Genomic DNA, 113,841 nt, shown 5'->3' with positions numbered 1-113,841 from the left:
ACGTGAGAAGGCCGTCTTCATCACAGTCGATCGTCACGGTGTCCCCGGCCCGCAGTTCGTCGAGCAGGATCCGCTCCGACAGCGGGTCCTCGACCTCCCGCTGCACGGTCCGCCGCAGCGGCCTGGCGCCGAGCACCGGGTCGTGGCCGCGCTCGGCGAGGCGCTGCCGGGCCTGCGGCGTCACGACCAGACCGATGTCGCGCAGCGCCAGCCGCGCCGCCACGTCCAGCAGCATCCGGTCCACGATGCCGGCGATCTCGGCGGGGCCGAGCTGGTGGAAGACGACGGTGTCGTCGATCCGGTTCAGGAACTCCGGCCGGAAGTGCCGTTTGAGCTCGTCGTCGACCTTCTGCCGCATCCGCTCGTACTGCGGCACCGCCGAGGACTGGAACCCCGCCTGCAGCTGCAGGTCGCGGGTGCCGAGGTTGGTCGTGAGGATGAGCACCGTGTGCTTGAAGTCCACGACCCGGCCCTGCCCGTCGGTGAGCCGGCCGTCCTCCAGGATCTGCAGCAGCGCGTTGAAGACGTCGGGGTGCGCCTTCTCCACCTCGTCGAAGAGCACCACCGAGAACGGCCGGCGGCGCACCTGCTCGGTCAGCTGGCCGCCGTCGTCGTAGCCGACGTAGCCGGGCGGCGCACCGACCAGCCGCGACACGGTCGCCCGGTCGTGGAACTCCGACATGTCCAGCTGGATCAGCGCGTCGGAGGTGCCGAACAGGAATCCGGCGAGGGCCTTGGCCAGGGATGACTTCCCGACGCCGGACGGGCCGGCGAAGATGAACGACCCGGCCGGGCGGCGCGGGTCCTTCAGCCCGGCCCGGGTCCGGCGGATCGCCCGGGACACCGCCGCGACCGCGAGGTCCTGCCCGACGAGGTCCTCGTGCAGCGTCTGCTCCATCCGCAGCAGCCGGGCGCTCTCCTGCTCGGTCAGCCGGTGCACGGGGATGCCGGTCCACGTGGACAGCACCGCCGCGATCTCGTCCGGGCCGACGACCGCGGCACCGGACGTGCCCGCCTCGTCGAGCAGGTCGATCGCCTTGTCCGGCAGGTGCCGGTCCGCGATGTACCGGTCGGCCAGCAGCGCCGCCGCCCGCAACGCCGCGTCGGTGTACGTGACACCGTGATGCGAGGCGTACCGCTCCCGCAGCCCGTGCAGGATCAGCACCGTGTCCTCCGCGGTCGGCTCGGCGACCGGCACCGGCTGGAAGCGCCGGTCGAGCGCCCCGTCCTTGGTGATGTACCGCCGGTACTCCTCGTCCGTCGTCGCCCCGATGGTGCGCAGCTCACCCCGCGCCAGCAGCGGTTTGAGCAGCGACGCCGCGTCGATCGCGCCCTCGGCCGCGCCCGCCCCGACCAGGTTGTGGATCTCGTCGATGAACAGGATGATGTCGCCGCGCGTGCGGACCTCCTTGGTGACCTTCTTCAGCCGTTCCTCGAAGTCGCCCCGGTACCGCGAGCCGGCAACGAGAGCGCCCAGGTCCAGGGTGTACAGCTGCCGCCCTTTGAGCGATTCGGGCACGTCACCGGCGACGATGCGCTGCGCGAGGCCCTCCACCACGGCGGTCTTGCCGACGCCCGGCGCGCCGGTCAGCACCGGGCTGTTCTTGCGCCGCCGGGACAGCACCCGGATGACCCGCTCCACCTCGGCGGTCCGCCCGATCACCGGGTCGAGCAGCCCGTCGCGGGCGGCCGCGGTCAGGTTCACCCCGAACTGGTCGAGCACGGCGGAGGGTGCGGTCGTAGCATCCGGCACCGGGGCCGACGGGTGGCCGGACAGCAGCTGGATCACCTGGGCGCGCAGCCGGTTGAGGTCGGCACCGAGGCGGATCAGGACCTGCGCCGCGACGCCCTCACCCTCCCGGACGAGGCCGAGCAGGATGTGCTCGGTGCCGATGTAGTTGTGCCCGAGCTGCAACGCCTCGCGCAGCGCGAGCTCGAGGACCTTCTTGGCCCGCGGCGTGAACGGGATGTGCGCGCCCGACGCCTGCGAGCCCAGGCCGATGACCTCCTCGACCTGCCGCCGCACGTCCTCGACGGACACGCCGATGGCGTCGATGCTCCTGGCCGCCGCGCCGTCGCCCTCCTGGATGAGGCCCAGCAGCAGGTGTTCGGTGCCGATGTAGTTGTGGTTGAGGATCCGGGCTTCCTCCTGCGCCAGCACGACGGCGCGTTTGGCCCGGTCGGTGAACCGCTCGAACATGACGATCACGCCTTTTCGGCGGGGCCCCACGCACCCGGCATCCGCACGGAACGGATGCGCTGAGTCGGAGCCTCTTGGCCGCCGGCGGAGGCGTGGGCTCCGTCGATCCGCGGCACGGGCAGGCGCGCTGCCACCCCAACCATAGCCGACCGTTGACAGTCGGTCACGGGAGGCGGCAAGCTGGCCGGAGAGCGCTCTCTGACGGGGGAGAGATCGATGGTCCTTGCTCAATTGCGTCATCAGCGGGGGCGGTTCGTCGCCACGCTGCTGGCCGTCGCGGTCGCGGTCGCCGGGTTCTCGCTGCTGCTGTCCGCCGCCCGCGGCGCGCAGGTGCGGGCGACCGGCACCGTGCAGGCGAACTTCCGCCCGCTGTACGACATCCTCGTGCGACCCGCGGACGCCGGCGCCGGGCAGATCGGGTTCGACCAGGTCGGCACCGGTCGCGGCGGCATCACGATGCAGCAGTGGCACGACATCCTGGCCCTGCCGGGCGTCGCCGTCGCCGCCCCGCTCGCCGCCGTCGGCACGTTCATGCAGCCCGTGCGCCTGCCCGTCGACCTCACCGGGCAGCTGCGGCCGGGCGCTGCGCAGCAGGCCCTGCGGGTCCGGCCGACCTGGGTCACCGACCGCGGGCTGACCAGCGTCACCGACGGCGCGATCTACCTCTGGGTCACCGGCGACGTCCTGGAGTTCCAGCCCGGCGAGCCGTGGGAGCAGGGCCGCATGTATGAGGGCGACGAGATCCCCGAACGCGAGCACATCTGGCGGATCGGCGCCGACGGCTCCCGCACCGAGGTCTGCGAGCCGCTCGCCCACCAGATCGGCGTGACCGATCCGCTCGACCCGAAGCACCGGCGCGCGCTGTCCTGCTGGTCCAGCGACCCCCGCTCCACCGTCGCGCAGCCCCGGCGGGCCGAGGTGTACGTGGCGTTCACCGTGCCGATGGCCATGGCCGCCGTCGACCCCGCGCAGGAGGCCCGCCTCAACGGGCTCGACGCGACCGCCCTCACCCGCCCCGCCGCCCCCGGCGAGGTGCCCGTCCTCGCCTCCACCAGCCCAGCCGTGGACCGGCAGGTCAGGTTGCGCATCGACCGGCTCTCCGACGGTTCCGCCGCCTCCGGTGCGGCAGGTGCACGCCTGGACAACCTCATCGGCGACTTCGAGGCCGATCCCGGCAGCACCGTCGACGAACGCACCGTGGACGTCTCCGACGTCTACCAGCAGCTGCTCGCCGACCTCAGCGCGCCCGAGCAACACGCCCCGGAGTGGGGGCGTTCACCGGCCTGGGTCGGGCAGTACTGGATGCCCGGCCCGGCCGGCGCGGCCCGCCCGGCCACCGGCGACTGGGGCGGCGCCGCCGACGACGAGGTCTGGTACAACCCACTGCCCCTGGAGCTGACCGACCCCCAGGTCCGCGCGCTGCCCCGGGTCGGCGCCGAATACACCGGCCCCAACTCCATCCGTCCCGTCACGCTGCGGGGTGTCGGCGCGTTCGACCCGGGCACCCTCGACGCCGGCCCGCCCCTGGCCACGCTGCCGGCCTCGCTCACCGGCGACCCCGCCCTCACCGGCGCCGACGCCGCCTCGCGCACCGCCCTCGGCAACCAGGCCCTGCTGCCCGGCGGCAACATCGGCGGCCCGGCGGGCGCTCGGCCGACACTGATCACCAGCCTGTCGGCGATGTCGGCGCTGCGCAGCCCGCCGTACACACCGTCGTCCACCGCTGCGTCGGCGGCGTTCGCCGAGGCGCCGATCGGGACGGTGCGGGTGCGCGTCACCGGCGACGTCGGGATGGACGACCTGTCCCAGGAGCGGGTCCGGGCCGTCGCCGAGCGCATCCAGCAGGCGACCGGCCTGCGGGTCGACCTGACCGTCGGCTCGTCCGTCGCGCCCGCCGACCTGGCCGTGCCGGCCGGCGTCCACGGCCGCCCCGCGCTGACGGTCGACCAGTCGTGGCTGCGCACCGGCGTCGCGACCGTGGTCGTCTCCGCGATCGACCGCAAGAGCCTCCTGCTCGCCGGCCTGGTCCTCGTCGCCTGCGTCCTCGCCGTCGCCAACGCCACCGGCGCCGCGCTGCGCGCCCGGCACACCGAGCTCGCCGTCCTGGCCTGCCTCGGCTGGCCCGGCCGCCGACTGTTCGGCCTGGTCCTGGCCGAGGCCCTCGCCCTCGGGCTGTCCGCCGGCCTGGCGGGGACCGTGATCGCGCTGGCCGCCGCCCCGGCGCTCGGGATCACCCTGCAATGGACCACCGCGGCCGTCGCCGTGCCGGCCGCGCTGCTGCTCAGCGTCCTCGCCGCGCTCCAACCCGCCTGGCGGGCCAACCGCACCGACCCGGTCGCCGCGGTCCGGCCGGCGGTCAGCCCGGTCCGGCGGGCCCGCACCCCGCGCCGGATCGCCGGCCTCGCCTGGACGAACCTGCTGCGCACCCCCGGCCGCACCCTGGTCGGCGTGCTCAGCCTCGCCATCGGCGTCGCCGCGCTCACGTTCCTCGCCGTGCTCACCATCGGCTTCCGCGGCACGGTCAGCGGCACCGTCCTCGGCGACGCGGTCACCGTGCAGGTCCGCGGCACCGACTACCTCGCCGCCGTCCTCACGGTCCTGCTCGGCGCGGCCGCGGTCGCCGACGTGCTGTATCGCGGCATCCGCGAACGGGCCGGCGAGTTCGCCCTCCTCGGCGCCAGCGGCTGGGGCGACCACCTGCTCGTGCGCCTCGCCGGCTACGAGGCCCTCGCGCTCGGCACGATCGGCGCGCTCCTCGGCACCGGGATCAGCCTCGGCCTGGCCTACGCCCTCGGCGGGGCGCTGCCCGGCCCGGTCTGGCTCGCGGCCGCCGGTGCCGCGGTGGCCGGCCTGCTCGTCACCGTCGCGGCGGCCACCGTCCCGCTGCGTGCCCTGCGCCGCCTGCCGACCGCCCGCCTCCTCGCCGAGGCGTGACCGGTCGTTTCGGGTTGCCTTCGGCCGGTCTTCGCTGACCGGTCAGACCTGCAGGGCGGCGGCGTCGGACTCCTGGCCGGGCAGGACGACGAGGTCCTCGGGGCGCATCGTGCGGGTCGCGGGCTCGGTGTCGAGGCGGACGTCGTATCGCAGCGGCGGCCCCACGGCACCCCAGGCCGCGCCGACGATCGTGCCGGTCGACAGCGACCCCGCGAGCCGGATCCTGGTCCCCGGGGCGTGCCCGTCGTCGGCGACGACGAGGAGCGCGTCGAGCACCTGTCCGGCGCCGTCCCAGGGGGCGCGCAGCACGTACGGCTCACCGTCGGCGCCCTCGACCGGCATCGTGAACGTGCGGCAGACCAGCGTCAGCCGGTCCGCGTCGTGGCGCACCGCGGGGCTGGCGTTGTCCTGCCCGGCCCGCAACGCGTCCTCGACCCGCCCCCACAGCCCGGCGACCCCGTCGTCGAGGACCAGCCGGGCGGCCCGGTCGACCTCCGCGCACTCCATGTCGACGGCCGTCTCCTCCCCGAGCTCCGCGGTCCAGGCGAGGTCCATCGCGGCCGGGACCAGCCCGGGCGCCTCCCGCACCACCACCAGGTAGAGCATGGCGAGGAGGTCTTCGAGCCCATCGCCGGCGTAGCAGGGACCCGCGTGGCTCTCACCCGCGGGGAACCGCTCCACCAGGTGCACGGCCCGGCCGCCGGCCAGGCGCGCGGCGCGGCGGGTGTCGTGGAGCTTCGCGGCGGCGGGCCGCAGCTCCCGGCCGATGACGGTCCACCTGCCGGGCACGCCGGACGGATACACGGTCCGGCCGAGGCTGGCGAAGGTCTCGCCCGGCCCGACGCCGGCTCCGGCGAGCTGCCGGGCGGCGACGGAGTAGGCGATGCCGGCCTGCGCGGCGTGTGCCCTGATCGCGCGCCGGCGCTTCCGGTCGCGTCGCGGCCGCCCACCCGGTGGGGTGTCGGCGCCGCCGGTGGTGGGGTGGTCCTTGTCCGCTTCGTCTGCCATCACGAGACCTCCGGCGTCGACCCACGCCCGCACCGATCGGACGGCGGAACTCCGCCGGGCAGCCTGCACCGCCGCGCTGAGTCTGAGCCTCTTGGCCTCGGGTCACGGTCGGCGTGGGCGACCGTGTCGCGGCTCAGGCAGGCGCACTGCCCACCCTGACGATACCGCCGCCCCACCGTCCCCGTCCCACCCGGCGGTGTTCGCCGACAGCGGACTCCCCGGTGGATCGCTGGAACCCGGCGGATCCTGTGGGTCAGGGCACCGAGGATCCACCGGGTTCCAAGGATCCACCGGGTAGTCGGCAGAGGGGGCCGCAGCGGGTGGGGCGTGCGGACCAGCCGGCGCGGCGGAGGAGGACGGCGATGGCGGCGGCGCTCTCGCACGGGCGGCGGCGGACGTCGGCCCAGCCGAACCGCAGCGTCATCCATCCCCGCACGGCGCTGACCTGGTCCCGGCGTCGGTCGCGGCCGGGGTCCTCGTGCGCCGCTCGGCCATCGAGCTCAACGACCAGGCCGAACGGGTCGTACTCGACATCGCTGTATGTCGTCTGTGGCTCCTGCCGCCGACGTTGCCGGATTCCGGGCGGCAGCCCGTGGGGGCGCTCGACATCGCGCAGGTAGCGCAACTCGAGCACCGAGTGGCAGCCGGCCGCGACATCGGCGACGGCGGCCGTCAACGCGTCGCGCCAGCGCAGCCGGCCACGGGTGGCGAGGGCTGCGCGGAGCCGGTCCGGGGTTGTCAGCCGGCGGGCACAGGCCCTTGCGACCCAGCCGACGGCCGTGTCGACGTCGTTCGCTGCCTGGGTCAGGTCGATGACCGTGTCCTCCGCGGTGGTGCGGGCCGGTTCCCTTGCCGGCGCGGCGACCGGGGTGTGGTGGCGACGGTGCAGCTGGACGCCGGCGACCGGGGTGATGTGCCGCTGCGACGGGACGCTGACGTGGATCGGTGGCTCCGGCCGGTCGATCAGGCCGATGAGCTCCGCAGCAGTCTGATGGCTCAGCACGGCGCCCGGCCCGGCGGTCAGCAGCGCGGCCCAGAGGACGGCCGGGCGGGTCGGCTCGCCCGAGAAGGTGTAGTACACGCCGGCGGATGCTCGCTGCCATCGGCCCGAGCTCAGCCGGGCGCGGATGTGTTCATCGGTCAGGCCGCCGGCGATTGACTGGCGGCGGGTGATGACGCCCGCTTGTTCCTCTGTTCGCACCCTGTCGAGGGTGAAACCGCCCCGGCCGGTGCGCCAGCACGAACTTGTGCCTGTGGACAACCGGCCGAGGCGGTCAGAGGGTGACGAGGGAGCGGACCGCGAGGGCGGAGCCGACGAGCAGGACCAGTGCGGCGGTGCCGGTGGGTGCGAGCCTGGTCAGCCGGTCGCTGAACCGCAGGCGGGCCGGCCACTTGTCGCGGACCTTGATGAGCAGCAGGCCCGCGGCGGTGAGGGTGCCGGCCATGCCCAGACCGTAGGCGAGCACCAGGAGCACCCCGAACCAGGTCCGGCCGAGGGCGACGGCGCCGAGCAGCACGATCAGGGCCGACGGGCTCGGCACCAGCCCACCGGCGATCCCCATACCGACCACCGCGAGCCGACTCGGCCGCCCCACCCCGTGCCCATGGTCGTGCCCGTGCTCGTGCCCATGGTCGTGCCCATGCCCGTGGTCATGAGAGTGCCCGTGGTCGTGAGAGTGGTCGTGCTCATGGGTGTGGTCGTGGTCATGGGAGTGGTCATCAGCGTGGTCGTGGTCATGCGAGTGGTCGTCGTGGGTGTGGGGAGCGTGCGAATGCGTGGACGGGCCGTGGGTGTGGCCGTGGGGGCCGTGGGAGTGTGAGTGGGCCGTGCCGCGGCGGCGGGACAGCAGCATGCTCAGGCCGATCGCCGCCACCAGCACCCCGCTCGTCACCCCCAGCCAGCCGAGCACGGTCTCCCCGGCCAGCCCCGCCGCGGTCGTCAGCAGCAGCCCGAGGAGCAGCACCCCGCCGGTGTGGGTGAGGGTGACGGTGGCGCCCACGGTGAGGGCGTCGCGGGGACGGCCCTGCCGGCCGGCGAGGTACGCGGCCATGACCGTCTTCCCGTGCCCCGGCAGCGCGGCGTGCGCGGCGCCGAGGGTGAGTGCGAGCAGCACCGCCAGGAACCCGACCCACGGCGTCAGCGCGCGCTGGGCGACCCAGCCGCGCAGCGTCAGCTCCGCCTGGCCCGCCCAGCCGGGCAGCACCGAGGCCGGAAGCGCGACCGGCGGGCGTGGGGAAGCGGCGCCGAGCGTGCTGCCGCCGGGGGCGAGGCGCAGGGTCGCGGTGCGCACGGAAGGCGGCGAGCTGAGCAGGTCGTCGGGGTAGGAGCGCAGCCCGTCGCTGCGGGACACGGTCGGCAGCGGCGAGTCGACGATGTGCACCCCGGAGGCGGTCGCGGTGAGCTCCCGCCAGCCGACCCGGTCGGCGTCGAAGTCGTTGACGACCTCCACAGTGGACTCCGTGGACAGCGGGGCCGGAGCGGACAGGTCGCATTCGAGCCGGCTGGTCCGCAGCCCGGCCGCGCCCGGCGAGTAGGTGAACGCGGCCCGGTCGATCGTCCAGGCGAGGACAGCACCGTCGACGGAGACCCGGAAAGCGGAGGCGACGGACGTACACGACGGCGAAGCCTGCAACGTCGGGAGCTCGGCGAGGTCCGCGACGTAGGCGACGCTGACCCGGTCGGGCTGGAACGTCAGCGCGCCCAACTGGTTGACGGAGAAGTTGCCGAGCGGGTGCGCCTGTGCGCTGCCGGGCCACAGCAGGACCCCGGCCGCGACCGCACAGAGCAGGACGAGCAAGCGACGCATCACGACTCCAGGGTGGCGAGGGTCCGCACCGCGATCGGCGCGTCGACGGGGGAGAACTTCGGGTTGAGGGCGAGCGCCAGGCGCAGCTGCACCAGCGCGGTGTCCTTGTCGCCGGCGGCAAGCGCCACCATGCCGTAGTGGTAGGCGAGCGTCGCGTCGACCTGGCCGAGCGCGTTGGCGTGCCGGGCGAACGGCAGCGCCGCGGCCGGGTCACCGGCGGACATCAGCGTCCAGGCGACCATGTCGGCGACCTCGCCGAACTGGCGGCGGTCCCACTCGGCGATCGCGAGCCGGGCCGCGGCGGTGGCGTCGCCCGCGGCGAGCGCGAGGGCCGCGGCGCCGAGGTCGTCGGTGCCGCCGTTGGCGGTGAAGAGGGTGTGCGCGGCGCGGGCGAGGCTCAGCGCGGGACCCGGGTCCTTGCCGGCGACCTGCAGCAGGCGGGCCTGGTCGAGCAGCGCGTCGACGGTCGGGGTGCGGGCGACGACCTTCTCCAGGTCGGCGAGCGCGGCGGTCAGGTCGCCGGCCGCGGTGTCCAGCCGCGCCTTCAGCTGCCACAGCCCGACGGTGCCGGCGTCGGCGGCGAGGCCGAGGGTCACGTGCCGGGTGGCGGTGGCGAGGTCGCCCGCGGCCCACGCGAGGCTGCCGAGGTGCTGGTGGCAGAACGCGACGTCGGCGGGTTCGGTGGCGCTGGCCAGGGCCTGCTGCATGAGCGCGACCGCCTCGGCGCGCTTGCCGTGCTGTTCGAGGTCATACGAGCCGCGGGTGTACGAGGCGAGCCCCGGCCGCAGGTCGAGCATCCGCTGCACGGCGGCGGTGGCGGCGTCGGGGTGGCCGAGCTGGGTCTCCGCGTCGGCGAGGACGCCGTATGCGGTGTCGGACCAGGCGTTCACCGCGAGGGCCTGCCCAGCGAGGTCGCGGGCGGTGGCGAAGTCGTGCCGGGCGTTGGCGAGGGCGCCGAGGCCGGCGAGGGCGGCCGCGTTGCCCTCGGGGCGCACCTCCAGGGACTTGCGCAGCGCGCCCTCGGCCTTCGGGTAGTACGCGGGGTCGGCGCTGACCCGGGACTGCTCCAGGTACGCCTCGCCGAGCGCGGCCCACGCCGTCCAGTCGCCGGGCACCTTGCGGAGCCGTTCCTGCTGCGCGGCGATCGTCGCGACCAGCCGGCTGGTCCCCTGCGGACGGTCGGGCTGGACGGACGCGGGGGTGGACGCACCGCCCGAAGGACGGCCGGCCAGTGCGCCGAGGCCGAACAGCAACGCTGCTGCCAGTACCACTCCCAGAACGATGCGAACCCGCATGACTCCTCCTCCCAAGGGGTGGGGCGCGTCCACTGTGGACGCGCCCCGGGGTTGGCAATGTCAGGGCTGGTTGATCCGGCGGCGCCGCCACCAGCCGACGAAGAGCAGCGTGCCGAGGCCGGCGGCGATCGCCGAGGTGCTGACCGCGACGGCCGTCATGCCGGTGCCGGACTCGAACGCCGACGGCGTCGTCGCGGGCTGAGCGGCCGCGGCGGTCGCGGACGGTGCAGTCCCGGTGGCGCCGGCGCCCGTGCCGCCGCCCTTGTTGACCGCCTCGCTGTTCGGCAGCGCCAGGTAGGGGAAGGCGCCTTCGAATGCGTTGTCGTTCGCGTCGACCTTGTCGCCGGCGGCGAGGGCGTCGACGAGCTTGCCGGTCTGCGCCGCACCCTCGACGGCCTGCACCGCGATGTCGACGACGTCGTCGGTGAGCCGCCGGCCGTTCGGGAAGCCCTGCAGGTCGCCGGCGAGGACGCCGAGCCGGTTCGGTGCCGCCGTGACCGGCACGCCCAGGTTGAGCCGCAGCATCTCCGACGGCCGGAAGTTGGCCGCGACGACGTCGGCGTTGTTGAGCTGGGAGTTGAGGTCGGCCTTGATCGGCCCGCCGGCCTTGGTCGTGATGCCGGTCAGGAAGATCTCGACCAGGTCGTTGCGGGGTGCCGGGGGCGCCGGCACCTTGTAGATGCCCTCGATGAGCTTCGGCAGTTCCGGGTCGGTGACCCGGGCGACGACGGCGGGGATGCCGGCGTCCTTGTCGGGGCTGATCGAGTTGAACGCGTCCTTCAGCGACGCCGGCACGACGACCTCGTTGACGAGCGGGTTGCCCAGCCGGGACACCTGCACCTTCTCGCCCGTGACGGGACCGGACTGGCCGGTCACGCGGGTCTTCGCGCGCTCGGTGGTCGTCCAGACGCCGATGACCGGGTTGCGCTTCGCGTCGCCCTTGAGGGCCACGTCGGAGAACGGCACCTGCAGGGCGATCGAGTTGACGTTGTAGCCGGCGAGGGTGTCCTGGCCGACCTCGCTCAGGTCGCCGCCGTACAGCAGGTCGAACACCCGCAGGTCCAGGTAGAACGGGTCGTCGGCCTGGCCGGCGTAGACGTTCCAGCCGCCCGGGAGGCGCTTGTTGGCGTCGTTGCGCAGCTTCGCGTAGTCGGGCATCGTGGCCTTGCCGACCCGTGACGGTGCGACCGGTGCGCCGGTGATCCTGGTCTTGAAGGGCTCACCGTGGAACGACGACTCCAGGGTGTAGGTCTGGCGCAACAGCAGGTTCTCGTCGTCCAGCGAGGTGACCGGGCCGTTGGCGTAGAGGAACGTGTCGCCGCCGCGGCGGTCGATGTTCTGGAACGTCCAGCGGAACACCGCGTCGGCCTTCGCGTCGCCGTCGCTGTCGACGTTGATGTTGTAGACGGCGTCGGTGGCGAAGGGGTAGAAGTTCGGGCCGCCGTGGGGCTCGGAGAACGGCTGCCAGTTGGCGATGAACGTGACGTAGCCGGCACGTTCGGGGCTGACGAACGCGTAGAGGTCGGTGTTGTCGACCGCCGGGTCGGCGGCGATGAGCGGCGCCTCCCGGTGGCTCGAGGCCGACGAGGTGCCGGGCCCGAGGCCGGCGAACGCCACACCGGCCGCCACGAGTGTGGCGGCGGTGGCACGCCACCGGCGACCTGCCCGGGTTGGAGTGGTCATGAGGGTGGTCCTCCCGCGTCTGGGGCGGTCCTGTGGTGGACCGCCGCACGGGAGGACTTCGCTGTCGCCCGGGTCGGTGGATGGGTCGGTGTCGGCTTGCTGTCAGCGACCCATCCACCCCGGGTTCAGCTCCGAATCGCGCGGACCCCGACCCCGCCGTAGCCGTGGGAGACCTGCTCGTCGCCGTTGTCGGGGCGCCAGTCGCCGAGCCACACCAGGCCGGGGTCGAGCAGGTCGTAGCCGGCGAACAGGTCGGCGATGGCGGCCTTGGAGCGGGGCACGATCGGCGCGCTGGACTGCCGGTAGACCTGCTGGCCGGCGGCGGCCGGCGCGGCGGGCACGCCGTCGAGGGTCAGGTGCGACACCACCAGGTGACTGCCGGGCGCGGTGGCGTCGCGCAGCCGGGCGATGAGGTCGCCGGGGTGCGCCTCGTCCGGCACGAAGTGCAGGATCGACACCATCAGGATCGCCACCGGCTGGCTGAAGTCGAGGTGCCCGGCGACGGCGGGGTCGGCGAGCAGCGCCTCCGGCTCCCGCAGGTCCGCGCACGCCACCGACACCCGGTCCAGACCGTCCACAAGGGACCGGGCCTGGGCGACCGCGACCGGGTCGTTGTCGACGTAGACGACCTTGCCGTCGGTCATCTCGTGGACGTTGCCCTGCGTCGGCAGGCCGGTGCCGATGTCGAGGAACTGCCGGACGCCGGCCTCGGCCAGGTGCCGCACCGCCCGCTGCAGGAACCGCCGGTTGGTCCGCGCCGCCGCCGGCGTGTCGGGGAAGATCGCCAGGATCTTCTCCGCCGCCTCCCGGTCGACCGCGAAGTTGTGATACCCGCCCAGGTAGTAGTCGTACATGCGGGCCACGTTGGGAATGCTGGAGTCGACGTCGCCGAGACCGGTCATCCACCTACCTTAATCAGGTAGGTTGCGGCGCATGCTGGACGGACTCGACGACGTCGACTGGGCCTCCCTCGAACACGCCTACGGACCGGCCGCCGACGTGCCCGGGCACCTGCGCGGCCTGCTCGCCGCCGAGGCGGAGGACCGCCGCCGGGCGTTGAGCGGTCTGCACGGCGGGATCTGCCACCAGGGGACCCGCTACGAGGCGAGCGCGCCGGCGGTGCCGTTCCTGCTGGAGCTGCTCGCCGACCCGGCGACCCCGGACCGCGCCGCGATCGCCGGGCTCGTCGCGGGCATCGCGGTCGGCCAGCACGAGGCGTGGCTGCCCGGCGGGTTCCCGGTCGCGGAGCTGCGCGCGGCCGCCGTGGGCGGTGCCGAGTTGCTGCGTGCCGCGCCGGCCCCGACCGAGGACGACGAGGACGACGACAACGACGGCGAGACCCGCCTCGACTACTGGGAGGGCCTCGACGACGCGCAGCGCGACGCGATGGCCGCGCACATCGACGTCGCCGCCTACGACGCGGTCCGCGCCGGCCTGCCGGTGCTGCGCGACCTGCTGGCCGACGGCGACGCGGCGGTGCGGGCCGCCGCCGCGTTCACCCTCGCCTGGTTTCCGGAGGATCCGTCGGACGCGGCGCTGACCGGCGCCGTCGGCGACCCGTCCCGGTCCGTCGCCGCCACCGCGCTCGTCGCGCTCGGCCTGCTCGGCACCGCCATGCCGGCCGCGCTGCAGGACCCGAAGCCGGAGATCCGGTGGGCGGCGGCGATCGGGCTCACGACCGTGCACGGCGCCGGGGCGGGCGCCGCAGCGGCCGCGGAGCTGCTGGCGTGGGCCGGCGGCGCGAGCACCGCCCGGGCCGGCATCCCGTTCCTCGACGGCGACCTGGCCGGATACGCGGCGCTGGCCCTGCCCGGCCTCGGCGCCGGGTACGCGGCCGCGAGCCTCGACGCGCTGCTGGCCCGGCTCGGCTCCGTCACCGGCGTGGAGACCCTGCCGGTCCTCGGCACCGCGCTGCGATCGGTCTTCCCGGACGGGCCGCTGCCTGGCGGCGGCCCGCTCGACCCCGCGCAGCGCCGGCTCGCCCGGACCCTCGCCGCGGCGCCCGCCGCATGGCAGTTCGGCGGGCGCCGGTTCGGCAACGTGGCGGCGCTGCTCCGGGCGTACGGACTGCCCGGCGACCCCGATGAACTGCGGGTTCTCGCGGGCTGACCACGTCCGGGCGGTCGACTGTTGCCGTCCGGCAATTTGTTGTACGGTGGGGAGGTCGTCATCACAGGCGACCTGTCCTACGTTGCGCACACAGCGTGACCAGGCAGGTCAGCCGCCGGGCCCGTCCAGACAGCGGCGGTCCACCCGGCGATGACGGTTCCGCGGTCTACCGCCGGCGCTCAAGACACGGGCGCTGTGAGCGATCTTCTGACCGGTCTTGAGCCCCGTGCGTCCTACCTCCAGGATTGCCCGCTCGTCGTCGCATCAAACGACGTCCCACCAGGACTGGCCGGTCATTGCACCGAAAGGCTGACCCTGCCGTGAGCACTGACATGTACACCGACGCCACCCTTATCGGCACCACCGACAGCGTCACCGTCACCACCACGCCGGCCCCCGGCGCCCAGACCGCCGCACCGGCCGCTGGGTCGCACCGCACCCGGGAGACCGACGCGCAGGCCAAGGCCCTGCTGTCGCTGCTCGCCGACCTGCCGACCGGCATCGACCGGGACCGCGTCCGGTCCCGGCTCATCGAGCTGTACATCCCCCTCGCCGAGTACCTCGCCCGGCGCTTCCGCAACCGCGGCGAGCAGTTCGACGACCTCGTGCAGGTCGCGAACCTGGGTCTGATCAAGTCGGTCGACGGGTTCGACCCGACCCGCGGCGCCGCGTTCACCAGCTACGCCATCCCGATGATCGTCGGTGAGCTCAAGCGGCACTTCCGGGACAAGGGCTGGGACGTGCGCGTGCCCCGCCGCCTGCAGGAGCTCCGCCTGGAGATCTCCAAGATCTCCGGCGACCTCGCCCAGGACCTCGGCCGCTCCCCGACCGTCGCCGACCTGGCGGCGAAGCTCGGCGTGAGCGAGGAGGACGTGATCGAGGGCCTCGACTGCGGCCAGGCCTACCGCGCGCTGTCGCTGGACGCGCCCGTCGGCGAGGCCGGCGGCGATGGCGCCGGCGCCACCGGCCTCGGTGACCTCCTCGGCGGCGACGACCCCGACATGGTCAACGTCGAGAACCGTGAGGCGCTGCGCCCGCTGCTGGCGAAGCTCCCGGAGCGGGAGCAGAAGATCATCGCGATGCGGTTCCACGGCAACCTGACGCAGTCGCAGATCGCCGCGGAGCTCGGCATCTCCCAGATGCACGTGTCCCGGCTCCTCGCGGGTGCCCTGAAGACGCTGCGCGCGTCGCTCACCAAGGACTGAGACCTCTGGCCGGCCCGGAAGAGCCCGGGCCGGCCCTGCTCATCCCCGGAACCGCGGCGCGGGCAGCCCCCGCGCGTGCGGGTCGAGCAGCAGCAGGTGCCCGGAGCGCGGCGCCTCCGCACCGCGACCCCGCCGGGCGCTGGTCACCGCCAGCAACTCCAGGTCCGCCCCCACGAACGCGCACCGCGTCGGCCGCGGCACCGGCACCTCGACGACCCGGTCGATCGCGCCGTCGGGGGAGTAGCGCACGATCCGGCCGCCGTCCCACTTGCAGTTCCAGACGTAGCCGTCCGCGTCGACGGTGACGCCGTCCGGGAACCACGCCTCGTCCTCGTCGGAGGCGAACAGCCGCCCGCCGCCGACGGTGCCCGACGCGGGGTCGAAGTCGTAGGCGGTGATCCGGCTGCGGGCCGAGTCGACGTGGTACATCGTGCGCCCGTCGGGGCTCCACGCCGGCCCGTTGGACACGATGACGTCGCCGAACGCCCTCGTGACCGCCAGGTCCTCGCCGAACCGGTAGAACGCGCCGGTCGCGCCGGTCTCCGCGACGTCCATCGTGCCGAACCAGAACCGGCCGCCGGGGTCGACGGCGCCGTCGTTGCACCGGTTGCCGGGCCGGTCGGTCTCCAGTTCGGCGGCGACCTCGACGAGGCCGGAGTCGACGTCGACGAACGCGACGGCGTGCCGCAGCGCCGCGACGAGGCCGCCGCCCGCCCGCAGCCCGACGCTGCCGGCCGTGGCCGGCAGGTGCAGCGTCGCCACGTCGCGGGTGGCCCAGTCGAGGGTGAACAGCAGGTCCCGGTCGATGTCGACCCAGTGCAGCCGGCCCTTGACGTCGTCCCAGAGCGTGCTTTCGCCCAGCTCGCACGGGATGTCACTCAGCGTCTCAATCATCAGCGCGCTCCCTGCCGTAGGTGAAGAGGATGGCGAGGATGACCAATCCGTAGATGACGTTGCGACCGTACTCCGGGACGCGTTCGGCCTGCAGCAGGGTCACGATCGCGACCAGGGTGACGGAGCCGGCGACGACGCCGACGTAGTGCCCGCGGCCGCCGAGGATGGACACGCCGCCGACGACGACCGCGGCGATCGACTCGAACAGGTACGGGTCGCCGAGCCCCAGCGACGGCTGCCCGCCGTAGGCGACCAGCATGATCCCCGCGAGGGCGGCGAACACGCCGCTGAGCACGTAGAGCACCACGGTGACCCCGCGCACGCCGACGCCGGCCAGGAACGCCGCGCGGGGGTTGTTGCCGACCGCGTAGACCCGCCGGCCGAACGTGGTGAGGGTCAGCAGCACCGTCACGAACAGCGCCACCCCCGCCCACAGCAGCAGCTCCGACGGCACCCCGAAGAGCCGGCCGACGACCAGCCGGCGCAGTGGTTCGGGGGCGTACGACGCGCACGAGCCGCAGGTGAGCCCCTTGGACAGGCCGAGCGACAACCCTTGCAGGACACCGTTCATCCCGAGGGTCATGACGACGGCGGGCACGCCGAGCCAGGCCACGCCGAGCCCGTTGGCCAGCCCGACGGCGGCGCCGACGCCCAGCGCGAGGGCGACGGCGAGGGGCAGCCGGCCGGACTGCCCGAGGCTGCTGGTGGTGAGCACGATCGCGGCGCCGTTGAGCACCCACGGCATCGACAGGTCGATGCCGCCGACGAGGACGACGAGCATCTGCCCGGCGCCCACGAACCCGATGAAGCTCGCCAGGACCAGCATCGTGCGCAGGCTCGTCCACGACCCGAACCCGGGGTGGATGACCGCGCCGGCGACGAGGATGGTGGCCGCGGCGGCGAACGCGTACAGGACCCGCCGGTGCGGCCCGGCGAGGACCCGCTTCGCGGTTTCCAGTGTCGTCATGCCCGCCTCCAGCGCACGAGACTGCCCAGCAGGACCGCGACGACCAGGAACAGCCCCTGGAACAGCGACTGGTACAGCGGGTCGATGCCGGCGAAGAACAGCACGTCGATGACGAGCGTCAGGGCGAACGCCCCGGCGACCGCGCCGAGCGCGGAACCCCGCCCGCCGGCGAACGCGATGCCGCCGACGACGACCGCGGCGATCGACGTGAGGATGAACGAGTCGCCGGCGTTGGGGTCGCCGGACGTCGTCGTCGACACGTAGAACACCGCGGCGAGGCCGCTGCACACGCCGGACAGCGCGTACACCCCGACCTTCACCCACACGGTCGGCACGCCGACGGCGCGGGCGGCGGTCTCGTCGCTGCCGACGGCATAGACCCGCATGCCGAAGCGGGTGCGCCGCAGCACCAGCCAGCCGCCGACCGCGACGCCGAGCCAGATCAGGCCGGTCGGCAGGTCCGGGTCGGTGAGGACGGAACGCACCGCGGGGGAGATCTCGCCGCCGGGCACCGGCAGCACCTTCAACGCCAGTCCACTGTAGACGGACAGGGTGGCGAGGGTGGTGAGGATCGGCGCGATGCGGCCCTTGGCGACGATGAGCCCGTTGACGGCGCCGCACGCAGCGCAGGCACCGACCGCGGCGAGCATCCAGGCGGCGGTGACGGCCGCGCCGGCGGTCGACCCGGCGGCGACGATCGCGACGCCGAGGCCGACCATCCCGCCGACGGACAGGTCGATGCCGCCGGTCAGCACGACCAGGCTCTGCCCGATCGCCACGAACACCAGCGGCAGCGAGGTGTTGAGCAGCGACAGGTAGTCGAACGGCGTCGGCAGGTGCCCGAGGCTGGTGGTGTACACGACGAGGTAGGCGATCGCGGTCGCGGCGAGGACCGCGTAGCCGAGGGTGGCGGCGCGCAGCTCAGACATGTTCACGCTCCCGCATGGCCGCCGCGACGATCAGCTCCGCGTCGCCGACGGGCCCCTCCAGTTCCGCCGCCACCCGGCCCTCCCGCATCACCAGGACCCGGTGGCACAGGTGCGCGATCTCCTCGGTCTCGCTGGAGTACAGCAGGACCGCCCGGCCCTGCGCGGCGAGGTCGGCGACGAGTGCGTAGAAGTCGTGTTTCGTGGCGGCGTCCACGCCCCTGGTCACGTCGAACAGCAGCAGCACCTCGGCGCCGCTGAGCAGCCAGCGGCCCATCAGGACCTTCTGCTGGTTGCCGCCGGAGAGGGTGCCGACGGGGTGCCCGGTCGACGCGGTGCGCACCGCGAGCCGGTCCACGATGTCGCGCACCGCCCGGTGCTCGGCGGCCCGGCGCACGAACCCGGCGACCGAGCGCCGCTCGAGGGTGGCGAGGGCCAGGTTGTCCCGCACCGACATGGGCAGCAGCAGGCCTTCGGCCTTGCGGTCCTCCGGCACGTAGGCGATGCCGATCCCGGCCCGGATCGCGTCCTTCGGCCTGCGGATCACGCGTTGCGTCCCACCGACGGTGACGCTCTGCCGGCCGCAGAAGAGCTTCAGGAACAGCTCGCGCTGGCCCTGCCCGGCCAGCCCGCCGATGCCGAGGATCTCGCCGCGGCGCAGCCTGATGTCGACGTCGCCGACCCGTGCCTCCAGGGCGACCGGGTCCGCCGGCGGGGTGAGCGGCGGGTAGGCGCCGGTGAGGGTGCGGCCGCTCATCAGGGTCACCGCCTCGGACTCGGTGAGCCGCTCCCGGGTCGTGACGTGGCTGCCGTTGCGGAAGACGGTCACCCGGTCGGCGAGGTCCTCGATCTCCCGCCACCGGTGCGAGGTGAACACCACGCAGCAGCCCTCGGACCGCAGCCGCCGCATGTGCGCGGCCAGCCACGCCACCTGCTGCTCCTGCAGCGCCGCCGTCGGCTCGTCCAGGATCAGCACCTCCGGCCGGGTGGCCAGGACCCGCACCAGCTCCACCACCTGCCGGTGCGCCACCGACAGGTCCCGGGTCAGGGTGCGCGGGTCCAGGTCATTGATGCCGTGCTCGTGCAGGATCTCGTTTGCGAGGGGTACCAGCCGGCGCCGCACGACCAGCCCGAGCCGCCCGCGTGGCGGGTCGTGCAGCAGCAGGTTCTCCGCGATCGTGAGGTCCGGCAGCAGCGACAGCTCCTGGAACGCGGTGGCGAGGCGGCCGGTGACGCGGACCGTGCCCCGGTCGGGCCGGACGAGACCGCAGAGCACCTTGATCATCGTGCTCTTGCCGGCGCCGTTCTCGCCGGCAAGCGCGTGGATCTCGCCGGGACGCGCCGCGAACGACGCGTCCCGCAGAGCCCGTACCCCGCCGAAGGAGCGGTCGACTCCTTCGGCGTGCACGGCGTGCGTGTCCATCATCCGAGCTTCACCGCGAGGGTCTTGCCCGGGCACGGCGTGCCGTCGGTCGCCGCCTCCTGGCACAGCACCACTGTCGCGTTGGGTCCGGAGTCGGTGAAGTCGGCGAAGAAGCTGTCCGGCAGGTCCGGGAACACGGTCTCGCCGACCTTCACGGTCTCCGACGTGACCATCGGGAACGGGATCGTCACGCTGGTCTTCGGGTGCTCACCCTTGATCACGGCCCGGGCCAGCTCCAGGGAGATCACCGACAGGAACGGCGGCTGCCCGATCGACATGCCGTTGACCTTCGGCGGCGTCACCCCGGCCAGGTACTTGCGGAAGCCGTTCTCCGCCTCGCCGCCGACGACCGGGACCGGCCGGTTCGCCTCCAGGAACGCCTTGATCACACCGTCGGTGCCGCCGGAGACCCACACCCCGTCGACCTTCGGCAGGCTCGGCAGCTGCGCCGCGGTCTGCCGTTGCGCGGTCGCGGAGTCCCACGAGCCGCTGTAGGTGGCGACGACCTTGATGCCCGGGTTGGCGTCGAACACCTTCTTCGCGCCGGCGTTGCGGTCGTTGTCGGCGCCGGTGCCGGCCACCCCGGTGACCATGACGACGTTGCCCTGGCCCTTGAGCTGGTCGACGATGAACTGGGCGAGCTGCTCACCGAACTTGATCTGGTCGGTGTTGACGGTCAGGCCGCACTTGTTGTCGACGGTGTTGTCGAACGACACGACCACGATCTTGCGGTCGCAGGCCTGCTGGACGACGCCGTTGAGGCCGCTGGTCGACGCGGCGTTGATGACGATCCCGTCGACCCCCTGGGCGATCAGGTTGGAGATCTGGCGGCTCTGCGTGGCCACGTCGTTGCCGGCGTTGAACACGCTGCAGTCGACCTGGTCCTTGTACGGCGGCATCGCGCACGCCGCCTTGAACACGTTCTCCATCTCGACCCGCCAGCCGTTGCCGATGAACGAGTTGGACAGGGCGATCTTCAGCTTTCCCTTGCTCTCCTGCGGGGTGGCCTTCTCCGAACTGCAGGCGACGGTGCCCGGCAGCAGGAGCGCGAGCGCCAGGAGGGCCTTCGCGTAGCGCGGTAGCATCATGGTTGCTCCACCTTCGACGATCGGGCGCGGACGGCAATCCGCGGCCGGTTGTTTGTGCTGCATTGGCGTGCGGCAGGGCGGCCAGAGCCGTTTCGCTCTGGCCGTTTCCTCTTTTGGGCGCGCTGTGCTCAGCGCTGTGCGTTTCCCGTGGTTTCGGGATGCGGTTCCGGTGCGGTTTCCCGGGGCGTTTTCCGGTGCGTTCTTCGGGGTGTTTCGGGTGTGCGCCGGCCGGCCGTCGGGTTGGGAAGGCCGGCCGGCGGGTCGGCGGCCGCCTGACGGCGGCGGGTGTCAGCGGACGGGGAGCGGAAACCTGGTGGCGTCGCGGAGCACGGCGGCGGCCGCACCCACGACGACGACCACGTCGATACCGATCTCACCGGCGACGACGTCCGGGACGGCCTCCCCGGCGTGGATCGCGCGGCGCATCATCGACTGGCGCAGCGGCTCGATGAGGATGTCACCGGCCGGCGCGAGACTGCCCCCGAGCACGATCAGCTCGGGGTCGAGCAGGTTGTACATGTTGGCCATGGCGACTCCGATGTGCCGGCCCGCGTCGGCGAGGACGCGGCGGCACCCGGCGTCGCCCTCGTGCGCGAGGGCGATCACCTCGCCGATCGAGGGCCGGCGGCCGTGGCTCTGCCACAGCTGGTCGCAGATGGCGTCCGGGTTGGCCAGGGTGTTCAGGCATCCCCGGCCGCCGCACGCGCACACCAGGCCGTCCTCGTTGATCGTGGTGTGGCCGATCTCGCCGGCCGTGCCGTTGGCGCCGACGTAGAGGCGTCCGTCCATGACGAAGCCCGCGCCGATGCCGTTGGCGGTGTAGATGTAGGCATAGTCCCGCAGCCCCCGCGCGGCGCCCCAGGTCATCTCGGCCAGGGCGGCGAGGTTCGCGTCGTTGCCGGCGTGCACCGGCAGCCCGAGGACGTGCTCGCCGAGCAGCCGCGGATCCAGGCCCACCCACGGTTTGAGGGTGCACGCGCGGCCGGTGAGCCCGGTCCTGCGCTGGATCGGCCCCGGCATGGCGATGCCGACCCCGATCACCTCGTCGCGGCGGAACCCGGTCTGCTCCAGCAGCCCGTCGATCAGCCGGTCGACCAGCAGCAGGGTGTCCTCGGGTGAGGTCTGCTCGTCGACCGCGACCGCCTCGTGCCGCAGCAGCTCCTGGGCCACGTCGCACACCGCGATCCGCACGATGCCGTTGCCGATCTCGACGCCGACGGCGGCGCCGAGGCTGCCCTTGAGCCCGATCAGCGTCGGTGGCCGGCCCGCCTTCGCCGTGCCGCCGCGGGTGGCGGCGAACCCGTTGCCGTTGCCGGCCCGCGGTCCGTCCCCGCCGAGCTCGACCACCGCGCCGGCGTCGATCAGCTCGCCGACGACGCTGGCGACCGTCGAGCGGGACAACCCGATCTCGGCGAGCGCGGCCCGGCTCATCGCACCGTGCTGCCGCAGCGCGTGGATCACACGGCTGCGGTTCGCGCTGCGTTGGGCGGAGCTCGAGTCGAGCGGCGACATGACTTGAGTATTCGCATTCCTCATGGTCCAGTCAATAGACACTGCGGTAGAGCGCTTCCCCGAGTTTAGTTCTGCTTGTTTCAGGCAAAATCAGCATCCTGGAGTGGCGATGGAAATGCATCCGGCAATGACCGCCATGAATCACTGGATCATGGGCGCGGCGACGGGCGACTGGACCCGGCTCATCGGCATGCTCGCCGAGTCCGTGACGTTCCACGTGCCTGTCGAGGGGTTCGCCGGGGTACGCCACGGCGCCGCCGACGCGATCCGCTTCTTCGAGTGGCTGGCCGCCTCCGTGCGCGCCGACCTCGTGGTGCACTCGGTGCTGATGGGGGAGGCCGGGGTCGCGTTCGAGGTCCAGGTGGCCGGCACCATGCGCGGGGAGTCCTTCACCCAGCGACTGTGCCTGGTCTTCGAGGTGCGCGACGGGCTGGTGCACCACTTCCGCGAGTACCTCGCCTGGCCCGGCGGCCTGCGCTGAATCCGGCCGCACTCACTCACACGGGTGCCCCGGGCCCCGGGTCCGCACCGGGGCGGCTCCCCGGCCGTTAGCCTCGGACGAGGGGGTGGGCGAAATGGGTAAATCGCCGGAATTGAAGTGGGTTCTGCGGCCGGACCGGAACGGTGTGCACCACGCCGAGCTGGCCCCGCACGACGGCAAGGAGATCTACGCGTTCGGGGACACCGACGCCAACGGCCGCGTCGAGATCACGCTGGTGGACGGCACCCGCGTCCGGGCCCGGCGGGGTGAACTGATCCCCTGCTGAATCAGCGGATCGCTACCCGCGAAACAGCGGATCGCTACCCGCGAACCGGCGGGTCGCCGGTCCGGCGCAGGGCTTCCACGGCCCCTCCCGCCGCCCGGCAGATCCGCACCGCGCTCCGGCGCCCGACCATTACGGCCGGGCGCCGGAGCCACGCAGGCGGGACTCGAGGAAGGCGCGCTCGACCGCGTTGTCGCACAGGGCGATCGCGGTCCGGTACGCCGCCTCGGCCTCCGGGATCCGGTCCAGGCGGCGCAGCAGGTCGGCCCGGGCCGCCGGCAGGTAGTGGTACCCCGCCAGCCTGGAGTCCTCGGCGAGGGCGTCGAGCAGCGGCAGCGCCGCGGCGGGGCCGTCGGCCATCGCGACGACGACCGCCCGGTTCAGCGCGACGACCGGTGAGGGCCAGGCGTGCAGGAGGAGGTCGTACAGGCCGCGCAGCTGCCGCCAGTCGGTCCCGGCGTAGGTGGCGGCCTCGGTGTAGACGGCGGCGATCGCGGCCTGCAGGGCGAAGCGGCCCGGGCGACCGCCGCGCAGCGCCCCGCGGACCAGGCGCAGGCCGTCGGCGATCTGGGCGGTGTCCCACCGGGTGCGGTCCTGCTCCTCGAGCAGCAGCAGCCGGCCGTCGGCGCCGACACGGGTGGCGCGGCGGGCGTCGTGCAGCAGCATCAGGGCGAGCAGCCCCTGCGCCTCGCGCTCGTCGGGCATGAGGGCGCACAGCGTCCGGGCCAGGTCGATCGCGCGCTCGACCAGGTCGGGGCGCAGCAGGTCGGAGCCGGTCGGGGCGGCGTGGCCGGTGGTGAAGACCAGGTGCACGACGGTCAGCACGGCGTCGAGCCGGTCGGGCAGGTCCTCCAGGGGCGGCACCCGGTACGGGATGGCCGCCGCCGCGATCTTCTTCTTCGCGCGGGTGACCCGGGCCGCCATCGTCGGCTCGCTGACCAGGAAGGCGCGGGCGATCTCCGCCGTGGTCAGCCCGCAGACCAGTCGCAGCGTGATCGCGAGCTGAGCCTCCCGGGCGAGTGCCGGGTGGCAGCAGGTGAACACCAGCCTGAGCCGGTCGTCGGGGATCTCGTCGGGTGGCTCCGGCTCGTCGGCGTCGGGCACGACCAGCAGCGGCAGCTTGGAGCGCAGCGTCGCGGCGCGCTTGTGGGCGTTGAGGGCGCGGCGCTGGGCGGCGACCGTCAGCCACGCGCCCGGGTTGGCCGGCACGCCCTGCCGCAGCCAGGCGTCCATGGCGGCGACGTAGGCGTCCTGGACGCACTCCTCGGCGAGGTCCAGGTCACGGGCGATGCGCACCGTCGCGGCGAGCACTCTGGCCCACTCGCGACGGTGCGCGTCGGCGACCGCCTCACGGACGGCGGCTGTCTCCAAAACGACTACTCGAACACCATTACCGGGCGGACCTCGACGCCGCCGAACCGGGCGGGGCAGAGCTTGCCGATCGCGAGGGCCTCGTCGAGGTCCTTCGCCTCGATGAGGTAGTAGCCGCCGAGGACCTCCTTCGTCTCCACGAACGGGCCGTCGGTGACGACGTCGCCGCGGATCGTGGTGGCGGTCTGGGTCGGCTGCAGGGCGTTGCCGCCGACCAGCTTCTCGCCGACCTGCTCCGAGAAGCGGTCGTGCGCGGCCATGACCTCCTGGAACACGGACGGGTCCGCGTTGTCGTAGTCGGCCTCGTTCTCGTAGATCAGGATCAGGTACTGGGCCATCGCGGGCACTCCTTCAAGGGAAGACGTCCTCTTACACTCCTACGTCAATCGGGACGTCTGCCGGATCGACAGGCCGGGCGAACTTTTTTGCCGAGAATTTCTGGTAGGCCAGGGCGCAGCCGGCCACGGCCGCGGTGCCGAGGACGTACCAGCCGCTGAGGGCGAGCAGGCCCAGCGAGGCGGCGAAGGCGACGGCGGCGCACCACCAGACCGGCGTCCGTCGCGGCAGGAGGCGCAGCGCGGCAGCCGTGCCCAGGACGTACACCAGGACAAACGCGCCGCTGGTCAACAGCACCAACGGTCTGGTGCCGGTGCCGGTCAGGGTGGCGAGCAGCAGCGACACCCCACCCAGCGCCGCGACGACGGCGAGGCTGCGCCGGGGCACCTCACCAGCGCCGCTGCCCCGCCCGAACCACGCGGGCAGCGCCGCGTCCCGGCCGAGCGCCGCGCCGAGCTTGGCCGCGCCCGCGTAGTAGGCGTTCATCGTGCCGAGCGTCAGCAGCACCGCGGCGACCGCGGTGAGGACCTTGACCTGCCCGCCGACGCCCCGGGCGAGCAGTTCGGCGAGGGGCGCGTCGCCCGGGGCCGGTCCGAGCACCAGGATGCTGGCGGCGGCGATGCCGAAGTACAGCACCCCGACGACGACGAGCGCGATCGCCGTGGCGCGGGGCAGGTCCCGTTCGGGGCGCCGGAAGTCGGCCGCCAGGGACGTGACCGCCTCCCACCCGGCGAACCCCCACACCAGCAGCGCCGCCGCCGACCCGACAGCCCACCAGCCGTGCGGCGCGAACGGCTGCAGATGCTCGGCCTTCGCGTGCGGCAGCGCGGTCGCGGTGGCGGTCAGCAGCAGCGTGACGAGCAGCAGCGCCAGCCCGAGCTGCAGCCGGCCGGACACCCGCACGCCCCCGAGGTTGCCGGCCGTCACCGCGAGCATCAGCCCGGCGGCGGTCAGCAGCTCCGTGCGGGTGCCGCCGCCGAGCGCGGCCGCCACGTACGCCCCGGCGAACAGGGCCGCCGCGGGCGCGCCGACCGGCACCGCCAGGTAGAAGCACCAGCCGACGACCGCCGCGGCGCGCTCGCCGAACGCCTTCCGGGCGTAGGTGGCGACGCCGCCCGAGTCGGGGAACCTGGCGCCGAGCGCGGCGAACGTCGCCGCCAGGGGCACCGACAGCGCGATCAGGGCGGCCCAGGCGACGAGCGAGGCGGGCCCGGCGGTCTGGGCGGCGAGGGCCGGCAGTGCGATGACCCCGGTGCCGAGCACCGCACCGATCGAGAGAGCCGCCCCTTGCGGCACGTTCAGCATGCGTCCATTCGACACGGTTTCCCGGTCCCGGACGAGTGGCAGGAATGCCATGGTGGGTTAGATTCGAGCCATGAGCCAGCGTCACATCGTCGGTGTCGCCGCCACCGAGGACATGCCGGTCTTCGAGCTCGCCGTGCCGTGCGAGGTGTTCGGCATCGACCGCAGCGACCTCGCCGATCCCTGGTACGAGCTGCGCTTCGCCGCCGTCACGCCCGGCGTCCTGCCCTCCCGCTCCGGCATGACGATCACCGCGCCGTTCCCGCTGCATTCCCTGCTGGACGCCGACACGGTGATCGTGCCCGCGTTCGCGCGCGCCACCCAGGTCGCCCCGCCGGTCGCGCTGGTCGAGGTGGTCCGCGAGGCGTACGAGCGGGGCCGCCGCATCGTGGCGATCTGCACCGGCGCGTACGTGCTCGCCGCCGCCGGCCTGCTCGACGGTCGCCGCGCCACCACCCACTGGATGAACGCCTTCGACTTCGCCCAGCGCTTCCCCGCGGTGACCTTCGACCCGGACGTCCTCTACACCTGCGACGGCACCATCTTCACCTCGGCCGGCACCGGCGCCGCGATCGACCTGTGCCTGCACCTGGTCCGCCTCGACCACGGCGCGGCCGTCGCCAACGAGGTCGCCCGCCGCATGGTCGTCCCGCCGCACCGCGACGGCGGCCAGTCCCAGTTCGCCCACCCGCCGCAGCGCCCCCGCACCCCGGACTCGCTCGGCGTCGCCCTCGACTGGGCCAGGACCCGCCTCGACCAGCCGCTCACCGTCGCCGACCTGGCCCGGCAGGCCCGCCTGAGCCCCCGCACGTTCGCCCGCCGCTTCCGCGAGTCGGTCGGCACCAGCCCGTTGCAGTGGCTCCTGGGCCAGCGGGTACGCCTGGCGCAGGAGCTCCTGGAGACCACCGACGACTCGATCGAGCGCATCGCCCACCGGACCGGCCTGGGCACCCCCGCCAACCTGCGCGCCCACTTCGCCCGGCAGACCAGTGTCACCCCGACGACCTACCGCCAGGTCTTCCACCGCTGACGTCCCGTGATCCGGAAGACCTTGCGCACCTCCGGGTACACAAGGTCTTCCGGATCACGAGACGCCGCTGGCCCCGGCGAGCAGCCGTTCCTCCTCGGCGGTGAGCGCAGTGACGGCGGGGTGGGGCGGCAGCTGGGCGCAGTAGGCGTACAGGGGGCTGGGTTGCGCAGGATACGTGGCGAGGACCGCCCCGATGAGCGTGAAGGTGAGCACCGGTGCGGCGACGGCCATCAGCGTCACGAGCCCGAAGATCCGCTCGAACGCGGTGGGGCCGTAGAACGAGTCCGGTATGGAGAGCACGAGCAGGACGGCGTCGAGGAGGCCCACCACCAACGAGGCCCCGAAGACGGCGCAGCCGTGGCCGGTGAGGTCGGGCTTGTTCCAGTCGGCCAGCAGGGCGTCCTGCTCCTTCAGGAACGCCTCGTGCCGCTGCCGCAGCTCGGGGTCGTCGCGCAGCTCGGACATGGTGGTGGGCCGCTCGGCGCGGTGCAGGCACTCCAGCCACGCGGCCGGGACAGAGTGGGCCGGCTCGGGCTCGGACTCGCCGGACGGTGCCATCAGCCCGTCGGCGTCGATCGTGATCAGCCCGTCGTGCAGGAGCGCGGCAAGGGCGGCCTGATCCATGCTGCTGGGCCGTCACTACCCCGCCAGCTCCAGCTTCGACACGCCTCGATGATTGCAGGCGCTGTCTCGTGATCCGGAAGACCTTGGGTAGCCAGGGGTGCACGAGGTCTTCCAGATCACGGGAGCACGGCACACAGACGGGCCGGCGCCTCTCCCACAAGAGGTGCCGGCCCGTCCGTCGGTGCCGCTGAGCCCGTGGCGTCACCCAGCGGCGGGTTCCTCCGCGGCGTCGGGGCGGCGGCCGCCCCTGACGAGGGAGGCGAGGGCGCCGACGACCGACATGCCGATCGCCAGCCAGAACACGATGACAAGGCCGTCGTGGAAGGGGCCGGACACCAGGTGCGGGAAGAACTCGCGGCCGGTGAGGGTGGCGGCGTTCGCGGCCGGGAGCTGGCCCAGCAGGTGGGGGCCCAGCAGCGAGGCGATCGGGTTGTAGCCGAGGAACGCGGCGAAGAGGGTCCCGACGGGTGGCAGGCCCGCGATCGTGTGCGCGGCGGTGGCCGGCACGCCCTGGGCGGTGAGGCCGCCGTCCAGGGTCGAGGGCAGCGAGGTGGACAGGCCGGCGACCATGAGGGAGAAGAAGACGCCGATGGACAGGACCATGCCGGCGTTCTGGAACGTGGCCCGCATGCCGGAGGCGGCGCCGCGCAGGTGGGCCGGGACGCTGGACATGACCAGGGACGTGTTCGGGGCGGCGAAGAGGCCGCCGCCGAGTCCGTTGAGGAAGACCAGGGCGGCGAAGGCCCAGTAGCTGAAGTCGGTCGGCAGGATCAGCAGGCCGCCGAAGGACAGCGCCATGACGAGCAGGCCACCGGCGGCGAAGAGGCGCGGGCCGTACTTGTCGGAGAGGTGCCCGGCGACGGGGCCGGCGGCGAGGAAGCCCACGGTGAGCGGCAGCAGGTAGATGCCGGCCCAGAGCGGGGTCTCCTCGTAGCGGTAGCCGTGCAGCGGCAGCCAGATGCCCTGCAGCCAGATGATGAGCATGAACTGCAGGCCACCGCGGGCGATGGAGGCGAGCAGGCCGGCGATGTTGCCCGACGCGAACGCGCGGATGCGGAACAGGCCGAGCGGGAACATCGGGTCCTTGACGCGGGTCTCGATCCAGGCGAACAGGCCGAGGACCGCCGCGCCGCCGAAGAGGCCGGCGAGGACCCACGGGTTGGTCCAGCCCTGGGTGTGCCCTCCGTAGGGCTGGATGCCGTAGGTGATGCCGGCGAGCAGGGCGGTCAGACCGGCCGCGAAGGTCAGGTTGCCCCACCAGTCGATGCGGCCGGGCCGGCGCAGGCCGGTGTCGTGCAGTGAGCGGTACGCCCACACGGTCCCGATGATGCCGATGGGCACGTTGACCCAGAAGATGGCGCGCCAGTTCCACTCGGCGAGCAGGCCACCGAGGACCAGGCCGATGAACGAACCGGCGATGCCGGCGACGATGTTGACGCCGAGGGCCATGCCGCGCTGGGCGGCGGGGAACGCGTCGGTGAGGATCGCGGCGGAGTTGGCCATGAGCATGGCGCCGCCGACGGCCTGCAGGACCCGCCAGCCGATGAGCCACAGCGCGCCGCCGCCACCGTCGAACGGGTCGAGGGACAGGGCGATCGAGGTGACCGTGAACAGAGCGAAGCCCGCGTTGTAGATGCGGACCCGGCCGTACATGTCGCCGAGGCGGCCCAGCGTGACCACGAGGACGGCGCTGACCAGCATGTAACCCATGAGCATCCACAGCAGGTAGCTGACGTTGCCGGGGCTGAGCGGGTCGAGGTGGATGCCGTTGAAGATGGCGGGCAGCGAGATGAGCACGATCGAGGAGTTGATCGTGGCGATCAGCATGCCGAGGGTGGTGTTGGACAGGGCCACCCATTTGTAGTGCGGGTGGTCGGAGCCGCCGGACAGCGCCCCCCGGAAGCCGCCCCTCTCAAGGGTTCCCGTCATGCCGTCGCCTCCGCTGCGCTCCGGCGCCGGCCTGACCCGAGGGCTGAGCTCATGATGCCCGGCCCTCCGCTTCGCTGCGTCCCGGTCATGGTGCCAGCCTCTCCAGCGCCGGCAGTGCGGCTGCGATCAACGCCTCGTCGTCCTCGGACAGGTTCGTCAGCAACGCGGCGAGGTGCTGCGCCCTGATCAAGCGGCGGTGGGCCAGCAGGTCGCGGCCCGCCTTGGTGACGCGGACCAGCACGACCCGGCCGTCGGTGGCGTCGGTGGTGCGCTCGGCCAGGCCGTCCCGCTCGAGGCGCTGGGCCAGCTGGGTCATCGCCGGCTGGGTGACGCCCTCGGCGGTGGCGAGCTCGGTGAGCCGGCGCGGCCCTTCCCGCTCCAGCCGGCGCAGCGTCGAGGCGGCGGTGAGGCTGATGTCGTTGGGCGGGTTTCCGTGCCGGAGCAGGCTGAACAGTCGCTCGACAGCGACCGTGAGTCGCGCAGGGTCCAGTGCGGTCGTCGAGGCGGGCATACCCCAATTTGTATCACGCACTTATAAAAGCTCGTTATGTATCAGGTCACAGAAATGGCGCCGACCGGAGCCGGCGCCACCTCGAAAAGCCTGCTTGGGAAGCCTCCGGGAAGCCTCCGGGAAGCCTCCGGGAAGCCTCAGATGCAGTTCTGGTTCTCGACGATGGTCAGGCCGTCGACCAGGTTGCCGTAGCCCTCGTCGGTCGAGGTGCTCTCCACCGCGGTCAGGGTCACCCGGGTCGAGGTCTGGTTCGGGCCCGTCTTGTACCAGCCGTAGAGCCGCTTCCACGACGCGTCGCTGGCCGAGTTCAGGTAGGCGAACGTCGAGCCGACCCCGTTGACGCTGCCGTCGTTCTTCGGGGTCTTGCCGAAGTGGATCTGGGTGGCATCGGTGTCCTTGCCGTCGGAGGTGTCCCGGGCCCGGATCCAGAACGACCAGTAGATCTTCGTGTTCGGCTTCGTCTTGATGTCCTGGTAGATGGAGTTGCCGGAGCCGGTGGCGTTGAGCTCGGCGAACTGCTTGCCGAAGCGGGCCGGCACGCCGTCCATGCCGGTGCGCCAGAGCTCGATCTGGCCCTCCGGGTCGTCGGTGCCCCACGCCGGCACGTCGTCCTCGTCGAACAGCTTCCAGTCCGCGTTGCCGATCTTCGGCTGTTCGAAGCCGCCGTTCATGGTCAGCTCCTTGCAGACCTGGTTCGGCCCGGGTTTGGCCTTGCTCATCCCGGCCATTCCCGCGCTGCCCGTGCCGCCGGGGCCGCCCGCGCCGTTCGCCCCGGCGGCGGAGGCCGGCGGCGCGCTGACGAGCGTGGCAAGCAGTGCCGCGGCCCCGACGGGCAGCATCTTGGTGCGCTTCAACATGGTGATCCCCCTGTCCGCCACGGCTACGCTGCCGTGGCAACCTCCGCGCAGAGCCAAACACGCTGACCTGGGCAAAGTCGGACAGTTCGAAGAAAATCCGCAATTCGGGCAGAATTGTCCAGCCGTTCCGTGGTCACGGGCGTCATGTGGTCGCGGGTTTGGTCCTCCGGCGCAGGTAGAGCCGCACCAGCGGCTCCGCGCCCCGGGCGGCGAGCGGCCCCGCCACCGCGAGCATCAGGACGTAGGCGGCCGCCAGCGGACCGAGTTTCGCGTTGGTGCCGGCGGCGACCGCGAGCCCCGCGATGACGATGTTGAACTCGCCCCGCGGCAGCAGCGCGGCACCGGCCCGGACCCGGCCGGTGATCGCCACCCCGGCCCGCCGGGCCGCGAGCCACCCCGTCGCCAGTTTCGACGCGATCCCGGCGAAGGCGAGCAGCGCCGCGACCCCGAGCACCGGCGGCAGCGCCCGGGCGTCGGTCTGCAGCCCGAAGAAGACGAAGAACACCGCCGCGAACAGGTCCCGCAGCGGGGTCAGCAGCTCCCGGGCGGTGTGCGCCAGGGGACCGGACAGGGCGATGCCGACGAGGAACGCCCCGACCGCGGCGGAGACCTGCAGCAGGTCGGCGACGCCCGCGACGAGGATGGTCAGGCCGAGCACCTTGAGCAGCAGCACCTCGTCGCTGTCAGAGGCGACGAAGCGCTCCACGATGTGCCCGTAGCGCAGCGCGACGAGCAGGATGGCGCTGATCGTGGCCGCGGCGATCGCGAGGGTCGCGGCGCCGCCGAGCAGGCCGACGCCGGCCAGCAGCGCGGTCAGGATCGGCAGGTACAGCGCCATCATCAGGTCCTCGAAGACCAGCAGCGACAGCACGACCGGGGTCTCGCGGTTGCCGAGCCAGCCGAGATCGCCGAGGACCTTCGCGGTGATGCCGGACGACGTGACATAGGTGATGCCACCCATCGCGACGGCGGCGACCGGGCCCCAGCCGAGGATGAGCGCCGCGGCGACCCCCGGCGCGGCGTTGAGCACCAGGTCGATGAGGCCCGCGGGAGCCGAGGACCGCAGCGTGCCGACCAGCTCCGGCGCCGTGTACTCCAGCCCCAGCGTGAACAACAGCAGGATCACGCCGATCTCGGCGCCGGCGGAGATGAACTCCGTGCTGGCGGTCAGCGGCAGCACACCGCCCGAGCCGAACGCGAGCCCGGCGAGGAGGTACAGCGGGATGGGGGAGATGGAGAACCGCAGGGACAGGGCGCCGAGCAGGCCGAGCGCCAGGATGACCGCACCGAGCTCGATGAGGATCGTGTCGTGATGCACGCCGGCCCCTATCCGTCGGTGAGGAGCGTCGCGACGCCCTCGGTGCCGGCGGCGGTGCCCACGACGACGATGAGGTCACCGGCGTGCAGGCCGAAGTCGGGTCGCGGGCTGGCGTGCACGTTGCCGCCGCGCAGCACGGCGACGATCGACGCGCCGGTGCGGGTGCGGGCCTGGGTGTCGCCGAGGGTGCGGCCGTCGTACGGCGAGCCGGGGGCGATCACCAGCTGCTCGGTGACCAGCCCGGTGACCTGCCGCTGCAGCTCGGCGAGGTGCTCGACGATGCGCGCGGTGCCGAGATACTCGGCGAGCGCGTTGGACTCCTCCGCGGACAGCGCCACGGAGACCACGCTCGTATCGGGGTCTTCCTTGTCGTAGATGACGAGATCGCGCCGGCCGCTGCGGTGGGAGACGATGCCGATGCGGCGGCCACGGGCGGTGGTCACCACGTGGCTCGTGCCGATGCCGGGGAGGTCGGTGCGCTCGACGTTCATACCCCATCGTACCGAAGATGGATCTATGCCACCCGTCAGCGCCGCAGCGCCTCGCCGAGCTCCTCCGTGGTGCGGACCAGGTTGTCGGCGATCTCGGTGGCGTGGTCGTCGGTCAGCCGGGCGAGCGGCACCCCGACACTGATCGCGTCGGTGGTGCCGGGGACGGCGACCGCGACACACCCGACGCCGGGCAGGAGCTGGCCGCGTTCGTATGCCCAGCCGCGCGCCCGGGTCTCGGCGAGCTCCTGGAACAGGGCCGCCCGGTCCACGACGGATTCGCTGGTGTGCGCTTCGACGCCGAGGTCCAGCAGCTGCACGACCCGCTCCCGCGGCAGCCAGGCGAGGATCGCCTTGCCACTGGCGCTGGCGTACGCGGGCATCCGCCGGCCGACGGCCGAGCCCACCGAGTCGTGCGGGGCCTCGCGGCTGGCGATGCAGACGATGCCCGGCGGGTCCAGCCGGACCAGGCGGACGGCCTCGCTGAGCCGGTCGCGCAGCTGCGCCATGAGCGGCCCGGCCAGCCTGACGGTGCGGTCCGTGACCAGGTATGCACTGCCCGGCCGCAGCGCACCGACCCCGATCGTGTAGCTGTCGTCCGGCGCCGCGTGGACCCAGCCCCGGTCCACGAGGCTGCGCAGGCGGCGGCGCAGCACCCCTTCGGGGACGCCGAGCTGGCGTAAGAGGGATTCGAAGGTCATCCGCTCGGTGGCGGCCGACAACCGCTCCAGCACATCGAGTGTGGGGCTGTCCTCAGCGATGGGCATTGGGTTTTCGTTTCCCATCTACGCGCGGCTCAAACATGGCAGGTTCAATTTTTCTTCACGAGCGGGAACGGGAGCGTCTCGCGGATCGAGCGATTGGTCAACAGCATGACGAGCCGGTCCACGCCGAGGCCGAGGCCGCCGCTCGGCGGCATCGCGAACTCGAACGCGTCGAGGAAGTCCTCGTCCAGGGACATCGCCTCGGGATCCCCGGCGGCGGCCCGCAGCGACTGCGCCGTCAGCCGGGCCCGCAGCTCGACCGGATCGACCAGCTCCGTGTACGCGGTGCCGAGCTCCATCCCGAACGCGACCAGGTCCCACCGCTCCGCCAGCCTCGGGTCGTCGCGGTGCGCGCGGGTCAGCGGCGACACGTCGACGGGGAAGTCGGTGTAGAACGTGGGCCGCACGGTGGCGCCCTCGACCAGGTGCTCGTACAGCTCCAGGACCAGCTGGCCGTGGGTCCAGCCGTCCTGCCACGCGACGCCGAGCCGGTCCGACAGCGCCCGCAGCGCCTCGACCGGGTCGGCCGGTGTGACGGCTTCGCCGGCGGCCCGGGACACCGCCTCGTACACCGGCACCACGGGCCACTCCTCGCGCAGGTCGACGACCTCGTCGCCGCGGGTCAGCACCGGGCCCGGACCGGCGTCGGCGGCGGCGAGGATCAGCGCACGGGCCAGGGCGCGCATCGAGGTGTAGTCGCCATAGGCCTCGTACGCCTCCAGCATCGTGAACTCGGGATTGTGGGTGGCGTCCACGCCCTCGTTGCGGAAGTTCCGGCCGATCTCGAAGACCCGTTCGACCCCGCCGACGGCGAGCCGCTTCAGGTACAGCTCCGGCGCGATGCGCAGGAACAGCCGCATGTCGTAGGCATTGGAGTGGGTGACGAACGGCCGCGCGTTGGCGCCGCCGTGCACCGGCTGCAGCACCGGCGTCTCCACCTCGGCGTAGCCGCGGCCGTGCAGGGCGGAGCGCAGCGCGAAGCCGACCGCCGAGCGCAGCCGCACCATGTCCCGGGGCGCCTGGTTGACGATCAGGTCGACGTGCCGCTGCCGGACCAGGGCCTCCGGGTCCGCCAGGCCCCGGTGCTTGTCCGGCAGCGGGCGCAGGCACTTCGCGGTGAGCTGCCACGCGTCGGCGAAGACCGACAGTTCGCCGCGACGGCTCGTGCCGACGACGCCGCCGACCCCCACGTGATCGCCGAGGTCGACCGTGGCGGCGAACGACGGGTCCGCCGTCACCAGCACCTGCAGGTCGCCGGACCAGTCGCGCAGGGTGGCGAAGCACAGCCCGCCGTGGTCGCGCAGGCGCACCACCCGGCCGGCGACGCCGACCCGTTCGCTGGTGCGGGTGTCCGGCGGCAGGCCGGGGTGCGCGGCGTGGACCTCGGCGAGGCTGTGCGTGCGGGGGAACCCGGGCGGGTACGGGTCGGTGCCGAGCGCGCGCAGCGCGTCCAGCTTCGCGAGCCGGACCCGGACCTGCTCCGGCCGCTGCTTCGCGGCCGGTGCTGCCTCGACCGTCTGGATGAGCTCCCGCGGTGCGTCGGCCGTCGCCGGGGTGCCGCGGCGCAGCAGCGTCCGCAGGTTGGGCACGACCAGGAACCCCTCGGCCGCCGCCGACGCGAGCCCGACCTTGGCCAGGTCCCGCACGTCCTCGAAGCACAGGAACCGGGGCAGCCACTGCGGGTTGTACTTCACGTTGGAGCGGTACAGCGACTCGAGCTGGAACCAGCGCGACGCGAACAGCAGCATCGCCCGCCACAGCCGCAGCACCGGCCCGGCGCCGATGCGGGCGCCCTCCTCGAAGACGGCCCGGAACACCGCGAAGTTCAGCGACACCCGCTCCACGCCGAGGCGCGGCGACTCGCGCATCAGCGTGGCCACCATGTGCTCGACGAGGCCGTTGTCGGAGGCCCGGTCGCGGCGCATCAGGTCGAGGGACAGCCCGTCGGAGCCCCACGGCGTGAACGACAGCAGCGCGACCTCCCGGCCGTCGCGGTCGTGCGCCTCGACCAGGACGCACCGGCCGTCGTTCGGGTCGCCGAGCCGGCCGAGCGCCATCGAGAAGCCGCGCTCGGTCTCGGTGTCGCGCCAGCGCGCGGCGAGCTCGATGATCCGCGCCATCTCCTCCGCGCCGATGTCGGCGTGCCGGCGGATGCGCACCGTGTAGCCGGCCCGCTCGACCCGGTGCACCGCCTGGCGCACCTGGCGCAGCCGGGGCGATTCCAGGTCGAAGTCTCGCACGTGCAGGATCGCCTCGTCGCCGAGCTCGATGACCCGCAGCCCGGCGCGGGCGAACGCGGTCGCGCCCTCCTCGCTCGCGCCCATGACCGCGGGCGTCCACGCGTAGTCGCGGGCCTCCCGCAGCCACGCCTCGATCGCCGGCGGCCACGCGTCCGGCTCGCCGAGCGGGTCCCCGCTGGCCAGCGAGACGCCGAAGACCACCCGGTAGGTGACCGCGCCGCGCCCGGTGGGGGAGAACACGACCTCCTTGTCCCGGCGGGTGGCGAAGTAGCCGAGCGAGTCGCGGCGGCCGTGCTCGGCGAGCAGCTGCCGGATCCGCCGCTCCTCGTCGGCGTCCAGCGACGCGGTCGCCCGCTGCGAGCGCAGCAGCGCGAACACCGCGGCGAACAGCGCGATCGCACCGAACGCGCCGAGGATCAGGTTGACCCAGCCCGGGGCCCGGCCCTGCCGGCCGACGTCGAAGCCGAACGCCCCGCCGAGCACGGTTTTCGCGCTGTACACGAGGCGGTTGTTGCTCAGGGTGCCCGGGAACATCTCGACCAGGCCCCATCCCAGCACGGTGAAGACCGCCAGGAGCGCGCTGAGGGTCGCCACGGCCTTGGGCAGGCTGGCCCGCTGCACCCGGGCGGAGAACCCGTCCCTGGCCAGCCACAACAGGGCGAGCAGGAGCACGGTGAACCCGGCGTTGGCCAGCCCCGCCGCCGCGCCGTGCCACGGCAGCCGCAGCTCGCGCGCCTCCTCGCCGCGTTCGGCGCCGCCGAGCAGCACGAACACGTCGAACAGGCACTGCAGGCCGAGGAAGCCGACCAGCACCCAGTAGATGACGTGCTTGCGGTTGTGCACGGCGGCGGCGAGGGTGGCCAGGATCGCGGCGTAGCCGAGGTTCGCGGGGGCCGGCAGGAGCAGGGCGTCGACGGTGACCCGGACCGGGTGGACCCGCGAGCCGAGCGCCGCGGAGACGGCGGCGACGGCACAGAGCGCCGCCACCGCGAGCAGCCCGCCCGCCAGCCAGTCCGGGAGCCTCTCCCGCAGCCTCTTCACCGGCACATCATGGCGGTCCCGTTCCACAACCCCCGCGCCGACCCGGCGCGGCGGCGTGTTTCGGAACCTCCGCGCCGGGTGATGATGCGGGCATGGACGACATCACCGCGCTCATCCTGGACGACCACGCCGCGTTCCGCCGGGGGTTCGCCCGCCTCGACGACGCCCGCGACGAGGAGCAGCTCACCGCCGTGTGGGAGGCCCTGGCCCTGCACCTGGAGATCCACGCCGAGGCCGAGGAACGGATCCTGTACCCGCACCTGCTCAAGCGGGGATCCGCTGAGACCGCCGAGGAGGAGACCGACGACGCGATCCGCGACCACAACAAGATCCGCGACGCGATCGAGGCGGCCAAGGGGCATCAGGCCGGCTCCGACGGATGGTGGAAGGCGGTCTGGCAGGCGCGCACCGAGAACAGCGAGCACCTCACCGAGGAGGAGGACGAGGTGCTGCCCGACTTCCGCAAGCACGCCGACATGCAGCTGCGGGTCGACCTCGGCGCGCAGTGGCTCACGTTCTACGGCGAGCACCCCAGCGGCAAGGGCCTCACGTTCCACGACAAGGACCCGCAGCGGTACATCCAGGAGAACAGCTGAGGGCCTCAGGCATAGCGGGTCGGTTCGGGGGGATCTACCGGCGCATGACAACTGTGCTGATCACCGGTGGTCTCACCGGCATCGGACGGGCCACCGCGGCGGCGTTCGCCGGCCAGGGCGCGGACGTGGTGGTCGCCGGCCGCCACGACGCCGAGCTCCCGGCCGGCGCCGTCTTCATGCACGCCGACGTCCGCCAGGAGGACGACATCCGGCAGCTCGTCGACGACACCGTCACGCGGTTCGGCTCGCTGGACGTGGCGGTCAACAACGCCGGCACGGAGGGCGCCCCCGGCGCCGTCACGGAGCAGTCCGCCGACTCCTACGCCCAGATCTTCGACACCAACGTGCTGGGCACCCTGCTGAGCATGAAGCACGAGATGCGGGTCATGTTCGAGCAGGGGCACGGCAGCATCGTCAACGTGTCCTCGGTCCTCGGCCACCAGGGCGCCGCCGGCACGTCGATCTACGTGGCCAGCAAGCACGCCGTGGACGGCCTGACCCGGTCCGCGGCGCTGGAGGCGGCCGGCCACGGCGTTCGGGTGAACGCGATCGCGCCCGGCCCGATCGAGACGCCGATGCTGCAGCGGTACGAGTCGACCCGCCCGGAGACCGACCTGCGGGCGAGCGTGCCGCTGGGGCGGGCCGGCACGCCCGAGGAGATCGCGAAGGCGGTGCTGTTCCTCGGCTCCGACGCGGCCAGCTTCATGACCGGCGAGGTCATGTTCGTCGACGGCGGCGCGTCAGCTGGGTAGCCGCAGGTCGTGGCGGCGCAGAGCCGCCTCGACCGCCGCGCACACCGTCTCCACCACCAGCACCCGGGCCGTGGGCTTGTCGTCGCCGGGGATGACGTGCCACGGCCCGGCCGGGTGGTCGGTGCGGGCCAGCATGTCCTCCACCGCCCGCTTGTACGCCGGCCGCTTCTCGCGGTTGCGCCAGTCCTCGTCGGTCAGCTTCCACGAGCGCAGCGGGTCGTCCTGCCGGCTGCGGAACCGGCGCAGCTGCTCCTTGCTGGAGATGTGCATCCAGAACTTGACGATCACCATGCCCTCGGCGGCCAGGGTCCGCTCGAACTCGGTGATCTCGTCGTAGGCCCGGGACCACTGCTCCTCGGTGGCGAAGCCCTCGACCCGCTCGACCAGCACCCGGCCATACCAGGACCGGTCCAGCACCGCCATGCCGCCCCAACCGGGCAGCACCGGCCAGAACCGCCACAGGAAGTGGTGCCGCTTCTCGTCGAACGTCGGCGCGGCGAACTGCGACACGCGCACGTGCCGCGGGTCGAGGTGGTCGACCAGCCGCTTGATCGAGCCGCCCTTGCCGGAGGCGTCCCAGCCCTCGAACACCACGCACAGCGGCGGGCCGAGCTTCGCCGCCTCGCCGCCGATCTGACCGCCCAATGTCAGCCGGAGCCGCAGCAGCCGCTCCTGGGCCGCTTCGAGCCGTCGCAGGGCCTCGTCCTTCGGCAGTGGGTCGTCCAGGTTGACCTTCGACAGCCGCTTCATGGCCCTCAGCCTGCCACGCCGTGGCAGCGCCCGCGTGACGAGCACAACTCACTTCTTGATGAGTTCATGGAGTGCATCGTCCTGCGGAGGTGCGACAGTACTTGGTATGAGCACGAAGCGGGCGTTGCGGATCGCCGCATTGCTCCTCGTGCTGGGCGTGGCCGTGGTCACGCTCAAGGACAAGCTGCCGGACCCGGTCCAGATCGGCGCCACCATCGCCTCGGCCAGCCCGTGGTGGCTGGTCCTCGCCGCCGCGGCCGAGATGACCTCCCTGCGGCACTTCGCCCTGCAGCAGCGCCGCCTCCTGGCGGGCTTCGGGGTGCGCATGTCGGTGCCCCGGGCGGTCGCGGTGACGTTCACCCGTTCCGCGATCTCCTTCAGCCTCCCGGCCGGCTCGGCGATGTCGGCCGGGTTCGCCTTCCGCCAGTTCCGCACCGCCGGCGCGAGCCGCCGCACCGCCGGCGCCGTGGCCGTGCTGTCCTCGGTGCTGTCCGGTGTCGCCCTGCTGCTCATGTACGGCGCCGTCGTGCTGATCCCGCGCGGCGGCGAGACCGGCAACGCCGACACGCTCGTGCTGGTGCTCGGGTTGCTGGTGATCGCCAGTGTGGTGTTCGGGCTGGACTTCCTGCTCTCCCGCGGCGGCTTCACCGCTGCGGACCGGGACCATCCGGAGGACGAGGAGCAGCCCGGGCCGCGACCGGGGCTGATCGCCCGGGGCCGGGCGTCGGTCGCGCGGATCGTGGCCGATCTGCGCCGCCTGCCGCCCCGCTCGTGGGTGCTGTCGCTGACGCACGCCACCGTCAACTGGGGCCTGGATTTCGCGTGCCTGGCCGCGACCGCGGCGGCGTTCGGCATCGACGTGAGCCTGATCGGCCTGGCCACGGTGTACCTGACGGTCCAGCTGGTCCGGCAGGTGCCGATCAGCCCGGGCGGCATCGGCGTGGTCGAGGTCGCCCTGCTCGCCGGCCTGGTCTCGGCCGGCGCGGGACACGACGCGGCAGCCGCCGCGATGCTCGTCTACCGGCTGCTGTCCTGCTGGATCATCATCCCGCTCGGCGCGCTGACCTACGCGACCCTGCGCCGCCGCACGCCCCCCGTGCCGGAACCCGCCGCCCGCCAGGCGACCCCGGTGGCATAAACCTCACACGGATCTTTCAAACTTCACACGCCGCTGTTAGATTCGGTCCGTGCACGACCGACTCGACCTCACTCTGCGCCTGGTCCGCGGCAGCGGCCGGCTGACCCTGGCCGACCTCGCCGGGCGCCTCGGCGTCTCGGAGATGACCGTCCGCCGCGACCTCGACCAGTTGCAGGAGCAGGGCCTGGTGCGGCGGGTCCGGGGTGGCGCGGTCGCCCTGGACGTGCCGAGCGACGAGGCCGGGTTCGCCGTCCGCGAGCAGTGGCAGGCCGCCACGAAGGCCCGCCTCGCCCGCGCGGCGGCGGAGCTGATCACGCCCGGTGGCACGGTCCTGCTCGACGCCGGCACCACCACCGCCGCGGTCGCCGCCGCGCTGGCCGCCCGCTTCGGCGCCGGCGCCGGTGGTGCCGGGCCGTTGACCGTTGCGGTGCTGAGCCTGCAGGCTGCGGTGCGGCTCGCCGATCAGCCCGGCATCCGGCTGCTCATCCTCGGTGGCGAGTCCCGCGCCGGTGAGCGCAGCCTCGTCGGTCCCCTGACGCTGAGCGCCCTGGATCAGCTCCGCTTCGACACGTTCGTCATGTCGATCGGGGCGGTGCACCACGAGCTCGGCTGGTCCGAGTTCGACCTCGACGACGCGGCCGTCAAGCGGGCCGCGCTGCGCCGGGCCGGGCGGACCGTCGTCGTCGCCGACGCCACGAAGCTCGGTGTCCAGGCGTTCGCCCGGGTCGGCCCGCTCGACGCAGCCGACACGTTCGTCACCTCCGGCACGGCGCACGCCGGCGCGGCCGCCACGGACACGCTCGCGGCGCTGCGAGCGGCCGGCGTCGACGTCATCACCACCGAAACCCCTGAGGAGCCCTCGTCATGATGATCCTGGTAGCCGGCCCGTACCGCTCGGGCACCGGAGACGACCCGGCCAAGCTGCGCGCCAACGTCGACGCGATGAACGACGCCGCCGTCCACCTCTTCCGCTCCGGGCACCTCCCGGTCACCGGTGAGGCCCTCGCGCTGCCCCTGATCGAACGGGCCGGCTCGGCCGCCGTCGGCGACCCCGTGTTCGACGAGATCTTCCACCCGATCTCCGCCCGCCTGCTCACCCACTGCGACGCGGTGCTGCGCATCGGCGGCCCGTCGGCCGGCGCCGACGAGATGGTCGCCCAGGCCCGCTCGGAGGGCAAGCACGTCTACACCGCGCTGACCGAGGTCCCGGCCGCATGACCGGTCAGCGCAGCGTCTCGGGCCGGTCGTCATGTGGCAGGGGTTGGGTCAGGCCGACGCCGGAGCGTAGCGGAGGGGGCGGCATGACCGGCCAGCGCAGCGTCTCGGGCCGGTCGTCATGTGGCAGGGGTTGGGTCAGGCCGACGCCGGAGCGTAGCGGAGGGGGCGGCATGACCGGCTGAGCCGATGGTGCGTTCGGCGCGGTCCGGGCGGGTGACGCCGGCGAAGGAGATGAGCTTGAACCAGGCGGGGACGCCGCGGCGGAGGTCCTCCGGGCCCTGGATGTCGACGGCGCCGCTGCGCAGGGCGTCGGTCCAGGCCAGGTCGCCGAGCCAGACCTCGACCATGCTGCGCAGGTCGGCGGTCACCCGCACGGCGACGTCGAAGCCCGGGTCGGCGTCGCACACGTCGGCCTCGGTCGGGGTGAGGACCAGCCACCAGTTGCGCTGGGACGGCGCCACGGCGGGGAACTGGAACTGGATCACGGTCCGGCCGGCGGGGACCGCGTCGTGGTCGACCCGGTGGTGCATGTCCCACAGCAGGATCTTCGGGTCGAGGTCCTGCTCGCCGAGGTGGCCGATCCAGCGGATGCCCCACTCGCCGAGCGCGCTCACGATCGGGGCGAGCTCCCGCCCGGCGGGGGAGAGCCGGTAGCGGACCTCCGCGCCGGCCTTGTGCCGCTCGGCGACGCCGGCCGCGACGAGGTGCTGCAGCCGCTTCGACAGCAGCGTGGGTGACATCCGCGGCAGGCCGCGGCGCAGGTCGTTGAAGTGCCGGTCGCCGCCGACGAGCTCGCGGACCACGAGCATGGTCCAGCGCTCGTCGAGCAGTTCCATGGTCTTGGCCACCGGGCAGAACTGGTAGTAGGACGCACCCATGCCCGCACGGTAGATGTCACCTCGCCGACAAGTACAGATCCTGTACTAGTTCCGCCCGGAAGATCGTTCGTACCGTCGAAGACATGCAGACAGCTGAAATGACCGCCGACCAGGCGTTGAAGAGCAAGCACCGGGCCATGTGGGCGCTGGGGGACTACGCGGCCGTCGCCGCCGACGTGATCCCGTCGCTCGGGCCCGTCCTCGTCGAGGCGGTCGGCGCCGGACCTGGAACCCGGGTCCTCGACGTCGCCGCCGGCTCCGGCAACGCGGCGATCCCGGCCGCCCTCGCCGGCGCGGACGTGGTGGCCACCGACCTGACCCCGGAACTGCTGGAGGCCGGCCGGAGCCTCAACGACGGCCTGCGGTGGCAGGTCGCCGACGCGGAGGCGCTGCCGTTCGGGGCCGACGAGTTCGACACCGTGATGTCGTGCGTCGGGGTGATGTTCGCCCCGCACCACCAGGTGTGCGCGGACGAGCTGGTCCGGGTGTGCCGCCCCGGCGGGACGATCGGCCTGGTGAACTGGACCCCGCAGGGGTTCATCGGGCAGATGTTCGCGACGATGAAGCCCTACGCCCCGCCGCCCCCGCCCGGCGCGCAGCCGCCGCCGCTGTGGGGCAGCGAGGAGCACGTCCGGGCCCTGTTCGGCGACGCGGTCACCGACGTCGTGGCGCAGCGGCGGATGCTCCGGGTCGGGGTGTTCCCGACCGCGGAGGCGTTCCTGGACTTCTTCAAGCGCAACTACGGTCCGACCATCGCGGTCTACCGCGCGAACGCGGCCGACCCGGCAGCCGTCAGCGCGCTCGACGCGGCCCTGCTGGAGCTGGCCCGCTCGCACGACCTCGGTGGCGGCGCGATGGACTGGGAGTACCTGCTCTTCGTTGCCCGTACACCGGCCGAAAATGCTTAAACGACGCGCTGGCGCTGCCGGCCCAACCCGTCGATGGACAGCTCCATCACGTCGCCGGCACGCAGGTAGGGCTGGCCGGGGAGGCCCATCGCCACCCCCGCGGGTGTGCCAGTGTTCACGACGTCGCCCGGGTGCAGCACCATGAACTGGCTCAGGTACCAGATCAGGTGCGGCACGTCGAAGATCATGTCACCGGCGAGCTCGTCCTGACGGGCCTCGCCGTTGACCCAGGAGCGCAGGCGCAGGGCCGGCACCGCGACGTCGGATGCCGGCACCAGCCACGGGCCGAGCGGGTTGAACGTCTCGCATGACTTGCCCTTGTCCCACTGGCCGCCGCGCTCCAGCTGGAACTCCCGCTCCGAGACGTCGTTGCTGATCGCGTAACCGGCGATGCAGGCCGCGGCGTCCTCGGGGCGGTCCAGGTAGCGGGCCTGGCGGCCGATGATCACCGCGAGCTCCACCTCGTAGTCGGTCTTGACGCTGTTGCGCGGGATCCGCACGTCGTCGTCCGGGCCGACCACCGTGTCCGACGCCTTCATGAACACGACCGGCTCGGCGGGCGGCTCGGCGCCGGACTCAGCGGCGTGGGCGCGGTAGTTGAGGCCGATGCAGACCACCTTGCCGGGCCGGGCGACGGGCGCACCGACCCGGGCCGGGGGGTCGGCGAGCACCGGCAACGTGCCCGCCTCGAGGGCCTCGCGGACCCGGCGGATCCCGCCGCCGGCCAGGAAGACGCCGTCGATGTCGGCGGTCAGGCCGGACAGGTCGCGCGCCACGCCGTCCGCGTCGAGCACCACGGGTCGTTCAGCACCGAAAGGTCCCAGTCGGGCAAGCTTCATGAGCGGCCACGGTACGGAGTCAGTGGCCAAGTGGTCAAGCCAATCTTTGCCCGTCCGCCACAGTCGTTGGTTCCTCCGCCACGGTCATCGGCTCCTCCGTCGCGGTCTCAGGTTTCTCCGTCACGGTCATTGGTTTCTCCGCCACGGCGGCGATCCGCTCCAGGTGCGCGGCCATGGCGGCGCGCGCGGCGTCGGGGTCGCGGCGCTCGACGGCGGCGACGATCGCCTCGTGATCCGCGGCGGTCCGGCGCTGGACGCCCGGCCGGGTCGCGGTGATCGACCGGCTGGAGCGGCCCAGCGTGGACAGCGACTCGAGCATCGCGGCGAGCAGCGCGTTGCCGGCCGCCTCGGCGATGAGCCGGTGCAGCAGCAGGTCCGCCTCGAGCTGGTCGGCGCCGGCGATCGCGGCCCGCATCGCGGCCGCCTGCGCGGCGGTGGCCCGCCGGGCGGCGAGGGCGGCCAGGGCCGGCTCCAGCAGCAGCCGGGCCTCGAACAGCTCCCCGATCGTGCGCTCGTTGAGCGCCATCACGAACTGCATCGGCTCCAGCAGCGTCGCGGTGTCCAGCGCCGCGACGAACGTGCCGGCGCCGTGCCGGCTCTCCAGGATGTTGCGGCCGACCAGGGACCGGATCGTCTCGCGCAGCGTCGGGCGGCTGATGCCGAGCAGCTCGCACAGCTCCCGCTCGGCCGGCAGCCGCTGCCCCGGCGCGAGCCGGCCGTCGACGATCATCTCCTGGATGCTGCGGGCCGCGTCCCCCGCCGCCGAGGTGCGCCGCACCCTGGCAAAACCGGGGTCCGTCATGGGCGCAGCGCGGCCGTGACGAACTGGCCCGGCTCCACACCGGCCCGCGCGAGCACGGCGCCGTCGGGCCCCCAGATCGCCGAGTGCCCGGCGCAATGGTCGTAACCGTCCCCGGTCGACCCGGCGAAGCTGGAGAACGCCACGAACACGGCGTGCTCGAGGGCGATCCGCTGCCCGCGCGCGTCCTGCTCGTCCCTTTCGTGGTCGAACAGGCACATGGCCGCGACGTAGGCGTCCACGCCCAGCGCCACGGTGGCGGTCTGGTGCGCGGGGATGCTGGTGTCCTTGCAGGCGGCCAGGCCGAGCCGCCACCCGTCGACCTCGACGACCGCCGGTCCGGTCGCGGCGGGCCGGAACCGGATCACCTCCGACCCGCCCAGGTACAGCTTGCGGTACGCCACGTCCACCCGGCCCGTGTGCCCGTCGACGGCCAGGGTCGCGATGTTGGGCCCGTCGACCGGCGCGCCGACGAGGGCCAGGGTGCCGGTCTCCCGGCATGCGTCGATGAGCGGCGCCAGACCCGGGTGGTCCGTGGGCACGAGGTCGGCGTCCAGCTCATACCCGGTCAGCGACAGCTCGGGGAACACCACCACCCGCGCCCCGGCGCCGCGGACCATCAGGGCGTGTGCCGCGGCGTTGGCGGCCACGTCGTGCGCGACGGCCACCGGCTGCGCGACGGCGATGGTGAGGGTCTCCCGCATCCGTGGATCCTACGTGCCGGGCAGGTTGGCCTCGAGGCACTGCAGTGCGCGCAGGGTGGCGCGCTGCTCGGCGGCGCTGAGCCCGCTGACCGTGTCCGCCTCCAGCCGCGACCACAGCCGCTCGATCCGCTCGCGCAGCACCAGGCTCGCCGGGGTCGGCTCGACCAGGGTGGCCCGGCCGTCGGCCGGGTCGGCGACCCGGCGCACGTAACCGGCCCGCTCGAGGCGCTGCACGCTGCGGGTCATGCTGGCCGAGTCGGTGTCGAACTGGGTGGCGAGCTCGCTCTGCCGCTGCGGCCCGCAGTCCCACAGCATCATCAGGATCAGCTCCTGCCCGGGGTGCAGACCGACCTCACGCAGCAGTTGCCGGGCGTGGGCCTTGTGCGCCTTGGCCAGCCGCACGATGGCATGGCTGATCGGCCCGCAGACCGCGGCCGCGGGCAGGGTCCGGGGTTCGGCGGCCATGACACCAGGTTACCTGTTCGAGTCATGTGGCACCCGTCACCTCGTATCGGTGGAATGAACCACGTCCTGAGGCCATTTACCTGTGCGGAACAGCTAACCGAAGGAGATGGCCGCAATGAGCACAGCGTTCGAACCGGTCCGGATCGGCCGGCACACCGCACGCAACCGGGTCGTGATGGCGCCGATGACGCGCAACCGGGCCTACGGGCCGGGTGGCAGCCCGACCGAGCTGATGGCGACCTACTACGCGCAGCGCGCCGACGCCGGTCTCATCGTCACCGAGGGCACCCAGCCGTCGCCGATCGGGCAGGGCTATCTCAACACGCCCGGCCTGCACGCGCCCGAGCAGATCGCGGCCTGGAAGGTGGTCACCGACGCGGTCCACGCCCGGGGCGGCCTCATCTTCGCCCAGCTCATGCACACCGGCCGGATCGGCCACCCGAGCCTCAACCAGCTGTCGGCGACCCCGGTCGGCGCATCCGCGGTCCGCGCCGACGGTCGCGTCCTCACCGCCACCGGCCCCGCCGACTTCGTCACCCCGGAGCCCCTCGACGACAAGGGGATCCAGCGGACCGTCGAGGACTTCGCCGACGCCGCCCGCAACGCCGTCGAGGCCGGCTTCGACGGCGTGGAGCTGCACGGCGCCAACGGCTACCTGCTGCACCAGTTCCTGGCCACCGGCAGCAACCGCCGCGACGACGAGTGGGGCGGTGGCCCCGAGGGCCGGATCCGGTTCCCGGTCGCCGTGGTCGAGGCGGTCGCGGCCGCGATCGGCGCCGACCGGGTCGGCCTGCGGATCTCGCCGTCCAACCCGTACAACGACATCAGCGAGGACGACCACCGCGAGACCTACACGGCGCTACTGGCCGCCATCGACCCGCTGGGCCTGGCCTACCTGCACGTCGCGGAGGGTCCCGACGTCGAGTTCACCCCGCAGCTGCGGCAGCGGTGGAGCGGCACGCTGATCCTCAACCCGTTCACGCCCGGCGCGTACACCGGCCCGGACGCGCTGCGGCACGTCGAGAGCGGCGCGAGCGACCTGGTGTCCTTCGGCGCGCTCTTCCTGGCCAACCCGGACCTGCCCGAGCGGCTGCGGGCCGGCGCGGGTCTCAACGCCCCCGACTACAGCAAGGCCTACGGCGGCGACCACGCCGGCTACACGGACTACCCGGCACTAGGGCCTGCTTCATAAGGGATGGCCGGGCTGCGGCGGGTCCAGACGCCGCCTGGCCGCACGCCGGTCACATCCGGATACAACCCCGGTATCCGGACGCGCCCGGCGCACACCCAGCCGACGCCTGGACCTCGCCTCGCACCGACCCCCCTTATGAAGCAGGCCCTGAGCTGAGACCTTGACGTCCATCGATATCGATGATTGGCTGCGGGGGTGTCGATCCGTCGGTTCCTCACCCTCGCGGCCGGCGGCCTGACGCTGCTGGCCGCCGCCCCCGCGCACGCCACCCCGGGCCTGCCGGAGGCGCGGGCGGACAACGCCTGGTCGGCGTCGCTCGCCCCCACCGGCGACGACGACGTCAACGTCACCTGGTCCGGCAGTGCGCTGCGGCTCACCGACCCGGCCACGGCGCCGGGTGGGCAGCGGGCGCCGGTCGCGCAGGGACTGCTGCTGACCGCGCCGCACGTCCTGGCCACCCCGGCCGGCAGAGTCACCGCTCAGGTCACCGCGCAGGTCGCCGGCTCGCCGGCCGGGGTCGAGGTCGAGGTCCGCGGCCTGGCCGGCGAGCGGTGGACCGAATGGCAGACGGCGGGCGAGGTCCTGCCGGAGCCGGTCGGCACCGTGCAGGTGCGGGTGCTGCTGACCGGCGCCGCGACCGTCACCTCGGTCCGGTTGACCGCCTCGGCGGCGCCCGGCACGCCGTCGCTCGCCGCGGTCGGGTCCGTCTACCGGATCTACGCGACCCGCGAAGGGCTCGTCGGCGGCACCACCGCCAACGGCCACGTGATCACGAACCGCGACCACTTCGTGGCGCTGCCGTCCCGCCGTGGCCTGGCGCCGAAGAACACCGGCGACTACACCGTGCGGGTCTGCACGACCAGCGGCGCGCGCTGCGAGTTCGCCCCGGTCTGGGACGTCGGGCCGTGGAACACCACGGACGACTACTGGAACCCGTCGGCGACCAGGCAGTCGTGGAAGGACCTCCCGCAGGGCCGGCCGGAGGCGCAGGCGGCGTACCAGAACGGGTACAACGGCGGCAAGGACCAGTTCGGGCGGACCGTGGCCAACCCGGCCGGGATCGACCTCGCCGACGGCGTCTTCTGGGACGGCCTGCAGCTCACCACGAACTCCTGGGTCGACGTCGCCTACCTGTGGACCGCCGGCGGCCCGCGGGGCGTCGTCGGCAGCGGCCCGCTGAACATCCGCGCCGGTGCCGCGTCGACGTTCGCGAGCAAGGGGTACGCCGCCACCTACGCCCAGGTCCCGATCGAGTGCTGGGTGACCGGCCAGTCGATCGCCGGGCCGTACGGCACGACCACCCGCTGGGACCGGGTCGGCGCCGGGCAGTACATCAGCCACGCCTACATCGCCTCGACGTCCGGCGGCGCCGCGCCCGCCTGCTGACGGTGGCTGGGGCGTCAGCCGGCCCGCCGCCACAGGCGGGTCCGGCCGTCCGCGTCGACGCAGACCAGGCCCAGCCCGGTCGGCCGCGGCCCGCCGGCCAGGCAACGGACCTGGGCGCCGGGCAGCGTGCCGAGCACGTCGAGGCGGCCCAGGGTCAGGTCGACGACGCCGGCGGTGCCGCCCCGCTGCACGACCGGGGCGACCGAGCCGTCCACGCCAGGCAACAGCCGCCAGCCCGGCAGCGGCCGTTCCTGCCCGTCGCTCCACCGCACGATCCGCGGGCCGGCGTCGATCGCGTAGCCCGCCCCGGAGATCGGCTGCCGCAGTGCGCGGGCCGTCCACCGGATCCGGCCGGTCGCCGGATCGAGCGCGGCCGTCGTGCCGCCGTCCGTGGCGGGAGTGGTCACGCACAGCCACGGGCCGCACGCCGCCGTGGTCCCGTCCAGCGGGACGCTCCACGCCGGCCTCGGCGCTGCGTGCGGCAGCCCGGTGAGCCGTCCCGGCCGTCCGGGGTCGGGCTGGTCGGCCGCGATCACGCTGCCGCCCGCGGCGAGCAGCAACGAGGTCTCCGTGACGGTCCCGCCGCCGATGCGTCCGCCGCCGTTCATGGTGTACGTGTCCAGGGTGCCCGCCTCGTCGACCGCGGCGAACCAGTCCCGGCCGGCCACGACCAGCCGCCCGGCCGGGAACCGCACCGTCCACCGCGGCCGGCCGTCCGCCGGGTCGACCGCCGCGAGGCGCTGCACCCGGCGGCGGGCGCCACAGTCCGGGCCCTCGGCGAGCAGCAGGTCACCGGCGGCGGTCACCGCGTGCACCGCACCGCGCGCCGTCCACAGCGGAGCACCGGTGGCCGGGTCGAGGCGGTCCACGGACGGCGCGTGCTGCGGGTCGCACGGCTGGTGGGTGACCAGCACCGCATCGGCGACCACCAGGAGATCCGGGTCCGGGCCGGCCAGGGGGCGGCGCCAGCGTTCGGTGCCGTCGGACCAGGCGTACGCGGTCACGTTCCAGGCGAGGGTGCCGTTGCCGCGCAGCACGTAGAACGCGTCGCCGGCGCCGGCCAGCCGCATCGTGCCCGGCGGGAGCTGGACCACGGGCGCCAGCGGCGCGGGCGGGCGCAGCTCGAGGACGGCCGGCACGACGGCAGCCAGGACGAGCGGCACCGCCCACCACGGCACCCGCCGCCGCCCGGCGGCGCGCGGCCGCACCGGCGCGGCGTCCAGGTCGATCACGGGTCCACGGTATGCGCAACCGCTGCCGACGGAATCAGTACATTGACGGCACCCGATGCAAGCGATCCCTCGTCTACACCCTCGCACTTCGATGCGAACCTCGCCGATGGATCCCCCGGCGATAGTGTGCGTTGTCAATATCATCACGGGCGGTCTGCCCGTTTCCGGTCCCGGTCACCCCGTCCGGTGCGGCAGACCGACTTGAGGAGGCTTCATGGTGCGAAAACGCCTGGTCACGACCGCGGTCGTCGTCCTCGCCGTGCCGGTGCTCGTCGCGCTGCCGGGTTCCCCGGCATCGGCGGCCCCGGTCAAGGCGCCTGCGGCGTCCAGTGCGAGCACGGCGTCCGACACACGGCACCTGACCCGCACGCAGTTCACGTTGGACGGCAAGCTGGTCGACCCGTCGAAGATGGCCAAGCCGGCGCAGCGGCGGGCACTCGCCGCGGGGGAGACCCCGGCCGTCGGCACGGTCCGTCAGTGGCTGGGTTCGGACGACTACCAGGGCCGGCTGTACCGCAAGGACTACGTCCTGCGCGGGGTCGGCGAGCACATCGAGGTCTGGGTCGCGGTCGACACCTCGTTCCCGGCGGGCGACTGCCGTAACGCGGTGCCGAACACGACCACGGTCACCGACGCTCAGGTGGCGAACTTCATCCACGAGTTCGACACCAACATGTACCCGAAGGAGACCGCCGCCTTCAGCACCCCGCCGGACCGGGACGGCAGCAACGCGCTGCTCGGCCCGGACGCCTCCGGCAACGGCGGCGTGTACACCGGCGGCGGCGAGAAGACGGTGACGCTGGTCGACAACGTCCGGGACGACAACTACTACACGTTCCCGGCCGCGACGACCTACATCGCCGGCTTCTTCTCCACGCAGTTCAACGAGCTGTTCGACCGCAACGTCATGACGATCGACGCGTACGACTGGGAGCACCGCACCGGTGCCAACCCCGTCGACGCGCCGTCCAGTGACGTGTGCGTCAGCCGCCCGGCCAGGCCGACCCTCTACGAGGGCACGTTCGCGCACGAGTGGCAGCACCTGCTGCTGTCCTACGTCGACCCGAACGAGACGACCTGGATGAACGAGGGTCTGTCCGACTTCGCGCAGACGCTCACCGGCTACGTCGACGGCACGAAGACGGTCTACGACAAGGGTGGCGACAGCCACCTGTACTGCTTCCAGGGTTACGGCCCGGTGCAGACACCCTTCAACCCCAACCCGCGTGACTGCGGTGGCTCCCAGAACTCGCTCAACCTCTGGGGTGAGGGCGGCAGCGGCGCCGGTGTGCTCGCCGACTACGGCAACGCATACCAGCTGATGTTGTACCTCTACGACCACTACGGCCAGGACATCATCGAGAAGCTGCACCGCGACGCCGGTCTGCAGGGTCTCGCCAGCCTCGACGCCGCGGTGAAGGCCGAGGGCGCCAAGGACGTGTACACGGTGCTGCACGACTACCAGTCGTCGGTGCTGCTGGACAAGCTCCTTGACGACTCGCGGTTCAGCATCGTGCTCGGTGCGGACAAGAAGAAGGTCACGTCGAAGAGCGTCCGCTCCTCGGTCAACCTCGCGAACACGCAGAGCTACAGCGTGCCCGGAGCGGCGCCCAACGGTGCCGACTACGTGCTGCTGCAGAAGAACGGCACGGCCATCAAGGGCAAGGACCTGCGGTCCTTGAAGTTCACGGGCGCCGCCCAGCTGCCGGCTCTGCCGCTGGCTTGGACGCTGGTGAACAACGACCCCGACCGGCCGGGCAACTCGGTGCTGTTCTCGGGCAACGCCAACAACACCGACGCCACCGCGGTCCTCCCGGTGACGGTCCCGGCCACCAACGCGACGCTGTCCTTCCAGGCGAAGTACGGCGCCGAGCTCGGCTACGACTACGGCTACGTCGTGGTCTCCACCGACGGTGGCACGACCTACACCGCGATCCCCGGTGACCGGACCGTCGACGCGCCGCTCGGGCCCGGCCTGAACGGCACGACGACCGGCTTCGAGGCGCACAGCTACGACCTGTCCGCGTACGCGGGCAAGTCGATCCTGCTGGGCTTCCGCTACGTCAGCGACGGCGGTGTCAACGAGGGCGGTCTGCTCCTCGACGACATCACCCTCGGCGGCACGCTGCTGAGCGACGGGTCCAGCCTGGCCCCGTTCGACTCGCCGACGGAGATCAAGCCGGTCGCGGTCAAGAACTGGCACGTCAAGCTCGTCGGCATCGACGAGGCGAACCACCTCGCCTGGCAGTTCGAGTTCACCGGGAAGAACACCGTCTCGCTGAACTGGATCCAGCTGGCGCTGCTGTCGCTGTTCCCGAAGGTCGTGGCGGTCGTCGCCTACGACGAGCCGACGGAGCAGGTCCAGCAGTACGCGCCGTACACCCTCACGGTGAACGGCGTCCTCCAGCCGGGCGGCAGTTCCTGACGCTGCGCGACATGTGACGGGCACCCCTGGAGTTCCAGGGGTGCCCGTTCATGTGCGGGGTGTTTACCAGCCCACGGCCACCAGCAGCCACTGCGGGTTGCCGTGCGAGATGAACGACGACTGGCCGGCGTAGTCGTCGTACGGGAACCCGTACGACAGCTTGTCGATGGCGTGGTCGTGCCAGAACTTCGCGTAGTAGTTCGCCGGCGCGGCCTGGTAGTACAGGCTCGGCGTCGACCACTGCGACTGCGGCAGCTGCCGCACGTGCCGGTTGAGCGCCGCGCAGTTCGCCGGGTCGTTGGCGAGGACCCCGGCGCAGCCGAAGACGTCCGACGTCGGGGCGTTGATGCCGTACTGCGAGGCGTAGGCGGTGAAGTAGTTCGCGTTGACGCCGCCGGTGCGGAACGTCGGGTCGCTGCCCGGCGCGATGATCCGGTACGGCGCCTGCGACTGGGCCAGGACGTCGAACTGGGCCGGGACCTCGTCGATGAACCGCTGGAACGTCGTCGCCCGGCTCTCGGCGAACGTCGCCTGGTCCTCGCCGACCTGCACGTCGTAGCCGTCGCGGGCGTGCAGCCGCATCGCCAGCTTCAGGCCGAAGGCGTCGACGCGGGTCGTGTTGCCGTTGAAGACCGCCGGCCCGACGGTGAACTCGATGAAGTCGTAGTACTGGCTGTTCGGGCTGCCCAGGTAGAAGTACATGCGGCCGGCGGAGTTGGCGGGCATGTCCAGGTAGGGCTGCTCGGCGATGCTGTGCGTCTGCCCGTTGAAGCTCCAGTACACCTGGCTGTCCGGGTACTGGCCGTTGGTGCGGTTCAGCACCTTGACCATGACGACGTTGCTCGGGTTCGGGATCGTGGACGTGTCGCCCCAGAACGACCCGGGCGGCTGCGAGCTCGGCGGCTGTGAGGTCGGCGGCTGCGACGTCGGCCCGCCGGTCGTGCGCACCTGGAACTCCCACAGCGAGTAGCCGTAGGCGGTGGCCCGCACGGTGCCGTTCATCCGCACGTACCGGGCGCTGCCCGACACGGTGAGGGTCTGGATGCCGCCGGTGCCGGTCGTGGTGGAGTAGGCCGTCGTCCACGTCGTGCCGTTGGTGGACAGCTGGATGGTGAACGACCGGGCGTAGGCGGCCTCCCAGTTGAGCACCACCTGGCAGACCGTCGCCGTCGCGCCGAGGTCGACCTGGATCCACTGCGGGTCGCTGAACGCGCTGGACCAGCGGGTGCCGGTGTTGCCGTCGGTCGCGAGGGCCGCGCCGGACGCGGCGTTCTCCGTCGACGACGCGGTCGTGGGGCGGCCCTGGGCGGCGTTCGCGGTCCCGCAGCCGGTCCCGCCGATCGTGCCGAACACCTGGAACTCCCACAGCGAGTAGCCGTAGGCGGTGCCCCGGGCGGTGCCGTTCATCCGCACGTACCGGGCGCTGCCGGACACCGCGAGGGTCTGGATGCCGCCGGCGCCGGTGGTGGTCGAGTAGGCGGTCGTCCAGGTGGTGCCGTCGGTGGACAGCTGGATGGTGAACGACCGGGCGTAGGCGGCCTCCCAGTTGAGCACCACCTGGTCGACGGCGGCGGTGGCGCCGAGATCGACCTGGATCCACTGGGGATCGCTGAACGCGCTGGACCAGCGGGTGCCGGTGTTGCCGTCGGTGGCCAGGGCGGCGCCCGATGCGGCGTTCTCGGTCGAGGAGGCCGTGGTCGGGCGGCCCTGGGACAGCAGCGGGCCGGCGGCGCTGGCCTCGGAGGTGATGGTGATGGCGGCGTACCCGGCGATCAGGGTCGCCACGAGCAGGCCGGCGAGGCGCCGGCCCTTCATTCTGTGCATGGTCTCTCCCTGGGTGGAGGGCATGGTTGACCCGGTTGGGGGCATGGTTGACCGCCGCCGCACCACGTCGATGCACCGGGAGGGCGGATGGCCGGTGCTGGCGGGCGTCGGTCGCAAAGCGGGAAGAGAGCGCTCTCTCGACACTTAGGGTGGTCGATCCGTGCGGGGGCGTCAAGAGTGGCGTTTTGAGGTTCGCCGATGGGGGCACGGGGCTGGGAGGGAATCCTGGGAGGTGCACCTTGTCCGACACGCAGTCTGCCCCGGCGCCGACCGGCGGCATCATCCGCAGTCTGATCCCCGCCCGGATCGACCGGCTGACCTGGGCCCCGTTCCACACCAGGATGGTGTTGGCACTGGGCACGGCCTGGGTCCTCGACGGCCTGGAGATCACCATCGCGAGCGCCGTGGGCGCGGTGCTCAACAGGCAGGAGACGCTCGGTCTCAGCAGCACCCAGGTCGGCGCCATCGCCACCGTGTACCTGCTGGGCGAGGTGTTCGGCGCGCTGCTCTTCGGCCGCCTGTCCGACGCCCTCGGCCGCAAGAACCTGTTCGTCGTCACCCTCGGCGTCTACCTCGCGGGCAACGCCCTGACCGCGCTGACCTGGGGCAACAGCACGCTCAGCCTGGTGTTCCTCTACCTGACGAGATTCATCGCCGGCGCCGGCATCGGCGGCGAGTACGCGGCGATCAACTCGGCGATCGACGAGATGATGCCGGCCAGATACCGCGGCCGCGTCGACATCGGCGTCAACGGCACCTACTGGGGCGGCGCCATCATCGGCACCCTCGGCACGTACATCCTGCTCAACCACATCTCGCTGAACATCAGCTGGCGGCTGGGCTTCCTGATCGGCCCGATCATCGGCCTGGCCATCTGGAACCTCCGCAAACACCTGCCGGAGAGTCCACGCTGGCTGGTCATGCACGGCCGCGAGCAGGAGGCCGAGGAGAGCATCGCCTCGATCGAACGCGACGTCGAGCGCTCCGGGCAGACCCTCGCCCCACTGGATGAGAGCAAGGCCATCGAGATCCGGACGTCCGCGTCGCACGGGTACCTGTCGCTGATCAAGGTCCTGTTCCGGCAGCTGCCGTCCCGGTCCGCGCTGTCGGCGACCCTGATGATCACGCAGTCGTTCCTGTACAACGCGATCTTCTTCACCTACACCCTGGTCCTGGCGAAGTTCTACGACGTCGACGCGGAGAAGACCCCGATCTACCTGATCGCCTTCGCCCTCGGCAACCTCGCCGGCCCACTGCTGCTCGGGCACCTCTTCGACTCGATCGGCCGGCGCAAGATGATCACCGGCACGTACGTGCTGTCGGGCGTGCTCCTGGCGATCTCGGCGTGGATGTTCAACGCGGGGATGCTCAACGCGTTCACCCAGACCCTCGCCTGGTGCGTCATCTTCTTCTTCGCCTCGGCCGGCGCGAGCTCGGCGTACCTGACGGTCAGCGAGATCTTCCCCCTGGAGATCCGGGCCCAGGCGATCGCGGTGTTCTTCGCCATCGCCCAGTGCTTCGGCGCCATCGGCCCGATCTTCTACGGCTGGCTGATCGGCGAGGGCGAGGACCCCGGCAAGCTGTTCATCGGCTATCTCATCGGTGCCGCGGTGATGATCATCGGCGGCGTCGTCGAATGGTTCCTCGGCGTCGACGCCGAGGGCAAGTCCCTCGAGGACGTAGCAGTCCCCCTCTCGGCGGTGACCACCCGTCCCCGCGCGACCGGCTGATCGTCGTTGACCTTGGACAATCTGACTGGTCATAGGCAGTCAGATTGTCCAAGGTCAACTCCGGAGCCCGTGGTACCGTCTAGTACCATGACCGGGACGGTGCTGCGGTGGGCCACGAAGCACGGGTTCGCGCGGATGGGGATCAACGCGGCGGCCCGCAAGGGGGACGTCCAGGCGCGGTACTTCGTCGATCCCGAGGTGCGCGAGGACCCGTACCCCTTCTATGACCGGATCCGCGAGCAGGGTCCGCTCGTCCGCGGCAGCCTGATGTGGGCCACGGCCCGGCATGACGTCGCGTCCGCGGTGCTGCGCAGCGAGGCGTTCGGCGTCGGGTTCAGTGACCGGCGGCTGCCCACGCCCGTCGCGCTGCTGTGGCGGCTCAGCCGGCGCACCGCGCCGATCGGCCCGGTCGACCCGCCGTCGATGCTGGTGACCGACCCGCCGGATCACACCCGCTACCGGCGCCTGGTCTCGAAGGTCTTCACGGCCAGGGCGATCGAGGCGTTGCGGCCCAAGATCGAGCAGACCGCCGAGGAACTGCTGCACGACCTGGGGCCGCGGTTCGACCTGGTGGAGCGCTACGCGTCGCTGCTGCCCGTCACCGTCATCGCCGACATCCTCGGCGTCCCCCTCGACATGCGGCGGCAGTTCCTGGACTGGGGCACCGCGGCCGCGCCGACCCTTGACCTGGGCCTGTCCTACCGGCAGTACCGGCGGACGGAGATCGGCATCCGGCGGAGCAACGCCTGGATGCGCGGTCACTTCGAGCGGCTCCGGAGGGCGCCCGGCGACGATCTGCTCAGCCAGCTGGTGCACCTGGAGGGGGAGCAGCTCACCGACGACGAGCTCCTCGCCACCGCCGGCCTGCTGCTCGCCGCGGGCTTCGAGACGACCGTCAATCTCCTCGGCACGGGTGCCGCGCTGCTCATGGCGCACCCGGATCAGCTCGAGGCCCTGAAGGCGGATCCGGGGCTGTGGCGCGGCGCCGTGGAGGAGATGCTGCGCTACGACTCGCCGGTGCAGAACACGGCCAGGGTCTGCCAGCGGCCCGTCGAGATCGCCGGCACCAGGCTGCAGCCCGGGCACGTGGTCGTGCCCATGCTCGGCGGCGCGAACCGCGACCCCGCGGTGTTCGCCGACCCGGACCGCTTCGACGTCACCCGGTCCAACGCCCGGGACCACCTGTCGTTCTCCGGTGGCGTGCACTACTGCCTCGGCGCCGCGCTGGCCCGCCTCGAAGGTGAGGTGGGCCTGAAGGCGCTGTTCGATCGGCACCCGGACCTCGCCATTGACGGCCCCCCGCGCCGCCGGCGCACCCGGGTGCTGCGCGGCTACGCCTCGCTACCGGTGGTGGCGTCAATAACTGTCTAGCCTCCGGCATGTTTCCGGAAGAACAACTGCGCCGCATTTCTGTGCGAGCGCGACATGAACGGCGGCGGCGAAACAATGCCGACGCAATTTCGTCACCGTTCATTCGATGAATTGCTATTGCCGCATCACACGGCGACCCGAGGATTCACGCCGAGGGACGACTGTGGGGTGGGAAGTTGCGCAAGTGCCTGGCTTTTGTCGCATTGCTGACACTGGTGGCGTCACTGGTCGGTCCGGTGCCGCCGGCTGGTGCTGCGACCCCACCCGGATTCACCACGCAACTGGTCCTCGGGTCGGGACTCGACGGTCCTTCGGGATTCGAGATCGCCCCCGACGGGCGCATCTTCATCCTGGAGCGCACCGGCAAAATCAAGATCTTCAAGGACGGCCATCTGCTCCCCGAACCCTTCGCTGACCTGCCCTCGGAGGCGTCGGGGGACCGGGGGCTCATCGGTGTCGCGTTCGACCCGGGATTCGGCGTCGCCAACCACTACGTCTACTTCTATTACACCGGGCACGACCTGCTGAATCACCTCGTGCGTTTCGACGCGTCCGGTGACATCGGCACCGACGGGCCGTACACCATATTTCAGACACAATCGCCGTCGCAGTTGCTGCACGTCGGTGGAAGCATCAGGTTCGGCCCGGACGGAAAGCTCTACTTCGCCGTGGGCGACAACGGCTATCCACCGAACGCACAGGATCTGACCAACCCACACGGCAAGATCCTGCGAATCAACCCGGACGGTTCCATTCCACCCGACAATCCATTCGCCGGGCAGCCCGGAAAACTCGGTGCGATCTGGGCATACGGCTTCCGTAACCCGTGGCGGTTCCAGTTCGACAGCGCCACCGGGCGGCTCTACGGCGGTGACGTCGGCGACTACACCTGGGAAGAGCTCAACCTCATCGTCAAGGGCGGCAACTACGGCTGGCCGGTCAACGAGGGCCGCTGCACGGCGACGTGCACCGGGTACGTGGAACCGCTGCACGCCTACAACCACGACGGCGGCAGCGGCGCGGTGACCGCCGGCCCGATCTATCACGGCAGCCAGTTCCCCGCCGAGTACCAGGGCAGCATGTTCTTCGGCGACTACTCGCGCGGCTTCATCAAGCAGGCGCTGCTCGACGACGCCGGCCAGATCACCCAGGTCAAGGACTTCGACCCGGACGCCGGCAGCGTGGTGGACCTGAAGGTCGGGCCCGACGGCTCGCTGTACTACATCACGTACTTCCCGGGCCAGCTGTACAAGGTCTCCTACAGCCTCGCCGGCAGCGCGCCGGTCGTGCGTGCCACCGCGGACTCCACCGGCGGGCAGCAGCCGCTGACCGTGCACTTCAGCAGCGCCGGCACCAGCGACCCGGACGGCGACGACCTCACGTATCACTGGGACCTCGGCGACGGCACCAGCAGCACCGCGCCGAACCCGACGAAGACCTACGCCACGATCGGCGTCCGCACGGTGACGCTCACCGTCTCCGACGGGCAGAACACCGTCGCGTCCAAGCCGATCGTCGTGCAGGTCGGCGCGCCGCCCACGGTCCAGGTCGCCGCGCCCGTCGACGGCGCCCGGTACAACTCCGGCGACACGATCACCTACAACGCGTTCGGCACCGAGGCCGCCGGCTACGACGTCAGCGACGGCGACATCAAGACCGAGGTGTTCCTGCACCACAACACCCACGTCCACCCGTTCCTGGGGCCGCTGACCGGCCGGGTCGGCACGTTCACGATCCCGGTGACCGGCGAGGCGTCCGCGGACACCTGGTTCGAGATCGCCGTGACCGTCACCGACCGCAACGGGCTCAGCAGCCGAAAATCGGTGTTCATCTACCCGCGGACGTCGCTGATGACGTTGCGCACCAACCCGCCGGGGCTCGGGCTGACCCTCGACGGGGTGCCGATCGCCACCCCGGACACCGTCCACGGCGTCGTCGGGTTCAAGCGGGAGATCGCCGCGCCGCCCTCCGCCCAGGGCACGGACGGCACGATGTACCACTTCACCGGCTGGTCCGACGGCGGCGCGATCCGCCACTTCATCACCACGCCGCCCACAGAAGAAGCGCAGCCGGCGACGTGGACGGCGAACTACGCGCCGTCGGCGCCGTTCCTGGGGGAGTACTTCAACAACCAGGACCTGTCCGGCGCGCCCGCGCTCACCCGGCAGGACCCGAAGGTCGACTTCATCTGGTCGGTCGAGCCACCGGGCCCCGGGGTGCAGGCCGACCACTTCTCCGCCCGCTGGTCCAAGACGGAGTTCTTCGCCGCCGGCCGGTACCGCTTCACGATCGCCTCCGACGACGGCGCCCGCCTGTACCTCGACGACCAGCTCGTCATCGACCAGTGGCACGACCAGGGCCCGACGGCCTACGACTACGTCGTCGACTTCGCTGCCGGGCAGCACCGGGTGCGGATGGAGTTCTACGACAACGTCGTGGACGCCAGCGCGAAGCTGTCCTGGGAGACCACTCCGGACCAGCCCCGCGACGTGTTCACCGCGGAGTACTGGAACACCCCGGGCGCCGGCACCGCACCGACGATCCCGGCGACCCGGCCGCAGCTCAGCCGGGACGAGCCGGCCGTCGACCACGACTGGGGCCTCGGCTCGCCCGACCCATTGATCGACGCAGACCACTTCGTTGCGCGGTGGACCCGGTCGGTGACGCTGACCGCCGGCTACTACGACTTCACCACCACGTCCGACGACGGGGTCCGGCTCTGGGTCGACGGGCAGAAGGTCATCGACCATTGGGCCGACCAGGGCGTCACGTCCTACCCCGCCCGGCTGGCGCTCGGCGGCGGCGCGCACACCATCGTCATGGAGTACTACGAGAACGCGGCCGGCGCCCTGGCCAGGCTCGCCTGGAACCGAGCCGGGGACCTGCCGCCCGCGCCGCCGTGGCAGGCGAGCTACTGGAACACGCCCGGCGCCGGCTCCCAGCCGTCGATCCCGGTCAGGGCGCCCGATTTCCAGCGCACCGAAACGGCGATCGAGCACCCGTACGGGGACGGCGGCCCGGGCAACGGGATCGGCGTCGATCACTTCGTCGCCGTCTACACCCGCACCGACGTGCTGCCGTCCGGGCTCTACCGGTTCAGCGGCGCCAGCGACGACGGCATCCGGGTGTACGTCGACGGCCAGCTGATCCTCGACAAGTGGCGGGAGCAGAACGAGGAGTTCACCGCCGACAAGCTGATCGCCGACGGCGGAGCGCACACGATCCGCGTCGAGTACTACGAGAACGCCGCCGGCGCCCGGCTGCAGTTCGGCTACCGCCGGGTCGGCGACGTCACCTCACCGCCCGGCTGGGACGGTGTCTACTACCTCGGCACGAACCTCGCCGGCGCCCCGGCGATGCTGCGCCAGGACCCCGCCGTCGACTTCGACTGGGGCCTCGGCTCGCCCGGCCCCGGCCTGCCGGCCGACGGGTACTCGGCCCGGTGGACCCGCACCGACAACCTCGCCGCCGGCGTCTACACGTTCAAGCTGCTCGCCGACGACGGCGCCCGGCTCTACGTCGACGGTGTGCTCGTCCTGGACGAATGGCGCGACCAGCCGCCGACGATGTTCGTGGTCCAGCGCAACCTCGCCGAGGGTGCCCACGTCATCGTCGTCGAGTACTACGAGAAGGCCGCCGGGGCCATCGCCCGGCTCAGCTACGACAAGACCGCCGACCCGCCGCCACCCACCCCGTGGACGGCGTCCTTCTACACCAACACAACCGCCACCGGAACACCCGTGCTCACCCGGCAGGACCTGGCCGTCGACCACGACTGGGGCCTGGAGGCCCCGGCCGAGGGCCTGCCCGCCGACGGGTTCTCCGCCCGCTGGACCAGGACCGACCACCTGGCCGCCGGCACGTACCGCATCACCGCCACCAGTGACGACGGCATCCGCGTCTCGATCGACGGAGCCGTGGTGATCGACGGATGGTCCGACCACCCGCCGACCACGTACACGTTCGAAACCGCCCTGGCTGAAGGCGATCACACCTTCACCGTCGAGTACTTCGACAGCGGCGGCGGCGCACTGGCGCGCTGTTCGGTCATCCGGTTGTGAACCTGTTGAAGGAGAAGCACGTGACCCCCACGGCCACGATCGTCATTCCCTGCCGACATGAGGAAGACAACGTAGGTCCATTGATCGAGCGGTTGGCGGCGGTACTGCACGGCGTCGAGCTGTTGTTCGTCGACGACAGCGACAACGAGCACACCGTCGACGCGATCGCCCTCGCGGCGGCCCGGCTCGAGCGCGACGACCTGCGGGTGCGGGTGTTCCACCGCACCGGCGGGCAGCGGGTCGGCGGGCTGGCCGGCGCGGTCGTCGACGGGTTCCGGCGGGCCCGGGCGCTGAAGGCCCTGGTCATGGACGCGGACCTGCAGCACCCGCCGGAGCTGGTCCCGGCGATGCTGGCCGCGCTGGACGAGGTTGACCTGGTGATGGCGAGCCGCTATTGCGAGGGCGGCTCCAGCGGCGGCCTCGACGGCCCGGTGCGCCGCGTCGTCTCGACCGGCTCCACGCTCCTCGCGCGGCTCGCTTTTCCGTTCGCGCTGCGCGGCGTGACGGACCCCATGACCGGATTTTTCGGGGTTCGTCTCGATAAAATGGACACCGACAAGCTGCGGTCACGGGGCTTCAAGATCCTGCTGGAGATCTTGGCCCGGTACCCCCGACTCCGCCGGACCGAACTGCCGCTGGACTTCGGGCAGCGGCACGCCGGCGCCAGCAAGGGCGACCTGCGGCAAGGGATGCTCTACCTGCGCCAGCTGCCGTGGCTGCGCCTGGTCACCTGGTTCGGCACCCCGGCGCTGCGCTGGGCCGCGCTGCTCGGCGTCATCGGCGCCGCCACCGTCGCGCTTGCCGTCTCACCACTGTCCGGCGCCGCCGTCCTGGCGTTGCTGGTGACCCTCGTCGCGTCGTACAACACCGTCGTCGGCGCCCTCGAGGTCCGGTGGCGGCTGTACGGCTGGCGCACCCCCGAAGCCGTCGAACAGATGCGGTGGCCGGCCGCGGTGCCCGACGAGATCAAGGAACGCTTCTCGATCATCGTGCCGGCGCTCAACGAGGAGTACGTCATCGCCGGCACCCTGCGCCACCTGCTCCAGCAGGACCACGACGACTACGAGATCCTCGTGTCGCTGTGCGACGGCGACGACGCGACGATCGCCGAGGTCCAGCGGGTCCAGGCCAACTACGACCCGCACGGGCGGGTCCGCACGGTCGTGCGCGCGTACTCCAGATCCAACAAGCCGCGGCAGCTCAACGCCGCGCTGGAGGTCGCGACCGGCACCGTGATCGGGGTCGTCGACGCCGAGGACGACGTCGCGCCGCAGCTGCTGACCCGGGTCAACACGCTGTTCGGCTGCACCGACGCCGACGTCGTGCAGGGCGGGGTGCAGCTGATGACGCTCGGCACCAGGGTCCGCGACTGGTTCAAGGTCCACAACGTGATGGAGTACTTCTTCTGGTTCACCAGCCGCATGTTCTACCAGGTGCGGACCGGGTTCGTGCCGCTCGGCGGCAACACCGTGTTCATCCGCCGGCCGATGCTGGAACAGGCCGGCGGCTGGCCCGACAACCTCACCGAGGACTGCGCGCTCGGCGTGCTGCTGTGCACCCGGTACAACGCCCGCGTGGTGGCCGCCTACGAACCGGAGCTCGCCACCCGCGAGGAGGTGCCGCAGACCATCGGCAGCCGCCGGTCCGGGTCACTGTTCTGGCAGCGGGTCCGCTGGAACCAGGGCTTCCTCAGCATCCTGCTCGAGGGCCGCTGGGCGACGCTGCCCACCCTGCGCCAGCGGGCGCTCGCCGGCTACATCCTGGCGACCCCGTTCCTGCAGGCGTTCTCCGCGCTGCTGCTGCCGCTGTCGATCGTCACGATCTTCTGGCTCAAGGTGCCCGTGTTCGTGGCGATGCTCATGTACGCCCCGTTCGTGCCGATCATCATCACCCTGGCGACGCAGATCGTCGGGCTGCGCGAGTTCGCGCGCGCCTACCGGCAGAAGGTCCTCTGGCGGCACTACGCGTTCCTGCTGCTCGGCGCGCCCGTCTACCAGTGGGTGCTCATGGGCGCCGCGTTCTGGGCCGTGTGGCAGCACGTGGACGGCAACACCACCTGGCACAAGACCGCCCACGGCGGCCACCACCGTCCGCTGGCTCTGGAAGGTACCCCCGCATGACCGCGGTCCTGGAAATCGAGCGCAGCCCGGTCCGCGCGCCCGTCGCCTCGCCGGTGCGGGAGTCGCGCTGGCGGCACCACCGCAAGTCGCTCTACGTGCTCACCCCGCTGCTGGTCCTCGCCGGGTTCGTCAACGGCTGGAACCTGCACGGCTGGCCCGGCCGCATCAACGACGACGAGGGCACCTACGTCAACCAGGCGTGGGCGATGCTCGACCACGGCGGCCTGTCCCACTACACCTACTGGTACGACCACCCGTTCCTCGGCTGGGCCATCATCGCCGGCTACGCGGGCGTCACCGACGGCTTCGACCGGGCACCCAGCGCGGTCATGGTCGGCCGGGAGGTCATGCTCATCTCCGCGCTGGTCAGCTGCGCCCTGCTGTTCCTGCTGGCCCGGCGGCTGCGGTTCAACCGCGCCTGGTCCGGCGTCGCCGTGTTCGTCTTCGCGGTCAGCCCCCTCGCGGTCTTCTTCCACCGCATGGTGTTCCTGGACAACCTCGCCACCATGTTCATCCTCGCCGCGTTCGCCGCCGCCGCCTCACCGCGGCGCAGCGTCGGCGCGGCCCTGTGGAGCGCGATCTGGTTCGCCTCGGCCGCGCTGTGCAAGGAGACCATCGTCATCCTGCTGCCGGCCCTGGTCTGGCTGCTCGTCCAGCACACCTCCCGGCGCACCCGCGTCTGGAACCTCGGCGTGTTCTTCGTGTCGTTCGGGGTGCTGGTCGCCTCCTACCCGGTCTTCGCCCTGCTGAAGAACGAGCTGCTGCCCGGCGAGGGGCACGTGAGCCTCAGCTGGGCGCTGTGGTGGCAGGTCTTCGGCCGCTCCGGCAGCGGCAGCCTCCTGGACCCGTCCTCCGGCACGTTCAGCCTGGCCAAGTCGTGGACCGACCTCGACCCGTGGCTGCTGCTGCCCGGGGTCGCCCTGATCCCGGTCGGGCTCGCGGTCCGCCGGTTCCGGCCGATCGGCCTCGCGCTGCTCATCCAGGTCGTGATGATGTGCCGGGGCGGCTACATGCCGTTCGCCTACGTCATCGCCCTGCTGCCCTTCGCCGCGCTGCTCATCGCGGGCGCCGGCGACGTCGTCTGGTCGCGCCTGCCCCGCCTTCGTCTGTCGTTCTCATTGGTGGCGGGGGTACTGGCGGCGCTGCTCGTCCTGCCCGGCTGGGTCACCACCCTGCGCGACCAGGCCTCGTTCGACGGCAGCGCGAACTCGCGGGCGGCGACCCGCTGGGTCATCGACAACGTGGGCCGCGACGCGGTCGTCGTCACCGACGACTACATCTGGATGGACCTGAAGCTCGCCGGGTTCACGAAACCGGTCTGGCTGTGGAAGGTCGACACCGACCCAGCCGTCATGGCCGACATCCTGCCCGCCGGCGCGGCCAGCATCGACTACATCGTCATGGCGGACCAGGCCGTCAGCACCCTCGCCGACCTGCCCACCCTTCACCAGGGGGTCGTCGAGTCGACCGAGGTGGTCCGCTTCGGGGAGGTCATCATCCGGAAGGTGCACGCGTGAAGGCCCTGCTGCGCATGGCCGGGTTCGGCGCCGTCGGTGCCTCCGGGGTCCTGCCCAACCTCGCCGTCATGTGGCTGCTCGTCGACCACTGGCACCTGCACTACCTGCCGGCGGCCGTGGTCGCGACCGAGGTCGCCATCTGCTGGAACTTCGTCCTCGTCGACCTGGTGGTGTTCCGCAGCCGGCGGGGCCGGCACTGGGCCGGGCGCTTCGGCCGGTTCGTGGTCCTCAACAACCTCGACCTGGCCGTCCGGCTCCCCCTGCTGGCGGTGCTGGTCTCCTGGGCCGGCGTCAACGAGCTGGTCGCCAACCTGGTGACCCTGGTGCTCGCCTTCGGCCTGCGGTTCGGCATCACCGACCGGTTCATCTACCGGCCGGCTGCCATCCCTTCGCCGGTTGCCGAGTCTGTCTGAGACGCTTTTGTGCCGCGGCCCCCGGATGCGGATCCGCCGGGGGCTGCGGCATGCTGTTGCCGTGGTCTTCGAACTGGGCACGGACGGCCCGAAGGTCATCGTCGTGGGCGTCGACGGCTCCGACACGTCGCTGCGGGCCGGTGCGTATGCCGCCGGCCTGGCCCGCCGGCAGGGTGCCCGGCTCGTCGTGGTCTACGTCGCCGGTGTGCCCACCGCCAGCGTCTTCGCCCCCGGGGCGTACGCCGCGGTCGAGCAGGCCATCACCGAGGCCACCGAGGACATGCGGCGGCAGGTCGAGGCGGGCTCGGTGCACGCCGGGATCCGCGCCGAGTTCGTCGCGGTCCGCGGCGACCCCTACTCCGAGATCGTGCGGGTCGCGACGGAGCTGCGGGCCGACGCGGTCGTCGTCGGCGCCTCCTCCCGGCTCGGCCACCGGTTCGTCGGTTCGCTCGCGGTCCGCCTGGTGAAGTCCGGCAAGTGGCCCGTCACCGTTGTGCCCTGACGCGCCACCTCATCGGCCGTCATGATAGGAGTGGTCCTGTCGAGCTGCGGGAACTACGTTGCGTGTTGGGCCGGGCGGGGGATTTGGTCGGGTGGGTTACGGTTGCTGGGAAAGCGGAATGCAGCCGCCGGCCGGGTGCGCAGTCAGGCTTGGCACGGGGTCAGCTCGCTCGGCGCAGGGTCAGCTCGGTGATCTCGCTCGAGGCGAAGGGCGATCTCGCGCGGGGCGCGGTCAGGCCCGGCGCAGGGTCAGCTCGGTGATCTCGCTCGGGGCGAAGATGCGGAACGGCGGGCCCCAGAAGCCGGTGCCACGGCTCGTGTAGAGCTGCGTGCGCGCCCCGTGCCGGGTCAGGCCCTGCACCACCGGCTGGTCGAGCCGCACCAGGTAGTGGAACGGCCACATCTGACCGCCGTGGGTGTGGCCCGACAGCTGCAGGTCGATGCCGTGCTCGACGGCGTCGACGATCTGCTTCGGCTGGTGGGCCAGCAGCAGCACCGGCAGGTCCGGGTCGGCGCCGGCGAGGGCGGTGGCGTGGTCGGCGCGGTGGCCCTGCAGGCCGGTGCCGGCGGCGGTGCGGTCGTCGACGCCGGCCACGACGAGACGGTCGCCGCCGCGCTCCACGACCAGGTGCCGGTTGTGCAGCGCCTCCCAGCCGAGCTCGCCCATCCGCTGCAGCCAGCCCTCGGCCTCGCCGTAGTACTCGTGGTTGCCCGTCACGTACACCCGGGCGTGGCGGGCCTTGACGTCGCCGAGCGGGGCGGCCTGCGCGGTGCGCTGCTCGACGGTGCCGTCGGCGATGTCGCCGGTGTGCGCGACGATGTCGGCGTCCAGGCCGTTGACGACCTCGGTGACGCCCTTGGACCAGCGGACCCGGTCGATCGGGCCGTAGTGGGTGTCGGTGAGCAGGACGACCTTCAGCCCGTCCAGGCCGGCGCCGAGCCGCGGGATGGCGACCTCCACGCGCCGGACCCGGGGCACCCGCATCGCCTCGACGTAGCCCCACAGCAGCAGCCCGACCGCGACGACCCCGGTGAACCCGGCCACCACCCGGGAGCGCAGCGGGTCGCCGACCCCGCCGGCGAGCAGGGCGAGGCGCAGCAGGTCACCGACGACCGCCCAGACGAACAGCTGCCACACCACGCCGAGGGTCGTGTCGGCGATCCGCGACGCCCAGTCGAGGTGCCGGCGGCCGTGGCCGAGCATCATCAGCACCGGGAACCCGACCAGCCCCACGGCGAAGACCACGGTGCCGGTGACGCGGACGCCCAGCGGCCACGCGTTGCCCGACTGCACCAGTGACCACCACGGCACGCCGAACAGCAGTGTCAGGACGGAGACGAGGGTCAGCGCGAAGATCAGGGGGCGCAGCAGCGACCGGCGCCGCGCGACAGGGACCGCTTCAGTGGTAGCCACGCTTCAGCATGGCACGCAGTGCCACCAACCGGCCAAGCGGTACCTGTGACGCTTCTCAGTGATACTTCCGGGCCGAGTTGTCCCGGTTCGCCGCGCCCGGGGTGTCCTCCCAGTGGCGGCGCAGCAGCTCCAGCTCGTGCCGGCGCTGCTCGGTGACGTCGCGCATGGTGATGACCAGGCCCCGGACGAGACGGTCGTCACGCAGGTCCCGGAAGCGGACCTCGACCAGCACGCGGGTGCCGTCGGGGCGGCGCAGGCTCCAGGTGTCGCGGGTGCCGTCCCGGCCGCCGGTCAGGGCCACGCCGAGGGTCGCGTCGACCTGGTCCCGGTCGCCCGGGCTGACGATCTCGCGCAGCGTGGCGAACGGGGTCGGCCAGATGCCGAGCAGGTCCGTCACCGACGGGCTGGTGTACCGGATCCGCTCGTCGTCGTCGAGGACCAGCACGACGTCGTTGGTGTGCTCGGCGACGGCTCGCAGGTAGTCGTCGCTGTCGCGGCGGCTGGCCGCCTCGGTGAGCGCGATCCGGGCCAGTGCGAGCGCGGCCTGCCCGGCCAGGACGGTGACCGCGTCCTGGACGACGCGCAGGTCCCGGCGTTCGGCGGCGATGTAGAGCACGGCCGCGTCCAGGGGACAGACCAGCACGTAGCCGAAGTCGCCCAGCCGCTCGTGCCACAGCGGTGGGGTGAGGTGCAGCGGCACGACCCGCGGCGTGGACAGCTCGTTGAGTGGCAGCAGGTCGGTGAGGCTGGAGTCCACCACGATGACGTGCGGGGTGTCGGCCGGCAGCAGCTCGCGGACCGCGGTCCGCACGGCGACGGCGACCGCCCCGGCGTCAGTGACGCTGACCAGGATCGTGCCCGCGTGCCGCAGGGTCCGCTCGCGGCGCAGCCCGTCGGCGTGCCGGCGCACGGCGTCGTTGAGCCTGGTGACCAGCAGCGCGAGGCTGATGCCGAACGCGACGGCGATCACCGGGCCGTCGTGGACCGGACCGGTCAGCGCCTGGCCCACCAGGACGACCGAGGCGACCCCGACGGCGGCGAGCAGCGGCACCATGCCGAGCCCGCGGGCCGGCTCGTCGCCCGACGGCGGGGTGGCCGGCGGATCGGTCAGCCGCACCATCGACGGCAGCAGCGCGGCCGCACCCCAGGTCGCGTACAGCACGACGTAGGCGAGGTCGGCCGGGCCGCCCGGCGCCAGCCCGCCGTCCGGCTGGGCGATCCCGTACGCCACATCGCCGACGAGCATCCCGGCGGCGCCGGCGGCGAGCAGGACCGCCGACGGGTTGCGCGGCGCGGCGCGGACCAGCCGGACGGTCACGACCAGGACGATCACGTCGCCGAGGGTGAACGCGGCCTGGATCGACCACTCGGTGGCGGTCACCGGGCCGGTGCCGAGCCGCGGGCTGACGATGAACACCCACGCGGCGAGCAGTGCGGCGCCGCCGACGGCGAGCAGGTCCAGCAGGCCGGCCCGGCCGCCGAGGGCGGACGAGGTGCGGGTCAGGCCGATGAGCGCGGTCGCCACGAGCGGGAACATCGCCAGGTAGCAGAGGTTGGCCAGCGGCGGCGGGTCGGCGCCGGCGTCCACCATCAGTCCGAACAGGAAGTCGCCGGCCATCATCGCCACGAGCGCGCCGGCCAGGGCCCACCAGGGCCCGGGGCGCTGCGGCTGGATCCGGCGGATGCCGAGCACGATCGCGCCGGCGCCGCACAGGCCGATCCCGGCCCAGGCGATGGAATCCAGGTCGGGCGCGACGAACACCACGGAGCCCAGCGCCGTCATCAGCACGCCATACACCGTGGTGATCAGGACCTGTCGTCTGCCCATCGACACCCTTACCGTATGTAGCGTCCTCTATATCACATCGTGGCCGGGCGGCCAAGATCTCGATGGTCGGCGAGCAGTTGCGGCGTCACCCACTCGTGGCGCTGCCGGGCCTCGTCGCCGACCATGCCACGGCTGGGCATCTCGGCCAGCAGCAGGATTTCAAACTGCAGCCGGCACAGCATCAGCCGGCGGCGCTGCGTTGCGGTGAACGTGTGCGGTCCGGCGCCGCCGTAATAGCCGCGCAACACGGGATGTTCGGGCAGTTCCTCCATCCGGCGGCCGATGGCGGGGGAGACGAAGTCATACAGCGGGTCGCCCCAGAAGTACCGCTCGCCGTCGACGAGCCCGGTGAGCCGGGCGCCCTCGCACAGAACGTTGCCGTCCCACAGGTCGAAGTGCACCAGCGCCGGCCGCTCGACCTCGTCGAGGGCGTCGCCGTGCCGGTCGATGGTGGCCAGGATCTCGTCCGCCGGGACCGGCAGCGGCACGCCCCAGTCCGCGGCGTCGGCGAGGAGGTCGGCGGTCATCGCGGTGAACGCGGCTCGCCACGTCGTCGCGGACGTCCGGCCGTCCCCGTCGTATCCGAAGTGCCCGCCGGTCACGGCGTGCAGGTGCCGCAGTGCCACGCCGAGCTGCTCACGGACCGTCTCGGCGGCGCCCTCGCCGGGCAGCTCGGTCAGCGGCCGGCCGGGCAGCAGCCCGACGACCACCACGTCGTCGTCGGCGTGGAGCACCGGCGGCACCGGCACGTGCGGGGTCGCCACGCCGACCGTCCGGTAGTAGCGCGCCTCGGCCGCGATGACGCCCTGCTCGTAGCGCAGCAGCGGCACCCCGGCGGGCGGCCCGACCTTGACCACGACGTCGCGCCCGTCGTCCAGCGTCGCCTGCCACACCGCGGCGAACGTCCCCCCGCTCAGCGGTCCACAGTGGACGGCGGTCAGTCCGAACCGCTCGCCCAGCAGGGTGGTCAGGTCATCGGCGGTGAGCAGGCGCTGGGTGGGGCTGGCGGCGTTCGGCACCCCAACACTCTAGCGAGGCCGAATCGCCCCGGCGCGTCGAGATCAACATAGGCGTTGATCATTTGACCTGTTAAATCTGATATTGACAGCGATGGGGGGTAGTGGAGACGACCTTGCAGGCCATAGCGTGCACGAAACGCCTGACTCAATGGGGAGGCCAAGTGAGGAAAAGGCTCGCGAGTTTCGCCGTCGCCGGATTGGTGGGTGCGGCCCTGGTGGCGTTGCCACCGAGTCCCGCCACGGCGGCGCCGGCCAAGGAGCTCAGCGACGGCATCAAGCGCCAGCTCGCCGCAGGCATCCAGGTGGTGCCGAAGCAGCAGTCGACGCTGAAGGCCCCGCAGAACGCCGTCAACCCCTACACCGCGCTGCTGCGCGACAACAGCAAGGTCGACAAGTACTACTGGTCGGAAGTGGCCAGGACGCAGGCCGCCGCCCGGGCCAACCTGAAGAAGAACTCGCTGACGGCGGCGGCGACGTCACCGCTGCTGCACGACGAGGCGGAGCCGCGCAACACGTTCGGCTCCAACGACAGCCACGCCACCGCCGAACTGGTCAAGGGCTTCGGGACCGGCAAGAAGGTCAACAACCGGGCGCGCGTGCTCGGGCAGCTCTCCCCGGAGACGGTCGGCCTGACCACGGTCTCCGCGGGCGCGGAGGACAACGGCGCCATCCCGATCGCATCGGACCTGCTGTTCGGCGCGGGGCGCAAGGGCATCGCAACGAGCGGCGACATCGGTGACGGCCCGCACGGCAGCGCCGGCGACGACACCGGGGACTTCGACTTCATCAAGGTCACCGCGCTCGCGGGCCAGCAGCTGCTGGCCGGGACCGACACGCCGAGCGGGTCGCTCGACACCGTCATCGGCCTGTACGACGCCGCCGGCGTGCTCGTCGGCACCGACGACGACGGCGGACCGGGCCTGGACAGCCTGCTCGACTTCACGATCACCACGTCCGGCACCTACTACCTGCTGATCTCCGGGTTCGGCACCGGCACCGTGTTCCCCGCCGACCCGTTCGACTCCGGCAGCGGGCTCGGGTCCGGCAGCGAGGGGCCGTACCTGCTCAACGCCTCGCTCGCCTTCCCCGACCGGGACTTCTATGCCGTCGACCTGCTCGCCGGGGACGTCCTGGGCGCGTCGGTGACCGGCGTCGGCACCCGGCTCACCGTCCGCGACCCGTCTGGTCGGACCGTGTTCGGCTCCGAGCAGGACGCGAGCTTCATCTACGCGCCGTCCTCGCCGCTGCCCGGCGGCGGCAACGCGGTCGTGTCGCAGGTCGCCGCGACCACCGGCCGGTTCACCGTCGAGGTGGGCGGCACCGCCGGCCTGTACGACATCACCCTCGAGGCCTACCGTCCCGGCCCCGAGGCGCAGGACAACGGCACGGTCCAGACCCTCTTCCTGGACTTCGACGGCGCCCGGATCAACACCGCGATCTTCGGCGGTCCCGGGGTGCGCACCCTCTCGCCGCTGGCCGGCTTCCTCGGCAAGTGGGGCCTGACCGCCGCCGACGAGAACAAGGTGATCAACGAGGTCATCGCCTCGGTCCGGGAGAGCATCATCACCGACGCGAAAGCCCGCGGTACCAACCCGCGCTTCGGGTTGAAGATCCTCAACAGCCGCGACGACCCGGACCCGTTCGGCCAGCCGAACGTGCACCGCATCGTCGTCGGCGGCACGATCGCCGAGTCGGGCATCGACACCATCGGCATCGCGCAGTTCATCGACCCGGGCAACTACGCGAACGAGGACAGCGCGATCGTCCTGCTGGACGTGCTGAGTGACCCGAGTGGAGCGGCGTCGCTCAACACGTACATCACCCCCGCCAGTAACAAGATCAAGTTCATCGGGCGGGCCCTGGGCAACGTCGTCGCCCACGAAGGCGGCCACCTCTACGGCAACTTCCACACCGACCCGCTCAACTCCACCCCGAACCTCATGGACGCCGGCGGCGCGTTCCCCGGCCTCTTCGGGGTCGGCCCGGACAACGTCGGCGGCACCGCGGACGACGTCGACTACGACTTCGGCGACGACGAGTTCTTCCCGAACGAGGGCCTCTTCGGCACCGAGGACACGCTGAACACCACCGCCTGGGGCCTCACCAAGGGCAAGGCGAAATGACCCGTTAGCTGGGTCACCAACCGGAAGATCCGCGTCCACGGTGGGGTTCTCCCCATCGTGGACGCGGACGTCGTTGTCATCGGCGCGGGACAGGCTGGGCTGTCCGCGGCGTATCACCTGCGCCGGCTCGGCCTGGACTTCGCCGTCCTCGACGCCGACGACGCGCCCGGCGGCGCCTGGCAGCACCGGGCGCCGTCCCTCGGCGTCGGCGACCTGCACCGCATCTTCGACCTGCCGGGCCTGCCCTTCGTCCCGCCGCCGGACGGCCCCGCCGCGCCGGTGGTCGCGGCCTACTTCGCCGAATACGAGCGGCACTTCGAGCTTGACGTGCGGCGGCCGGTGCGGGTCCGCGCGGTCACCCCCGGCTTCGTCGTCGCCACCGACGCGGGCGACTGGCACGCGCGGGCGATCATCAACGCGACCGGCACCTGGACCCGGCCCTACATCCCGGCGTACCCCGGTGCCGGCGACTTCCAGGGCCGGCAGCTGCACTACGCCGCCTACCGCGGGCCGGCCGAGTTCGCCGGGCAGCGGGTGATCGTCGTCGGCGGTGGCAACTCCGCCGTCCACGTCCTGTCGGAGCTGCCCGGGGTCGCCGCGTCGATCCGCTGGGTGACCCGCCGCCCACCGCAGTTCCACGACGGCGAGTTCACCGAGGACCGCGGCCGCGCCGTCATCGCGTCGGTCACGTCCCGGGTCGCCGCCGGGCTGCCGCCGCAGAGCGTCGTCAGCGTCACCGGCCTCGGCTACACCACGCTGGTCCGGGCCGCGCTCGCCAAGGGCGCCCTGGACCGCCACCCGATGTTCGACCGCCTGGTCCCCGGCGGCGTCATGTCCGGCACGTCGTTCGAGCCCGCCGACGTGATCATCTGGGCGACCGGTTTCCGGGCGGCGCTGAGCCACCTGGCGCCGCTGCACCTGCGGGAACCGGGCGGTGGCATCCGCCTGGACGGCACGGCAGCGGTCCGGGAACCTCTCGTCCACCTCATCGGCTACGGGCCGTCCGCGAGCACCGTCGGCGCCAACCGCGCCGGCCGGGCCGCGGCACTGGCCCTGGCCGCGACGGTCGGCCCGGGTCCGCGGACCCCGCACCACGTCAGCCGATGAGCGGACCCGCACCACGCCAGCCGATGAGCGGACCCCGCCGCGTCAGCTGATGACGGGGGTGGCCGGGAAGAACGGGTTGCACGCCTTGAGGCCGCCGTTGATGCCGAGCCGCATCGACCTCGTCCGTTCGGCGAGGGTGCCGTGGTCGCGGTCCGGCCCTTCGGCCGACGCGATCTTGCGGAGCAGGGCGTCCAGGTCGTTGAGGTCGTCCGGGTACTCCAGCCATCCCTTGCCGTCAGCGAACCGCACGAATGCTCCGGCGATGCAGTCCGCCTGGTTCTCGTGCCGGATGCCCTGGGCGGCGGTTGACGGCAACGGGACCCTGGCCGTCGTCTGGATGTGGTGTCCGACCTCGTGCGCCAGCCCGACCACCGCTCCGGCGTCGCCGGTCTCCCGGTAGAACTCCCACAGCGAGTCCTGGCCCAGATAGACGCTGTCGTTGGCGGGACAGTACTCGTAGGCCGTGTCGTCCGGCCCGCCGCACGGGCCGCTCGCCGTCATCCCGTGGCGGAGATAGTAGTAGTGCGCGGGCCTCGGCATGTTCTTGTAGCTGCCGGCCATGAACTGGTCCACGAACTTGATCGCCTCCTTGTAGAAGGCCTCCATCCCCGAGTACGTGAAGCAGTGCTCGAGCGAGTTGTTCGGGCAGCCCGCCGGTGTCGAGGGGCGGGTCGTGCGGGCGGGTGTGGTCCTGGTCGAGGCGGTCTTGGTCGAGGTGGTCCTGGTCGAGGTGGCTCTGGTCGGTGTGGTCCTCGGCGCGGGCGTGTCCTCGTCGTCGTCGGCATGCGAGCCGGTCCGGTCCGAGGCGGTCGTCGCGTCGTCCGCGTGATAGGCCGGTGCGGACGCACTGCCACCGCTACCGCCGCCGCATCCGGACGCGAGCGCGACGAGCACGGCCATGGCGGCGACCAGGCCACCTCGCCGTAAGGATGATGTGCGGAAAGCCAGGTTCATGGTGCGCGCCCTTCTGCGTGTCGTGTCCAGTTGGACGCTCGGCGACCCACGAATGTGCCCGCCGGCAACTTCGTGGGCGCAGGCGCCGGGCGGTGGTCGTCCAACTCAGGACAGTCCGCCGAAGCGGTGCGGTGATCAGCTCATCTGAGCGCGTTTCCCGGTCGTGTCGCGACCACCCTGAGGCTGCCCACCCGGGCGCCGGGCGGAGTCCAGCGACGCGACATGACGGAGACGGCAGTGACAACGATGGTGGAGGCTCCTGCGGCGGACGACGACTGGTCGTTGATCCGGCGGAGTGCGGAGGGTGACCTGTCGGCCTTCGAGATCATCCTCGCGCGGTACGACGCCGACCTGCGCGGCTTCTGCCGGCGGTTCAGCCGTGACCCGCACGACCTGGCCGACCTCCAGCAGGAGGCCACGCTGAAGGCGTGGCGGGCCTGTGGCTCCTTCGACGCCCGGTCGAGCGTGCGGACCTGGCTGTACCGGATCGTGGCCAACACCGCCATCGACGAGCACCGCCGGCGCGTCCGCCGGCCGCAGCCGCTGGCCGAGCTGCCGGAGCCGCGGCCGACCGGCGCGTCGCATGAGTCGACGGTGGTGGAACTGGACGCGCTGCGGCACGCGCTGCACCGGCTGCCGGAGCACTTCCGGATCGTGGTCACGCTGGCGTACGGGCACGGCTGGGCCCCCGCGGACATCGCGGCCCTGTGCAACATCTCGGCCGCGACCGTGCGCACCCGGCTCTCGCGGGCGCGGGTGCTGCTCCGGGCCTATCTGGCCGAGGACGACCGCGTCTGAACGGCGGCGGGAACATCGGGCCGCCGGCGACCGTCCAATCCGCGGACGAGGCGGAAGACGAAGCGGAAGAAGGAGTGTGCCCGTGGCCGGCTGGACGCTTGCGATCGACCTCGGTGGGAGCTGCATGGCGGTCGCCGGCCGGCGCGGTGACCGGATCGACACCGTCGCGGCCGACCTGCCCTCCCTGGTCGCCAGGGCGCCGGACGGGCTGCTGCGCACGGGCGAGCAGGCCGTTGCCCTCGCCGCGTCGCATCCGCACCTGTGCGAACCGGATCCGATGCGTGCGCTGACCCGGAGCCCGGCGGTCGTTCGCCTCGGCGGGGCCGACGCGGACGCCGTCGACCTCGTCGCGGCGGTGCTCGCGCACGGGGCGGGCGTGGCCCGGGCCCAGTTCACCCAACCGCCGTCGGCGACCGTTCTGACGCACCCGGCACTGTGGACCGCGTCGGCGCTGCGACAGCTGGCCACCGCCGCCGTGCGGGCCGGCCTGCCCGAGCCGCGCCTGGTCGCGGGACCGGTCGCGGTGGCGGCCCACTACGGCATGGACGCGACCCGCGACGGCGCTCATGTCGCCGTGTTCGACCTGGGTGACGGCCTCGACGTGGCCGTGCTGCGGCGCACCCGGACCGGGTTCGCACTGGCCGGCCCGCCCGGCCGGATCGCGATCGGCGGCGCCGACTTCGACGACGCGCTGGTCGAGCTCGTCGCTGACCGGGCGGTCGACGCCGATCCGGCCACCTGGGACCTGCTGGCCCACGATCCCGGCGAGCGCTGGGCGACCGCCCGCGACCGGCTGCGGCAGGACGTTGCGGCGCTGCGGCGGACCCTGTCCGGGCATGAGGTCGCCGACCTCGGTCTGCCCGGCTTCGACCGGCCCGTCAGGGTGACCCGGCCGGAGCTCGAGGCCCGGCTCGGCCCGATCGTCCGTCGTGGCGTCGAGGAGCTCCGGGCCACCGTCGAACGGGCGGGCCTGTCCGTCGCCGACCTCGCGGCGCTGTACCTGGCCGGCGGCGCCGCGCGGACCCCGATCGTCAGGCAGACCCTCGCCGCCGAGTTCGGGCTCACCCCCGGCGACGGCGACGACCCGGGCAGCGCGGTCGTGCTCGGCGCACTGCGCCGGCCGACCAGGCCGGCCGGGCCGCTGACCGTGGCGCCGCCGCCGGTGGCCGTCACCGCGGACGCGAGCCGCCGGGCCGGGCGCTTCCCGGCGGCCGGGCCGCTCGCCGGCGCGCAACCGCCCACGGTGCGGCGGGCGGCGGGGTGGCGGCCCTGGCGGACCCGCGTCGACGCATCGGCGACGACGATGGCCTACGCCGCCGGCCGGTTGTATGTGGGCGGCGGCGTCGTGTGCGCGATCGACGACTACTCCGGTGCCGTCCGGTGGACGTCGCCGCCGGTGCCGAAGCTGCAGACCCTGGCCGCCGCGGGTGACGCCGTCTACGGATACGACGGCGGCCGGGTCCTCGCCCTGGACGCCGCGACGGGCCGGCCCCGGTGGGCGTACCAGGTGACGGGCGCGGTGCTGGCCCACCCCGACGGGGTCCTGGTCGGCACCCGCGCGGACGTGCGGAGTCTCGATGCCGGTGGCCGTGAGCGGTGGCGGCGGGCGCTGCCGGGTGAGGTCAACGCGTTCGCTGCGCCGGGCGACGGCCGCCTCTACGCCGGCACGGCCGACGGCCGGGTGCACGCCCTGGCCGAAACGACCGGCGACGAACTCTGGACGGCCGGGATCGCGGGCGGCCCCGGCCGCGCGCTGTCGCCGGCCGTCGTGGCCGACACCATGTTCGTCACCACCGCCGACGCGGTGTGGGCGCTGGACCCGGCGTCCGGCGAAGCGCTGTGGAGCGGGGCCACGACCGAACCCGCGGTCACCGTCCTCGCCACCGCCGACACCGTCTACGCGGTCGCCGCCGGCGTGCACGCCTTCGCGGCCGGGGACGGTGCGACCCGCTGGCGGACCGGCCCGGGACAGCGGCTCGCGGCGGTGCCCTCGGTCGGTGGCGGTGCGGTCTGCGGGCGCGTCGACGGCGCGATCGTCTGCTTCGACGCGGTGACGGGCCGGCCCCGGTGGGCGCACCGCACCGGCGCGGCCCACGATCCGGTGATCGCCAACGGTCTGGCGGTGCTGGCCTACGGCGACATACGCCCCGCCGGGACGGGCCGGACCACCGTGGCGGGCGTCGACCTGGCCGACGGCCACCGTGTCTGGAGCGGCGGGCCGGCCGGCATCGTGGTGCTCGCCCCGATGGTCGTCGCGGACATGGTGTTCCTGCTCGTCCGGGACAACCAGGGCATGGGGGTCTGGGCCGTCGACGGGCGCACCGGCGAGCACCCGGACCGCATCGGTCCCCCGGAGGACCGGGCGCCCACTGACCCGTCGCGACCGGCACCCTTGACAGCTTGGTGATCCTGACCGAACAGATCGGATTCGCGGTGACGGCTGGAACTGCGGCAGGTGCGTTCCTACACTCCCGGCATGGCCGAACCGGGCGGTGCGGTGTGGGCACCGCGGCAGGATCCGAGCGACGACGAACTGGTGATGCGCAGCCGCACCGGTGACCGCCACGCGTTCGACAGTCTGGCCCGGCGCCACCAGCAGCAGATGAAGGCGGTCTGCCGCCGCGTCACCGGCAACGAACAGGACGCGTCGGACGCGCTGCAGGACGCCCTCACCAACGCCTGGCTCAGGATCGGCGCCTTCGACGGCAGGTCGCACATCGCCACCTGGCTGCACCGGATCGCGGCCAACGCGGCGATCGACGAGGTGCGCCGGCGCGGCCGCCGCCCGACGCCGGCCGTGGACACCGAGACGTCGATCGTGGCGCCGGCACCGGTCGAGGACGCCGTCACCGATCGGATCGCGTTGAACTGGGCGATCGGCAAGCTCGCCCCGCAGTTCCGCGCCGCGATCCTGTTGCGCGGGTTCCACGGGCTGTCGTACCGGGAGATCGCCGAGTTGCGCAACGTGCCCATCGACACCGCGAAGTCGCAGATCTCGCGGGGACGCCGGGCCCTCCTCGCCTTCCTGCAGGCATGAACGAGCCCGGCCCGTTACGGGACCAGTTGCGCTCGCTGTGCGCCGGCGTGCTCGCCGACCTCGGCGCCGATGAGCAGCGGGGCCGGGTCGAGGCGGTCGCCCGCAGGCTGGCCGAACCCACACTGCGGATCGCGGTCGGTGGCCGGCTGAACGCGGGAAAGTCCACATTGGTCAATGCGCTGCTCGGCAGCCGGCTGGCGGCGACCGGGAGCACGGAATGCACCAGGGTGGTGACCTGGTTCCGGCACGGCGAGCGCACGACGGTCGAGGTGCAGCCACGCAGCGGCCCGGCCTACCACATCGCACCGACCCCGGATGGCCGCATCCCCGCCGACCTGGGGCGTCCGGCGGCCGAGCTGCGATCCGTCACGCTGTGCACGCCACACCCGGCGCTGACCGCGTACACGCTGGTTGACACGCCCGGGCTGGACGCGTTGTCCGGTCTCGACGACATGTCCATGGCCGCGTTGCGGGAATGCGACGCGCTGGTCTTCGTGATGCCGCATCCGGGTTCTCGGGAACAGGAGGCGCTCGAGTCGTTCACCGCCGCGACGTCGGCCGCCGGGCTGTCGTTGGCCAACGCGGTCGGCGTGCTGAGCCAGATCGACCGCCTGGGCACCGGCGAGGGCGATCCGTGGCCGCAGGCCCGGCGGGTCGCCGGGAGATACGCCGGACGGCTGCGGGCGAACGTCTCCGACGTGATCCCGGTGGTCGGGCTGCTGGCCCAGACGGCCGCGCTCGGCGAACTCGACCCCGGCGACGCGGACCTGCTGCGGGCCGTCGCCGCCGCGGTGCCGGCGCCGGCCCGGCGGGCCCGGCTGCTGTCGGCCGACGCCTTCATCGACGACAGCGGGCTGCCCGGCGACGCGGCGGGGCGCCGCCGGCTGCTGGCGCTGCTGGGCCGCTACGGCATCACCGCGGCGCTCGCGCTGTACGACGAGGGCGGCTACCCGGTCGAGGTGGTGACCCGGCGCCTCGGCGAACTGGCCGGGCTCGCCGCGGTGCGGTCGGTCATCGAGGACAGGTTCGTGCCCGCCGCCGACATCCTCCGCACCGCGGGCGCGATGGCCGCGCTGGACCTCGTCGCCTGGTCCGATCCCGGCCGTGCGGCAGCGATGGCCGGGCTGCGCCAGCGACTGGCCGAACTGCGCGCGCACCCGACCATGCGGTTCGTCGCGATCACCGCCGCGGTCGCCGATCTGCGTTCGCTGGGGCTGGACGACCAGGCGGAGCGGGACCTGCTCGACCTGGCCCGGGGCACCAACGACGCACAGCGGGTGGGCCTGGACGCCGATGCCGCCCGTCCCGCGGTCGCCGCGGCGGCGGACGAGCGGATCGCCCGGTGGCGCCGTCGCGGCACCGGCGGTCTGGGGAACACCGCCAGGCGGGCCCAGGTGTCGCGGATCGCATGGGAGGCGTTCGAAGCGATTCTCTACGCCGATCGTGGTGCCTGAGCGGGCACACCGCGTCGGGTGCGTTCGTCCAACAGTGTGGTGCCGGCAGGGATTGGGCGAGGGCCCGGAAGGTGGAAGATGCGCGTACATCCGTTGGCGGCCGACGTCGCCGAGGTGCTCACGGCGGTGGCGGCCGCGGCCCGGGAGGCCGATGACGACCTGGCATCGAGCCGGATGGCCGACATCCCGGCCATGGACGGCCGACCGGCCGGGGTGGTCGTGGTCGGGGAGAAGAAGCGCGGGAAGAGCTCGCTCATCAACGCCCTCGTCGAGCGTCCGGGCCTGCTGCCGGTCGACGCCGATGTGGCCAGCTGCGTGCACGTCGCGGTCGGCTACGCCGCCGAGCCGGTGGCCCGCGTCGTGGACCTCGCCAGGCCCGACGGGTTCACCATCGCGCTCGACGAGGTGGCCGAATACGCCGGGCTCGATCCGGACACCCAGGAGATCCGGCGTCCGGACGTGTCCTACGTCGAGATCGGTCTGCCGCACCCGACGCTGGTGGGGCTGAGCCTGACCGACACGCCTGGCGTCGGTGGCCTGGTCGCCGGGCATGGCGCGATCACCCTCGCCGCCGTCGAACAGGCCGACGCCATCGTGTTCGTGGTCCATGGCGGCACCGAACTCACCGAGTCGGAGCGTCAGTTCCTGGAGCGGGTCGCCGGGCGGGTGAGCACCGTGCTGTTCGTCCTGGGGCAGATCGACAAGTACCCCGACTGGCGCGCGGTGCTGGAGACCAATCGCCGGCTCCTGGCCGAACACGCACCGGCGTTGGCGGAGGCGCCCTGGTTTCCGGTCAGCAGCCTGTTGCGCACCGAGGCGTTGGAGTTCGACACCGCCGCGCCCGACAAGGCCGCCGCCCTGCGCGCACAGAGCCGGTTCGACCCCCTGCTGGCCGCGCTACGGGAGCGCGTCGCGGATCGCACGGCCGTGCTGCGCCTCAGCAATTCGCTGCACTCGGCCGCGGGCGTGCTGCCGGAGCTGATCGCCGGGGCCGAGATCCAGCTGGCCACGCTCCGGCCGGACCCCACCTTCGCCGAGGACCTCGCGGTGGAGCGCGAGCGGCTGCGGTCGGTGACCGAGGAGGGCGCGGCCTGGCGCAAGACGGTCGCCGCCCGGTTCCGTGCCCTCGAACAGGAACTGTCACTGGACTTCAACCGCGGACTCAACGACGTCTCGGCCGCAGCGTCGTTGCGCATCAACGACGCCGGACCCGAGATGATCGACCAGCTGCCGGCCGACCTGCTGGCCGGGGTGCACGCGCTGTGGTCCACCATCGACACCCAGCTCCGGACGAGGGTGTCGGCGATCGTCGCGGAGACGGCCGCGGCCCTTCCGGCCGCGGCCGGCGGCGGCCTGAGCATGCCGGGGCGCCTGCGGGAACTGCCCGGGCTGGAACGCGGGGAGCACGGCAAGCTCGGCCTGGCGAGCGCCGTCGAGTACAGCATGGGCTCGGCCGGCGTCGGCCTGCTGACCGCGGGTCTGGTCAGCGGCATCGGCGCGCCCTTCGCCGGCATCGTGGCCGGTCTCGGTGCCGCGTACTTCCTGCAGAAACGCCGCAAGCTGCGCGAGCAGCTCAGCCGCGACCGGGCCGCGGCGACCCGCCATCTCAACGTCGTCATGCGCGAACTGCAGGTCGAGTTCACGCCGGCGCTCAAGGCCGCGCTGACGGCCATCCACGACACCATGGAGGCCGCGTTCACCGAGCGGCTCACGCAACGCCGCCAGGAGTTGCAGGCGGCCGTCGAGCGGCACGAGCGCGCCGGCGCGCAGTCCGAGCACGACCTGCGCGTGGCGCGAGCCGACGCGGCGGACCGGGTCGAGCGGCTTGTCGCGTTGGCCCACCGGGTCGAGCGGCTGCAGGACCAGCTCACATAACCAGCGGAAGAAGCCAACGGAAGAAGCCAACGGAAGAAGCCAGCGGAAGAAGGAGGTGGACAGCGATGTCCTACGACGAGGACGAGGACGAGAAGACCTGGAACGACGGTGCGTACACCGCCGACGATGTCATCGAGAGCGCCGATCACACCGGCTACACGTCGGTGTCGGACTACGTCAGCGGGGAGGACGGCCTGACCCCGGACGCCCACTAGCGGATGACCGCACCGGGGGTGGATCCGACGATCGACCGCAACGTTGCCTCCGGCCGGCGTGATCCACTGACTGACCGGACGAACTTGTCGGCCCGCGCTCCGGCGTACGGTCTGGCAAAGCCTGTCCGCGGTCGGGACGGAGGGCCGGACACGGGCGGGGTGCGATGGTCGGACGGCAGCGGTCCGGGTCGTGGATGGCGCCGCCCGCATCCGCTTGGCGCGGTGGCAGCGTGCTCGCCGGGTTGAGCGAGGCGGACCGCTCGGCGCTGCTGGCGTTGGGCTCGGTGCGGCGGCACGCCGCGGGGTCCGTCCTCATGCACGAGGGGGACCCCGGCGCCGACCTGCACGTCATGCTGCACGGGTGCGTCAAGGTGGTGGGGGACACCGACGACGGGCGCACCACGCTGCTGGCCGTGCGGGTGCCGGGCGATCTCATCGGGGAACTCGCCGCGCTGGATGGCCGGCCCCGTTCCGCGACCGTGATCGCCGCCGCCGCGACCATGACCCGCAGCGTCGACCACGACACCTTCGAGGCGTTCCTGGCCCAGCGGCGTGGCGCGGCGACGGTCGTCCAGCGCAGCATCACCACCAAACTGCGCGAGGCGACCCGGTTCCGCACGGAACTCGGCGGGGCGTCCGTGCCGGTCCGGATCGTCCGGGTGCTCCACCACCTGGCGCAACTGCACGGCCGTGCCGTCGACGGCGGGCTGCTGGTCGACGTCCCGTTGAGCCAACCGGAGATCGCGGCGCTGGCCGGCGTCTCGGCACCGGGCGCGCGCCGGGCGCTGACCGACCTGCGCCGCAGGGACATCGTCTCGACCGGCTACCGCCGGCTCCTGGTCCGCGATCCGGCCGCGCTCGGTGCCCTGGCGGCCGACACCGGCCGGGAGCCAGGAGCCCACCAGTGACCCGGCCGGCGGCGATCCGCCAGCTCTGCCTGGTGGTCGACATCGAGGGGTACAGCCGACACACGACGGTCGACCAGGTAGACGTGCAACGGAGTCTGCTCCAGGTGATGACCTACGCGTGCGCCAACGCCGGGGTCGGTGTCGCGCCGGATCACCGCCAGGACCGTGGCGACGGCCAGCTGCTGCTGTTGCCGGCCGGCATCGACGAGTCCAGGGTGCTGGTCCGGCTGATCGGCGGGCTCAGAGACGCGCTGTTCCAGGTGAACCGCACGGTGAGCTGGGGCCGGATGCGACTGCGGGCGGCCCTGTCGCAGGGCGCGGTCCAGGTCGCCGCGACGGGCTTCGTCGGCACGGCCGTGGTGGCCGCGAGCCGGTTGGTCGACAGCGGTGAGCTGCGCTCGGCGCTGGCCAGGGCCCGCAACTGCGACCTCGCGGTCATGGTGGCCGACGACCTCTACGCCGATGTGGTCGCCCAGCACCACCCGGGTATGGCGCCGAGCGAGTTCCGCCGGGTGCAGGTCGCCATCCCGAAGAAGGCGTTCCGGGCGGTCGGCTGGGTGTACCTGGCCGCCGAGCCGGCCGTCGATCCCGGCGTCGTGCTGCCGGCGGTGGCCCGGCCGGCCCGGCCGTGGCGGGCGGGTGCGCTGGGCCTGGTGCTCGGGGGCGGCGGTGGCCTGCTGCTCGGCGCGAGCGGCGGCCTCGACCTGCTGGCGTCCGACGACGACCACCATCGCGACCCGGTCGGCCATCCGGTGGCCACGGACGTTGCGCCACCCGACGTGGGCGATGCGCACCAGGGTGGATACGACGACGACGGCGGCTTCGGCGCCGACCTCGGCAGCCACGGCTACGACGACCACGATCCGTGGACCTGACCTTGATCTCGACGAGAGTGCGGAGTTGACGTGGAGCACCCGCTTTCCGACCGCCTCGCGGCCGCCTGCGCGGAAGCTGCGGCACGGGTGCGGTCCGACGCCGCCGTCGCCGCGGTGGCTCGGGCCCGTGCCCGGCTGGCAGACCGGACGCTGCGCGTCGCGGTCGGTGGACGCGTCAACGCGGGCAAGTCGACGATCGTCAACGCCATGCTCGGCCACCGGCTGGCCCCGACGGGGTCGACGGAGTGCACGAAGATAGCGGCCTGGTTCGAGTACCACCACCAGGACCAACTGGTGGTGCACTGGCGCGACGGGCGGCCGCCCGAAACGGTGCCGGCGAAGCCCGGCGGCGGAATCCCGGACGACCTGCCCCACTCGCACACCGAGGTCAGTCACTTCGTCGCGCGGGCGACCGACCGCCGGATCGGCCGTGAGTTCGTCATCGTCGACACGCCCGGCAGCGATTCGCTGTCCGGCCTGGACGACTACTCGATGGGCACGATCCGGCAGGCCGACGCGCTCGTCTACGTCACCGAGGACGCCGGCGAGGTGAACAGGGCGGCGTTGGAGGGGTTCCGCGCGGATGTCTCCGGAGCCCATCTGTCCCGGCAGAACGTCATCGCCGTGCTGTCCTGGGTGGACAAGATCGCCGACCATGAGCCGCCCGAGCGCCGGCGGGTGGTGGCCGCGAGGATGGCCCGGCGGGCCGCTCGTGACCTGCGTGCACTGGTCTGCGAGGTGGTGCCCGTCGCCGGGCTTCTCGCGCAGACCGCGCGGGGCGCGGATTTCACCGAACTGCACGCCGCCGCACTGCGACGGCTGGCGGCGGCCGATCCGGTGACCCGCGCCGATCTCCTGCTCGCCGACGAGATGTTTCTGGACGGGGCGCCCGAACTGGGTGTCGACCGGAGCATGCGGGCCGACCTGCTGCGGCTGCTCGACCGCTACGGCGTCGAGGAGGCGTTCAACGCGATCGACCGCGGTGCCGTCGCGGCTTCGGCCATCCTCGCCGGACTGGAGGAGGTCTCGGGCATCAACGATCTGCTGTCGGCCATCCACCGTCGCTTCCAGGCGGCGGCCGACCCCGTCCGGGCCGGTGCGGCGGCGGCCGCCCTCGAACGCGAGCTCGCGGCGGCCCGCCGGCAGATCGCCACGGACCCGGCCGAGCGCGCGGCCGTGGCCGACCTGTTGACCGTGGTGCGGACGATCCGGCGGGACCCCGCCACGCGCATCACCGCGCTGCTGGCGGCGGTTTCGGCCTACGAGACCGGTGCGCTGCCCCTGGACGGCCGGGCCGCGGACGAGTTGACCCAGATCGCCCACGGCGAGACGCCGGCGCAACGACTGGGCCTGCCGGGCGACGCGTCGCCGGGTCAGGTGCGGGCGGAGGCAGGAGCGCGCATCGACCGGTGGCGGGCGGTGGAGTATCAGCTGCCGCCACACTCCTCGCCGCACGCCACCGTGGTGCTGGAGGTGCTGGAGCAGCTCTTCCTCGACGCGGGGCCGGCTCATCAGGCCGGCGCCGGAACATCCGGCGCGGCCCGTTCGTCCAATGGTTGACGGCCTGATCGGGGCCTGGAGCGCAGTGAGGACGGAGCCGGACATGCGGGGCGTGGAGCCAGACGTTTGGTCGTTCATGGGACGGGTCGCCGCCCTTGCGGAGGAACTCCAGGACCCGGACCAGGCCGCCGCCCTGCGGGCGCACGCGGGCGGTTCGAGCGTCGACGGCCTGACCGTGGTGGTGGCCGGCGAGAAGAACTGCGGCAAGAGCTCGCTGATCAACAGCCTGCTCGGGCGGGAGGGGCTCCTTCCGGTCGACGCCGACGTGGCGACGAACGTCTACATCGCGGTGGCGCGGGCCGAACCCGAGGAGGCGGTGGCCTTCGGGCCGGGCCATCCGGACGGGCTGGCCATCAAGCTGGATCAGGTCGCCGAGTACGCCGCCCTGGACCCCGACGCGGACGAGCGGGTCTCCCGTCACCCCGACATCGAACGCGTGACGGTCGGGGTCGACTCGCCGTTGCTCGCCGGCGGACTCACGCTGATCGACACCCCCGGGGTGGGCGGGTTGGTCGCCGGGCACAAGGCGGTGACGTTCTCCACGCTGAGCCGGGCCGACGTCCTGGTGTTCGTCATGAACGCGAGCGTGGAACTGCGCGCCTCCGAGGTCGCCTTCCTGGAGCAGGCAACCGCCCGCATCGGCACCGTGATCTTCGTGCTGACCGGCATCGACAAGTACGCCGGGTACCGCGACGTCCATCTGCGCAACGTCGCGTTGATCAGCAGGCACGCGCCCCGGTTCATCGACGCGCCGTGGTTTCCGGTCAGCAACCGGTTCAAGATCGAATCGGACCGGGCCGCCGCTGCCGGCCGGTCCGAGGCGGCCGCCGCCTTCCTCGAGCGCAGCCGGTTCACGCCGCTCATCGAGGAGCTCACCCGGCACCTGCCGCAGCGGGTGGCGCGGGGACGCCTGCGGCTGACGCTGGCCGGCGCGAGCCAGGCGCTGGATCAGCACGAATCCGCGCAGCGGGCGCTCCTGCAAGGGTTGACGAGCCCGGCTGACCTGGTTGCGAGCCTGCGGTCCGAGCGGTCCGAGCTCGCCCGGCTCCTGGACACCTCGGCGCAGTGGCGCGAAGACCTGGCGAGCCGGCTGTCCGCGCTCCAGACGCGACTGGAACGGGCCGCGCAGGCCGCCCTGCACCGGCTGCGGAGCGAGGCCGAGGCGCAGCTGGCGGCGGGCGGGCAGGACCTGACCGCCGAACTGCCCCGCAGCCTGCGCGACGGCGCGCAGGCGATCTCGCTCGACCTGGAAACCGCGCTGCACGGCGAGACGGTGGCGATCCTGGCCAGCCTGGCCGACGACCTCGGCGCGCACGGCGGCACCGTCGTCGCGCCGGAGCTGCCCATGGGCGTCAACCTGGTCACCGTGCCGCGGTTCGTCGCCGGCGGCCAGCGGCCGGTGGACCAGCCGTACAGCGCCGGCGACGGACTGGTGCCATGGCCGGAGGCCGGCGCCGCTCCCGGGGTCGGCCCGCTGCCCGTCATCGGCGGTCTCGGCATCGGCGGCGGTGGTCTTGTCATCGGCGGCCATGCGATCCCGGCGCCGTCGGCAGAGCTGAAGCAGTACGGCCGGCAGGCGGTGCTCTGGGGTGCGCGCAAGACCGGGGAGACCTACCGCGGGATGTCCGGCGGACAGAAGGCGACCATGGCCGTCCTCGCGGTGGCGGGCCTCGCCGCACTCGTCGGCGGGGCGTTCGCCGTCTTCCGCAGCATCGGCAACCAGCGCCGGCGCGACGAACTCGACGCCTACGTGGACAGCACGATCGCGCACCTGCAACACGAGATCAGGGCCGCCGTGCACCAGACGGTGGACCAGCTCCGGGCCGACCTCGACCGCCGGGTCGGTGACCGGCTGCGTCGCCGCGGCGCGGAACTCGATCGGTTGCTCCATCACGCGGAGGAGGACCGGCGCGCCACCGACGCCGACCTCGCGCCGCAACGCGCGCAGGTGGGCCGGACCCTGGAGCGCATCGCCGTGCTGCAGGACGAGTCCGCCCGGTTGGCACTCCGGCTCGACCAGCCGGACGAGTGAGAGGTGTGGAATGACGGAATCGCCACCTGAGTCCGCCGCGGACCGGATGCGTCGGATGCGCCGGAAACTCCAGGACATCGCCGACGCTCCCGGCAACGAGGCCACCGCCCGGTCGGGCGTCCACCGTTCGCTGCCCGGGTTCGCCGGTCAGGTGAACGCGGCCAAGGAGCCGGCCCGCGCGTTCCTGGAGGAGATCGGGCTGCCGGCCCCCTCCACGGACGTCCTGTCCTACGCCGAGGTCGTCGGCTTCTTCCGGACGCACCTCTCGCCGACCGACGCCGGGCAGGAGGGCGTGGTGCTGCGCAAGCGGCTGCGTAGCGGCGACCTGTTCCATCTCGCCGTGGTCACCACCGACGGGGAGCCCGTCGTCGACCCCGCCACCGGGCAGAAGATCAGCTACGTACCCAAGGCTCGTTCGTGCGACCCGGAGCTCACCGAGCTGTTCGGCGACCGCGACATGATCATCTTTGACTAGGCCTGAGGAGCCCCGCTCGTGGAATTCATCTTCGTCGCGGTCATCGCGATCATCATCATCTGGGCGGTCGCGGCGGCTCGCGCCAAGCAGCGGGAGCGGGAGCGGCGGGCCGCCGGCTGGGGCGCGCTCCTCGTCGGCATCGCGGCCGTGGCCGTCGCCGTGGCGGTGATCACCTGGGCGGAGATCGAACGTTGGATCGAGAGCAACAAGATCGCCGGTGGCACCGCCCAGATCGTCCGGCAGAACAAGGCCGGCAAGAACTACACCAGGGTCTCCATCCGCGACGCGGTGGGCGTCGAGCAGAAGAGCAAGGAGTTCTCGTCGAACCGGACGGACGCCCAATACGAGCGGCGGATGCAGGGAATGTCGACCATCACCGTGAACACCTGAGGAGCCGGCATTGACTCAGGTGGATCGCACCCCTCGGGTGCTGTTGCCCGAGGGGCTCCCTGAGGAGGCCGCCGCGCAGTTCCGCGGGCGGGTCAGCATGGCCGCCAGGTCCCTGCTCGCCGCGTCCGGGCGGGACCGGGTCGACCTGTCGGTCGGCTTCGGTCCGCTGACGACCGCCGGGCCCGGCCCGCAGGTGCCCGGTGACGGCGGTCAACGCGCCACGGACGACGAACTGGACCTCGGCCACCGCATGTCCTACTTCACGCCGGTCCGGCCATCGCACCGGCTCGATCAGCTGGTCCTGCCCAAGGACACGCTGGAGCGGCTGCACATCGCCGTCGACACCGTCCGGTTGCGGGGGAAGGTGTTCGACGAGTGGGGGCTGCGCAGCATCGAGCAGCACCCGCGCTCGGCGATCAACCTCCACGGCGCGCCGGGCACCGGCAAGACCCTGGCCGCCCACGCCCTGGCCGACCATCTCCGGTCACCGATCCTGCTCACCCGCACGTCGCAGCTGGAGAGCAAATATCACGGTGAGGGCGGCAAGTACCTGGCCGCGATGTTCGAGGCGGCCCGCCGGCACAACGCCGTCATCTTCATGGACGAGGCCGAGTCCATGCTGTCGCGCCGGTTCGAGAGCGTGAGCCAGGGCTCGGAACACGCCACGAACACCTTGCGCACGGAGCTCATCCAGCACCTGGACGCCTTTGAGGGGCTGGTCATCTTCGCGACGAACCTCGCGCACACCTACGACCCGGCCTTCCAGAGCCGGCTCCAGCACGTGCACATCCCGATGCCGGACTACCGCGCCCGGGTGGAGATCTGGCGCCGCCACCTGCCGGACGGGCTGCCCGGGGCGAAGGCGGTCCCGGTCGAGAGCCTGGCGAGAATCGACGGCGTCGTGGGCCGGGACATCCAGCGGGCGGTGATCGAGGCGGCCGTCACGGTCGCCCGGGAGCAGCGGGCGACGGTCACCGAGGCGGATCTCACGCTGGCCCTGCGCCGCATCATCGAGGCCCGCGCCGACTGGCGCGACGGCGACGAAGCGGCGCCGGCGGCCGTCCGGCGCCAACGACTCAAGCGAACACGCAAGGGGAGACCGCTGTGAGCTGGACGCTCTGCATCGATCTGGGCACCTCGTTCACGACCGCCGTGATCGCCGACGAGGACGGCTGCAAATTCGTGGAGGTCGACGGCGGCCGGCGCATGCCGTCGGTGGTGAACGTGGACCAGGCCGGCCGGCTGCACACCGGGCGGCAGGCGCACGCGATGGCGGCACTCGACCCGACCGGCGCGATCCGGTCGCCGAAATCGGCCCTCGCCGCCGGCGAGCACGCCGTCGTCCGGAGCCGGGACGTGCGCACCGTCGACCTGGTCGCGGCCGTGCTGCGACGGATCGCGGACGAGGCGGTGCGGACCCGGTCCAGCCCGCCGGCGCGGCTGGTGCTCACCCATCCGGCCGGGTGGGACGAGGGCGGGGTGCGGCGGCTGACCGCCGCGGCCCTCGCCGCGGGACTGCCGGATCCGAGCGAGCTGTACCTGTCCGAGCCCGAGGCGGCGGCCTGCTGGTACATGCATTCGGCGGGGCAGGACATCCCGCTGGGTTCCGCCGTCGCCATCTACGACCTCGGCGGCGGCACCTTCGACGCGACGGTGTTGCGGCGCAACCACGACGGCGCGTTCGACTTCGCGGGCATCGACGGCGAGCCGTGGCTCGGCGGCCAGAACTTCGACAAGGCGCTCGAGCGCGTCATCCTGGACAACGCCCGCCACATCGATGCCGGTGCGTACACGCGGGTGTTCGGGTCCGGCTGGGCCGACCCCGCGGACGCGTTCGCCTTCCGCGAGGACGTCATCCGGGTGAAGGAGGAGCTGTCGACGGCCCAGTTCTCCGACGTGCGGGTGCGGGGGTTCCCGGCGGCGATCCGCGTCACCCGCGGCCAGTTCGTCGAGGCGATCAGCCCGGACCTGGAGCGGAGCTTCGACGCACTGGTCAGGGTGGTCGAGACGAGCGGGATCGCCGGGAGCCGGCTCGCCCACATCATGCTGTCGGGCGGATCCAGCCAGATCCCCGTCATCTCGGAGCTCATGACCCAGGTCTTCGGCCGCAGCCCGCAGACCACGTCCGACCCCAAGGGCGTGGTCGTGCTCGGCGCCGCCGCCTACGGGCAGTTGAAACTGATGGAGCAGCAACTGCACCGGCCCGCCGCGCCGCAGCAGGTGCAGGTGCAGCCGCCCGCAGCGGGCGGGCGCGCAGGCACGCCCTGGTATGAGAAGGAAGCGGCCATCGTCGGGATCGGGGTCGGCGCGATCGGTGTCCTGGGCGCCATCCTGGGGGCGATCGACCGGCACCGCTCGACCGTCAGGCTCTACTGAGGTCCGCCCGGACGGTCAGGGCGGCGGTGCGACCGACGCCCGGGACATGAGCGGCATGTCGATCAGGTGGGCGCCGGCCGTGCGGTCGGGGTCGAGCAGGAGTTCGATCCCGCGGCGGCCCATTTCGAAGTGCGGCAGCGCGACCGAGGTCAGCTGCGGCCGCAGCCACGACGCCAGGTCCGAGTCGTCGAACGCGACCACCGACAGGTCCTCCGGGATCCGCAGTCCCGCCGCCGTGGCCGCCTGGTAGACGCCCATCGCGACCCGGTCGTTGAGGCAGATGAACGCCGTCGCCCGGGTGCCGGTGGTGAAGAAATGGCGGACCGCCTCGTACGCCGGCTCGGGCCACCACGCCGACTCGATCGTGCCGGCCACCCGGGTGCCCGCGGCCGCCAGGGTCTCGTCGATGCCGGCGCGGCGGTTGCGGGCGGCGTACACGTGGTCGGCGGACTCGCCGACGATGTGGATGTCGTCGCGGTGGCCGGCCGAGAGCAGGGCCGCCGCGGCGGCGCGGCCGGCGGCGAGCTCGTCCGGGATCACGCTGACCGCGCGGCTGCCGGCGATGCAGTTGACCAGGACCACGGGATGCCCCCGCAGCGCGGCCGGGAGGCGGATCTGGCGGGTGTACATGGCGGCGTAGAGGAACCCGTCGACGCCGCGGTCGAGCATGTCCTGGACCAGGCGTTTCTCGGTGGCTGGGTCGCCCTCGGTCTCGCCGATGAAGAGCAGGTGCTGACGGGTGAGGGCGGTGGCGGTGCTGCCGCGGATGATCTGGCCGGCGAAGGCGTCGGTGGCGATCGTGTCGGAGACCAGGCCGATCGTCTGGGTGACGCGGGTGCGCAGGCTGCGGGCGGTGAGGTTGGGCCGGTAGTCCAGCTCGCGGGCGGCGCGCAGGACGCGCTGCTCGGCGTCGGCGGAGATGCGCATGTCGCGGCGGCCGGTGAGGACGAAGGAGGCGGTGGTGCGCGATACGCCGGCGCGCAGCGCGACGTCGAGCAGGGTCACCCGACCGGCCGGCATCGGCAGCACCCCCTCGACGGTCCGGAGATCAGATTGACGTGTCGCAGTTCGCCACTTTGACAGGTGTCACCTGCCGGCGCACGGTCAACCGAGGCTGAATGCGTTTAGCGGGAAGTGCGGGGTGTCACACGATCAGATGGCGGTGCCGCCGTTGCCCTTGAGGGACCGGGTGATCTTCTTGGGCAGCATCACGTAGCACCGCGCGGTGCGCAGGCCGGACGCCCACTCGTCCTTGTCGGCCATCATCCAGTACCCGTACCTGACGTCGGCCTTGTCCAGGACGCTGTCCGGGCTGCCGGTGAAGGCGCGGACCTGGGCCCAGCACCGGTCGCTGTACGCCGTGTCCATGGCCTTGCTGTCCGCCGGGTAGGTGGCGATCGCCGAGATGACGACGCCGACGAACTCCGTGTCGTGGGCCGCGGTGCATGCGGCCGGCGTCAGGTCGCTCCAGCTTTCCTTGGTGCCGACCTGGTTCGTGCAGCCGAGCAGCATGGAGCCGCCGGGCTGCAGGGTGCCCTTCAGCGTCTCCTTGCGCGGATCGAGGATCCCGGCCTCGGTGCGCAGCGCGGCGACGTCGCACCGGAAGAACCGCGCGCCGCCCTTCCACTGGCCGCTCGTCGGCGGGTACACCAGCAGCCGCAGCCGGCCGCTGGCCCAGGCGCCGCCCAGGTACTTCGTCGCCTCCTCCTCGCAGACCTTGTACTGGTCCGCGAGCTGCTCCAGCGACGGCGCCCGGTCGGCGTCGGCCTGCGCGCCGGTGAACTGCCCGACGTAGGCGGTCTCGATGACGTGCGAGTTCTCGCACGGCGCCTGCACCACGCCGCCCGGCACATCGACGATGTCGTAGACGTCGGAGGCGTCGGTGCGCCAGCAGTCGCCGGTCGCGGGCACGGGCACCTTCGCCTCGCCCAGCATCGACCAGTCGTCGACCAGGCTCTTGTCGGTGCCCGCGGGCACGCGGGCACATGCCGCAGCCGACGCCAGCACCAGCGCCAGCACGACAACCAACCGAAAACGCGACACGACCGTGCCTCCCACGCGAGATGTGCGAGCGCAGTGTGTCAGCAGTTGATCATTGTGACAAGAGGGTTGCTCAGACCGCCTTGGAGCCGTTGCCCTTCAGCGAGCGGGTGATCTTCTTCGGCAGCAGCACCCAGCAGGTCGCGTTGTGGTTGCCGGCGCTCCACTCCTCGGCGCTGCCGGCGTGGCGCGGGTACAGATACCGGGCCTTGGCGGTCGCCAGCGCGTTGATGCCGCCGCTGGTGTACTCACGGATCTTGTCCACGCACAGCGTGTCGAACACGGTCTTCGCCGCCTCCGAGGTCGCCGGGTACGTGCCGGACTTCGCCGTGATGAGGCCCATGGACTCCACGTCGTGCGGTGCGGTGCAGACCACCGGCGTCACGTCGCCCGTCCAGTCGACGCCGTTGTCCAGCACCGCGCAGCCGTCCAGCCGGTCGCTGCCGGGCTTCATGCTGTCCTTCAGCGTCGCCACACGGCTCTCCAGGTCGCCGTGGGCGCCCTTGAGCGACGCGACGTCGCACCGGTAGAACCGGGCGCCGCCCCGCCACTGGGTGCTCGTCGGCGGGAAGAGCAGCATCCGGGCCCGGCCGAGCTGCCACGAGGCGCCGAGGAACTTGGTGACCTCAGCGTCGCACGCGGTGTAGATGTCGGCCATCTGGTCGAGCTTCGGCGGCGAGTCGGCCTCGGCGAGGGCGCCGGTGAAGTGCCCGACCTGCACGACCTCGCCGATGTGCGGGCCGCTGCACATCGCGACCGTGGTCGACGCCGCCGTCATTCTGAACACGGAGGTGGAGGTGCTGGTCCAGCAGTCACCGGCCTTGGGCTCGGGCACCTTGGCCTCGCCCATCATGGCCCACTCGTCGACGATGTCCTTGTCGACCCCGGCCGGCACCTTCGTGCACCCGGCGACCACGACCAGCGTCAGTGCCAGCACGGCACCCAACCGAAAACGCACCACGTTTCTGCCTCCCCCGCAAGACGCGCGCGTGGGCAGTGTGTCAGCCGCCGATCGATGTCACAAGCGCGAAAGGGGGACTACACGCCCGTCACCGCCGGGAGTGTGCCGGCCGTCACGGCCGCGACCAGAGCGGCGTGGTCGGCCTCGGTCTGGTCGGCGTAGGCGACGGCGAACGCGGCGAACCCCGCGTCGAACTCGTCGCCGTCGGCGGTGTCCGGGGCCCCGCAGTAGCCGGACAGGGTGCGCGGATCGATCGACTGGGCGTGCGCCCGGGCCAGGACGACACCGCAGACGCGGGCGTAGTCGTCGAGCTGGCCGGCGCGCAGGGTCGTCGGGTCGACCGAGCCCTTCATGTTGCGGAACTGGCGGACCAGGTAGGGCCGCCCGTCGATGCTCGTCCAGCCGAGCAGCACGTCGCTGACGGTCTGCATCCAGCGCTGGCCGCGCACGATCCGCTCGCCGGCGTGCCGGTCCGGCACCGGCGGCAGATAGGGGGCGAGCGCCGAGGCGCGGGCCTGCTTGATCTGCAGGACGAGGGCCTCGTCGCCGTTGCCGTGCAGCAGCACGACGTAGGAGCGGTAGCCGACGCTGCCGAGGCCGACGATGCGGTGCGCCACGTCGACGACGGCGTAGCGGCCGAACAGGGTGCGGATCTCCTCTTCGAGGGTCGCGGCGTAGCCGTCCAGGGACTCGATGACACCGAAGGCGTCGGCCGACTCGAGTGGGACCAGGATCGGCGGGGCGGGGGTGAAGCGCCACGCGTCGTGCTCGAGGCGTTGCGTGAACTTCTGCGCCACGCGGCGGCTGGTGTTCTTCTTCGCCTTCTTGCGGACCCGGTCGAAGGTGTCGGCGAGGTCGCCGATGCCGAAGTGTTCCAGGGTCGAGTGGTCGGTGGTGAGGTAGTACGCGTCCAGCAGCGGCATGTCGGCCAGCTCGGCGAGGGCCGTGCGGTAGCCGGTGGCGCAGTCGCGGGCGGCGTCGCGGCACTCGTCGTCCGGCAGCCCCGCCTCGCGGCCGGCGCTGACCAGGCTCGTGGCGAGACGCTTGAGGTCCCAGTCCCAGGGGCCGACGACGGTCTCGTCGAAGTCGTTGACGTCCATGACGAGCCGGCGCTCCGGGGAGGCGAAGAAGCCGAAGTTCGCGGCGTGCGCGTCGCCGCAGATGTAGCCGTGCAGCCCGGTGTCGGCGGTCCCCGCGGCGAGATCGGCGGCCATGACCGCGGCCGAACCGCGCAGGAACGCGAACGGTGAGCTGATCATCCGGCCGATGCGGATCGGCACGAGGTCCGCGACGCGGTCGGCGTTGGACGCCGCGATCGTGCCGACCGGGTCGCGGTCGGCGGCGGTCCGCAGCTCGGTCAGTGACTTGACGGGGCTGCTGGCGCGCCGCTGGATCCCCTCGGCGCGCAGGGCCTCGGGCGCGGACCATCCGGTGGAGCCGATCATGCCCTTACGGTAGCGGCCGGACGGGCTCAGGGAGCTGTCGGATACAGGCCACGTTCCCGGGCCGCGAGCCTGGTCAGGCCCAGCAGCGCGGCCAGCGACGGGGTGGGCACGTCGACCGTGGCGGCGATCTCGCGCACCACGGTGAGCATCGCGTCGAGCTCGATCGGGCGGCCCGCCTCCGCGTCCTGCAGCATCGAGGTCTTGAACGCGCCGAGCTTGCGGGTCACCGCGTTGCGGTCGGTGGGGCTCTGCTCGACCGGGCAGCCGATCCTGGCCCCGATCTCGGCGGCCTCGCGCATGACCGCGTGGGCGAACCCGTTGACGAGGTCGTCGTCGAGGATCTTGTCGGCGGTCGCGCCGGTCAGCGCCGAGATGGGGTTGACCGTCATGTTGCCCCACAGCTTGTACCAGATGTCGGCCTTGATGTCGGCGGACTCCCGCACGGAGAACCCGGCCCCGCGCAGCACGCCCGCCGCCGGGCCCGGGTCAGGACCGGCTGCACCTCCACCGCGTGCGGCGCCGAGGATCAGCTCGTTCTCGGCCTTCAGCTGCACGACGCCCGGCGCCGGCACGCTCGCGCTGAGATGCACGACGCAGCCGACCAGCGAGGAGACCGGGATGCTCGCGGCGATGCTGCCGGTCGGGTCGACGCTGTGCAGCCGCCGCGGGTGCAGGAACCACCACGGCACGCCGTTCAGCGCCGCCACGACCACGGTGTCCGGACCCAGCAGCGGCACCAGCGACGGCGCCAGGGCCGGCAGCGAGTGCGCCTTCACGGTGAGGAACACGAGGTCCTGCGGACCCAGCCGGGCCGGGTCGTCCGAGGCGGTGACGTGGACCGTGCGCTGGTCGTGCGCCTCCCGCAGCCGCCACCCGTCGGACCCGATCGCGGCCAGGGTGGCGCCCCTGGCCAGGACCGACACCGGCAGCCCGGCCGAGGCGAGCCGCACGCCGATGACCCCGCCGACCGCGCCGGCGCCGACGACGCAGATCTTCACGCCGGGTCCTCCAGCAGGTGCGCGTCCAGCGCGGCGAGGTGCGCCTCGGACAGGCCCGACTCGAGCAGGTAGCCACGCACGGAGCCGTGCCGCCGGTGCACGTCGCCGAGGAACAGCAGCATCGCCTCGGCCGGGGACACCAGGTAGCGCGCCGGCATCGTCGCCATCTCCGGGTTGACCCGGCGCATGTGCTCGGTGAACCGGTCCGTCGCGGCCGCGGTCAGCGCGTAGTCCTCGGCGATGTCCTGCTCGGCGACGCCGAGTGCGGCGAGGGTGAGCGCGGCCACGACCCCGGTGCGGTCCTTGCCGGCGACGCAGTGCACGACGACCGGCGCGTTGTCGGACTCGGCGATGACAGCGACCGCGGCCACCATCGCGGCCGCGCCGCCGTAGGCGATGTCGAGATAGCGGTTGGCCAGCCACCGGGCGTCGCTGGGCTCGTCGTTGTCGGTCGCGTCCTCCCACTCGGCGTGATCCGGGTGCAGGTGGTGGTAGGTGAGCCCGGCGAACTCGGGGACCCGGCCGTCGCGGGCGACCTCACGCGGCCGCCGCAGGTCGATGACGGTCCGCACGCCGAGCGCGGTGAACGACGCCGCGTCGGCCGGGTCGATCCGGCTCAGCGAGTCGGAGCGGAAGAGCCGCCGCCAGCGCACCGTGCGGCCGTCGCGGCCGCGGTAACCGCCGAGGTCGCGGAAGTTGAACAGATTCGGGTGGTCGTAACTGCGCACGCTGCGACCCTATCCGGTGTGCCGGTAGGCTTTCGTCACGTGGATCCCGCCCGGCCCAAGCCTTCGTCGAAGTCCAGGGCTCTGGTCACCGAGCCGCTCGGTGCGCTGCTGACGAGCGTGCCGAAGAGCCGGCCGAGTTGGCTGACCGTCGTCAAGACCACCGTCGCGGCGACCGTGGCATGGGTCCTCGCCCGGCATCTCGACGACAACGCCGCGGTGCTGTTCGCCCCGATCGTCGCGATCCTGACGCTGCAGGCCAGTGTGTACGGGTCCGTCGCCACCGGCCTGCAGCTGCTGTTCGCCAACCTGGTCGGCACCGCCCTGGCCATCGGCTGGGTGCAACTGCTCGGGCTCACCTGGTGGTCGCTCGCGCTCGCCGCGTTCGCCGCCCTCGCCGTGGCCCGGCAGATCACCAACACCCCGCTCGCGCGCAACCAGCTCACCATCGCGATGGTGGCGGTGCTCGTGCTGGCGCCGGTCGCCAAGGGGTACGGGCAGTGGCGCTTCGTCGACGTCGCCATCGGCAGCGTCGTCGGGCTGCTCGTCGCCGTGATCGTGCCGGAACGCCCGCGCGTGCGGCAGGCCCGTCAGGCGCTGGACTACTGGGCCGCGACGTGCGTCACGGTGCTGGAGGACATCGCCGCCGAGCTGGACCGCCGGGCCGGCGGGCCGGTCCTGGCGCCGGCCGAGCGGCACGACTGGATCCCCACGTCGCGGGGGCTGTCGGAGCTCAGCGCCGCCGCCGCGGCCGAGCTCGCCGGGGTCGAGGAGACCGCCCGGCTCAACGTCGCCGCCGGCCGGCTCCGGCGGCGGCTCGCCGACCTGCGCGACGAGCAACTGTTCCTGGTCCGGATCACCCTGCAGGTGCGCGGTGTGTCGCTGGCCACGGACCGGCTCTACGACCGGGCCGGGCAGCCGCCGGCCCTGGACCGCGGCACGCTCGCCGGGCTGCTGCTGGCCCTCGCCGCCCTGCTCAAGGACTGGACCGACGGCGGCGAGACCGACGACACGCGGCTGCGGGCGGCGCTGATCACCGCCGTCGAGCAGGTCCACACGGTGTTCCCGAGCGCGGTCGCCGTCCTCGACTCCGTCAGCCTCCTCGGCCGGGTCGACCAGCTGCGCCAGGACCTCGGCGGGCAGGACGCCGCCGCGCTGGTCGACCCGGACACCTTGCCGCGATCGTGACTCCCCGCGCCGCACCGGGCATGATAGGGCAGGCTTACCTCGGTCGAGCCGGGTTCTGGAGGGCGTGGACGGTGCACAACGGGGACGAGTCTCTCGCCGACCTGCTCGGCGGGCGACGGGCCGCGCTGGACAGCGTCGCGCCCGTCGTCGGCTTCGCGGCGGGCTGGCTCGCCGGCGGGCGCTCGATCGCGCTCGGCGCGGGGATCGCGGTCCTCGTCGGCGCCGCCGTCGCGGCCTGGCGGCTGCGGCAGCGCCGGGCGCCGGCCGCGACCGTGGTCAGCCTGCTGCTGGTGTGCCTCGGCGCGATCGTCGCGCTGCGGACCGGCCGGGCCGAGGACTTCTTCCTGGTGCGGCTGCTGACGAACGCCGCGAGCGCGCTCGCGTGGGCCGGCAGCATCCTGGTGCGGTGGCCGTTCCTCGGGCTCATCGTCGGCACCGTGCTGGGGCAGAAGACCCGGTGGCGCCGCGATCCGGCGCTGCTGCGGGCCTACCAGGCGGCCAGCTGGGTGTGGGTTGGCCAGTATCTGGTGCGCCTGCTGGTCTTCGTGCCGCTGTGGTGGGCCGGCCAGGTGGTGTGGCTCGCCACCGCCCAGGTCGTGCTCACCTGGCCGCTGGTGGCGGCGTGCCTGGCGGCGAGCTGGTGGGTGTTGCGCCGGGCCCTGCCGGCGGCGCACCCCGGCCTCCGGCACCCCGTGCCGGCGGCGTCGGACGCCGGGGTCAGCAGTCCGTGAGGGGCGATCAGGGCGCCTTGAGCGCGATCACGGCCTCGTCGACGGTGTCGGTCAGGGTGAACACCCGGTCGAGCGCGGTCAGGTCGAAGATCCGCCGGATGCGGGCATGCGGGCAAACCACTGCGAATCCGCCCGATTCGGTGTCCCTCAGCCGCTTGTGCACCGACACGAGGACCCGCAATGCTGTGGAGTCGATGAACTCCACCTCCGACAGGTCCAGCACCAGCAGCGTCGCGCCCTCGTCCAGGCAGCGGTGCACCCACGTGTGCAGCGCCGGTGAGGTCGCCACGTCGAGGGCGCCGGTGGGCGTGACCACGACACACCCGTCGACCGTCTGGGTCGCGATGGCGTCGGTCATGTCCGCTCCTGCTGTCGGTGCGTCAACGGTGGTCCCCCTCGGTGCGCGGATGGTGCTCGGCCCTGAAGGGGCGGTCCGGGCGCACCGCGCGTTACACCCGGTCGGTGCCGCCGGTGCGTGACACCGACCTTGCCGGGCCGTTGCGGGCGGCGGCCGACGGTGACGAGACCGGGTTCGCCGTGCTGTGGCGGGCCCTGCAGCCGGCGATCCTACGGTACCTGCACGCGGTGTGCGGGGATGCGGCGGAGGATGTCGCGTCGGAGACCTGGCTCCAGGTCGTGCGGGACCTGCCCCGCTTCGCCGGTGACGCGACCGCGTTCCGGGTGTGGCTGTTCCGCATCGCCCGGCACCGGGCCATCGACGACGGCCGGCGGGTGTGGCGCCGCCGCGAGGAGAGCCGCGACCAGGTCGACGCGGGCCGTCCCGCGCCGGACGCCGCCGCCGAGGTCATCGAGCACGCGGGCACCGAGTGGGCGCTGCGGCTCATCGGCGAGCTGCCGCCGGACCAGGCCGAGGCGGTCCTGCTCCGCGTCGTCGCCGGGCTCGACGTCGCCGGCACCGCCGAGGTCCTCGGCAAGCGCCCCGGCGCGGTGCGCGTCGCCGCGATGCGGGGGCTGCGGCGGCTGGCCGCGCACCCGCAGGTCCACTCCCGCCGGATCGCTCTCGGCCCGACCGGTGCCGACCTGCCGCATCCCCATCTGGAAGGTGCCTGATGCGCGGCTGGTGGCGGCGCCGGACGCTGCTCAAGGCCGAGGCGCAGCGGCTGCTGGACGGCGGGTCCGGCGACTCGGCGGTGGCCGACCTGCTCCGCGCGGCGTCCGGCCCGGCCCGGCCGGACGAGCTGGCGGGGGAGCGGGCCGCGGTCGCCGCGTTCCGGCAGGAGTACGCCGCCCGCTCCGCCGCGGACGCCGCCGCCGTGGACGGCACGGGTCGGTCCCGAGGGGCCCGGCGCTCAGGCCGCCGGGTCGTGGTGCTCGCCGCCGCGCTCGCCCTCGGTGCGCTCGCGGGCACCGGCGTCGCCGCCGGGGCGGGCCGGTTGCCGGCGCCGCTGCAGCGGGCCGCGCACGACTGGATCGACCAGGTCCCGGAGCCCGGTCCGGACCCCGACCAGCAGCAGACCGTGCGCGCCGGGTCGCCCACCCCGCAGGTGTCGCAGCGGCCGTCGACCACCGCCGGACCGTCCCAGCCCGGCACGTCCGGCACGGCCGCCGCCGCCGACGTCAAGAAGCTCTGCAAGGAATGGGAAAAGGTCCGCGACGACCCGCACCGCAAGCCCATGGACCCGGCGGATCTGCGGGCGTTGACGGCCGCGGCCGGTGGGCCGGAGCACATCGAGCGGTTCTGCGGACTGACCCCGAGCAGTTCCGCGCCCGTGGCGCCCGGCCCGCCGGCGGCCAGCAAGTCGAAAAAGGCGAGCCGGCGCGGAAACGCGTGACGTGATCGCGTGCCCGGCGTTGAGCACCACGACGACGGATGACCGCGCGACGGGATGGACGCCATGGACGGGACCACCGAACAGCTCAGCATGACCGCCGCCGAACTGTCGTTCCTGCTCGCGAGCGGGGGGCAGCTGGGGGAGGCGCCCCGGCTGCTCGGGCTGACCGACGCCGACCGGGCGGACGCGGTGCTCAGCGCCGGCCTCGGGTCGCTGCTCCTGCGCCACCTCGCCGCGCCGGTCGAGGGGCAGAAGCTGGAGCTGGCCCCGGCGGTCGCCGCGGTCGCCGCCGGGCTGCACCGCCCGCGCGCGTTCGTCCAGGTCGGGCTGACCGCGGAGGACCACGCCGACGGGGCGCTGCTGTTCGAGGCGGAGATGACCCGGTTCCTGGTCGCGGCCCGGGCGTACCGCTGCTACGACATCACGCCGATCGGCGCCGACGTCGACGTGCGCGAGCCGCTCATCGCCATCGCCGACCGGTTCCTGCACCGGCACCGGCCGGCCGTCGCCACGTTCAACGCCTCGACCGCGCAGGCCGTCGCCCGCGGCGCCGCCCCGTCCCGGGCGACCCTCGCGTCGGCGACGGACGGCTCCTGGCGCTTCGTCGGCAGCGACGCCACCGACGCCACGGCCACCGTCGTGGAGACCTTCGACGAGGCCGCCGCGCTCATGCGTGACGAGCTGGCCAGGATGCTGCCGGTGTTCCAGCCGCAGCCCTGACGCCGACCTCGAGGACGAGGAGAACCTGGTGTACGGCCCCTGCCAGGAGTATCACTCGGGCGAGGTCGCCGGTGTCGTCGCCGACGGCGCCGATCTGGCGGCCGGCTGCCCCGCCGTGGCCGCCGGCTACCTGTCGCTGACCGAGGCCGAGCTGCGGGATCGTGGCGACCTGAAGGTGCGCTGGTTCGAGGACGGCTCGGAGCTGTGTCTGCTGTTCGAACCCGAGGACCCGGCCGGCCGGCACGACACCCTGCGCGGCACCGTCAAGGGCCTGGGCAGGGCGCCGCTGCCGCGGTGAGGGTCAGTCCCAGCCGTACGACGCGCGCAGCCGCTCGGCGACGAGGTCGAAGCGCTGCCGGTCCAGCACCGCACCCTCGCGCCGGATGCCGTGCTCCTCGACGGTCAGGACCCGGTCGAGGCGGACCCAGCTGGGCCGCTGGTCGCGGTCCCACGATCCGGGACCGAGTGCGAACCAGTTGCGCTGCCCGTCGCGCTCGCTCTGGCTGGACAGCATCAGCCCCACGAGCGACGTGCCCTTGCGCCCCACCACGAGGACCGGCCGGTCCTTGCCCTGGTTCGGGTCGTCCTCGTACTGCACCCACGTCCACACGACCTCGCCCGGGTCGGCGGCACCGTCCAGCTGCGGGGCGTACTGCAGCAGTTTGTCGCTGACGTGCTTCGGCGGCGGCCCGGGCTTGTGCAGGGTGGCCTTCGGGCGTTCCTGCTGGGGCGCCGGCGCCCGGCGGCTGCCCAGTCGGGTTGCCAGGCTCTGAAGAAGTCGTTTCACGCCGACGACCATAGTCCCGATCATCTGGACGGGCCCGTCGGCGGCACGGGAGACTGTGGTCCATGTACGACTTCGATGTCCTCGTGCTCGGTTCCGGCCCTGGTGGGCAGAAGGCAGCGATCGCGGCGGCGAAGCTCGACCGCCGGGTCGCCATCGTCGAGCGGCGCCACATGATCGGTGGTGTCTGCATCAACACGGGCACCATCCCGAGCAAGACCCTCCGCGAGGCGGTGCTCTACCTGACCGGTCTCAGCCAGCGGGAGATGTACGGCCAGAGCTACCGCGTCAAGGACGACATCACCGTCGGCGACCTGGGTGCGCGCACCCAGCACGTGATCGGCCGGGAGATCGAGGTCATCCGCAGCCAGCTGGCCCGCAACCGGGTGAAGCTGCTGCAGGGCACCGGCGTGTTCGTCGACCCACACACCCTGTCGATCACCGACGAGCACGGCCACTCCTCGACCGTGTCCGCCGAGAAGATCATTCTCGCCGCCGGCACCCGCCCGGCCCGCCCCGACAGCGTCGACTTCGACGACATCACGATCATCGACTCCGACGGCATCCTCAACATCGACAAGATCCCGGCGTCCATGGTCGTCGTCGGCGCCGGCGTCATCGGCATCGAGTACGCGTCGATGTTCGCCGCTCTCGGCACCAAGGTCACCGTCGTGGAGCGCCGCGACCGGATGCTCGACTTCTGCGATCTGGAGATCGTCGAGGCCCTCAAGTATCACCTGCGTGACCTGTCGGTCTCGTTCCGTTTCCGCGAGTCGGTCGCCGCGGTCGAGCGGCACGGCCGCACCGCCGTCGCCGTCCTGGCCAGCGGCAAGCGCATCGCCGCCGACGCCGTCATGTACTCCGCCGGCCGGCAGGGCGCCGCCGACCAGCTCGGCCTCGACAAGGCCGGCCTGGAGGCGGACAAGCGCGGCCGGATCACGGTCGACGAGCACTTCCAGACCGAGGTCCCGCACATCTACGCCGTCGGCGACATCATCGGCTTCCCGGCGCTGGCCTCGACCTCGATGGAGCAGGGCCGCCTCGCCGCCCACCACGCCTGCGACGAGCCGGTGCGGGGCATGCAACTGCTCCAGCCCATCGGCATCTACACCATCCCCGAGATCAGCTTCGTCGGCCGCACCGAGGACGACCTCACCGACAGCAACATCCCGTTCGAGGTCGGCATTTCGCGGTACCGCGAGCTCGCCCGCGGCCAGATCATCGGCGACTCGTACGGCATGCTGAAGATCATCGTGTCGCCGGAGGACAGGAGCATCCTCGGCGTCCACGTCTTCGGCACCGGCGCCACCGAACTCGTCCACATCGGACAAACCGTCATGGGCTGCGGCGGGACGGTGGACTACCTCGTTGACGCGGTCTTCAACTACCCGACCCTGGCCGAGTCGTACAAGGTGGCGGCCCTGGATGCGATGAACAAGATGCGGTCGGTGTCCCGCCTGACGGCCTGACGGGCGACTTCCCCATGATCCGGTAGACCTTGTGTACCCAGGGGTGCACAAGGTCTACCGGATCATGAGAAGCGGTGCACTGTGGCGCAGACCACAGACGGTGGAAACAACCTCAGCCCGACCCGATACGGTTCCAGACAGGAAGGACAACCGGGGGAAGGCACGGATGCGACACGTACGGCGAATACTGGCCGCCACACTCATCGTGGCCCTGGCCGGGTGCACGGACGACAAACCTGCCGAGGACCCGTTCGCCGCGTTCGTCAACGGCTGGCAGCGGGCCGACTTCACCGGCGTCGAGCTGCGCACCCCAGCGGGGCAGCCGCTGCCCGCCGACGCGGCCAAGCAGCTGCTCGCCGACACCGAGGGTGACCTGGGCGCGCGGCGGCCGGTGGTGACCCGGCACGGGAAGGCGGCGGTGCGCAAGAACGACGCCGACATGCGGGCGGGGGTCGACTGGACGTTGCCGGACGGGCGGCACTGGGCCTACGAGACGAAGCTCGAAGCGCGCCGGATCGACGGGAAGTGGGCGGTCTACCTCGGGCCGGCGGTCGTGCACCCGGACCTGCCGGACGGCAAGAAGATGACGCTGCGCTCGGCGGCCGCGACGCGCGGGGTGGTCCTCGCCGCCGACGGCACGCCGATCGTGTCGGACGTGCCGGTCGTGCACGTGGGGATCGAGCCCCGGCTGGTCCGTGACGTCGACGCGCTGGTGCAGCGGCTGGATCTGGTGTTCCGGTCGGTGCGGGTGTCGGTGGACGTGTCGGCGCTGCCGGGGCGGATCAAGGCGGCCAAGCCGGACGCGTTCGTCGAGGTCGTGACGCTGCGGAAGACGGACTACACCGAGATCGAGCGCGACCTCGCCGCCACGGACGGGGTCGCCACGAAGCCGGGGACGTTGTCGCTGCCGCTGACCCGCACGTTCGGGCGGGCGCTGCTCGGCACGTCCGGGCCGGCGACGAAGGAACTGATCGACGGCAGCGGCGGGGCGCTCAAGGCCGGCGACATCACCGGCCTCACCGGGCTTCAGCGGCGGTACGACGTAGCGCTGCGCGGCACGCCCAAGCTGGAGGTCGTCGCCGGGGACAAGGTGCTCTACGCCGCGCCGGCGGTCGACGGGGTGCGGGTGCGCACGACGATCGACGTGAAGACGCAGCAGGCCGCGGAGGCCGCGCTCGCCGGCACCGCGAAACGATCGGCGCTGGTCGCGGTCGGCGTCAAGGACGGCACCGTCCTCGCCGCCGCGAACGGGCCCGACGCCGCGGGCTACAACCTCGCGTTCCAGGCCGAGGTGGCGAGCCCGCCGATCGGGGTCGACGGCGGCGCCGCCGGGTTCGGGGTGGCGTGGAAGCTGGGCGCGGACATGTTCACCGGACGGGTCACCGAGGCCGGCGTGGTCGGTTCGCCGCTGGTGTACGCCGCAGCCGCCGCCGCCCTCGCGAGGGGGCACTGGCGCCAGCCGGTCCTCGTGACGGAACCGTCGCCGGGCCCCGCCGCCGCGGACGGTCCCGCGGTCACCGGCACGCTGACGGTGCCGGGGATGTCGGTGGTGGTGCGCGGCGACGTCGCGTACTGCGTCTACGTCGAAGGCGCCGGGCAGGACGTCACCGGGCCGATCGCGGACGCCTTCGGCAAGTCGCTGAGCCGCTGAGCGGACCGCACCGGAAATCGGGAGCCGCTGAGCGGACGGCTTGGTAGCGTGCCGCGCATGCCGTTCGGTTGACGCACTGCCGATCCCGCCGGCCGGTTCGCGCGGCGCGCGGTCGGGTGGGCCCTGCTGTCCGACGCGCTGCCGCTGTATCCGCTGTACGCGCTGCTGTTCACCGACACCGGGCTCGGCGACGGGCAGATCTCGCTGCTGTTCACGCTGTGGTCGGTGGTCGGGCTGCTCGCCGAGGTGCCCACCGGGGCGCTCGCCGACCGGTTCTCCCGGCGGGGTGCGCTCGTCGCCGCGGGGGTGTCGCAGGCGGTCGCGTTTGCGCTGTGGACCGCCGCGCCGGGCATCTGGGTGTTCGCCGCCGGGTTCGTCATCTGGGGGATCGGCGGGGCGCTGTCCAGCGGGGCGCTCGAGGCGCTGCTCTATGACGGGCTGGCCGCCGCCGGTGCCGAGGACCGCTACGCGCGGGTGTCCGGTCAGGTCGACGCGGCCGGGCTGATCGCACAGGTCCCCGCGGCCGGTGCGGCCGTCGTGCTGTTCCCGATCGGTGGTTATGCCCTGGTCGGCTGGGTCAGCGTCGGCATCTGCCTGTGCGCGGCACTCCTGGCGCTGCGACTGGACGCACCGGAGCAGACCACCCCGGACGAGCCGCAGGGATACCTCACGACCCTGGCCGACGGGATCGGGCAGGTGGCCCGCGTGCCGGTGGTGCGCACCGCGGTCCTCGCGCTCGCCGGCCTCGCCGGACTGGACGCGATCGACGAGTACTTTTCGATCCTCGCCGCCGGCTGGGGCGTGCCGGTCGGGGTGAACCCGTTGCTGGGCCTGGTCGTCACGCTCGGTGGAGCGGCGGGGGCCGGGCTCGTGGCGTACACCCGGACGCCGCGGCACAGCAGGCAGGCGGGGCTGCTCGCCGGCGCCGCCGTCGCCCTCGCCGCGGCCGGAGCGCTGCGGCTACCGGTGGGGATGGTGCTGGTCGCGGTCTTCTACGGGTTGTACCGCTACGTGCTGGTCCTGGTCGACGCCCGGCTGCAGCACGTGATCGAGGGCGCGTCCCGGGCCACGGTCACGTCGGTGGCGGCGCTGGCCACGGAACTGTCGGCGCTCGCGCTGTTCGGCGCGTGGGCCGCCGGGGGAGTGCTGCTCGTCGCCGCGCTCACCCTGCTGCTCGCCGTCGTGCCCCTGGTGGGAGGCCGCCGGTGACGGCCCCCCACCACGGGTTCAGGAGCAGGTGGTGCCGTTGAGCTTGAACGCGGCCGGGGCGGTGTTCTGGCCGGAGTAGCTCGCCTGGAAGCCGAAGCTGGCGGTGCCGCCGGCGGGCAGGGTGCCGTTCCAGCCGCCGTCGCGGACGGTGACCGCGGTGCCGCTCTGCGCGGCTGTCGCGTTCCAGGCGTTGCTGATGCGCTGGTCACCGGCGAAGGCGAAGGTGAGCGTCCAGCCGCTGACGGTCGCGGGACCGCGGTTGGTCACGGTCACGGTCGCGGTGAAGCCGTTGTTCCACTGGTTGTCCACCCGGTACGCCACCGAGCAGCCGGTGCCGGTCTGCGACGAGGACGACGGCGACGCTGACGGCGACTTCGACGGCGACGCTGACGGCGACTTCGACGGCGACGCTGAGGGAGACGCAGAGGCTGACGGGGACGTCGGCGGCGTCGAGGGTACGACACCGTTCAGCGCCAGCTGGTAGGCCAGATCCGGCACGAACTGCCCCGCGCCGGCCGCACAGCCGTCGGCCTCGCCCGGCGGCTTGACCCACACGAACGCGTCGACGCTCGCCTCGCCGGTGCTGGTCGTCGGGCCGACGCCCACCCCGCGGCCGGCCGGGTCGCACCACTGGCTGCCGTTGGGGCCGCGGCCGTTGCGGCTGGTGTCGACGACCTGGTGCAGGTTCGCGGCGCCGATCGCGCCGAGGATGCTGCGGCCGTACGCGACCTCGTCCGCGGTCGTGCGGAAGTTGGACACGTTGCTGTAGAAGCCGTCGGCGTTGCGGACACCGGCGGCGACGAGCCGTCCGGCCTGGTCGCCGGCGGAGTTCCAGGCCGAGTGCCCGGCGTCGAGGTAGACCTTCGCCTGCGGGTTCGCCTGTTTGATGGTGGTGACGGCGCTGGACAGCGCGGCGGCGCGGGCGCCCACGCCGGCACTGTCGAGGCAGGTCTGCAGCGCCAGGGAGTCCGGCTCGAGCAGCACGACCGCGGTGCGGGTGCCGAGGCCGGCGGCGAACGCGCGCACCCACGCGGCGTACTCGGTCAGCGTGGTGGTCCCGCCGGCGGAGGCGCCGCCGCAGTCGCGGTTGGGGATGGCGTAGGCGACCAGGACCGGGATCTGCCCGGCGGTGTTGGCGGCGCCGACGTAGCTCTGCACGGCGGACGTGGTGGTGGCGGTGTTCGGCTGGGTGAACCACTTCGCCTGCGGCTGCACGCCGATCCGGTCGCGGATGAGGGCGGCCCGCGAGTCGCCCGGGTTGGCGGCGAGCCAGCGCAGCACCTGCGAGTCGGGGTCGCGGTAGAACGTGCCGGTGATGGTGCCGGCGCTCGCCGACCCGCCACCGGCCAGCCAGAGACCGGCGGTGCCGGTGATCACGGCGGCGATTGCCGCTGGGAGCCAGCGTCTACTCATACGGGTCCTTCCAGGGTGCGGGAAGGCAGACCGTATGGTTCGTCATCGCGGCCGGTCCATGGTGCGGGCCCGGGCCGGGCGCCGACCAGCGTGGATGTGCCGGGATGGCGTGAAAGTTACGTTTTGCCGAATGAAGTGAATGAATTCGTGAACGATCGCGCAGCGTAGATGCCTGACAGCGGCCCGTACGGCGGCAGGTACAACGAACTCCACAAACCACTCGATTGCCGCAAAACACCTGGTCAGCGTCACATGGCAGGTCCCTGCAAGGTATTCCTCATTCGGCAGCAAACAATCTACGGTGAGGGCAGGCCGATGGCTCCCTTCGCCAAAAAGCCTAAATGGGACTGACCCCGTGCCGATGGGGCGTTTACGGGTGTCACTGGGTAGCGTCGGGACGCCACCGTGACGGTCGGGAGGGATGCGTGTCGCCGCGTAGGGTGCTGGCCGGCTACTGCGTGATCATGGCTGCCCTCGTGGCGGCCAACTTCGCGCTGCCCGCGCTGCACCTGATCCTGTGGTCCGCGATCGGGCTCACCAGCGTCGCGGCGATCGTCACCGGCGTGCGCCTCAACAAGCCGCGCAGCCGCGCGCCCTGGTTCCTGCTCGCGGGCGCCGTCGCCTCGTTCATCACCGGCGACCTCATCGCCGACGTCCTCACCCGGCTGCTGGACCGGCAGGGCTTCCCGTCCGTCGCCGACGGCTTCTACCTGGCTGTCTACGTGCTGATCGCGGCCGCGCTGGTCGGGCTGATCCGCATCGGCGTGGCCCGCCGCGACCCCAACGGGCTGTACGACGCGGTCACCGTCACCGCGGGACTCGGGCTGCTGTCGTACATCTTCCTCATCCGCCCCTACGTCGAGAATCCCGCGCTGTCGGTGCTGGAGAAGAGCTTCTCCATCGCCTACCCCCTCGCGGACATCGTCGTGCTCGCCGTCGGTGCCCGGCTCATCACCGCGGTGCGGCGCAGCCCCGCCCTGCTGCTGCTGGCCGCCGGCGGCATCGGGCTGCTCAGCGCCGACGTCGGATACGGGCTGAAGCAGCTCAACGGCGTGTGGGAGACCGGCGGCCCGGTCGACCTCGGCTGGGCCGCGTTCTACGTGCTGTGGGGCGTCGCGGCGCTGCACCCGTCGATGCGGGAGCTCACCGAACCCAAGGTGCACCGGGCGGGCGAGGAACACTTCGGCCGGCTGCTGCTGCTCGGCCTGGCCCTGTTCATCGCGCCGTGCGTGCTGTACTTCGAGATGCGCAGCGGCGAGGTCCACGACGCCAACGTCATCGCCGCGTCCTCGGCGTTGCTGTCCGGCATGGTCCTGCTCCGGCTCGGCCGGGCCGTCAACGAGCAGCGGCGCACCGTGCAGCGGGAGCGGCGGCTGCGCCGGGCCGGCGCGGCGCTGCTGATGGCGACGGACGAGCCCGGCGTGACGGCGACCGTGCGCACCGCGATCGCCGAGCTGCTGCCTCTCGGCCGGCCGCACCGGGTCGTGCTCGCCCCGGCCGGCAGTGCGCACGATGGGGGCACCGTGTCGATGCCCTACACCCGCACCCTGGAGCGGTCCCTCGCCGACGAGCTCGGCGACTTCGAGGTCACGCTGTGCTGCCCCCTGGCGCCGGTCGAGGGCCGCGAGTCCGGGCGGGCGCTGTTCATCGCCGCCGACGAGGTTGCGCTCGTCGGCGTGCAGGAGGCCGCGCAGATCCTCGCCACCCAGGCCGCTCTCGCCCTGGAGCGGATCGCGCTCGGCGAGGAGATCGGCCGGCGCAACAGCGAGGCGTACTTCCGCACCCTCGTGCTCAACACCGCCGACGTCATCCTCATCGTCGGCGACCACGACCAGATCCGCTACGCCAGCCCGTCCGCGCGGGCGCTGTTCGGCAGCGACCAGCTCGACGGCACCCCGCTGCCGATGGCGTTCGCGAAGGAGAGCCTCGTCGAGGTCGACCGCCGCCTGCACGACCTGCGCACCCGCGGCGTCGACCGGCCCGGCGACGACCTGCGCGTGGTCGGCGCCGACGGGCGGCCGGCCCTGGTCGAGGCGACGTTCCGGGACCTGCGCGGCGAGCCGACCGTCGGCGGGGTCGTCGTCACCCTCCGCGACGTCACCGAGCGCAGCCGGTTGCAGGCGGAGCTGTACCAGCGCGCCACCTTCGACGCGCTCACCGGCCTGCCGAACCGGGAGGTGTTCCTCGGGCGGGTGCAGGAGGCGGTCAGCTCCGGCGCGGAGAACGGCGCGACGGTCGGCGTGCTCATCATGGAGCTCGACGACTTCAAGGTCGTCAACGACACCCTCGGCCACAGCGCGGGCGACGCGCTGCTCGTCGCGGTCGGCAAGCGGCTCACCGAGGCGTTGCGCGCCGTCGACGGCTCCTACGGCGCGGCCGGCACCGTCGCCAGGCTCGGCGGCGACGAGTTCGCCGCCCTGGTCCGCCGGGCCGGCACCGCCGCCGACGTCGAACGCGTCGCGGAGAAGGTCCTCGCCAGCTTCGCGACCCCGTTCGAGCTGCCGCACGGCGACGTCACCGCGACCGCCAGCATCGGCGTCGCCACGACCGCCGAGGCGGCCGACGCCCAGGACCTGCTGCGCCACGCCGACCTCGCCGTCTACGTCGCCAAGGACGCCGGCAAGGACCGCTGGCGGCGCTACGAGTCGTCGCTGCACAGCGCCGTCGTGGAGCGCCACAAGCTGCGCGCCGACCTGGACCGGGCCATCGCCGACGGCGCGTTCCTGCTGCACTTCCAGCCGATCGTCGGCATCGGCGACGGCCGCACCCACGGCTTCGAGGCCCTCGTGCGGTGGAACCACCCGACCCGCGGCATGGTGTCCCCGGCCGAGTTCATCTCCGTCGCGGAGGAGAGCGGCCTGATCGTGCCGCTCGGCGCGTGGGTGCTGCGCAACGCGGTCGAGGCCGCGGCCCAGTGGCGCCTGCTGCACCCGGGCGAGGACGTGTACGTGTCGGTCAACGTCTCCGCCCGCCAGTTCCGCGGCCGTGAGCAGGGCTTCGCCCGGTGGGTCCTGGACGAGATCGACCGGATGGGGCTGCCGCCGGCGAGCCTGCTGGTGGAGATGACCGAGAGCCTGCTGCTGCACGACGACGGCGAGGTCACCGCCGAGCTCGCCGAGCTGCGCGCGGCCGGGGTGCGCATCGCCATCGACGACTTCGGCACCGGCTTCTCGTCGCTGTCCTACCTGCGGCGGCTGCCCGTCGACGTGCTGAAGCTCGACAAGAGCTTCATCGACACGATCGCCTCGTCCGCCGAGCAGCACGCCGTCGTCGATATGATCGTGCAGCTCGCGGCGATTCTGCAACTGCAAATTGTAGCTGAAGGTATCGAGACCGAGGCCGAGCGTGACCTTCTGGTGGCAATGGGCTGCCATCTCGGTCAGGGGTACTTGTTCTCGAGGCCGTTGAGCTACGGTGACGCGAGTCAATGGTTGTTGGAGGAAGCGTCGGGGCTTCAACGGGGAAGTCGGACGGCGGCCTGAGGCCTTCGGAGGACTTGTGCTCAACCATCTCGCTGCGGCGGTGGACGACGACCCCCGCTACAGCGGCATCGCTCACCTGCGTGCCAGCACCCGCTACTACGACGCCGTGATCGACGAGGTCGACGGCCGCCGGATCCGGGTCGGGGGGCACTGGCTCACCGACTGGGCCTCGTGCAACTACCTCGGCTTCGACCTGGAGCCGCAGATCATCGACGCGGTCGAGGGCGAGCTGCGCCGGTGGGGCACCCACCCCAGCTGGTCGCGGATGCTGGGCAATCCCGCGCTGTACCCGCAGATCGAGGAGCGGCTCGCCGGCCTGCTCGGCGCTCCCGACGCCCTCGTGCTGCCCACGATCACCCAGATCCACCTGTCGGTGATCCCGATCCTGGCCCAGCAGGGCACGCTCCTGGTCGACGCGCGGGCACACAAGACGATCTGGGACGGGTGCGTGCACGCCCGTGGTCTGGGTGCGACGTTGAAACGGTTCAAGACGCTTGACGAGCTTGCCTCGCTGCTCGCCACGGACCTGCCCGGCCCGGTCCTGGTCTGCATGGACGGCGTCAACAGCATGACCGGCAACATCCCGCGGATCGGCCGGTACCTGGACCTGTGCCGGGCCCACGGTGCCGTCCTGTATGTCGACGACGCCCACGGCTTCGGCGTCATCGGCTCGCGGTCGGACGAGGAGACCAGCCCCTACGGCACCGGCGGCGACAGCATCGTGCGCTACTTCGGTGAGTCCTACGACGACGTCGTGCTCGTCGGCGGGTTCTCCAAGGCGTATTCGTCGCTGCTGGCGTTCCTGGCGGTGCCGACCGTGCTGAAGAACCGGCTCAAGGCGGCCGCGGCGCCGTACCTGTACTCGGGGCCCTCGCCGACCGCGTCCCTCGCCACCGTGCTGGCCGGCTTCGACGTCAACGCCGAGCGCGGCGACAAGCTGCGCGCCGACCTGTACCGCATGTCGACCCGGGTGCTGCAGCACGTCCGCGGCCTCGGGATCTTCACCCCCAACATCGACGACACGCCGATCATCGAACTGCCGATCGCCCTGGACCGCGATCTGGTCGAGGTGTCGGAGCTGCTGTGGCAGCGCGGGCTGTTCGTGACCCTGGCGCCCTACCCGGGGGTGCCCCGCGACCAGGTCGGCTTCCGGGTGCAGGTCACGGCCGCCAACACCGACGCGCAGATCGACGAGCTCAACGCGGTCATCAGCGAGCTGGCCGCGGCCGAGGTGTTCCAGTCGGCCCGGGAGACCAGCGCGAGCTGAGCCTCACACGCTCCGGGTCACCAGCACCGGACTGGCGGCGTGGTGCACGATGAGCTGGGTGCGGGGGTTGGGTCTCGGCTGCTCGTACCAGCCGACCCGGTGCGCGCCGACGACCAGCAGCAGGGCGGTGCTCGCGGCGGCGGTGAGCGCTTCGAGGACCGGCTCGTCGGACCCGGAGAACCGGGCGTCGACGTCGCGGTGGCTGCGCAGCCACGGCGCCAGGTCCGCGTAGACGGCGCTGTGCGGCCGGGCATGCCCGGCGTGCACGGCGACCAGCGGCACGTGCCGGGACCGGGCCTCGTCGTAGGCGAAGTCCAGGGCCCGCCAGCCCGACGGCGACCCGTCGACGCCGACCACCACCGGCGCGGAGCCGGGCAGCGCCGTTATCGGGTCCGCGCCGGGGCCGGCCCGGTCCGCGGAGGGCGGCCCGGGCCACAGGTCGGCCGGGATGCGGTCCTCGGTCAGCCACCGCTCGCCCTGGTTGACGACCAGGACCGGGCAGTGCGCGAACGCGGCCAGGTGCGCACCGACGGAGGAGTTGAGCAGGCCGCCGTCGTGCGGCCGGCCGCCGATCGCCACCAGGCTCGCGGCCCGCGACTGCTCCTGCAGCACCCGGGCGGCCGGCCCGCCGACGGTGACCGTCTCCACCGCGATGCCCGGTTGCCAGCCCCGCGCGTCGGCGGCCGCGTCGAGCACGACCCCCTGCCCGTCGGCGGGGCCCTCCCAGCACAGCGCATGCACGATCCGCAGCGTCCGGTCGTGCCGGGCGGCCTCGTCGGCGGCCCACCGCACCGCGCCGAGACTCGCCATGGACTCGTCGACGCCGACCACCACTGGTCTGTCCATGCATCCAACGTCCCTCGCCGGACGGGCATCGACCAACCGGGTTAATCCTCTTTTTTCTTCCGGCGGGTGGTGCGCTTGCGCGGCTTCGGGTTACCGGAGGCGAGCCTGGTGTACGTCAGCATGTTGGCCAGCCCAATGCCGATCGTCGCGAACAGGACCTGGATCGCGAGCTCCCACCAGCTCCACTCGACCTTCCAGACCTTGGCCAGCGCCTTGTCGTCGACGTTGACCAGCTCGGCGACCAGCGTGCCGAGCAGTGCGGCACCCACACCGATCAGGAACGTGATGAACAGCCCGATCGACTGGCGGCCCGGCAGGACCAGCCGGCCGAGGACCCCCACGAGCAGGCCGATCGGGATCGCGCTCAAAAAGTCGTTGATGTGCATGGCACTCGCGCTCCCCTCGCGTTGGATCAATCGACCGGCACCGTACACGTCCCGAGCGACATCCGCAGTGGTGGGAGTGACCTACCTGCGCCCGCCCATCTGCCACGGGTGGATCTCCACCTCGTCGTACCGGCCCGGCAGGACGTCCCCGGCGGTGACGTGTGCCGCCTCGACCAGCACCGCGGTCCCCAGCCAGCCGCCGTCCTCGTGCGAGAACAGCTCACCGCGGGCCAGCATGCCGCGCGTCGGCGCCGCGGCCGGAGCGGGCCGGGTGCCCGGCGTCGCGTGGCCGATGAGCAGGAATCCCTCGCCCGCGCCGGAGGCGTGCTGCCACATGGTGCCGCCGAGGGTGTCCTCGTAGCGCAGCAGCAGCACGGGATCGTAGACGCCGCCCTGGAAGTTCGGCTCATCGAACGCGAACGTCCGGGCCGCGGCGAGGTCGGGCAGGTCGACGATGTGGATGCTGCCGGTCGCCTCGGTCCGGTCCTCGCTCAGCGTCGGGCCGCGGGCGGTGAGCTCCTTGACGTAGCCGTCCATGTACGCCCAGTGCTTCTCGAGGAGCTCCATGCGTAGCGGGCCGGTGCCCGGGCGGTCCACGCCGAAGACGAAGTGCAGCATGGTGCGGGAGTCTCCCATGCACCCCGGCAGTGCCTCACGCCGACCGGCAGCAACCCGGTCAGGACGGTAGGTGCGCGGCCAGGACCGTGCTGCCCTCCGGATCGGTGTCGGTGATCAACCGGCCGCCGTGCCGCGCGACGATGGCCCGGCACAGCATCAACGCCGTCGAGTCGTGCCGCACGCCCTCGCCGGTGACCGTGGAGGACGTGAAGAGCCGTTCGCCGCCGCGG

The 113,841-nt window shown here is 72.5% G+C and carries 98 protein-coding genes (2 of these 98 only partly in view); 49 read left to right on the top strand and 49 right to left on the bottom strand.

What is annotated here, in order from left to right; genetic code table 11:
• Window positions 1-2,200, bottom strand: partial view of an ATP-dependent Clp protease ATP-binding subunit gene (locus ACFPIJ_RS53275; RefSeq protein ID WP_380127386.1) — the 5' portion only. It extends 32 nt beyond the left edge of the window; 2,200 of the gene's 2,232 nt are visible here — the first part of the coding sequence; the start codon lies at window positions 2,198-2,200; its stop codon lies beyond the left edge, outside the window.
• A gap of 216 nt (window positions 2,201-2,416) precedes the next feature.
• On the opposite strand from ACFPIJ_RS53275, the gene ACFPIJ_RS53270 reads away from it, so the two are divergent.
• A complete protein-coding gene (locus ACFPIJ_RS53270) occupies window positions 2,417-5,134 on the top strand; it encodes an FtsX-like permease family protein (protein WP_380127214.1) in 2,718 nt (905 codons plus the stop codon).
• A 42-nt stretch (window positions 5,135-5,176) separates the two neighbouring features.
• Here the strand turns inward: ACFPIJ_RS53270 and ACFPIJ_RS53265 are convergent, their stop codons facing one another.
• The 6 genes from ACFPIJ_RS53265 to ACFPIJ_RS53240 form a co-directional block, all read right to left on the bottom strand.
• Complete coding sequence (locus ACFPIJ_RS53265) at window positions 5,177-6,142, bottom strand: hypothetical protein (protein WP_380127213.1); 966 nt, start codon at window positions 6,140-6,142, stop codon at window positions 5,177-5,179.
• A 253-nt stretch (window positions 6,143-6,395) separates the two neighbouring features.
• The gene (locus ACFPIJ_RS53260; protein WP_380127212.1) at window positions 6,396-7,343 is read right to left on the bottom strand and encodes a DUF559 domain-containing protein; all 948 of its coding nucleotides are present in this window, start codon (window positions 7,341-7,343) and stop codon (window positions 6,396-6,398) included.
• A 73-nt stretch (window positions 7,344-7,416) separates the two neighbouring features.
• Window positions 7,417-8,949, bottom strand: a complete 1,533-nt coding sequence (locus ACFPIJ_RS53255; protein WP_380127385.1) for a HoxN/HupN/NixA family nickel/cobalt transporter — start codon at window positions 8,947-8,949, stop codon at window positions 7,417-7,419.
• Window positions 8,949-10,244: a tetratricopeptide repeat protein gene (locus ACFPIJ_RS53250; protein WP_380127210.1), complete on the bottom strand. Its 1,296-nt coding sequence runs from the start codon at window positions 10,242-10,244 to the stop codon at window positions 8,949-8,951. Before ACFPIJ_RS53250 ends, ACFPIJ_RS53255 begins: the two co-directional genes overlap by 1 nt.
• Before the next feature lie 60 nt (window positions 10,245-10,304).
• Window positions 10,305-11,927: a DUF4331 domain-containing protein gene (locus tag ACFPIJ_RS53245; protein WP_380127209.1), complete on the bottom strand. Its 1,623-nt coding sequence runs from the start codon at window positions 11,925-11,927 to the stop codon at window positions 10,305-10,307.
• 125 nt (window positions 11,928-12,052) lie between these two features.
• Window positions 12,053-12,829 carry an SAM-dependent methyltransferase gene (locus ACFPIJ_RS53240; protein ID WP_380127208.1) on the bottom strand — a complete coding sequence of 259 codons (777 nt, stop codon included), beginning with the start codon at window positions 12,827-12,829 and terminating at the stop codon, window positions 12,053-12,055.
• A 31-nt stretch (window positions 12,830-12,860) separates the two neighbouring features.
• On the opposite strand from ACFPIJ_RS53240, the gene ACFPIJ_RS53235 reads away from it, so the two are divergent.
• Complete coding sequence (locus tag ACFPIJ_RS53235) at window positions 12,861-14,036, top strand: hypothetical protein (protein WP_380127207.1); 1,176 nt, start codon at window positions 12,861-12,863, stop codon at window positions 14,034-14,036.
• 332 nt (window positions 14,037-14,368) lie between these two features.
• Window positions 14,369-15,241, top strand: coding sequence for a SigB/SigF/SigG family RNA polymerase sigma factor (locus ACFPIJ_RS53230; protein ID WP_380127384.1), 873 nt, complete (start codon window positions 14,369-14,371; stop codon window positions 15,239-15,241).
• Window positions 15,242-15,280: 39 nt separating this feature from the next.
• On the opposite strand, the gene ACFPIJ_RS53225 is transcribed toward ACFPIJ_RS53230, so the two are convergent.
• From ACFPIJ_RS53225 to ACFPIJ_RS53200, 6 genes are all read right to left on the bottom strand, one after another.
• Entirely contained in the window at window positions 15,281-16,135 is an 855-nt protein-coding gene (locus ACFPIJ_RS53225; RefSeq protein WP_380127206.1) for an SMP-30/gluconolactonase/LRE family protein, read from the bottom strand.
• Window positions 16,128-17,102 carry an ABC transporter permease gene (locus tag ACFPIJ_RS53220; RefSeq protein ID WP_380127204.1) on the bottom strand — a complete coding sequence of 325 codons (975 nt, stop codon included), beginning with the start codon at window positions 17,100-17,102 and terminating at the stop codon, window positions 16,128-16,130. Before ACFPIJ_RS53220 ends, ACFPIJ_RS53225 begins: the two co-directional genes overlap by 8 nt.
• Window positions 17,099-18,031 (bottom strand): ABC transporter permease, encoded by a 933-nt coding sequence (locus ACFPIJ_RS53215; protein WP_380127203.1) that lies wholly within the window; start codon window positions 18,029-18,031, stop codon window positions 17,099-17,101. Before ACFPIJ_RS53215 ends, ACFPIJ_RS53220 begins: the two co-directional genes overlap by 4 nt.
• On the bottom strand, window positions 18,024-19,454 hold the full coding sequence (locus ACFPIJ_RS53210; RefSeq protein WP_380127202.1) for a sugar ABC transporter ATP-binding protein: 1,431 nt from the start codon (window positions 19,452-19,454) through the stop codon (window positions 18,024-18,026). The genes ACFPIJ_RS53215 and ACFPIJ_RS53210 overlap by 8 nt, the downstream gene beginning before the upstream one ends.
• Window positions 19,451-20,539 carry a sugar ABC transporter substrate-binding protein gene (locus ACFPIJ_RS53205; RefSeq protein WP_380127201.1) on the bottom strand — a complete coding sequence of 363 codons (1,089 nt, stop codon included), beginning with the start codon at window positions 20,537-20,539 and terminating at the stop codon, window positions 19,451-19,453. The genes ACFPIJ_RS53210 and ACFPIJ_RS53205 overlap by 4 nt, the downstream gene beginning before the upstream one ends.
• Before the next feature lie 288 nt (window positions 20,540-20,827).
• Entirely contained in the window at window positions 20,828-22,051 is a 1,224-nt protein-coding gene (locus ACFPIJ_RS53200) for an ROK family transcriptional regulator (RefSeq protein WP_380127200.1), read from the bottom strand.
• Window positions 22,052-22,187: 136 nt separating this feature from the next.
• On the opposite strand from ACFPIJ_RS53200, the gene ACFPIJ_RS53195 reads away from it, so the two are divergent.
• Entirely contained in the window at window positions 22,188-22,532 is a 345-nt protein-coding gene (locus ACFPIJ_RS53195; protein WP_380127199.1) for a nuclear transport factor 2 family protein, read from the top strand.
• A gap of 94 nt (window positions 22,533-22,626) precedes the next feature.
• Window positions 22,627-22,818 carry a hypothetical protein gene (locus ACFPIJ_RS53190; protein WP_344502264.1) on the top strand — a complete coding sequence of 64 codons (192 nt, stop codon included), beginning with the start codon at window positions 22,627-22,629 and terminating at the stop codon, window positions 22,816-22,818.
• A 129-nt stretch (window positions 22,819-22,947) separates the two neighbouring features.
• Here the strand turns inward: ACFPIJ_RS53190 and ACFPIJ_RS53185 are convergent, their stop codons facing one another.
• From ACFPIJ_RS53185 to ACFPIJ_RS53175, 3 genes are all read right to left on the bottom strand, one after another.
• The gene (locus ACFPIJ_RS53185) at window positions 22,948-24,126 is read right to left on the bottom strand and encodes an RNA polymerase sigma factor (protein WP_380127382.1); all 1,179 of its coding nucleotides are present in this window, start codon (window positions 24,124-24,126) and stop codon (window positions 22,948-22,950) included.
• Window positions 24,127-24,191: 65 nt separating this feature from the next.
• The gene (locus ACFPIJ_RS53180; protein ID WP_380127198.1) at window positions 24,192-24,524 is read right to left on the bottom strand and encodes a YciI family protein; all 333 of its coding nucleotides are present in this window, start codon (window positions 24,522-24,524) and stop codon (window positions 24,192-24,194) included.
• 31 nt (window positions 24,525-24,555) lie between these two features.
• The gene (locus tag ACFPIJ_RS53175; RefSeq protein WP_380127196.1) at window positions 24,556-25,827 is read right to left on the bottom strand and encodes an APC family permease; all 1,272 of its coding nucleotides are present in this window, start codon (window positions 25,825-25,827) and stop codon (window positions 24,556-24,558) included.
• Between the two features lie 70 nt (window positions 25,828-25,897).
• On the opposite strand from ACFPIJ_RS53175, the gene ACFPIJ_RS53170 reads away from it, so the two are divergent.
• Complete coding sequence (locus ACFPIJ_RS53170; protein WP_380127194.1) at window positions 25,898-26,854, top strand: GlxA family transcriptional regulator; 957 nt, start codon at window positions 25,898-25,900, stop codon at window positions 26,852-26,854.
• Between the two features lie 54 nt (window positions 26,855-26,908).
• Here the strand turns inward: ACFPIJ_RS53170 and ACFPIJ_RS53165 are convergent, their stop codons facing one another.
• The 8 genes from ACFPIJ_RS53165 to lysX form a co-directional block, all read right to left on the bottom strand.
• On the bottom strand, window positions 26,909-27,478 hold the full coding sequence (locus tag ACFPIJ_RS53165; RefSeq protein WP_380127193.1) for a hypothetical protein: 570 nt from the start codon (window positions 27,476-27,478) through the stop codon (window positions 26,909-26,911).
• Between the two features lie 201 nt (window positions 27,479-27,679).
• Window positions 27,680-29,407: an MFS transporter gene (locus ACFPIJ_RS53160; RefSeq protein ID WP_380127192.1), complete on the bottom strand. Its 1,728-nt coding sequence runs from the start codon at window positions 29,405-29,407 to the stop codon at window positions 27,680-27,682.
• Between the two features lie 85 nt (window positions 29,408-29,492).
• Window positions 29,493-29,918 carry a MarR family winged helix-turn-helix transcriptional regulator gene (locus ACFPIJ_RS53155; RefSeq protein ID WP_380127191.1) on the bottom strand — a complete coding sequence of 142 codons (426 nt, stop codon included), beginning with the start codon at window positions 29,916-29,918 and terminating at the stop codon, window positions 29,493-29,495.
• A gap of 137 nt (window positions 29,919-30,055) precedes the next feature.
• Window positions 30,056-30,775: a hypothetical protein gene (locus tag ACFPIJ_RS53150; RefSeq protein WP_380127190.1), complete on the bottom strand. Its 720-nt coding sequence runs from the start codon at window positions 30,773-30,775 to the stop codon at window positions 30,056-30,058.
• A 142-nt stretch (window positions 30,776-30,917) separates the two neighbouring features.
• Window positions 30,918-32,093, bottom strand: coding sequence for a cation:proton antiporter (locus tag ACFPIJ_RS53145; RefSeq protein ID WP_380127188.1), 1,176 nt, complete (start codon window positions 32,091-32,093; stop codon window positions 30,918-30,920).
• Between the two features lie 8 nt (window positions 32,094-32,101).
• Window positions 32,102-32,584 (bottom strand): cation:proton antiporter regulatory subunit, encoded by a 483-nt coding sequence (locus tag ACFPIJ_RS53140; RefSeq protein ID WP_363515317.1) that lies wholly within the window; start codon window positions 32,582-32,584, stop codon window positions 32,102-32,104.
• Window positions 32,585-32,619: 35 nt separating this feature from the next.
• A complete protein-coding gene (locus ACFPIJ_RS53135; protein WP_380127187.1) occupies window positions 32,620-33,348 on the bottom strand; it encodes an IclR family transcriptional regulator in 729 nt (242 codons plus the stop codon).
• Between the two features lie 44 nt (window positions 33,349-33,392).
• Window positions 33,393-36,626, bottom strand: a complete 3,234-nt coding sequence (lysX, locus tag ACFPIJ_RS53130; protein WP_380127186.1) for a bifunctional lysylphosphatidylglycerol synthetase/lysine--tRNA ligase LysX — start codon at window positions 36,624-36,626, stop codon at window positions 33,393-33,395.
• Window positions 36,627-36,718: 92 nt separating this feature from the next.
• Here lysX and ACFPIJ_RS53125 point away from each other — a divergent pair, with 92 nt between their 5' ends.
• Window positions 36,719-37,222: a hemerythrin domain-containing protein gene (locus ACFPIJ_RS53125; RefSeq protein WP_380127185.1), complete on the top strand. Its 504-nt coding sequence runs from the start codon at window positions 36,719-36,721 to the stop codon at window positions 37,220-37,222.
• A 44-nt stretch (window positions 37,223-37,266) separates the two neighbouring features.
• The gene (locus tag ACFPIJ_RS53120; protein WP_380127183.1) at window positions 37,267-37,974 is read left to right on the top strand and encodes an SDR family NAD(P)-dependent oxidoreductase; all 708 of its coding nucleotides are present in this window, start codon (window positions 37,267-37,269) and stop codon (window positions 37,972-37,974) included.
• Here ACFPIJ_RS53120 and ACFPIJ_RS53115 read toward each other — a convergent pair.
• Complete coding sequence (locus ACFPIJ_RS53115; RefSeq protein WP_380127182.1) at window positions 37,963-38,724, bottom strand: polyphosphate kinase 2 family protein; 762 nt, start codon at window positions 38,722-38,724, stop codon at window positions 37,963-37,965. The two genes, ACFPIJ_RS53120 and ACFPIJ_RS53115, sit on opposite strands and share 12 nt — an antisense overlap.
• 106 nt (window positions 38,725-38,830) lie before the next feature.
• Here ACFPIJ_RS53115 and ACFPIJ_RS53110 point away from each other — a divergent pair, with 106 nt between their 5' ends.
• The 3 genes from ACFPIJ_RS53110 to ACFPIJ_RS53100 are packed head-to-tail and all read left to right on the top strand — an operon-like array spanning window position 38,831 to window position 41,080.
• On the top strand, window positions 38,831-39,862 hold the full coding sequence (locus tag ACFPIJ_RS53110; RefSeq protein WP_380127180.1) for a lysylphosphatidylglycerol synthase transmembrane domain-containing protein: 1,032 nt from the start codon (window positions 38,831-38,833) through the stop codon (window positions 39,860-39,862).
• A gap of 49 nt (window positions 39,863-39,911) precedes the next feature.
• Complete coding sequence (locus ACFPIJ_RS53105) at window positions 39,912-40,730, top strand: DeoR/GlpR family DNA-binding transcription regulator (protein WP_380127179.1); 819 nt, start codon at window positions 39,912-39,914, stop codon at window positions 40,728-40,730.
• A complete protein-coding gene (locus ACFPIJ_RS53100; RefSeq protein ID WP_380127178.1) occupies window positions 40,727-41,080 on the top strand; it encodes a DUF4406 domain-containing protein in 354 nt (117 codons plus the stop codon). The genes ACFPIJ_RS53105 and ACFPIJ_RS53100 overlap by 4 nt, the downstream gene beginning before the upstream one ends.
• A 116-nt stretch (window positions 41,081-41,196) precedes the next feature.
• On the opposite strand, the gene ACFPIJ_RS53095 is transcribed toward ACFPIJ_RS53100, so the two are convergent.
• Entirely contained in the window at window positions 41,197-41,958 is a 762-nt protein-coding gene (locus ACFPIJ_RS53095) for a winged helix-turn-helix transcriptional regulator (protein ID WP_380127177.1), read from the bottom strand.
• Window positions 41,959-42,041: 83 nt separating this feature from the next.
• Here ACFPIJ_RS53095 and ACFPIJ_RS53090 point away from each other — a divergent pair, with 83 nt between their 5' ends.
• Entirely contained in the window at window positions 42,042-42,866 is an 825-nt protein-coding gene (locus tag ACFPIJ_RS53090) for a class I SAM-dependent methyltransferase (protein ID WP_380127176.1), read from the top strand.
• On the opposite strand, the gene ACFPIJ_RS53085 is transcribed toward ACFPIJ_RS53090, so the two are convergent.
• Genes ACFPIJ_RS53085 through ACFPIJ_RS53070 form a run of 4 tightly spaced genes read right to left on the bottom strand, consistent with a single transcriptional unit; the run spans window position 42,863 to window position 45,673 of the window.
• Window positions 42,863-43,705: a fumarylacetoacetate hydrolase family protein gene (locus ACFPIJ_RS53085; RefSeq protein WP_380127175.1), complete on the bottom strand. Its 843-nt coding sequence runs from the start codon at window positions 43,703-43,705 to the stop codon at window positions 42,863-42,865. The two genes, ACFPIJ_RS53090 and ACFPIJ_RS53085, sit on opposite strands and share 4 nt — an antisense overlap.
• 34 nt (window positions 43,706-43,739) lie before the next feature.
• Window positions 43,740-44,507: a FadR/GntR family transcriptional regulator gene (locus tag ACFPIJ_RS53080; RefSeq protein ID WP_380127173.1), complete on the bottom strand. Its 768-nt coding sequence runs from the start codon at window positions 44,505-44,507 to the stop codon at window positions 43,740-43,742.
• Window positions 44,504-45,208, bottom strand: a complete 705-nt coding sequence (locus ACFPIJ_RS53075; protein WP_380127171.1) for a carbon-nitrogen hydrolase family protein — start codon at window positions 45,206-45,208, stop codon at window positions 44,504-44,506. The genes ACFPIJ_RS53080 and ACFPIJ_RS53075 overlap by 4 nt, the downstream gene beginning before the upstream one ends.
• Before the next feature lie 9 nt (window positions 45,209-45,217).
• Window positions 45,218-45,673, bottom strand: coding sequence for a MarR family winged helix-turn-helix transcriptional regulator (locus ACFPIJ_RS53070; RefSeq protein WP_380127170.1), 456 nt, complete (start codon window positions 45,671-45,673; stop codon window positions 45,218-45,220).
• A 115-nt stretch (window positions 45,674-45,788) separates the two neighbouring features.
• Between ACFPIJ_RS53070 and ACFPIJ_RS53065 the strand changes: the two genes are divergently transcribed.
• On the top strand, window positions 45,789-46,865 hold the full coding sequence (locus ACFPIJ_RS53065; protein ID WP_380127169.1) for an alkene reductase: 1,077 nt from the start codon (window positions 45,789-45,791) through the stop codon (window positions 46,863-46,865).
• Window positions 46,866-47,060: 195 nt separating this feature from the next.
• Window positions 47,061-48,251 carry a hypothetical protein gene (locus tag ACFPIJ_RS53060; RefSeq protein ID WP_380127168.1) on the top strand — a complete coding sequence of 397 codons (1,191 nt, stop codon included), beginning with the start codon at window positions 47,061-47,063 and terminating at the stop codon, window positions 48,249-48,251.
• A 14-nt stretch (window positions 48,252-48,265) separates the two neighbouring features.
• Here ACFPIJ_RS53060 and ACFPIJ_RS53055 read toward each other — a convergent pair whose 3' ends face one another.
• Window positions 48,266-49,483, bottom strand: coding sequence for an outer membrane protein assembly factor BamB family protein (locus tag ACFPIJ_RS53055; RefSeq protein ID WP_380127167.1), 1,218 nt, complete (start codon window positions 49,481-49,483; stop codon window positions 48,266-48,268).
• 214 nt (window positions 49,484-49,697) lie between these two features.
• Here ACFPIJ_RS53055 and ACFPIJ_RS53050 point away from each other — a divergent pair, with 214 nt between their 5' ends.
• Window positions 49,698-51,908: a choice-of-anchor J domain-containing protein gene (locus ACFPIJ_RS53050; protein ID WP_380127166.1), complete on the top strand. Its 2,211-nt coding sequence runs from the start codon at window positions 49,698-49,700 to the stop codon at window positions 51,906-51,908.
• Between the two features lie 63 nt (window positions 51,909-51,971).
• On the opposite strand, the gene ACFPIJ_RS53045 is transcribed toward ACFPIJ_RS53050, so the two are convergent.
• Window positions 51,972-53,732, bottom strand: coding sequence for a galactose-binding domain-containing protein (locus tag ACFPIJ_RS53045; protein WP_380127165.1), 1,761 nt, complete (start codon window positions 53,730-53,732; stop codon window positions 51,972-51,974).
• 239 nt (window positions 53,733-53,971) lie between these two features.
• Between ACFPIJ_RS53045 and ACFPIJ_RS53040 the strand changes: the two genes are divergently transcribed.
• The 7 genes from ACFPIJ_RS53040 (at window position 53,972) to ACFPIJ_RS53010 (ending at window position 65,446) form a co-directional block, all read left to right on the top strand.
• Entirely contained in the window at window positions 53,972-55,462 is a 1,491-nt protein-coding gene (locus ACFPIJ_RS53040) for an MFS transporter (protein ID WP_380127164.1), read from the top strand.
• 87 nt (window positions 55,463-55,549) lie between these two features.
• On the top strand, window positions 55,550-56,833 hold the full coding sequence (locus tag ACFPIJ_RS53035) for a cytochrome P450 (protein WP_380127163.1): 1,284 nt from the start codon (window positions 55,550-55,552) through the stop codon (window positions 56,831-56,833).
• A 215-nt stretch (window positions 56,834-57,048) separates the two neighbouring features.
• Window positions 57,049-60,894, top strand: a complete 3,846-nt coding sequence (locus ACFPIJ_RS53030; RefSeq protein WP_380127162.1) for a PA14 domain-containing protein — start codon at window positions 57,049-57,051, stop codon at window positions 60,892-60,894.
• Window positions 60,891-63,014 (top strand): glycosyltransferase, encoded by a 2,124-nt coding sequence (locus ACFPIJ_RS53025; RefSeq protein WP_380127161.1) that lies wholly within the window; start codon window positions 60,891-60,893, stop codon window positions 63,012-63,014. Before ACFPIJ_RS53030 ends, ACFPIJ_RS53025 begins: the two co-directional genes overlap by 4 nt.
• On the top strand, window positions 63,011-64,531 hold the full coding sequence (locus ACFPIJ_RS53020; RefSeq protein WP_380127159.1) for an ArnT family glycosyltransferase: 1,521 nt from the start codon (window positions 63,011-63,013) through the stop codon (window positions 64,529-64,531). The genes ACFPIJ_RS53025 and ACFPIJ_RS53020 overlap by 4 nt, the downstream gene beginning before the upstream one ends.
• Window positions 64,528-64,944 (top strand): GtrA family protein, encoded by a 417-nt coding sequence (locus ACFPIJ_RS53015; RefSeq protein WP_380127157.1) that lies wholly within the window; start codon window positions 64,528-64,530, stop codon window positions 64,942-64,944. The genes ACFPIJ_RS53020 and ACFPIJ_RS53015 overlap by 4 nt, the downstream gene beginning before the upstream one ends.
• A gap of 61 nt (window positions 64,945-65,005) precedes the next feature.
• Entirely contained in the window at window positions 65,006-65,446 is a 441-nt protein-coding gene (locus tag ACFPIJ_RS53010) for a universal stress protein (RefSeq protein WP_380127156.1), read from the top strand.
• A gap of 231 nt (window positions 65,447-65,677) precedes the next feature.
• Here ACFPIJ_RS53010 and ACFPIJ_RS53005 read toward each other — a convergent pair whose 3' ends face one another.
• From ACFPIJ_RS53005 to ACFPIJ_RS52995, 3 genes are read right to left on the bottom strand one after another with little or no spacing between them, the layout of a single operon-like run.
• Window positions 65,678-66,859, bottom strand: coding sequence for a metallophosphoesterase (locus ACFPIJ_RS53005; protein ID WP_380127154.1), 1,182 nt, complete (start codon window positions 66,857-66,859; stop codon window positions 65,678-65,680).
• 55 nt (window positions 66,860-66,914) lie between these two features.
• Window positions 66,915-68,687 carry a PAS domain-containing protein gene (locus ACFPIJ_RS53000; protein WP_380127153.1) on the bottom strand — a complete coding sequence of 591 codons (1,773 nt, stop codon included), beginning with the start codon at window positions 68,685-68,687 and terminating at the stop codon, window positions 66,915-66,917.
• 32 nt (window positions 68,688-68,719) lie between these two features.
• Complete coding sequence (locus ACFPIJ_RS52995) at window positions 68,720-69,706, bottom strand: phosphotransferase family protein (RefSeq protein WP_380127152.1); 987 nt, start codon at window positions 69,704-69,706, stop codon at window positions 68,720-68,722.
• Between the two features lie 161 nt (window positions 69,707-69,867).
• Between ACFPIJ_RS52995 and ACFPIJ_RS52990 the strand changes: the two genes are divergently transcribed.
• Both ACFPIJ_RS52990 and ACFPIJ_RS52985 read left to right on the top strand, forming a co-directional pair.
• Window positions 69,868-71,829: a hypothetical protein gene (locus ACFPIJ_RS52990; protein WP_380127151.1), complete on the top strand. Its 1,962-nt coding sequence runs from the start codon at window positions 69,868-69,870 to the stop codon at window positions 71,827-71,829.
• Window positions 71,830-71,856: 27 nt separating this feature from the next.
• On the top strand, window positions 71,857-72,936 hold the full coding sequence (locus tag ACFPIJ_RS52985; RefSeq protein ID WP_380127380.1) for an FAD-dependent oxidoreductase: 1,080 nt from the start codon (window positions 71,857-71,859) through the stop codon (window positions 72,934-72,936).
• A gap of 42 nt (window positions 72,937-72,978) precedes the next feature.
• On the opposite strand, the gene ACFPIJ_RS52980 is transcribed toward ACFPIJ_RS52985, so the two are convergent.
• Window positions 72,979-73,836, bottom strand: coding sequence for a neutral zinc metallopeptidase (locus tag ACFPIJ_RS52980; protein ID WP_380127150.1), 858 nt, complete (start codon window positions 73,834-73,836; stop codon window positions 72,979-72,981).
• 300 nt (window positions 73,837-74,136) lie between these two features.
• On the opposite strand from ACFPIJ_RS52980, the gene ACFPIJ_RS52975 reads away from it, so the two are divergent.
• From ACFPIJ_RS52975 to ACFPIJ_RS52910, 14 genes are all read left to right on the top strand, one after another.
• Entirely contained in the window at window positions 74,137-74,688 is a 552-nt protein-coding gene (locus ACFPIJ_RS52975; protein WP_380127378.1) for an RNA polymerase sigma factor, read from the top strand.
• Window positions 74,689-74,770: 82 nt separating this feature from the next.
• On the top strand, window positions 74,771-77,095 hold the full coding sequence (locus tag ACFPIJ_RS52970) for an outer membrane protein assembly factor BamB family protein (RefSeq protein ID WP_380127149.1): 2,325 nt from the start codon (window positions 74,771-74,773) through the stop codon (window positions 77,093-77,095).
• A gap of 69 nt (window positions 77,096-77,164) precedes the next feature.
• Window positions 77,165-77,725: an RNA polymerase sigma factor gene (locus ACFPIJ_RS52965; protein ID WP_380127147.1), complete on the top strand. Its 561-nt coding sequence runs from the start codon at window positions 77,165-77,167 to the stop codon at window positions 77,723-77,725.
• Window positions 77,722-79,179: a dynamin family protein gene (locus ACFPIJ_RS52960; protein ID WP_380127146.1), complete on the top strand. Its 1,458-nt coding sequence runs from the start codon at window positions 77,722-77,724 to the stop codon at window positions 79,177-79,179. Before ACFPIJ_RS52965 ends, ACFPIJ_RS52960 begins: the two co-directional genes overlap by 4 nt.
• Before the next feature lie 78 nt (window positions 79,180-79,257).
• Complete coding sequence (locus tag ACFPIJ_RS52955; protein ID WP_380127145.1) at window positions 79,258-81,054, top strand: dynamin family protein; 1,797 nt, start codon at window positions 79,258-79,260, stop codon at window positions 81,052-81,054.
• 65 nt (window positions 81,055-81,119) lie between these two features.
• Window positions 81,120-81,269 carry a hypothetical protein gene (locus tag ACFPIJ_RS52950; RefSeq protein WP_380127144.1) on the top strand — a complete coding sequence of 50 codons (150 nt, stop codon included), beginning with the start codon at window positions 81,120-81,122 and terminating at the stop codon, window positions 81,267-81,269.
• A gap of 230 nt (window positions 81,270-81,499) precedes the next feature.
• Window positions 81,500-82,177 (top strand): Crp/Fnr family transcriptional regulator, encoded by a 678-nt coding sequence (locus ACFPIJ_RS52945; RefSeq protein WP_380127143.1) that lies wholly within the window; start codon window positions 81,500-81,502, stop codon window positions 82,175-82,177.
• On the top strand, window positions 82,174-83,052 hold the full coding sequence (locus tag ACFPIJ_RS52940) for a hypothetical protein (RefSeq protein WP_380127142.1): 879 nt from the start codon (window positions 82,174-82,176) through the stop codon (window positions 83,050-83,052). Before ACFPIJ_RS52945 ends, ACFPIJ_RS52940 begins: the two co-directional genes overlap by 4 nt.
• 30 nt (window positions 83,053-83,082) lie before the next feature.
• The gene (locus ACFPIJ_RS52935) at window positions 83,083-84,612 is read left to right on the top strand and encodes a dynamin family protein (protein ID WP_380127141.1); all 1,530 of its coding nucleotides are present in this window, start codon (window positions 83,083-83,085) and stop codon (window positions 84,610-84,612) included.
• Window positions 84,613-84,664: 52 nt separating this feature from the next.
• Window positions 84,665-86,644: a dynamin family protein gene (locus tag ACFPIJ_RS52930; protein ID WP_380127140.1), complete on the top strand. Its 1,980-nt coding sequence runs from the start codon at window positions 84,665-84,667 to the stop codon at window positions 86,642-86,644.
• Window positions 86,645-86,699: 55 nt separating this feature from the next.
• Window positions 86,700-87,119, top strand: a complete 420-nt coding sequence (locus ACFPIJ_RS52925; protein WP_380127138.1) for a hypothetical protein — start codon at window positions 86,700-86,702, stop codon at window positions 87,117-87,119.
• Window positions 87,120-87,137: 18 nt separating this feature from the next.
• Entirely contained in the window at window positions 87,138-87,509 is a 372-nt protein-coding gene (locus tag ACFPIJ_RS52920) for a hypothetical protein (protein ID WP_380127137.1), read from the top strand.
• 19 nt (window positions 87,510-87,528) lie between these two features.
• Window positions 87,529-88,617: an ATP-binding protein gene (locus tag ACFPIJ_RS52915; protein WP_380127376.1), complete on the top strand. Its 1,089-nt coding sequence runs from the start codon at window positions 87,529-87,531 to the stop codon at window positions 88,615-88,617.
• Window positions 88,614-89,885 carry an Hsp70 family protein gene (locus ACFPIJ_RS52910; protein ID WP_380127136.1) on the top strand — a complete coding sequence of 424 codons (1,272 nt, stop codon included), beginning with the start codon at window positions 88,614-88,616 and terminating at the stop codon, window positions 89,883-89,885. The genes ACFPIJ_RS52915 and ACFPIJ_RS52910 overlap by 4 nt, the downstream gene beginning before the upstream one ends.
• Before the next feature lie 15 nt (window positions 89,886-89,900).
• On the opposite strand, the gene ACFPIJ_RS52905 is transcribed toward ACFPIJ_RS52910, so the two are convergent.
• The 6 genes from ACFPIJ_RS52905 to ACFPIJ_RS52880 form a co-directional block, all read right to left on the bottom strand.
• Window positions 89,901-90,905 carry a LacI family DNA-binding transcriptional regulator gene (locus tag ACFPIJ_RS52905; RefSeq protein WP_380127135.1) on the bottom strand — a complete coding sequence of 335 codons (1,005 nt, stop codon included), beginning with the start codon at window positions 90,903-90,905 and terminating at the stop codon, window positions 89,901-89,903.
• Between the two features lie 132 nt (window positions 90,906-91,037).
• Entirely contained in the window at window positions 91,038-91,928 is an 891-nt protein-coding gene (locus ACFPIJ_RS52900; protein ID WP_380127134.1) for a septum formation family protein, read from the bottom strand.
• Window positions 91,929-91,998: 70 nt separating this feature from the next.
• The gene (locus ACFPIJ_RS52895; protein ID WP_380127133.1) at window positions 91,999-92,883 is read right to left on the bottom strand and encodes a septum formation family protein; all 885 of its coding nucleotides are present in this window, start codon (window positions 92,881-92,883) and stop codon (window positions 91,999-92,001) included.
• A gap of 80 nt (window positions 92,884-92,963) precedes the next feature.
• Window positions 92,964-94,331, bottom strand: a complete 1,368-nt coding sequence (locus ACFPIJ_RS52890; RefSeq protein ID WP_380127132.1) for a DUF2252 domain-containing protein — start codon at window positions 94,329-94,331, stop codon at window positions 92,964-92,966.
• A gap of 26 nt (window positions 94,332-94,357) precedes the next feature.
• Window positions 94,358-95,329 carry a 2-dehydropantoate 2-reductase gene (locus ACFPIJ_RS52885; RefSeq protein WP_380127131.1) on the bottom strand — a complete coding sequence of 324 codons (972 nt, stop codon included), beginning with the start codon at window positions 95,327-95,329 and terminating at the stop codon, window positions 94,358-94,360.
• A complete protein-coding gene (locus ACFPIJ_RS52880) occupies window positions 95,326-96,057 on the bottom strand; it encodes a tyrosine-protein phosphatase (protein ID WP_380127130.1) in 732 nt (243 codons plus the stop codon). The genes ACFPIJ_RS52885 and ACFPIJ_RS52880 overlap by 4 nt, the downstream gene beginning before the upstream one ends.
• Before the next feature lie 39 nt (window positions 96,058-96,096).
• Here ACFPIJ_RS52880 and ACFPIJ_RS52875 point away from each other — a divergent pair, with 39 nt between their 5' ends.
• Both ACFPIJ_RS52875 and ACFPIJ_RS52870 read left to right on the top strand, forming a co-directional pair.
• Window positions 96,097-97,242, top strand: coding sequence for an FUSC family protein (locus ACFPIJ_RS52875; protein WP_380127129.1), 1,146 nt, complete (start codon window positions 96,097-96,099; stop codon window positions 97,240-97,242).
• 71 nt (window positions 97,243-97,313) lie between these two features.
• Window positions 97,314-97,973, top strand: coding sequence for a DUF3159 domain-containing protein (locus ACFPIJ_RS52870; protein WP_380127128.1), 660 nt, complete (start codon window positions 97,314-97,316; stop codon window positions 97,971-97,973).
• 7 nt (window positions 97,974-97,980) lie between these two features.
• Here ACFPIJ_RS52870 and ACFPIJ_RS52865 read toward each other — a convergent pair whose 3' ends face one another.
• Window positions 97,981-98,331 (bottom strand): STAS domain-containing protein, encoded by a 351-nt coding sequence (locus tag ACFPIJ_RS52865; RefSeq protein WP_380127126.1) that lies wholly within the window; start codon window positions 98,329-98,331, stop codon window positions 97,981-97,983.
• A gap of 113 nt (window positions 98,332-98,444) precedes the next feature.
• Between ACFPIJ_RS52865 and ACFPIJ_RS52860 the strand changes: the two genes are divergently transcribed.
• The 4 genes from ACFPIJ_RS52860 to ACFPIJ_RS52845 all read left to right on the top strand — a co-directional run bounded on the left by ACFPIJ_RS52860 (window position 98,445) and on the right by ACFPIJ_RS52845 (window position 100,784).
• Window positions 98,445-99,044 (top strand): RNA polymerase sigma factor, encoded by a 600-nt coding sequence (locus ACFPIJ_RS52860; RefSeq protein WP_380127125.1) that lies wholly within the window; start codon window positions 98,445-98,447, stop codon window positions 99,042-99,044.
• Window positions 99,044-99,766 (top strand): hypothetical protein, encoded by a 723-nt coding sequence (locus ACFPIJ_RS52855; protein ID WP_380127124.1) that lies wholly within the window; start codon window positions 99,044-99,046, stop codon window positions 99,764-99,766. The genes ACFPIJ_RS52860 and ACFPIJ_RS52855 overlap by 1 nt, the downstream gene beginning before the upstream one ends.
• Before the next feature lie 63 nt (window positions 99,767-99,829).
• Window positions 99,830-100,486, top strand: a complete 657-nt coding sequence (locus ACFPIJ_RS52850) for a hypothetical protein (RefSeq protein WP_380127123.1) — start codon at window positions 99,830-99,832, stop codon at window positions 100,484-100,486.
• A 28-nt stretch (window positions 100,487-100,514) separates the two neighbouring features.
• Window positions 100,515-100,784 carry a hypothetical protein gene (locus ACFPIJ_RS52845; protein ID WP_380127122.1) on the top strand — a complete coding sequence of 90 codons (270 nt, stop codon included), beginning with the start codon at window positions 100,515-100,517 and terminating at the stop codon, window positions 100,782-100,784.
• Window positions 100,785-100,787: 3 nt separating this feature from the next.
• Here the strand turns inward: ACFPIJ_RS52845 and ACFPIJ_RS52840 are convergent, their stop codons facing one another.
• Window positions 100,788-101,273, bottom strand: coding sequence for a type II toxin-antitoxin system PemK/MazF family toxin (locus tag ACFPIJ_RS52840; protein WP_380127121.1), 486 nt, complete (start codon window positions 101,271-101,273; stop codon window positions 100,788-100,790).
• A 62-nt stretch (window positions 101,274-101,335) separates the two neighbouring features.
• On the opposite strand from ACFPIJ_RS52840, the gene sthA reads away from it, so the two are divergent.
• The 3 genes from sthA (at window position 101,336) to ACFPIJ_RS52825 (ending at window position 105,599) form a co-directional block, all read left to right on the top strand.
• Window positions 101,336-102,739, top strand: a complete 1,404-nt coding sequence (gene sthA / locus ACFPIJ_RS52835) for a Si-specific NAD(P)(+) transhydrogenase (protein WP_380127119.1) — start codon at window positions 101,336-101,338, stop codon at window positions 102,737-102,739.
• Window positions 102,740-102,905: 166 nt separating this feature from the next.
• Window positions 102,906-104,390: an NTF2-like N-terminal transpeptidase domain-containing protein gene (locus ACFPIJ_RS52830; protein WP_380127118.1), complete on the top strand. Its 1,485-nt coding sequence runs from the start codon at window positions 102,906-102,908 to the stop codon at window positions 104,388-104,390.
• A gap of 123 nt (window positions 104,391-104,513) precedes the next feature.
• Window positions 104,514-105,599, top strand: a complete 1,086-nt coding sequence (locus ACFPIJ_RS52825; RefSeq protein WP_380127374.1) for an MFS transporter — start codon at window positions 104,514-104,516, stop codon at window positions 105,597-105,599.
• Between the two features lie 18 nt (window positions 105,600-105,617).
• Here ACFPIJ_RS52825 and ACFPIJ_RS52820 read toward each other — a convergent pair whose 3' ends face one another.
• A complete protein-coding gene (locus ACFPIJ_RS52820; protein WP_380127117.1) occupies window positions 105,618-107,012 on the bottom strand; it encodes a glycoside hydrolase family 6 protein in 1,395 nt (464 codons plus the stop codon).
• Between the two features lie 425 nt (window positions 107,013-107,437).
• Here ACFPIJ_RS52820 and ACFPIJ_RS52815 point away from each other — a divergent pair, with 425 nt between their 5' ends.
• Window positions 107,438-110,494: a putative bifunctional diguanylate cyclase/phosphodiesterase gene (locus ACFPIJ_RS52815; protein ID WP_380127116.1), complete on the top strand. Its 3,057-nt coding sequence runs from the start codon at window positions 107,438-107,440 to the stop codon at window positions 110,492-110,494.
• Between the two features lie 16 nt (window positions 110,495-110,510).
• A complete protein-coding gene (locus ACFPIJ_RS52810; RefSeq protein WP_380127114.1) occupies window positions 110,511-111,761 on the top strand; it encodes an aminotransferase class I/II-fold pyridoxal phosphate-dependent enzyme in 1,251 nt (416 codons plus the stop codon).
• Between the two features lie 3 nt (window positions 111,762-111,764).
• On the opposite strand, the gene ACFPIJ_RS52805 is transcribed toward ACFPIJ_RS52810, so the two are convergent.
• The 4 genes from ACFPIJ_RS52805 to ACFPIJ_RS52790 all read right to left on the bottom strand — a co-directional run.
• Complete coding sequence (locus tag ACFPIJ_RS52805; protein WP_380127113.1) at window positions 111,765-112,607, bottom strand: universal stress protein; 843 nt, start codon at window positions 112,605-112,607, stop codon at window positions 111,765-111,767.
• 41 nt (window positions 112,608-112,648) lie between these two features.
• Window positions 112,649-112,993 carry a GlsB/YeaQ/YmgE family stress response membrane protein gene (locus ACFPIJ_RS52800; protein WP_380127112.1) on the bottom strand — a complete coding sequence of 115 codons (345 nt, stop codon included), beginning with the start codon at window positions 112,991-112,993 and terminating at the stop codon, window positions 112,649-112,651.
• 81 nt (window positions 112,994-113,074) lie between these two features.
• The gene (locus ACFPIJ_RS52795) at window positions 113,075-113,611 is read right to left on the bottom strand and encodes a YciI family protein (RefSeq protein WP_380127111.1); all 537 of its coding nucleotides are present in this window, start codon (window positions 113,609-113,611) and stop codon (window positions 113,075-113,077) included.
• Window positions 113,612-113,669: 58 nt separating this feature from the next.
• Window positions 113,670-113,841: the 3' portion of an ATP-binding protein gene (locus ACFPIJ_RS52790; protein WP_380127110.1), read on the bottom strand. 128 nt of this gene lie beyond the right edge of the window; only the last 172 of its 300 coding nucleotides appear in the window; its start codon lies beyond the right edge, outside the window; it ends in the stop codon at window positions 113,670-113,672.

The sequence above is a fragment of the Dactylosporangium cerinum genome (assembly GCF_042653625.1).
GTDB lineage: Bacteria > Actinomycetota > Actinomycetes > Mycobacteriales > Micromonosporaceae > Dactylosporangium > Dactylosporangium cerinum.
This window is presented reverse-complemented; position numbering and strand designations above follow the sequence as displayed.

What these genes read in the sequence shown, in the direction of transcription:
- ACFPIJ_RS53270 (WP_380127214.1), top strand. Translation starts at nt 2,417, where the DNA reads ATGGTCCTTGCTCAATTGCGTCATCAGCGGGGGCGGTTCGTCGCCACG.
- ACFPIJ_RS53265 (WP_380127213.1), bottom strand. Translation starts at nt 6,142, where the DNA reads ATGGCAGACGAAGCGGACAAGGACCACCCCACCACCGGCGGCGCCGAC.
- ACFPIJ_RS53255 (WP_380127385.1), bottom strand. Translation starts at nt 8,949, where the DNA reads ATGCGTCGCTTGCTCGTCCTGCTCTGTGCGGTCGCGGCCGGGGTCCTG.
- ACFPIJ_RS53250 (WP_380127210.1), bottom strand. Translation starts at nt 10,244, where the DNA reads ATGCGGGTTCGCATCGTTCTGGGAGTGGTACTGGCAGCAGCGTTGCTG.
- ACFPIJ_RS53245 (WP_380127209.1), bottom strand. Translation starts at nt 11,927, where the DNA reads ATGACCACTCCAACCCGGGCAGGTCGCCGGTGGCGTGCCACCGCCGCC.
- ACFPIJ_RS53240 (WP_380127208.1), bottom strand. Translation starts at nt 12,829, where the DNA reads ATGACCGGTCTCGGCGACGTCGACTCCAGCATTCCCAACGTGGCCCGC.
- ACFPIJ_RS53235 (WP_380127207.1), top strand. Translation starts at nt 12,861, where the DNA reads ATGCTGGACGGACTCGACGACGTCGACTGGGCCTCCCTCGAACACGCC.
- ACFPIJ_RS53230 (WP_380127384.1), top strand. Translation starts at nt 14,369, where the DNA reads ATGTACACCGACGCCACCCTTATCGGCACCACCGACAGCGTCACCGTC.
- ACFPIJ_RS53225 (WP_380127206.1), bottom strand. Translation starts at nt 16,135, where the DNA reads ATGATTGAGACGCTGAGTGACATCCCGTGCGAGCTGGGCGAAAGCACG.
- ACFPIJ_RS53220 (WP_380127204.1), bottom strand. Translation starts at nt 17,102, where the DNA reads ATGACGACACTGGAAACCGCGAAGCGGGTCCTCGCCGGGCCGCACCGG.
- ACFPIJ_RS53215 (WP_380127203.1), bottom strand. Translation starts at nt 18,031, where the DNA reads ATGTCTGAGCTGCGCGCCGCCACCCTCGGCTACGCGGTCCTCGCCGCG.
- ACFPIJ_RS53210 (WP_380127202.1), bottom strand. Translation starts at nt 19,454, where the DNA reads ATGATGGACACGCACGCCGTGCACGCCGAAGGAGTCGACCGCTCCTTC.
- ACFPIJ_RS53205 (WP_380127201.1), bottom strand. Translation starts at nt 20,539, where the DNA reads ATGATGCTACCGCGCTACGCGAAGGCCCTCCTGGCGCTCGCGCTCCTG.
- ACFPIJ_RS53200 (WP_380127200.1), bottom strand. Translation starts at nt 22,051, where the DNA reads ATGTCGCCGCTCGACTCGAGCTCCGCCCAACGCAGCGCGAACCGCAGC.
- ACFPIJ_RS53195 (WP_380127199.1), top strand. Translation starts at nt 22,188, where the DNA reads ATGAATCACTGGATCATGGGCGCGGCGACGGGCGACTGGACCCGGCTC.
- ACFPIJ_RS53190 (WP_344502264.1), top strand. Translation starts at nt 22,627, where the DNA reads ATGGGTAAATCGCCGGAATTGAAGTGGGTTCTGCGGCCGGACCGGAAC.
- ACFPIJ_RS53180 (WP_380127198.1), bottom strand. Translation starts at nt 24,524, where the DNA reads ATGGCCCAGTACCTGATCCTGATCTACGAGAACGAGGCCGACTACGAC.
- ACFPIJ_RS53175 (WP_380127196.1), bottom strand. Translation starts at nt 25,827, where the DNA reads ATGCTGAACGTGCCGCAAGGGGCGGCTCTCTCGATCGGTGCGGTGCTC.
- ACFPIJ_RS53170 (WP_380127194.1), top strand. Translation starts at nt 25,898, where the DNA reads ATGAGCCAGCGTCACATCGTCGGTGTCGCCGCCACCGAGGACATGCCG.
- ACFPIJ_RS53165 (WP_380127193.1), bottom strand. Translation starts at nt 27,478, where the DNA reads ATGGATCAGGCCGCCCTTGCCGCGCTCCTGCACGACGGGCTGATCACG.
- ACFPIJ_RS53160 (WP_380127192.1), bottom strand. Translation starts at nt 29,407, where the DNA reads ATGACGGGAACCCTTGAGAGGGGCGGCTTCCGGGGGGCGCTGTCCGGC.
- ACFPIJ_RS53155 (WP_380127191.1), bottom strand. Translation starts at nt 29,918, where the DNA reads ATGCCCGCCTCGACGACCGCACTGGACCCTGCGCGACTCACGGTCGCT.
- ACFPIJ_RS53150 (WP_380127190.1), bottom strand. Translation starts at nt 30,775, where the DNA reads ATGTTGAAGCGCACCAAGATGCTGCCCGTCGGGGCCGCGGCACTGCTT.
- ACFPIJ_RS53140 (WP_363515317.1), bottom strand. Translation starts at nt 32,584, where the DNA reads ATGAACGTCGAGCGCACCGACCTCCCCGGCATCGGCACGAGCCACGTG.
- ACFPIJ_RS53135 (WP_380127187.1), bottom strand. Translation starts at nt 33,348, where the DNA reads ATGCCCATCGCTGAGGACAGCCCCACACTCGATGTGCTGGAGCGGTTG.
- ACFPIJ_RS53125 (WP_380127185.1), top strand. Translation starts at nt 36,719, where the DNA reads ATGGACGACATCACCGCGCTCATCCTGGACGACCACGCCGCGTTCCGC.
- ACFPIJ_RS53120 (WP_380127183.1), top strand. Translation starts at nt 37,267, where the DNA reads ATGACAACTGTGCTGATCACCGGTGGTCTCACCGGCATCGGACGGGCC.
- ACFPIJ_RS53115 (WP_380127182.1), bottom strand. Translation starts at nt 38,724, where the DNA reads ATGAAGCGGCTGTCGAAGGTCAACCTGGACGACCCACTGCCGAAGGAC.
- ACFPIJ_RS53110 (WP_380127180.1), top strand. Translation starts at nt 38,831, where the DNA reads ATGAGCACGAAGCGGGCGTTGCGGATCGCCGCATTGCTCCTCGTGCTG.
- ACFPIJ_RS53100 (WP_380127178.1), top strand. Translation starts at nt 40,727, where the DNA reads ATGATGATCCTGGTAGCCGGCCCGTACCGCTCGGGCACCGGAGACGAC.
- ACFPIJ_RS53095 (WP_380127177.1), bottom strand. Translation starts at nt 41,958, where the DNA reads ATGGGTGCGTCCTACTACCAGTTCTGCCCGGTGGCCAAGACCATGGAA.
- ACFPIJ_RS53090 (WP_380127176.1), top strand. Translation starts at nt 42,042, where the DNA reads ATGCAGACAGCTGAAATGACCGCCGACCAGGCGTTGAAGAGCAAGCAC.
- ACFPIJ_RS53085 (WP_380127175.1), bottom strand. Translation starts at nt 43,705, where the DNA reads ATGAAGCTTGCCCGACTGGGACCTTTCGGTGCTGAACGACCCGTGGTG.
- ACFPIJ_RS53080 (WP_380127173.1), bottom strand. Translation starts at nt 44,507, where the DNA reads ATGACGGACCCCGGTTTTGCCAGGGTGCGGCGCACCTCGGCGGCGGGG.
- ACFPIJ_RS53075 (WP_380127171.1), bottom strand. Translation starts at nt 45,208, where the DNA reads ATGCGGGAGACCCTCACCATCGCCGTCGCGCAGCCGGTGGCCGTCGCG.
- ACFPIJ_RS53070 (WP_380127170.1), bottom strand. Translation starts at nt 45,673, where the DNA reads ATGGCCGCCGAACCCCGGACCCTGCCCGCGGCCGCGGTCTGCGGGCCG.
- ACFPIJ_RS53065 (WP_380127169.1), top strand. Translation starts at nt 45,789, where the DNA reads ATGAGCACAGCGTTCGAACCGGTCCGGATCGGCCGGCACACCGCACGC.
- ACFPIJ_RS53050 (WP_380127166.1), top strand. Translation starts at nt 49,698, where the DNA reads ATGGTGCGAAAACGCCTGGTCACGACCGCGGTCGTCGTCCTCGCCGTG.
- ACFPIJ_RS53045 (WP_380127165.1), bottom strand. Translation starts at nt 53,732, where the DNA reads ATGCACAGAATGAAGGGCCGGCGCCTCGCCGGCCTGCTCGTGGCGACC.
- ACFPIJ_RS53035 (WP_380127163.1), top strand. Translation starts at nt 55,550, where the DNA reads ATGACCGGGACGGTGCTGCGGTGGGCCACGAAGCACGGGTTCGCGCGG.
- ACFPIJ_RS53020 (WP_380127159.1), top strand. Translation starts at nt 63,011, where the DNA reads ATGACCGCGGTCCTGGAAATCGAGCGCAGCCCGGTCCGCGCGCCCGTC.
- ACFPIJ_RS53000 (WP_380127153.1), bottom strand. Translation starts at nt 68,687, where the DNA reads ATGGGCAGACGACAGGTCCTGATCACCACGGTGTATGGCGTGCTGATG.
- ACFPIJ_RS52980 (WP_380127150.1), bottom strand. Translation starts at nt 73,836, where the DNA reads ATGGCCGTGCTCGTCGCGCTCGCGTCCGGATGCGGCGGCGGTAGCGGT.
- ACFPIJ_RS52975 (WP_380127378.1), top strand. Translation starts at nt 74,137, where the DNA reads ATGGTGGAGGCTCCTGCGGCGGACGACGACTGGTCGTTGATCCGGCGG.
- ACFPIJ_RS52965 (WP_380127147.1), top strand. Translation starts at nt 77,165, where the DNA reads ATGGCCGAACCGGGCGGTGCGGTGTGGGCACCGCGGCAGGATCCGAGC.
- ACFPIJ_RS52960 (WP_380127146.1), top strand. Translation starts at nt 77,722, where the DNA reads ATGAACGAGCCCGGCCCGTTACGGGACCAGTTGCGCTCGCTGTGCGCC.
- ACFPIJ_RS52955 (WP_380127145.1), top strand. Translation starts at nt 79,258, where the DNA reads ATGCGCGTACATCCGTTGGCGGCCGACGTCGCCGAGGTGCTCACGGCG.
- ACFPIJ_RS52950 (WP_380127144.1), top strand. Translation starts at nt 81,120, where the DNA reads ATGTCCTACGACGAGGACGAGGACGAGAAGACCTGGAACGACGGTGCG.
- ACFPIJ_RS52925 (WP_380127138.1), top strand. Translation starts at nt 86,700, where the DNA reads ATGCGCCGGAAACTCCAGGACATCGCCGACGCTCCCGGCAACGAGGCC.
- ACFPIJ_RS52905 (WP_380127135.1), bottom strand. Translation starts at nt 90,905, where the DNA reads ATGCCGGCCGGTCGGGTGACCCTGCTCGACGTCGCGCTGCGCGCCGGC.
- ACFPIJ_RS52890 (WP_380127132.1), bottom strand. Translation starts at nt 94,331, where the DNA reads ATGATCGGCTCCACCGGATGGTCCGCGCCCGAGGCCCTGCGCGCCGAG.
- ACFPIJ_RS52865 (WP_380127126.1), bottom strand. Translation starts at nt 98,331, where the DNA reads ATGACCGACGCCATCGCGACCCAGACGGTCGACGGGTGTGTCGTGGTC.
- ACFPIJ_RS52855 (WP_380127124.1), top strand. Translation starts at nt 99,044, where the DNA reads ATGCGCGGCTGGTGGCGGCGCCGGACGCTGCTCAAGGCCGAGGCGCAG.
- ACFPIJ_RS52850 (WP_380127123.1), top strand. Translation starts at nt 99,830, where the DNA reads ATGGACGGGACCACCGAACAGCTCAGCATGACCGCCGCCGAACTGTCG.
- sthA (WP_380127119.1), top strand. Translation starts at nt 101,336, where the DNA reads ATGTACGACTTCGATGTCCTCGTGCTCGGTTCCGGCCCTGGTGGGCAG.
- ACFPIJ_RS52830 (WP_380127118.1), top strand. Translation starts at nt 102,906, where the DNA reads ATGCGACACGTACGGCGAATACTGGCCGCCACACTCATCGTGGCCCTG.
- ACFPIJ_RS52820 (WP_380127117.1), bottom strand. Translation starts at nt 107,012, where the DNA reads ATGAGTAGACGCTGGCTCCCAGCGGCAATCGCCGCCGTGATCACCGGC.
- ACFPIJ_RS52805 (WP_380127113.1), bottom strand. Translation starts at nt 112,607, where the DNA reads ATGGACAGACCAGTGGTGGTCGGCGTCGACGAGTCCATGGCGAGTCTC.
- ACFPIJ_RS52800 (WP_380127112.1), bottom strand. Translation starts at nt 112,993, where the DNA reads ATGCACATCAACGACTTTTTGAGCGCGATCCCGATCGGCCTGCTCGTG.
- ACFPIJ_RS52795 (WP_380127111.1), bottom strand. Translation starts at nt 113,611, where the DNA reads ATGCTGCACTTCGTCTTCGGCGTGGACCGCCCGGGCACCGGCCCGCTA.